Origin of the sequence: Spongiivirga sp. MCCC 1A20706 (assembly GCF_046524175.1) — a bacterium.
In the GTDB taxonomy this organism is placed as follows: Bacteria; Bacteroidota; Bacteroidia; order Flavobacteriales; family Flavobacteriaceae; genus Spongiivirga.
The window spans coordinates 1-115,343 of sequence record NZ_JBEFZF010000007.1 but is presented as its reverse complement, the minus strand read 5'-3'; the positions used below and the strand labels follow the sequence as shown (position 1 = coordinate 115,343).

General features: G+C 37.0%; 91 protein-coding genes and 1 tRNA gene (1 of these 92 running past the window's edge). 54 read left to right on the top strand and 38 right to left on the bottom strand.

Annotation, left to right across the window (positions count from 1 at the left end; translation table 11 throughout):
• On the bottom strand, nucleotides 1-650 hold the 5' portion of the coding sequence (locus tag ABN763_RS16090) for an SDR family oxidoreductase (RefSeq protein WP_410486523.1). 454 nt of this gene lie to the left of the window's left edge; the window shows 650 of its 1,104 coding nt (coding positions 1-650); its start codon is at nucleotides 648-650; its stop codon lies off the left edge, out of view.
• Between the two features lie 208 nt (nucleotides 651-858).
• Between ABN763_RS16090 and ABN763_RS16085 the strand changes: the two genes are divergently transcribed.
• The 7 genes from ABN763_RS16085 to ABN763_RS16055 all read left to right on the top strand — a co-directional run bounded on the left by ABN763_RS16085 (nucleotide 859) and on the right by ABN763_RS16055 (nucleotide 10,191).
• Complete coding sequence (locus ABN763_RS16085; protein WP_410486522.1) at nucleotides 859-1,590, top strand: type III pantothenate kinase; 732 nt, start codon at nucleotides 859-861, stop codon at nucleotides 1,588-1,590.
• Nucleotides 1,587-2,843 carry a hypothetical protein gene (locus ABN763_RS16080; RefSeq protein WP_410486521.1) on the top strand — a complete coding sequence of 419 codons (1,257 nt, stop codon included), beginning with the start codon at nucleotides 1,587-1,589 and terminating at the stop codon, nucleotides 2,841-2,843. Before ABN763_RS16085 ends, ABN763_RS16080 begins: the two co-directional genes overlap by 4 nt.
• A 24-nt stretch (nucleotides 2,844-2,867) precedes the next feature.
• Complete coding sequence (locus tag ABN763_RS16075) at nucleotides 2,868-4,247, top strand: tetratricopeptide repeat protein (protein ID WP_410486520.1); 1,380 nt, start codon at nucleotides 2,868-2,870, stop codon at nucleotides 4,245-4,247.
• Between the two features lies 1 nt (nucleotide 4,248).
• On the top strand, nucleotides 4,249-4,821 hold the full coding sequence (gene lptC / locus ABN763_RS16070; RefSeq protein ID WP_410486519.1) for an LPS export ABC transporter periplasmic protein LptC: 573 nt from the start codon (nucleotides 4,249-4,251) through the stop codon (nucleotides 4,819-4,821).
• A gap of 201 nt (nucleotides 4,822-5,022) precedes the next feature.
• Nucleotides 5,023-6,291 carry a hemolysin family protein gene (locus tag ABN763_RS16065; protein WP_410486518.1) on the top strand — a complete coding sequence of 423 codons (1,269 nt, stop codon included), beginning with the start codon at nucleotides 5,023-5,025 and terminating at the stop codon, nucleotides 6,289-6,291.
• Between the two features lie 152 nt (nucleotides 6,292-6,443).
• Nucleotides 6,444-8,594, top strand: a complete 2,151-nt coding sequence (locus ABN763_RS16060; protein WP_410486517.1) for a peptidylprolyl isomerase — start codon at nucleotides 6,444-6,446, stop codon at nucleotides 8,592-8,594.
• A 136-nt stretch (nucleotides 8,595-8,730) separates the two neighbouring features.
• Complete coding sequence (locus ABN763_RS16055; RefSeq protein WP_410486516.1) at nucleotides 8,731-10,191, top strand: serine hydrolase; 1,461 nt, start codon at nucleotides 8,731-8,733, stop codon at nucleotides 10,189-10,191.
• Here ABN763_RS16055 and ABN763_RS16050 read toward each other — a convergent pair.
• Nucleotides 10,188-11,096 (bottom strand): GYDIA family GHMP kinase, encoded by a 909-nt coding sequence (locus ABN763_RS16050; protein ID WP_410486515.1) that lies wholly within the window; start codon nucleotides 11,094-11,096, stop codon nucleotides 10,188-10,190. The genes ABN763_RS16055 and ABN763_RS16050 overlap by 4 nt on opposite strands.
• Nucleotides 11,096-12,412, bottom strand: coding sequence for a hydroxymethylglutaryl-CoA reductase, degradative (locus tag ABN763_RS16045; protein WP_410486514.1), 1,317 nt, complete (start codon nucleotides 12,410-12,412; stop codon nucleotides 11,096-11,098). The genes ABN763_RS16050 and ABN763_RS16045 overlap by 1 nt, the downstream gene beginning before the upstream one ends.
• A 416-nt stretch (nucleotides 12,413-12,828) precedes the next feature.
• Here ABN763_RS16045 and ABN763_RS16040 point away from each other — a divergent pair, with 416 nt between their 5' ends.
• The 3 genes from ABN763_RS16040 (at nucleotide 12,829) to ABN763_RS16030 (ending at nucleotide 17,270) form a co-directional block, all read left to right on the top strand.
• Complete coding sequence (locus ABN763_RS16040; protein WP_410486513.1) at nucleotides 12,829-15,042, top strand: S9 family peptidase; 2,214 nt, start codon at nucleotides 12,829-12,831, stop codon at nucleotides 15,040-15,042.
• Nucleotides 15,043-15,068: 26 nt separating this feature from the next.
• Complete coding sequence (locus tag ABN763_RS16035) at nucleotides 15,069-16,601, top strand: peptide MFS transporter (RefSeq protein WP_410486512.1); 1,533 nt, start codon at nucleotides 15,069-15,071, stop codon at nucleotides 16,599-16,601.
• A 120-nt stretch (nucleotides 16,602-16,721) separates the two neighbouring features.
• A complete protein-coding gene (locus tag ABN763_RS16030) occupies nucleotides 16,722-17,270 on the top strand; it encodes a thioredoxin family protein (protein ID WP_410486511.1) in 549 nt (182 codons plus the stop codon).
• A gap of 3 nt (nucleotides 17,271-17,273) precedes the next feature.
• On the opposite strand, the gene ABN763_RS16025 is transcribed toward ABN763_RS16030, so the two are convergent.
• Complete coding sequence (locus ABN763_RS16025) at nucleotides 17,274-19,289, bottom strand: ComEC/Rec2 family competence protein (protein ID WP_410486510.1); 2,016 nt, start codon at nucleotides 19,287-19,289, stop codon at nucleotides 17,274-17,276.
• A gap of 201 nt (nucleotides 19,290-19,490) precedes the next feature.
• Between ABN763_RS16025 and ABN763_RS16020 the strand changes: the two genes are divergently transcribed.
• Nucleotides 19,491-19,982 carry a DUF2306 domain-containing protein gene (locus ABN763_RS16020; RefSeq protein WP_410486509.1) on the top strand — a complete coding sequence of 164 codons (492 nt, stop codon included), beginning with the start codon at nucleotides 19,491-19,493 and terminating at the stop codon, nucleotides 19,980-19,982.
• Nucleotides 19,983-20,000: 18 nt separating this feature from the next.
• On the opposite strand, the gene ABN763_RS16015 is transcribed toward ABN763_RS16020, so the two are convergent.
• From ABN763_RS16015 to surE, 4 genes are read right to left on the bottom strand one after another with little or no spacing between them, the layout of a single operon-like run.
• Complete coding sequence (locus ABN763_RS16015) at nucleotides 20,001-20,510, bottom strand: C40 family peptidase (protein WP_410486508.1); 510 nt, start codon at nucleotides 20,508-20,510, stop codon at nucleotides 20,001-20,003.
• The gene (lpxB, locus tag ABN763_RS16010) at nucleotides 20,507-21,628 is read right to left on the bottom strand and encodes a lipid-A-disaccharide synthase (RefSeq protein WP_410486507.1); all 1,122 of its coding nucleotides are present in this window, start codon (nucleotides 21,626-21,628) and stop codon (nucleotides 20,507-20,509) included. Before lpxB ends, ABN763_RS16015 begins: the two co-directional genes overlap by 4 nt.
• Nucleotide 21,629: 1 nt before the next feature.
• On the bottom strand, nucleotides 21,630-21,926 hold the full coding sequence (locus ABN763_RS16005; RefSeq protein WP_410486506.1) for a hypothetical protein: 297 nt from the start codon (nucleotides 21,924-21,926) through the stop codon (nucleotides 21,630-21,632).
• A complete protein-coding gene (surE, locus tag ABN763_RS16000; RefSeq protein ID WP_410486505.1) occupies nucleotides 21,913-22,695 on the bottom strand; it encodes a 5'/3'-nucleotidase SurE in 783 nt (260 codons plus the stop codon). Before surE ends, ABN763_RS16005 begins: the two co-directional genes overlap by 14 nt.
• A 155-nt stretch (nucleotides 22,696-22,850) precedes the next feature.
• Here surE and ABN763_RS15995 point away from each other — a divergent pair, with 155 nt between their 5' ends.
• From ABN763_RS15995 to ABN763_RS15985, 3 genes are read left to right on the top strand one after another with little or no spacing between them, the layout of a single operon-like run.
• On the top strand, nucleotides 22,851-25,004 hold the full coding sequence (locus tag ABN763_RS15995; protein ID WP_410486504.1) for a carboxy terminal-processing peptidase: 2,154 nt from the start codon (nucleotides 22,851-22,853) through the stop codon (nucleotides 25,002-25,004).
• Nucleotide 25,005: 1 nt separating this feature from the next.
• The gene (locus tag ABN763_RS15990; protein WP_410486503.1) at nucleotides 25,006-26,112 is read left to right on the top strand and encodes an ABC transporter permease; all 1,107 of its coding nucleotides are present in this window, start codon (nucleotides 25,006-25,008) and stop codon (nucleotides 26,110-26,112) included.
• Between the two features lies 1 nt (nucleotide 26,113).
• A complete protein-coding gene (locus ABN763_RS15985; RefSeq protein ID WP_410486502.1) occupies nucleotides 26,114-26,920 on the top strand; it encodes a DNA/RNA non-specific endonuclease in 807 nt (268 codons plus the stop codon).
• A 172-nt stretch (nucleotides 26,921-27,092) separates the two neighbouring features.
• Here ABN763_RS15985 and ABN763_RS15980 read toward each other — a convergent pair whose 3' ends face one another.
• The 8 genes from ABN763_RS15980 to ABN763_RS15945 form a co-directional block, all read right to left on the bottom strand.
• Nucleotides 27,093-30,341, bottom strand: coding sequence for a S41 family peptidase (locus ABN763_RS15980; RefSeq protein WP_410486501.1), 3,249 nt, complete (start codon nucleotides 30,339-30,341; stop codon nucleotides 27,093-27,095).
• A 114-nt stretch (nucleotides 30,342-30,455) separates the two neighbouring features.
• On the bottom strand, nucleotides 30,456-31,715 hold the full coding sequence (rodA, locus tag ABN763_RS15975) for a rod shape-determining protein RodA (RefSeq protein WP_410486500.1): 1,260 nt from the start codon (nucleotides 31,713-31,715) through the stop codon (nucleotides 30,456-30,458).
• Nucleotides 31,708-33,582, bottom strand: a complete 1,875-nt coding sequence (gene mrdA / locus ABN763_RS15970) for a penicillin-binding protein 2 (RefSeq protein WP_410486499.1) — start codon at nucleotides 33,580-33,582, stop codon at nucleotides 31,708-31,710. Before mrdA ends, rodA begins: the two co-directional genes overlap by 8 nt.
• Nucleotides 33,579-34,088 (bottom strand): rod shape-determining protein MreD, encoded by a 510-nt coding sequence (locus tag ABN763_RS15965; RefSeq protein WP_410486498.1) that lies wholly within the window; start codon nucleotides 34,086-34,088, stop codon nucleotides 33,579-33,581. The genes mrdA and ABN763_RS15965 overlap by 4 nt, the downstream gene beginning before the upstream one ends.
• Complete coding sequence (mreC, locus tag ABN763_RS15960; RefSeq protein ID WP_410486497.1) at nucleotides 34,081-34,905, bottom strand: rod shape-determining protein MreC; 825 nt, start codon at nucleotides 34,903-34,905, stop codon at nucleotides 34,081-34,083. Before mreC ends, ABN763_RS15965 begins: the two co-directional genes overlap by 8 nt.
• 12 nt (nucleotides 34,906-34,917) lie before the next feature.
• Nucleotides 34,918-35,946, bottom strand: coding sequence for a rod shape-determining protein (locus ABN763_RS15955; RefSeq protein WP_410486496.1), 1,029 nt, complete (start codon nucleotides 35,944-35,946; stop codon nucleotides 34,918-34,920).
• A gap of 67 nt (nucleotides 35,947-36,013) precedes the next feature.
• Complete coding sequence (gene purH / locus ABN763_RS15950) at nucleotides 36,014-37,540, bottom strand: bifunctional phosphoribosylaminoimidazolecarboxamide formyltransferase/IMP cyclohydrolase (RefSeq protein WP_410486495.1); 1,527 nt, start codon at nucleotides 37,538-37,540, stop codon at nucleotides 36,014-36,016.
• A gap of 107 nt (nucleotides 37,541-37,647) precedes the next feature.
• Nucleotides 37,648-38,109 carry a GAF domain-containing protein gene (locus tag ABN763_RS15945; RefSeq protein ID WP_410486494.1) on the bottom strand — a complete coding sequence of 154 codons (462 nt, stop codon included), beginning with the start codon at nucleotides 38,107-38,109 and terminating at the stop codon, nucleotides 37,648-37,650.
• Between the two features lie 150 nt (nucleotides 38,110-38,259).
• Between ABN763_RS15945 and dnaG the strand changes: the two genes are divergently transcribed.
• Entirely contained in the window at nucleotides 38,260-40,221 is a 1,962-nt protein-coding gene (dnaG, locus tag ABN763_RS15940; protein WP_410486493.1) for a DNA primase, read from the top strand.
• 180 nt (nucleotides 40,222-40,401) lie between these two features.
• Here the strand turns inward: dnaG and ABN763_RS15935 are convergent, their stop codons facing one another.
• The 3 genes from ABN763_RS15935 to nadE all read right to left on the bottom strand — a co-directional run bounded on the left by ABN763_RS15935 (nucleotide 40,402) and on the right by nadE (nucleotide 43,683).
• Entirely contained in the window at nucleotides 40,402-41,724 is a 1,323-nt protein-coding gene (locus tag ABN763_RS15935; RefSeq protein WP_410486492.1) for a hypothetical protein, read from the bottom strand.
• Nucleotides 41,725-42,090: 366 nt separating this feature from the next.
• Nucleotides 42,091-42,720: a response regulator gene (locus ABN763_RS15930; protein ID WP_410486491.1), complete on the bottom strand. Its 630-nt coding sequence runs from the start codon at nucleotides 42,718-42,720 to the stop codon at nucleotides 42,091-42,093.
• 174 nt (nucleotides 42,721-42,894) lie between these two features.
• Entirely contained in the window at nucleotides 42,895-43,683 is a 789-nt protein-coding gene (gene nadE / locus ABN763_RS15925) for an NAD(+) synthase (RefSeq protein ID WP_410486490.1), read from the bottom strand.
• A 134-nt stretch (nucleotides 43,684-43,817) separates the two neighbouring features.
• Between nadE and gldB the strand changes: the two genes are divergently transcribed.
• From gldB to ABN763_RS15910, 3 genes are all read left to right on the top strand, one after another.
• Nucleotides 43,818-44,756, top strand: a complete 939-nt coding sequence (gene gldB, locus ABN763_RS15920; protein WP_410486489.1) for a gliding motility lipoprotein GldB — start codon at nucleotides 43,818-43,820, stop codon at nucleotides 44,754-44,756.
• Between the two features lie 2 nt (nucleotides 44,757-44,758).
• Nucleotides 44,759-45,091, top strand: coding sequence for a gliding motility protein GldC (gene gldC / locus ABN763_RS15915; protein ID WP_410486488.1), 333 nt, complete (start codon nucleotides 44,759-44,761; stop codon nucleotides 45,089-45,091).
• A 120-nt stretch (nucleotides 45,092-45,211) separates the two neighbouring features.
• Nucleotides 45,212-49,516 (top strand): T9SS type A sorting domain-containing protein, encoded by a 4,305-nt coding sequence (locus tag ABN763_RS15910; protein WP_410486487.1) that lies wholly within the window; start codon nucleotides 45,212-45,214, stop codon nucleotides 49,514-49,516.
• Between the two features lie 34 nt (nucleotides 49,517-49,550).
• On the opposite strand, the gene ABN763_RS15905 is transcribed toward ABN763_RS15910, so the two are convergent.
• Nucleotides 49,551-50,204, bottom strand: a complete 654-nt coding sequence (locus tag ABN763_RS15905) for a methyltransferase domain-containing protein (protein ID WP_410486486.1) — start codon at nucleotides 50,202-50,204, stop codon at nucleotides 49,551-49,553.
• Nucleotides 50,205-50,270: 66 nt separating this feature from the next.
• Between ABN763_RS15905 and ABN763_RS15900 the strand changes: the two genes are divergently transcribed.
• Nucleotides 50,271-50,657: a GTPase gene (locus ABN763_RS15900; protein WP_410486485.1), complete on the top strand. Its 387-nt coding sequence runs from the start codon at nucleotides 50,271-50,273 to the stop codon at nucleotides 50,655-50,657.
• A 279-nt stretch (nucleotides 50,658-50,936) separates the two neighbouring features.
• On the opposite strand, the gene yihA is transcribed toward ABN763_RS15900, so the two are convergent.
• Nucleotides 50,937-51,548, bottom strand: a complete 612-nt coding sequence (gene yihA, locus ABN763_RS15895) for a ribosome biogenesis GTP-binding protein YihA/YsxC (protein ID WP_410486484.1) — start codon at nucleotides 51,546-51,548, stop codon at nucleotides 50,937-50,939.
• A 66-nt stretch (nucleotides 51,549-51,614) separates the two neighbouring features.
• Nucleotides 51,615-52,379 (bottom strand): alpha/beta fold hydrolase, encoded by a 765-nt coding sequence (locus ABN763_RS15890; protein WP_410486483.1) that lies wholly within the window; start codon nucleotides 52,377-52,379, stop codon nucleotides 51,615-51,617.
• 272 nt (nucleotides 52,380-52,651) lie between these two features.
• Here ABN763_RS15890 and mraZ point away from each other — a divergent pair, with 272 nt between their 5' ends.
• The 16 genes from mraZ (at nucleotide 52,652) to ABN763_RS15810 (ending at nucleotide 69,162) form a co-directional block, all read left to right on the top strand.
• On the top strand, nucleotides 52,652-53,116 hold the full coding sequence (mraZ, locus tag ABN763_RS15885) for a division/cell wall cluster transcriptional repressor MraZ (protein WP_410486482.1): 465 nt from the start codon (nucleotides 52,652-52,654) through the stop codon (nucleotides 53,114-53,116).
• Complete coding sequence (gene rsmH, locus ABN763_RS15880; RefSeq protein WP_410486481.1) at nucleotides 53,097-53,999, top strand: 16S rRNA (cytosine(1402)-N(4))-methyltransferase RsmH; 903 nt, start codon at nucleotides 53,097-53,099, stop codon at nucleotides 53,997-53,999. The genes mraZ and rsmH overlap by 20 nt, the downstream gene beginning before the upstream one ends.
• 2 nt (nucleotides 54,000-54,001) lie before the next feature.
• A complete protein-coding gene (locus tag ABN763_RS15875; RefSeq protein WP_410486588.1) occupies nucleotides 54,002-54,316 on the top strand; it encodes an FtsL-like putative cell division protein in 315 nt (104 codons plus the stop codon).
• 9 nt (nucleotides 54,317-54,325) lie between these two features.
• Entirely contained in the window at nucleotides 54,326-56,314 is a 1,989-nt protein-coding gene (locus ABN763_RS15870) for a penicillin-binding protein (RefSeq protein WP_410486480.1), read from the top strand.
• Nucleotides 56,315-57,775, top strand: coding sequence for a UDP-N-acetylmuramoyl-L-alanyl-D-glutamate--2,6-diaminopimelate ligase (locus ABN763_RS15865; protein ID WP_410486479.1), 1,461 nt, complete (start codon nucleotides 56,315-56,317; stop codon nucleotides 57,773-57,775). It abuts the gene before it with no gap.
• 39 nt (nucleotides 57,776-57,814) lie between these two features.
• A complete protein-coding gene (gene mraY, locus ABN763_RS15860; protein WP_410486478.1) occupies nucleotides 57,815-59,050 on the top strand; it encodes a phospho-N-acetylmuramoyl-pentapeptide-transferase in 1,236 nt (411 codons plus the stop codon).
• 10 nt (nucleotides 59,051-59,060) lie between these two features.
• Nucleotides 59,061-60,395, top strand: coding sequence for a UDP-N-acetylmuramoyl-L-alanine--D-glutamate ligase (gene murD, locus ABN763_RS15855; protein ID WP_410486477.1), 1,335 nt, complete (start codon nucleotides 59,061-59,063; stop codon nucleotides 60,393-60,395).
• Nucleotides 60,396-60,403: 8 nt separating this feature from the next.
• Nucleotides 60,404-61,609, top strand: a complete 1,206-nt coding sequence (locus tag ABN763_RS15850; protein WP_410486476.1) for an FtsW/RodA/SpoVE family cell cycle protein — start codon at nucleotides 60,404-60,406, stop codon at nucleotides 61,607-61,609.
• Nucleotides 61,596-62,696, top strand: coding sequence for an undecaprenyldiphospho-muramoylpentapeptide beta-N-acetylglucosaminyltransferase (murG, locus tag ABN763_RS15845; RefSeq protein ID WP_410486475.1), 1,101 nt, complete (start codon nucleotides 61,596-61,598; stop codon nucleotides 62,694-62,696). The genes ABN763_RS15850 and murG overlap by 14 nt, the downstream gene beginning before the upstream one ends.
• Nucleotides 62,686-64,071, top strand: a complete 1,386-nt coding sequence (gene murC, locus ABN763_RS15840; RefSeq protein WP_410486474.1) for a UDP-N-acetylmuramate--L-alanine ligase — start codon at nucleotides 62,686-62,688, stop codon at nucleotides 64,069-64,071. Before murG ends, murC begins: the two co-directional genes overlap by 11 nt.
• Entirely contained in the window at nucleotides 64,052-64,774 is a 723-nt protein-coding gene (locus ABN763_RS15835) for a cell division protein FtsQ/DivIB (RefSeq protein ID WP_410486473.1), read from the top strand. Before murC ends, ABN763_RS15835 begins: the two co-directional genes overlap by 20 nt.
• 3 nt (nucleotides 64,775-64,777) lie before the next feature.
• Nucleotides 64,778-66,115, top strand: coding sequence for a cell division protein FtsA (ftsA, locus tag ABN763_RS15830; protein WP_410486472.1), 1,338 nt, complete (start codon nucleotides 64,778-64,780; stop codon nucleotides 66,113-66,115).
• 92 nt (nucleotides 66,116-66,207) lie between these two features.
• Nucleotides 66,208-66,336, top strand: a complete 129-nt coding sequence (locus ABN763_RS15825; RefSeq protein WP_410486471.1) for a hypothetical protein — start codon at nucleotides 66,208-66,210, stop codon at nucleotides 66,334-66,336.
• A gap of 63 nt (nucleotides 66,337-66,399) precedes the next feature.
• Nucleotides 66,400-68,394: a cell division protein FtsZ gene (gene ftsZ / locus ABN763_RS15820; protein ID WP_410486470.1), complete on the top strand. Its 1,995-nt coding sequence runs from the start codon at nucleotides 66,400-66,402 to the stop codon at nucleotides 68,392-68,394.
• 183 nt (nucleotides 68,395-68,577) lie between these two features.
• The gene (locus ABN763_RS15815) at nucleotides 68,578-69,027 is read left to right on the top strand and encodes a GatB/YqeY domain-containing protein (protein WP_410486469.1); all 450 of its coding nucleotides are present in this window, start codon (nucleotides 68,578-68,580) and stop codon (nucleotides 69,025-69,027) included.
• Nucleotides 69,028-69,088: 61 nt separating this feature from the next.
• Nucleotides 69,089-69,162: transfer RNA gene (locus ABN763_RS15810), tRNA-Arg, on the top strand.
• Between the two features lie 384 nt (nucleotides 69,163-69,546).
• Here ABN763_RS15810 and ABN763_RS15805 read toward each other — a convergent pair.
• Genes ABN763_RS15805 through ABN763_RS15795 form a run of 3 tightly spaced genes read right to left on the bottom strand, consistent with a single transcriptional unit; the run spans nucleotide 69,547 to nucleotide 73,144 of the window.
• Nucleotides 69,547-71,355, bottom strand: a complete 1,809-nt coding sequence (locus ABN763_RS15805) for a CocE/NonD family hydrolase (RefSeq protein WP_410486468.1) — start codon at nucleotides 71,353-71,355, stop codon at nucleotides 69,547-69,549.
• A 17-nt stretch (nucleotides 71,356-71,372) separates the two neighbouring features.
• Nucleotides 71,373-72,092, bottom strand: coding sequence for a LytR/AlgR family response regulator transcription factor (locus ABN763_RS15800; RefSeq protein WP_410486467.1), 720 nt, complete (start codon nucleotides 72,090-72,092; stop codon nucleotides 71,373-71,375).
• Nucleotides 72,089-73,144 (bottom strand): sensor histidine kinase, encoded by a 1,056-nt coding sequence (locus tag ABN763_RS15795; protein ID WP_410486466.1) that lies wholly within the window; start codon nucleotides 73,142-73,144, stop codon nucleotides 72,089-72,091. Before ABN763_RS15795 ends, ABN763_RS15800 begins: the two co-directional genes overlap by 4 nt.
• 286 nt (nucleotides 73,145-73,430) lie before the next feature.
• On the opposite strand from ABN763_RS15795, the gene ABN763_RS15790 reads away from it, so the two are divergent.
• The 5 genes from ABN763_RS15790 to ABN763_RS15770 are packed head-to-tail and all read left to right on the top strand — an operon-like array spanning nucleotide 73,431 to nucleotide 81,208.
• Nucleotides 73,431-75,785: a PSD1 and planctomycete cytochrome C domain-containing protein gene (locus tag ABN763_RS15790; RefSeq protein ID WP_410486465.1), complete on the top strand. Its 2,355-nt coding sequence runs from the start codon at nucleotides 73,431-73,433 to the stop codon at nucleotides 75,783-75,785.
• Between the two features lie 4 nt (nucleotides 75,786-75,789).
• Nucleotides 75,790-77,247, top strand: a complete 1,458-nt coding sequence (locus tag ABN763_RS15785) for a DUF1501 domain-containing protein (protein WP_410486464.1) — start codon at nucleotides 75,790-75,792, stop codon at nucleotides 77,245-77,247.
• A gap of 6 nt (nucleotides 77,248-77,253) precedes the next feature.
• Nucleotides 77,254-78,297 (top strand): 6-bladed beta-propeller, encoded by a 1,044-nt coding sequence (locus ABN763_RS15780; RefSeq protein WP_410486463.1) that lies wholly within the window; start codon nucleotides 77,254-77,256, stop codon nucleotides 78,295-78,297.
• Nucleotides 78,294-79,079 carry a chitobiase/beta-hexosaminidase C-terminal domain-containing protein gene (locus ABN763_RS15775; protein ID WP_410486462.1) on the top strand — a complete coding sequence of 262 codons (786 nt, stop codon included), beginning with the start codon at nucleotides 78,294-78,296 and terminating at the stop codon, nucleotides 79,077-79,079. The genes ABN763_RS15780 and ABN763_RS15775 overlap by 4 nt, the downstream gene beginning before the upstream one ends.
• Nucleotides 79,079-81,208, top strand: coding sequence for a c-type cytochrome domain-containing protein (locus tag ABN763_RS15770; protein WP_410486461.1), 2,130 nt, complete (start codon nucleotides 79,079-79,081; stop codon nucleotides 81,206-81,208). The genes ABN763_RS15775 and ABN763_RS15770 overlap by 1 nt, the downstream gene beginning before the upstream one ends.
• A gap of 10 nt (nucleotides 81,209-81,218) precedes the next feature.
• On the opposite strand, the gene ABN763_RS15765 is transcribed toward ABN763_RS15770, so the two are convergent.
• On the bottom strand, nucleotides 81,219-81,614 hold the full coding sequence (locus tag ABN763_RS15765; RefSeq protein ID WP_410486460.1) for a DUF2721 domain-containing protein: 396 nt from the start codon (nucleotides 81,612-81,614) through the stop codon (nucleotides 81,219-81,221).
• A 66-nt stretch (nucleotides 81,615-81,680) separates the two neighbouring features.
• On the opposite strand from ABN763_RS15765, the gene ABN763_RS15760 reads away from it, so the two are divergent.
• Nucleotides 81,681-82,496 (top strand): zinc-dependent peptidase, encoded by an 816-nt coding sequence (locus ABN763_RS15760; protein ID WP_410486459.1) that lies wholly within the window; start codon nucleotides 81,681-81,683, stop codon nucleotides 82,494-82,496.
• Between the two features lie 32 nt (nucleotides 82,497-82,528).
• On the opposite strand, the gene ABN763_RS15755 is transcribed toward ABN763_RS15760, so the two are convergent.
• Both ABN763_RS15755 and rpe read right to left on the bottom strand, forming a co-directional pair.
• Nucleotides 82,529-83,503: a YpdA family putative bacillithiol disulfide reductase gene (locus tag ABN763_RS15755; RefSeq protein ID WP_410486458.1), complete on the bottom strand. Its 975-nt coding sequence runs from the start codon at nucleotides 83,501-83,503 to the stop codon at nucleotides 82,529-82,531.
• Nucleotides 83,500-84,162, bottom strand: coding sequence for a ribulose-phosphate 3-epimerase (rpe, locus tag ABN763_RS15750; RefSeq protein ID WP_410486457.1), 663 nt, complete (start codon nucleotides 84,160-84,162; stop codon nucleotides 83,500-83,502). The genes ABN763_RS15755 and rpe overlap by 4 nt, the downstream gene beginning before the upstream one ends.
• Nucleotides 84,163-84,280: 118 nt before the next feature.
• Here rpe and ABN763_RS15745 point away from each other — a divergent pair, with 118 nt between their 5' ends.
• Both ABN763_RS15745 and ABN763_RS15740 read left to right on the top strand, forming a co-directional pair.
• Entirely contained in the window at nucleotides 84,281-85,645 is a 1,365-nt protein-coding gene (locus ABN763_RS15745) for a TrpB-like pyridoxal phosphate-dependent enzyme (RefSeq protein ID WP_410486456.1), read from the top strand.
• Nucleotide 85,646: 1 nt separating this feature from the next.
• Nucleotides 85,647-85,994, top strand: a complete 348-nt coding sequence (locus tag ABN763_RS15740; RefSeq protein WP_410486455.1) for a DoxX family protein — start codon at nucleotides 85,647-85,649, stop codon at nucleotides 85,992-85,994.
• Between the two features lie 2 nt (nucleotides 85,995-85,996).
• Here the strand turns inward: ABN763_RS15740 and ABN763_RS15735 are convergent, their stop codons facing one another.
• The 5 genes from ABN763_RS15735 to ABN763_RS15715 all read right to left on the bottom strand — a co-directional run bounded on the left by ABN763_RS15735 (nucleotide 85,997) and on the right by ABN763_RS15715 (nucleotide 90,495).
• The gene (locus ABN763_RS15735; protein WP_410486454.1) at nucleotides 85,997-86,638 is read right to left on the bottom strand and encodes a peptidylprolyl isomerase; all 642 of its coding nucleotides are present in this window, start codon (nucleotides 86,636-86,638) and stop codon (nucleotides 85,997-85,999) included.
• 162 nt (nucleotides 86,639-86,800) lie between these two features.
• Nucleotides 86,801-87,664: an RNA polymerase sigma factor RpoD/SigA gene (locus tag ABN763_RS15730; protein WP_164032985.1), complete on the bottom strand. Its 864-nt coding sequence runs from the start codon at nucleotides 87,662-87,664 to the stop codon at nucleotides 86,801-86,803.
• Nucleotides 87,665-87,896: 232 nt separating this feature from the next.
• Entirely contained in the window at nucleotides 87,897-89,249 is a 1,353-nt protein-coding gene (locus tag ABN763_RS15725; RefSeq protein ID WP_410486453.1) for a hypothetical protein, read from the bottom strand.
• On the bottom strand, nucleotides 89,249-89,797 hold the full coding sequence (locus ABN763_RS15720) for an RNA polymerase sigma factor (protein ID WP_410486452.1): 549 nt from the start codon (nucleotides 89,795-89,797) through the stop codon (nucleotides 89,249-89,251). The genes ABN763_RS15725 and ABN763_RS15720 overlap by 1 nt, the downstream gene beginning before the upstream one ends.
• 71 nt (nucleotides 89,798-89,868) lie before the next feature.
• A complete protein-coding gene (locus tag ABN763_RS15715; RefSeq protein ID WP_410486451.1) occupies nucleotides 89,869-90,495 on the bottom strand; it encodes a DUF1566 domain-containing protein in 627 nt (208 codons plus the stop codon).
• 675 nt (nucleotides 90,496-91,170) lie between these two features.
• Here ABN763_RS15715 and ABN763_RS15710 point away from each other — a divergent pair.
• Nucleotides 91,171-92,343, top strand: a complete 1,173-nt coding sequence (locus tag ABN763_RS15710; protein WP_410486450.1) for a helix-turn-helix domain-containing protein — start codon at nucleotides 91,171-91,173, stop codon at nucleotides 92,341-92,343.
• Between the two features lie 360 nt (nucleotides 92,344-92,703).
• The gene (locus ABN763_RS15705; protein WP_410486449.1) at nucleotides 92,704-93,228 is read left to right on the top strand and encodes a DUF3575 domain-containing protein; all 525 of its coding nucleotides are present in this window, start codon (nucleotides 92,704-92,706) and stop codon (nucleotides 93,226-93,228) included.
• 81 nt (nucleotides 93,229-93,309) lie between these two features.
• On the opposite strand, the gene ABN763_RS15700 is transcribed toward ABN763_RS15705, so the two are convergent.
• Together ABN763_RS15700 and rpsO are read right to left on the bottom strand one after the other, a co-directional pair.
• Nucleotides 93,310-95,526: a polyribonucleotide nucleotidyltransferase gene (locus tag ABN763_RS15700; protein WP_410486448.1), complete on the bottom strand. Its 2,217-nt coding sequence runs from the start codon at nucleotides 95,524-95,526 to the stop codon at nucleotides 93,310-93,312.
• A gap of 213 nt (nucleotides 95,527-95,739) precedes the next feature.
• Complete coding sequence (gene rpsO / locus ABN763_RS15695; RefSeq protein ID WP_410486447.1) at nucleotides 95,740-96,009, bottom strand: 30S ribosomal protein S15; 270 nt, start codon at nucleotides 96,007-96,009, stop codon at nucleotides 95,740-95,742.
• Between the two features lie 306 nt (nucleotides 96,010-96,315).
• On the opposite strand from rpsO, the gene ABN763_RS15690 reads away from it, so the two are divergent.
• A complete protein-coding gene (locus ABN763_RS15690; protein ID WP_410486446.1) occupies nucleotides 96,316-97,179 on the top strand; it encodes a hypothetical protein in 864 nt (287 codons plus the stop codon).
• Between the two features lie 500 nt (nucleotides 97,180-97,679).
• On the opposite strand, the gene accD is transcribed toward ABN763_RS15690, so the two are convergent.
• From accD to ABN763_RS15675, 3 genes are read right to left on the bottom strand one after another with little or no spacing between them, the layout of a single operon-like run.
• Entirely contained in the window at nucleotides 97,680-98,537 is an 858-nt protein-coding gene (gene accD, locus ABN763_RS15685) for an acetyl-CoA carboxylase, carboxyltransferase subunit beta (RefSeq protein ID WP_410486445.1), read from the bottom strand.
• 57 nt (nucleotides 98,538-98,594) lie between these two features.
• The gene (gene fbaA, locus ABN763_RS15680) at nucleotides 98,595-99,662 is read right to left on the bottom strand and encodes a class II fructose-bisphosphate aldolase (protein WP_410486444.1); all 1,068 of its coding nucleotides are present in this window, start codon (nucleotides 99,660-99,662) and stop codon (nucleotides 98,595-98,597) included.
• A gap of 50 nt (nucleotides 99,663-99,712) precedes the next feature.
• Complete coding sequence (locus ABN763_RS15675) at nucleotides 99,713-102,301, bottom strand: BamA/TamA family outer membrane protein (protein WP_410486443.1); 2,589 nt, start codon at nucleotides 102,299-102,301, stop codon at nucleotides 99,713-99,715.
• A 15-nt stretch (nucleotides 102,302-102,316) separates the two neighbouring features.
• On the opposite strand from ABN763_RS15675, the gene ABN763_RS15670 reads away from it, so the two are divergent.
• From ABN763_RS15670 to ABN763_RS15635, 8 genes are all read left to right on the top strand, one after another.
• On the top strand, nucleotides 102,317-103,042 hold the full coding sequence (locus ABN763_RS15670; RefSeq protein WP_410486442.1) for a TrmH family RNA methyltransferase: 726 nt from the start codon (nucleotides 102,317-102,319) through the stop codon (nucleotides 103,040-103,042).
• A 146-nt stretch (nucleotides 103,043-103,188) separates the two neighbouring features.
• Nucleotides 103,189-104,187, top strand: a complete 999-nt coding sequence (gene pdhA, locus ABN763_RS15665; protein ID WP_410486441.1) for a pyruvate dehydrogenase (acetyl-transferring) E1 component subunit alpha — start codon at nucleotides 103,189-103,191, stop codon at nucleotides 104,185-104,187.
• Between the two features lie 4 nt (nucleotides 104,188-104,191).
• Nucleotides 104,192-105,841: a pyruvate dehydrogenase complex dihydrolipoamide acetyltransferase gene (locus ABN763_RS15660; RefSeq protein ID WP_410486440.1), complete on the top strand. Its 1,650-nt coding sequence runs from the start codon at nucleotides 104,192-104,194 to the stop codon at nucleotides 105,839-105,841.
• Nucleotides 105,842-105,984: 143 nt separating this feature from the next.
• A complete protein-coding gene (locus ABN763_RS15655) occupies nucleotides 105,985-108,831 on the top strand; it encodes a two-component regulator propeller domain-containing protein (RefSeq protein ID WP_410486439.1) in 2,847 nt (948 codons plus the stop codon).
• A gap of 41 nt (nucleotides 108,832-108,872) precedes the next feature.
• Complete coding sequence (locus ABN763_RS15650) at nucleotides 108,873-109,493, top strand: response regulator (protein ID WP_410486438.1); 621 nt, start codon at nucleotides 108,873-108,875, stop codon at nucleotides 109,491-109,493.
• A gap of 88 nt (nucleotides 109,494-109,581) precedes the next feature.
• A complete protein-coding gene (locus ABN763_RS15645) occupies nucleotides 109,582-111,099 on the top strand; it encodes a hypothetical protein (RefSeq protein WP_410486437.1) in 1,518 nt (505 codons plus the stop codon).
• A 17-nt stretch (nucleotides 111,100-111,116) separates the two neighbouring features.
• Entirely contained in the window at nucleotides 111,117-111,626 is a 510-nt protein-coding gene (locus ABN763_RS15640) for a hypothetical protein (RefSeq protein WP_410486436.1), read from the top strand.
• A gap of 236 nt (nucleotides 111,627-111,862) precedes the next feature.
• Nucleotides 111,863-115,343, top strand: a 3,481-nt coding sequence (locus ABN763_RS15635; protein ID WP_410486435.1) for a BspA family leucine-rich repeat surface protein, incomplete at its 3' end; no start/stop codon positions are given.

The window sequence follows — 115,343 nt, the reverse complement described above, 5'->3', positions numbered from 1 at the left end:
AACAAGTAATACACCATATATTTTGATATAAAATACTGTGGATTGTCAAATATATTTCCACCTAAAACACTAGGCCTCAAAATTTGAAGCGGAATGTTTTTGGCTTCCGACTCTTTAATTAAATGCTGCTCGGCTAAATATTTAGATTCCTCATAAAAATTGCGAAAGTTGGGTTTACTACCTTTCTTATGAAAAGAATTGGGTATAACACCGCCTATATCACCAATACTATAGGCTGTGCTGATATATATAAACTTCAAAACATAGTGTTCAAAGCAATCGAATATTTGTTTTGTAAAGTCCAGATTCTCCTTAAAAATTTCATTTTTATGTGTAGGGTTGGTAGAAAGGTTGACAAAACCGGCAGCATGAATGCAAAACACTTTTTCATCAGCTTGAAGATAGCTGCTAGGATTAAAAAAATTTTGATTATCTAAAACCGTAATTTTCAGTAATTGTTTGTCTATAGTTTCAGATATCTCTTTAGGCGCTGCCTTACTAGAAAGTATCCTCTTAAGGCGTTGTACAGCGGTTACTTCCTTTTTATCGCGTATTAAGAGGTATAACTTCTTAATGTCTGTCCTTAACAGTAGTTTGTATAACAAGTTAGATCCTAAAGTGCCTGTTGCGCCTGTTAAAAGTATGTTCATGGTTGGTAAATAAACTCCAAAAGTAGTTGGTTTTTGGTAATTAGCTGATTTTATTACCAAAACAAAACGTTAAATGTACTATTGTAGTAAGATGAACTTGTTGAATTCAAGGGTGAAAACCATATTCTTTTAAAACCTTGCTAATTTTATTCCGTTTGTCAATGTGATTTGATGAGTATTTGTACATTACAACAATTTTGTGCCTAAAATGAATTTAGTAATTGATGCCGGAAATACGAGACCTAAACTTGCCGTTTTTGAAAAGGAACGTATACTTGTTAAAAACACCTCATCATACAAAGATTTAGGTCAGGATATAGATGCTATTTTAAGTGATTATAGTAAGATGGAGCGAATTATAGTTTCATCGGTTGCAAAACTCGACAATCAGTTGGTGAATAGGCTTTCCGAAAAATTGCCGACACATACACTATCGCATGAAAGCAAGTTGAACTATACCAACCTATATGAAACGCCTAATACCTTAGGGGTAGATAGAATTGCCTTAATGAGTGCGGCAGCTAAGTATTTTCAATATCAAAATGTGTTGGTAATTGATGCTGGGACCTGTGTTACTTTCGATTTTAAGAATAATCAAAATGAATATTTGGGTGGTGCAATTTCTCCCGGTTTACAAATGCGATATAACTCCTTAAATCACTACACAGCTAATCTACCACAACTAGAACCGGAAAAATTGTCATCATTTATTGGTGTATCAACAGAAAGCGCTATTCATTCAGGAGTGTTGAACGGATTGGCCCAAGAGATTGACGGGGTGATTAATCAATACCGCCAACGTTATAAACATTTAACAGTTATTTTAACAGGGGGTGATGTGAAAATCTTTGCAGAATACCTAAAAAATAGCATATTTGCGGATTCAAATTTTCTTTTGAAGGGCTTAAATACCATTCTAGAGTATAATAAAAATCAATGATCAGACCACTTTTAGTAGTTTTAGCTTTAATGGCTTGTGCTTCTACTTTTGCACAAAATAACTCGGCTTCTCCCTATTCATTTTTCGGTTTTGGCGATGTCAGGTTCAGAGGAACAGTAGAAAATAGAGCCATGGGTGGCCTAGGAGTATATTCAGACAGTATACACTTAAATCTGAATAATCCCGCTTCATTAGGAAAACTTAAACTAACTACTTTTGGAGTAGCAGGAGGTCAGAGTTTTTTAAATCTAGAAAGTGAAACAGCCAAGGAAGATGCGAGCAGTACAACACTTAATTATCTTGCATTAGGTATTCCTTTAAATAAATTAGGTGCATTCAGTTTCGGAGTTTTACCTTATTCGTCGGTTGGGTATCGTATTGAAGACCTTGCTGAAAATGGGACTTCATTAAATCAATTTAATGGAGAGGGAGGAGTAAATAGAGCTTTTTTATCATATGGTATTCAACCTTTCAAAGGCTTTTCAGTTGGTGCAACCGCACATTATAATTTTGGAAAAGTGACAAACTCACAATTGGGTGTTAGTGAAGGTGTGCAGTTTGCTACAAGACAAGATAAAGAGTCCTCCTTATCGGGTATAAGCTTTGATCTTGCGATGAATTATGAGTATGCATTTAAAAACGATTATACCTTGTATACATCATTTGTTTTTAGACCGGAGGCAGAAATCACATCAAAAAATACGCAAAATATTTCAACTATTTCTTTTACTGCTGTTGGCAGTGAGGTGCCTATTGAAACAGTAACCTCTGATCTTGGCGCAAGTGCTGAAACTATTACCAAATTACCTCAAAATATGACTTTTGGTCTCGGATTTGGAAAAGAAAAGAAGTGGTTTTTAGGTGCGGAGTATAGTATATTGGATAATGAAGAGCTTGGTAACCCGTTTAATAGAGTGGGTAATGAAGTGTATGAAGATGGTAGTCGTTTTTCTGCGGGGGGCTTTTTTATTCCTAACTATAGTAGTATTACAAGCTATTGGCAAAGGGTGGTGTATCGAGTGGGAGTGCGGTATGAAGAAACAGGCTTAAGGCTTAATAACATTAGCACAAATGACTTTGGCATGTCTTTTGGAGTAGGACTACCGGTAAGGAATTTTTCTAATGTCAACCTAGGTATTGAATATGGACAAAGAGGAACGACTTTCCAAAAAAGAATAAAAGAAAATTATTTTAACATAAATATCAGTTTATCTTTGAACGATAAATGGTTTGTTAGAAGAAAGTACAATTAAAACATAACTACTAAAATTTTTATGATGAAGGCGAAAATGTCATTAGTTATTCTGGGCTTGTTTGCAATGGTACAATTAACCAATGCGCAGGCTAATACAGATGAATGTAGAACCACACTGTCTATTTTCAGTGAACATTACAAAGTGAAAAATTATAAGGCGGCTTTTGAGCCCTGGAAAAAAGTGTACACAGAGTGCCCTGATTTCCATATAGCTACCTATGCGTATGGGCCTAAGATTGTTGAATACATGATAGAAAACGAAGGTTCAGCAGCTGAAAAAGAAGGTTACAAAAAGCTGTTGATGGAAGTGTATGAAAATCGAATGAAGTATTTTGCTTCCAAGACAAAAATTGGAGATATAAAATCTAAGATGGGTGATGCGATGATGAAGCATAAAATGGGAGCTCCTGATAAGGTAATAGCTGTATATGACGAAGCTTTTACAAAAGACAGAAAGAACTTTAAAAACCCTAAAAGTTTATACAATTATTTTGACTTGTATTACAAGCAGCATGAGGCTGGTAAAGTTTCGTTAGAAGATCTTTTTACCAAGTATGAAGAGCTTTCTGAAAAATTTGAAGAAGAAAGCAAGTCGCTTGCAGGGCAGTTAAAGACAATTTTACAAAAAGAAGATGCAGGTACGCCTTTAACATCTAAAGAAAAAAGAACTAAAAAGAGAGCAGAGACTAATGTTAAAGCCATTGGTATTTTTTCTGGAAATTTAGATGCTTTAATTTCGGCAAAAGCCTCTTGTGAGAATTTGGTGCCGCTATACCAAAAGAATTTTGATACTAATAAGACAAATGCAGTTTGGCTACGAAGAGCAGCAAGCCGCATGGTAAAGAAAGAGTGTACTAAGGACCCAATGTTCTTTAAATTAGTTGAATCACTTACTGCGGTAGATCCATCAGCAGGAACGTTAAGACTAGCAGGAAAACTTGCTGAAGAGCAGAAGAAATATGACAATGCCTTAGAATACTATAATCAAGCGGTTGACATGTATGAGGACAGTTTTGATAAGGCTAAAATTTATTTAACTATAGCAAATCTTGCAAAAAAGAGAGGACAAAAGTCTAAAGCTAGAAACTATGCAAATAAAGCGTTAGCTGAAGATCCATCAATGGGTAAAGCATATTTGCTTATTGCTACCTTATACGGTTCTAGTGCAAACCAATGTGGCAACAGTACTTTCGAAAAGAAATCTGTATATTGGTTAGCAGCTGACACCGCTAGAAAGGCTGGAAGAGTAGATGCTTCCTTACGATCTAGAGCGAATAAATTAGCCAATTCTTATGATGCCAGAGTACCTTCGAAGTCTGAGATTTTTAACGGAGGTATGGCAGGTAAGTCTCTTTCTATAGGATGTTGGATTGGTAGAACGATAAAAGTGCCAAACTTATAAGATGCGATTTCGCATAACAAATAATATTTTAAATAGTGTCATAGTTTTTACTATGACACTATTTTTTTCATGTAAAAACGACTTTAAAGAGGTAGAAGCCTTATCAAAATCATCAAAATTTCCTTCGGGTGAAGGCAAAAATATTCGACTTACCTATACCGATTCTGGTAAAGTGGTTGTGATACTTCGCAGTCCATTAAGTCTTGATTATTCCAATCAAAGTTTTCGATATCGTGAGTTTCCAGAGGGTATCCATCTAGAGTTTTATGATGAAAATAAAAACAAAAGCGAGGTAACCAGCGATTATGCTATTTTATATGATGCCACGAGCCTTATCGACTTGCAGGGTAATGTAGAAATCAAAACACATGACGGAGGACTATTAAAAACATCACAATTGTATTGGGACCAAAATAACCAGTGGATGTTTACTAAAAAAAAGTTTACCTTTATAAATGATGATGCGCCTTTAAATGGGATAGGTATAGAAGCCGATCGAAACTTTAAAAAAATACATATCGGAGATGTTGATTATAGTGAAATACCCATCGAAGACATCGAGCAAGAAGAGTAACAATTCATGAAGTATTACAAGTATTTTCAATTTGCGTATATCGCGTTTGCAGTATTGTTCGTTTACGAAGCAATTTCTGTGTGGGGTAGCAATCGTACTCGGTCGTATACCCTTTTATTTTTAGCAGCTGTTGCTATTTTTGTTTTCTTCTTTAAACGCAGGTTCGCAAAGAAAATACAAGATCGAAACAACCAACGATAAATGGATTATCAGTTATTGATAATTAGTATTGCACTTATTCTTTCGGCTTTTTTTTCAGGCATGGAAATAGCCTATGTCTCTGCAAATAAGATTCATATTGAAATTGAAAAAAAGCAAGCTGGATTTCTCTCCAGTATACTGCACAAAATAACAAAACGTCCTTCAAAATTTATTGCCACTATGCTGGTGGGAAATAACATCTCACTGGTAATTTATGGCTTTTATATGGGAGACTTGCTCATGCAATTTATTGCTAAGGAGTATTCCGGACTTAGTGGTGCCAGTAGTTTACTAATTCAAACCGCCATCTCTACCTTAATCATCTTATTAACCGCAGAGTTTTTACCAAAGGTTTTTTTTCAAATATATGCCAACACCTTAGTAAAGGTTTTTGCCTTACCCGCTTATCTATTTTATCTTGTTTTTACTCCCATTTCTGAATTCGTACTTTGGATATCGAATATCGTATTAAAAAGCTTTTTTAAAACTGATGGAGATCAAGTACAATTGGCCTTTAGTAAAGTAGAACTTGGTGATTACATCACGGAGCAAATGGAAACTGTCAATGAACATGATGACGTTGATAGCGAGATACAGATTTTTCAGAATGCCTTGGAGTTTTCTGGAGTTAAGGCTCGGGAAGTGATGGTTCCACGAACAGAAATTGCAGCTTTAGAGATCCATGAATCACCTTCTGTTTTGCGTAAAATGTTTATTGAGACCGGTCATTCTAAAATTCTTATTTATAAAAATACTATTGATGACATCATCGGGTATGTGCATTCATTCGAGTTATTTAAAAAACCAAAAACCATCAAAAGCATTTTGTTGCCCATTGAGTTTATACCTGAAACGATGATGGTAAACGATGTATTAGACGTGTTGACTAAAAAACGTAAGAGTGTAGCCGTTGTTTTAGATGAATATGGAGGTACTAGTGGACTTATTACTGTCGAAGATATAATTGAAGAGCTGTTTGGGGAAATTGAAGATGAGCATGATGTAACCGATCTTATTGAAGAACAATTATCTGAAAATACCTATAAATTGTCAGCCCGCCTTGATGTTGATTACATTAATGAAACCTTCAAATTAGACCTGCCAGAAGAAGAGCACTACGAAACTTTAGGTGGTATGATTACCAGTCATACGGAGAATATCCCAGAACAGGATGAAATCGTCCAAATAGAAGAATATCAATTCACGATTTTAGAGGTTTCAAACACTAAAATTGATACTATTTTATTGGAAATATTAGATAAAGAATAGTCCTTGATTTTCTCATTTTATTTAGCAGATGTCAGTTGTAAATCACGCTATAAAAAATGGCGATTCATCCCTTATAATTACTGCGATTTACCTTTTAACTTTCGGCATTAAATCGTATTTTCGCCCACTGAATTTTATAAATATTTGATATAATGGCGATTTTAGGGAAAATTAGAAGTAAGGGTATCTTTCTAATTCTAATTATCGGACTTGCGCTTCTAGCTTTTGTATTTACCGGTATTATCGATCAAGGTGGTGCAGGTGCAAACAACAATTTAAGTGCTATAGGGTCTGTAAACGGGGAGACTATCAACTTAGACGATTTTAGAGCACAAGTTGAAAATCTGCGAAGAGGAAGACAGAATACAAGTACTACTCAAGTGGTAAATTCCGTTTGGGACCGTGAAGTTAGAAAAACCTTATTAGAACAGCAGTACGAAGATCTTGGTATTAGTATTGAAAAAGATCAAATTTGGAGTGCTATTATTTCCAATCCACAAATCACTTCTAATCCACAATGGATGAATGAAGATGGCGTGTTTGAAGAGCTAAAGCTAAAGGAATATATTTCAAGAATTCAAGCCACTGCTAAAGACGATCCCTTAGCGGCACAACAATACCAAGCTTGGATAAATTTTGAGCAAAGTACCGCTGATATAGCGCGTGAGCAATTGTATTTTAATATGATAAAAGCGGGTGTTGGTGCTACACTTTCTGAAGGTGAATTCGCTTATCGTATGGAAAATGACAAGCTTGATATGCAGTATGTGCAAATTCCGTTTACCAGTATTGCAGACAGCTCAGTTACAGTAACACGTTCAGAAATTCAGGCATATATTGATAGTCATGAAACCACATTTAAGGTTGATGAGTCTAGAGATGTGCAGTATGTCCTTTTCGAAGAGAATCCATCTAAAGCAGATGAAGATGCAGTAAAAGAAAAAGTTAGTGGTTTGATTGAAAACTACAAGGATATTTCAATTTCTGCTGATTCTATTATTGGATTTAGAAATACCACAGATCATGAAGCTTTTTTAGGGGAGAATTCTGATATCAAGTTTAATGATAAGTTTTTATTTAAGACTCAAATGATCACCGAAGTTGCCGATGATGTTTCGAAATTGGCTGTTGGTGATATCTACGGACCTTATGTTTATGAAAATAGCGTAATCGCTACCAAAATGGTTGCAAAGCAGCAACTAGCTGATTCTGTGCAGTCAAGCCATATTATAGTGCCTTATATTGGCGCACAACGGGCTCCGGCTGATGCTTTAACAAAAGAGCTGGCTAGAAAGAAAATAGATAGTATTTTTCCATTAGTAAGAAGAGATAGAGCGAAGTTTACGGAAGTAGCTGATAGTATTAATGCTGATGGTTCTAAAGGAAAAGGTGGTGATATTGGTTGGACAACATATAGTACGATTAATGACAATACCTTTGACCGTGATTTTAGCGATTTTATTTTCTTCAACGAAAAAGGAGATATTAAGGTAGTTGAGACAAAATTTGGTATTCATATCATCCGTATTGATGATCAAAAAGCGTTCAAAGAAGCATACAAAATAGCAAACTTAGGGCTGGCGGTTGAGCCTTCTGAAGAAACAATCAGCAGTGTGTTCAATACTACAACTAAATTTGAGTTAGCGGCTAAAAAAGATGGTGCTAGTTTCTTAGAAGTAGCCAAAGAAAATAATTATACGGCTAGACCGGTAAATAAGATTGGTGAGTTTGATGAGAATATACCCGGTGTTGGTAATCAAAGAGGCATGGTGCAGTGGCTATTTGAAGAAGACACAAAAGTAGGAGATATTCGCCGTTTTGATCTTGCCAGTGGGTATGCAGTCGCACAGGTAACGGGGTCGACTTCAGAGGGCCTGTCTTCTGTAGAAGATGCATCAGCTAGAGTATTACCTATTTTAAGGAAACAAAAGAAAGCTGAGATTATTAAAGGAAAGTATGCAGAGACCGATTTAAGCGAGTTGGCGAAAGCGGCAAGTACATCGGTTCGTACAGCCAATGCGGTTAGTATGCAAAGCCCAACAATTTCAGGTGCAGGGTCTGAACCAAAAGTTGTGGGTTATGCATTTGGTTTAGGTGAAGGAGAAAGCAGTGCACTAATCGAGGGAGAAAAAGGAATGTATATGGTTAAAGTAACCAAACTTACGGAAGCCCCTAAGTTAGATAACTACTCCGCAAATGCTAATAGACTTACTACACAGCAGCGTAATGTGGTGAATCTACAAGTGTTTAATGCGCTTAAAGACGCAGCTGAAATCGAAGATAACAGAGCGGTGTTCTATTAAATTAAAGCACTGAAAAGTATATAAAAAGGGTTTCATTTTATGAAACCCTTTTTTGTTTTAAAAAAACTTCTTAATGGCTCAATGTAACGTTTACTAAAAGTAGTAGTACTTCTACAAATCAATCAAACTAATCAACATGAATAAGCTGTTATGTATTGTATTGTTCTTTTTCTTAATTCCAAGATCCAATCATCTTCAAACCAACAATGAAGTAGACAAGGATTTTACCACTGAAGTAGATAAGTACATCAACCTAGTTCAGAAACGGTATGGTATTCCGGGGATTTCAATAGCAATTATCCAAAACGATCAAGTTGTGTACCGTAAAAATATTGGTAAGGCGAATATCGAACATAATGTGCCACTAAATGACCGATCTATTTTCCGAGTGTACTCGTTAACCAAATTATCAGTTTCTGTTGCAATTTTTAAACTCATAGAGCAGGAAAAAATTAGTCTTAACGATCCTTTGTCGAAATATCTTTCAGATGTACCGCTTTCTTGGCAAACCATTCAAATAAAACATTTATTGACACATTCCTCAGGCTTACCCGATATGGCTCCTTTTATCGAGTTTGAGAGTCTTAATGAGCAACAAGCTAGAGAAAAGGTTTTTTCGCAGCCCTTGCGATTTGATGTAGGTACTCGATATGAGTATAATCAAACAGGTTTTTGGTTGCTAAAACGTATTATCGAAAAGATTACAAATACAGATTTGGAAAGCTATATTATTAAAAATCAATTTCAACCGGATAGAAACAGAACCAATGTTTTTCTTTCAAGTGACTCACGTCAAATTATATCAAATCGGGTAACACCATATTTTCCGTTTAGAACGGGGACTATGCTCATTGATCATTCATTTGGAGGCAATTATATAGTAGCGGCCAATGGCTTAAACCTTACGCTTGATCAGTTTATTAAATGGGATCACAACTTAACGACCAATCAATTAATAAATGAGCACTCGAAGAAGACAATGTGGAGCAATTTTGAATATGAAGATTCAAACAAGCAATTTGCTTATGGCTGGGATAAACATCAAGTTAATAAGGAAGTTTCTTTTGGTTTTTCAGGTTCATTGGTTACCGCGTATAGGCATTTCCCAAATAAGAAGCTGAGCATTATTTTTCTATCAAATGGGTTAGAGCATTATTTTAATATTGAAAGTGTCATGAATCATATTGCCGGTTTGGTAGATGGTGAGTTGATGGATATTAACAGTTACATTTTCGAGTCGTTATTGCAAACTGCGACCGAAAAGTCGTTTAAGGAATTTAAACAACAGTATGCAGAACTTTCAGAAAACCAAAAGAACCAGAATGTAAACCTTGAAGCACAGGTAAATAGTGTAGGGTATATGTTACTTAATATTCAACGGTTTGATCAAGCCTTAAAAATATTCGATTTTAATAAGGGTAAGTTTCCGGAGTCATGGAACACCTATGATAGTTTAGGTGAAGCTTATGAACTTACTGGTGACATGGAAAAGGCAATTATAAACTACAAAAAAGCCATAGCAAAAAATACGTTGAATGTGAATGATAATAATACAAGGTTGATCAGAAAGATTGAAGAACTTTCTAAGGAAAACTAATGTTCTTCACGAAGAATCATGTCTTTATATTGAACCACGGTATCATAGCCTTTCTGTTCGAAATATTGCATAGTGTCAGAATCTCCAGCGACGAGAATAAAGTCACCGCCCCAAGCACCTAAACTTTTTATAGCACCCTTATAATCAGGAAAAAGTTGGGTTTTGACAGGTGGTAGTGAGATAATGCTACTGATAAGTTGTTCATGTTCTTCAAGTAAATGTTGAAAGCTATTGAGGGTATTGGCTTCGCAAAATTGCATTCCGATAGCATTGATTTTTTTAAGTGGGAGGTCCGTTTTTTGGGATGCTCTGTAGCGTTTAATCCCTTCGCGGCTATCCTGTTTTTTATTAAGATGGACAAAATATAAATCATCTTTGAAAAGGGGATTGAATGCCGCTTTTTCAATAGTCGGCGTCCCATTTTGAATCTGATAGAAAACAGGGCCTTCTGCCTGCGCACACGCTATATCATATCCACTACCGGTAAATGTTTTGTTTAACAGGGTATATGGGTTAACTTTTGCCCATTGTGCCAAATTATTTAATAATGTTGATGATGATCCTAGCCCCCAGTTTCTTTTGAAATCTAGTTTGGATATGAAATGCAATCCATTTTTTTTGAATGCATCATACGCTAGTGTTTTTATACTTAAAAAAATTTGTTGAAGTCGTTTGGCAATCTCCTGATCGTTAGTGGTCCTGATTTGTAATTCCCGATCGAATGTACAATGAAACCAGCAAGTGTCGTAAAGATCTAGGCTTTCCCATTTAAAGCCGTCAATGTCACTTTCAAAAACAGTTAATTCTTGACCGTATGAAGTAGGAATTGCTAGTGCCTTGGCGCCGTCTAAAACCAAATACTCCGCAGTTAATAATAATTTTCCGTGACTTCTAAATCGCTGCATTAGTTATTCCTAAGTTGATTTATAAAATCAGTCACTGCACTATGGGTAATCGTATTTGAACTAAAATGCGTTTCAACTTGCTTTCGTTCTTCACTAGTGGCTTCTAATTGATTTAGGATGTTACCCAAATGCATTTTCATATGTCCTTCTTGTATACCAGATGTGGTAAGTGATCGCAATGCGGCAAAATTTTGAGCTAGACCGGCTACTGCAACAATTTTCATTAGTTGTTTGGCTCCGGGATTGCCTAACATATCTAAATTTAGTTGTACCAACGGGTGTAGCTTTGTTAATCCGCCAACAGTTCCTAAAGCGAGTGGAAGCTCCATCGAAAATTTAAAAATACCATTGGTAATTTCGGCATGACTCAAACTTTTATAGCGACCATTTTTCGAGGCATATGCATGCACCCCTGCTTCAATCGCTCTAAAATCGTTACCTGTGGCGATGACAACAGCATCGATACCATTCATAATCCCCTTATTATGAGTGACAGCTCGATAAGGTTCTATTTTAGCAATATTTACAGCGGTTACAAATCGTCTGGCAAAGTCTAGAGATTTTTCTGAATCATTAAATAGTTTTTCGACAGGACATTCTACCCAAACTTTTACTAAACATTCAGGAACATAGTTGGAAAGAATGCTCATGATTACTTCAATATTCTTCTCTTTATCATTAAAAAGCGGATAGGACAAAGCTTCTTTTTTTAAAGTTTTCGCAAACTGTTCTAGGCACGAGTTGATAAAATTGGCTCCCATTGCATCTAATGTCTCAAAACTACAATGCAATTGATAGTAGCCAGACATTTGATCGGTTTTATCTATTAATTCAATATCTAGAATACCACCACCGCGTTTTTGCATATTTCGGGTGATCGGTTCACTTTCTTTTAAAAAAATCGCTTTCTTTTCATTGAAAAAGGAACTTAATACGCTCTTACTACCATTAAAAATAAAATGTACTTGTCCTATTTTTATGGTAGATCGTACTTCTGCATGAAATCCGCCACGGGTTAACCAAAATTTAGCTGCATTACTGGCAGCGGCAACCACTGAGCTTTCCTCGATTGCCATTGGGATGCTTAGTAATGATCCATTAATCAAAAAGTTAGGTGCAATGCCCTGCGGTAAGTAGAAGTTGGTGATAGTGTTCTCAATAAACTCATCATGTAGCTGTTGCAGCTTTTTATCACTGTTCCAATACGATTTTAAAATCGTTATACCTTCTTCTTTATTGGTAAAATAGTGGGTAGCGAGCCAGTTTATTTTTTCTTCTTTAGGTAGTTTAGAAAAACCGTTAATGGGTTGCTTCATTCATTTAAGATCTAAATTTCAAAGATAAGGTGTTCTATAATATATATGGTGTTCTTCCTTGTCAATAAGTAGGGTTTAATGACTTTTGGTTGTTTTAATAGTGTATTTAATCTGATATATACAACAAATGACCGATATCACGAAAGACATATTACGAAATCCCTACTTTGTATGTGGAGTGATTATTGGTTGCGGTATTACCATCTTCACTTTTCTTGTTATTCTATTGTTTTTCGGCATAACACCGGGAAACTAAACCATATTTTTTTTGATTTTGATCATAACCTATAAGGGACAAAGAAGCATTGGTATATATTGGGTCGTTTAAGATAATTCAATATATTGCCAGCTTTAACAAGAAATGCATAAAAAAGTGCCAGATTATTAGTAAAATTGGCACACTTTAAAAACAGCCTATGAAAATACGGATTTGGGGAGTCTTAATAGTTTCCTTCTTCACTTATACAATTGCAGCCCAAAACAAACAACTTACACTAGAAGAAATTTGGGGAGGCGCCTTTAGAACGGAAAGAATGCAATCCCTGCATTCAATGAATAATGGTAAAGAATATACGGTACTTAATTTTGATCGAACTACAGGGGTAAGCACCATAGATAAATACGATTATAAAACCCAGCAAAAAGTAGCTAATTTGTTAAGTAGTGCAACCATTAATGAGATTAGTTCTTTTACTAATTATACATTTAGTGATGACGAGACGAAGCTCATTTTAGCTACAGAAGTTGAACAGGTATATAGAAGATCACGTTTAGGAATGTACTTTGTACATGACACTAAAAAAGGAACGACGAAGCTTATATTTAACGAAAAAATTCAAGAGCCTACTTTTTCACCTGATGGAAAAAAAGTAGGTTTCGTTTTTGAAAACAACTTGTACTACAAGAATTTAGAAAACGACGAGATCGTACAAATTACTACTGATGGTAAAAAGAATAAAATAATTAATGGTGTAACTGATTGGGTTTATGAGGAAGAATTTGCTTTTGTTCGCGCTTTTGATTGGAATAAAAACGGAGATAAAATAGCATTCATTCGCTTTGATGAAAGTACGGTACCCGAGTTTTCAATGGATATGTATGGACAGGCTTTATATCCAGATCAGCAGGTGTTTAAATACCCGAAAGCGGGTGAAAAAAATGCTGATGTTTCCTTACATATTTTCAATGTGAATTCAAGTTCATTGAAGAAAGTAGATTTATCGACATATAATGATTTCTATATTGCTAGAATAAAATTCACCGAAGATGTTAACACACTAAGCGCGCAGCTGCTAAATCGCCATCAAAATAAATTGGATTTACTATTTATTGATGCTAATACCGCTGAAAGTAGGGTAGTACTCACTGAAACAGATAAAGCCTATGTTGATGTAACCGATAATTTAACGTTCTTGCCTAATAATAGCTTTATTTGGACAAGCGAAAATGATGGTTTTAATCATATTTATCATTACGATAAAACCGGTAAGCTGTTAAAGCAAGTTACCAAAGGAGAATGGGAAGTTACTAGATACTACGGCTTTAATAAAAAGAACGGACGTATTTATTACCAATCTACGGAAACAGGCTCTACCAATCGGGGTGTTTACACTATCGGAATTAACGGAAAAGGGAAAAAGGCTTTGGCAACAAAAGCGGGGCAAAACAGCGCATCGTTTAGTACAAGTTTTGATTATTTTATCAATACATATTCTGATGTGACCACACCACCGACCTATACCCTTAACGAAGCTAAAAATGGAAAACTCGTTAAACCAATAGTAACAAACAGCAACTTAAAGCAAAAGGTAGCTTCTTACGACCTTCCAGTCAAAGAATTTTTCACACTAACAACGCAAAAAGGGCATGAATTAAATGCCTGGATCATTAAACCGAAAGATTTCGATGCTAACAAGGAATATCCGTTATTTATGTTCCAATACAGTGGTCCTGGATCTCAGCAGGTGGCAAACCGATGGAATTCAAGTAATGATTACTGGTATTATATGTTGGCGCAACAGGGTTACATCGTAGCATGTGTTGATGGAAGGGGAACCGGTTTTAAAGGTGCCGAGTTTAAAAAGGTGACTTATAAGGAATTGGGAAAATACGAGGTGGAAGATCAAATAGATGCCGCTATCGAACTAGGAAAACGCTCATATATTGATGCTGATAGAATAGGTATTTGGGGATGGAGTTATGGAGGATTTATGAGTAGTAATGCCATTTTAAAAGGCAACGATGTATTTAAAATGGCAATAGCCGTGGCTCCGGTTACAAGCTGGCGTTTTTATGATACGATATATACAGAGCGCTATATGCAAACTCCACAGGAAAACCCTAGTGGTTATGATGAAAATTCGCCAATTAACCATGTTGATAAATTGAAAGGTGATTATTTACTCATTCACGGTACAGGTGATGACAATGTTCATGTACAAAACACCATGCGTATGGTAGAGGCATTGGTGCAAGCTAATAAGCAGTTTGATTGGGCACTGTATCCTGATAAAAATCACGGTATTTACGGTGGCGCAACACGACTTCAGTTATATACTAAAATGACCAACTTTATCAAGCGAACGCTGCCTGTTGAAAAGGAAGTGAAGTTGGATAAAATCAAAGGATAAACAACAACCTAACTAAATAAGATTATATGGATACAAATGCGAATGCCGTAGAAGAAAAACAACTCTTCGGACACCCACAGGGGTTGTTCTACCTGTTTTTTGCGGAATTATGGGAGCGATTCTCGTTCTACGGAATGAGAGCGTTGTTGACCCTTTATATGGTTAATGAAATTTTTAAGGCATTAGTTGATAAAGATGCAGCTGCGGCTGCAGTTTACGCTTCTTACGGTTCTTTGGTATATGCTTCTACGGTAGTCGGGGGGCGTATTTCTGATAAAATATTAGGAATGCGTGCTTCTATATTTCTTGGTGGGATTTTAATGGCAGTTGGACATTTTGTATTGGCAATAGAAAATGATATTGCATTTTTTCTAGCACTTGCTTTTATTGTGGTTGGGAATGGTTTTTTTAAACCGAATATTTCCACTTTTGTTGGAACACTATATAAAGATGGAGATCGAAGAAAAGATTCTGGATTTACCATTTTTTATATGGGTATCAATATTGGGGGTTTTGTAGCACCCCTTCTATGCGGTTGGCTTGGTAAGTCGTATGGCTGGCATTATGGTTTTGGCTTGGCTGGTATAGGAATGCTAATAGGACTTATTTTCTTTTGGAATGGAATTAAGAGGAATGTTTTTGGCGAAAGAGGATTACCTCCTAGCAAGGAAGTTTACGAAAAAGCTGTGGCGGGAGTTAGCCAAAAGTATTTGGTTCCAATATTAGCTGTTTTGTCTGCACCGCTAATCGCTTATTTATTGTATTCTTATAAATCAATCGGAACTGAAGGTTCTTTTTTTGAAGGACAAAATATAGTAAACATCTTATTTAAAGTTATTGGTATTGCAGTGCTTGTTTACTTGGGTTATATAATGGCTAAAGCAACACTCGATGAACGCAAAAAATTAGTTGTAGCTGTGTTAATTACGCTTTTTATGACTGTTTTTTGGGGTTTTCATGAACTTTCAGGAAGTGTTATAACCTTGTTTGCTGATCGAAATGTTAACTTATCATTTATCAACGCATCGCAAACTAATGCTCTAAACTCTATGTTTATCATTATTCTTTCAATTCCTATTTCGATGTTTTGGATATATCTTACTAAGAAAAATAAGAATCCTAGAACTCCTTATAAGTTTGGTTTAGGTTTGCTTTTTGCAGGAATTAGTTTCTATGTGTTGGCACTAAGTGGTGGTAGCGCTGATGAAAACGGTATGGTTCCATTCTCATATCTTTTAATTATGTATTTCTTGTTATCGGTTGGGGAGTTGTTTATGTCGCCGGTCGGATTATCAAAAATTACAGATTTATCTCCCAAACGCATTGTAGCATTTATGATGGGAGTTTGGTTTCTGTCTTCTGCCTTTGCATTTCAAATAGTTGGCTTTATCGGAGAGAAGTTGGCCATAGAAAGTGATAATGATAACGTAAGAGGTCTCGAAACTTTAGACACATATATAGGTGGTTTTGATCTTATCGCCAAGTATTCTATTGGTGCGGCAGCCATTGTGCTAATAGCGTCCCCACTTATTAAGAGATTAATGGGTAAGGTTCACTAAAAGAGATGAATACCCGTTAAAATAAATCAAAAAAGCTCCAATATTGGGGCTTTTTTGTAATTTACGGGATACTAGTTGCGACTGTAAAAGCGTTAGTGAAATAACCCAAATTTAGACAATATGAAAAAGCCGCTATTATTAATTGTATGCTTAATGAGTGCATTTACCAGTTTTGCGCAGGTTAAATGGATCACCCTAGATGAGGCCCTATCGGCGCAAAAAGACAATCCGAAGAAGATCATTATGGATGTGTATACCAATTGGTGTGGTCCTTGTAAAATGCTAGACAAGCAAACATTTCAAAATAAAGATGTCGCCGCCTATATAAACGAAAATTATTACGCGGTAAAATTTAATGGCGAAGGAAATAGTACGGTCAATTACATGGATAAAACCTTCACCAATCCAAAGTACGATCCTGCGAAGAAAAACACAAGAAATTATCCCCACCAACTTACTCAATATCTACGTGTAAATGCTTACCCAACGGTGGTGTTTTTTGATGAAAAGGGTGGACTTATCGCACCAATTCGTGGTTTTATAAAACCCAATGGTATGGAGTTGTATCTCAAGCTTTTTGTCAATGACGATTATTTAAAAATGGGTAATGATAAAGCAGCTTGGGATGAGTATCAACGTAATTTCAAACCCACTTTCAAAACAAAATAGTTTTTAAAACTTCAGCCTAAAAGCTCCTTGTTCGTTGGTTGAATGAAAATAAACCTGTTTTTTACGGGCACTTTCCTTCCAGCGGTTTATAAAACTAGGATAGTTATTTGCAGTAGCGATAACAATACTGGGTTGAAGAGTTACAATTATTTGATCGATATTATGCTTTGGCGAATTATCTAGAACGATAATATTCGGATTGAGACCTTCAGGCAACTGCTTAGTTTCTTTAGTTAAGACTAAAATTTTTTGATCATTAATCTCATATAAATGTCTAGTCTTGCGAAACTGAATCTTTTCGATTCGCTCACCAATTTTATAGCTTTTTAGAGGGGTGATAAGCGAATCTACTTTTGAATGAACTACTAGCGTTTTACCATTTTTTATACCAATTAAATGATTGTTGTAATTATCGAAGACGATAAATTCATTTGCATCTGCCGTAACTTTTCTTTCTACTAATGAACTACTTTGTAATAGGATGATACCCAATAAAGCCGAAATCAATGTTCTGCTATTTGGTCTTATTGTAAAGTGGTATACTAAGATGATTACCAGATAGCAACCAATCAATTGTAGCCAGCCAAAGGATACATCTTTAAAAATAAATGCTTCTTTATCGGCTATCCAGCCAACATAATTATTTAATGTGCTAATGATGGTAGAATAAAATGTAGAAAGAAATTCGGGTAAAATATCTAAAACAGCTAGCAGGCAGATGAGTACTCCGCATCCGATAATGAAGCCGAGTACTGGAATAATCAACAGGTTTGATAAGAAGAATAGGCTCGGAAATTGATGAAAATAAAACAAACTCAAAGGCAAAACACCTAATTGCGCACTAATGGTGACCGTGGTTAAATCCCAGAATCTTTTGACAAACCATTGTTTTGGGTTCCATAGTTTACTAATTAAAGGTTGCATCCATATAATTGCAAAGACAGCCGCATAACTCAGCTGGAAGCCCACTTCAAACAGAAAACTTGGCTTAAATAGTAATAAAAAGAACATAGAAATAAATAGAATGTTCGATGTATTACTTGTTCTTTTAAGGTTAACAGCAATAGCGACAGCTGTAAACATTGTTACTGCGCGAACGACTGATGCACTCATTCCTGCTATAAATGCAAAGCACCATAGACAAGCAATGATCATTAAAGTCCTGGGAATACGGTAATGTTGTTTATTAAATCCACCGAAAAGTAATTGTAACAAAAAGTAAATAATTCCCACATGCAGTCCTGAAATAGCTAGAATATGGATAGCACCAGCGTTAATATAATCTTGCCTTATTTCATCAGGAAGTAATAATCGCTCTCCCAATAATAAGGTGGAAATCACAGCTAATACATCATTTTTAAAACCGTGCTGCTTTAGTCTGTTGATGATATGATTTCGGGTTTTAGCTGCTATACCAGATAAGCTATTTTTGTTATTTAGCGGTATATAATATCCACTTTTAATATACAGCTGATGATAGATATATTGGTTTTCTAAATAGGCAGCATAATCAAATTGGTGTGGGTTTTTAGGTTTAGAAATAGGTTGTAAATAAGATTTAACAAGCAGCTGATCATCAATTTGAAAGGGACTGAAGGTTGAATCTTTTGTAACGATTAATAGCACTTTTCCTGTTACTTTTTGATTGTTTATTTGATGTATTTGTGCTTCATATCTATGATTGGAAGAAGTGGACTTTAAAACTTTTTCAATTTGTAGACTGGTCGTTATAGTATCTTTAAATTCGAAATGCGTGTAATGACTTTCTTTGTTTATGGGGTTGCTTATAAAAGAGCTTGAAACTCCTATAAAAACGAAAAATGTATAACTACTAATAGCAAACCAAGGGTGTTGAAATAACTGATTTTTTGTGCTAATAAAGCTCACAAATATCAGGGAAAGAAGAACGCCTCCGGTTACCAACAACCATGTTATACTCAGTTCAATATACCTCGATATGATAATGCCTAAAATTAGACATAATGTGAGTTTTACGATTGTAAAATCGAAAAGACGCATGCTTTAGGTAGTAAATAGTTGAGATTAATATAGTAATAAATTATATATGGACGAAGGTTATATATAAATAGACATCGAGGTATTTCAAGATGAGTAATTTCATTTTGATACCTTTTACAGTTGGTCAGTTAAAATCGACAATTCAGTTATATTTAATTTTTGTTGGTCATTAATCGTTTCATTTTTGTAAAAAAGATGTCTATGATACATGATACTATAGGATGGATTCATACATTGGCAGCGGTTCTTGCTTTAATAACAGGAAGTATGATTTTATGGCAAGAAAAAGGTACTAAATTACACCGTCAGGTGGGAAGAATCTATGGTACGGCAATGTTAGTAGTTTGTGCTACATCCTTCATGATTTATAGAGTGCATCCTAGCTTTGGAGTCCTTCATTTTTTTGCAATTGTTAGTTCAATAACCCTTTTGTTAGGAATGTTACCTATGTATATAAAAGGTTATAAGAATCGTTTAGTGGCTCACCTTTCGTGGATGTATTGGTCAGTAATTGGTTTGTATTGCGCATTTGTAGCCGAAATATTAACCCGCTTGCCTGATCTTCTTGGAATAAAAAGTGGTTATGGCATTTTTTATATGCTAATAGGCGTTTCAGCGGGAATTGTGAGTGGAACAGCAGGTTATTTCTTTAGAAAAAGGAAGGTTTATTGGACAACTCAATTCGGAAATTGAACATAAGATATTCTGGTGCTAATGTAAACGTCTTGCTTCCGCATAGGCATTTTTCCAATAGGGCTCGTCAAGCGAGGAAACAAGTACACCTCTTGAGGTGGTTGCATGAATAAACCGTATATCGTCATTGACCATTTCAACAACCAGTCCTACGTGGTTTATACGCCTAAAGTTCTTCTTCGTTCTAAAAAAAACAAGGTCACCTGGTCGTATATCCCGATCTTTTATGCGAACGCCCTGTTCTGCCATTAGAAATGACGTACGTGGTAATTCAATTTCATTGGCTTTGAACGATATATAAACTAGGCCTGAACAGTCCATACCATTTGGTGTGGTGCCGGCATATTTATAAGGTGTTCCGCGATAACCAAGAGCGGTAGTAACGACGGGATTTGGCTTAGTCGTTATCGTCTCTTTTTTAGCAGGTTTATTGGTTTTTGCCTGTCTGCCAGCATCGCCAATTGCCCTTCTGGTACTACAGGAGGTGCTTACTATACAGAGTAAGATAATAACTAAAAATTGCTTCATACCGCCTTCTTGCTGTTTTTAATAATTAAACTAGCAGCCCTTTCACTTGCACCGCCGCTACCAAGTTTTTTGATTAATAAATCGTATTCATTTAGTATGGTTTCTCTTGTAGCTCCTTCAAGAATGTTGCCAAGTTCTTTTTCTAAACGCTTGGTATTAAGATCAGCTTGTATTAATTCGGTAACCAATGGTTTATCGACGATCAAATTCACTAACGAAATGTATTTAAGTGTAATAATACGTTTCGCAATTTGATATGAGAGCCAACTTCCCTTATAACAAACTACTTGGGGTACCTTAAATAAAGCAGTTTCCAAAGTAGCGGTGCCAGACGTAACCAAAGCTGCATGGGCAATACTTAAAAGATCGTATGTTCTATTCTGAATTAATCTTACATCAGCATTTTTGATTATGTTCCTGTAAAAAGCCTCTTCTTGACTTGGCGCCCCTCCAATAATAAATTGGTAATTCTGATACTTTGGGATCATCGACAGCATAATCGAAAGCATTTTTTTTATTTCTTGCTTTCTGCTTCCTGGTAATAGCGCTATAACAGGTCGTTCATCAAGTTGGTGCTGCTTTTTGAACATTGTCGCATCAAAGCTGTAGCGATTAGAAATTGCATCTAATAGTGGATGTCCGACGAAATCGACCTCGATTTGATGTTTTTCCTGATAAAAGTCTTTTACAAATGGTAAAATAACATATAAGTGGTCGATATCTCTTTTTATATCCTGAACCCGACCTTCTCGCGATGCCCAAACTTGGGGAGTAATGTAATAATGGGTTATAAACCCTTTTGGTTTTGCCCATTTCGCAATGCGCAGGTTAAAACCGGAATAGTCTATAAAGATAAGTGCATCGGGATTAAAGTTTTCAATATCTTCTTTACAGTAACGAATGTTTTTTAGTGCTTTTCTGACATTAGTGATAACCTCCCAAAAGCCCATAAAAGAACGCTCTTTATAATGAATAACTTGGCTACCACCTTCAGCTTCCATTAAATCACCACCCCAAAACCGAAATTCTGCGGTGTCATCCTTTTTTTTAAGGGCTTTCATCAAGTTAGCCCCATGAAGGTCACCTGAAGCTTCGCCGGCAATTAAGTAGTATTTCACCTTATATAAATTGCAAGATTAAAACGATGATCGCAGTAAACATAGTCGCAATGAGTACACCACGAGCGCGCAAGTCTTGTTTTCTTCTTAAAAAAACAAAAAATGCCAATAAGTTTAAAATGGCTCCTATAGAGATTAAGTACCCTAATTTCCCTTGCTCAAGAAATACCTTTACAGCCGTTTCTTGAGTGAGGTTAGAGGTGCTTGCCGAATATAATGAGTAAAAAAACATGCCAATTAATGTGGCTATGATTCCGACAATAATACCAATACCTATCTCTTTTTTACGATTCCTCATTGAGTGTCCAGGTGTTTAGTTGTTGTATTGCATGATGTGCAGTCAAATCAAATTGAACAGGTACAATTGAAATATAATTATTTGCAAGTGCCCATTCATCGGTGTCTTCGCCGTGATCTTCATTTACAAATTTTCCGGTTAACCAATAGTAATCTTTTCCCATTGGGTTGGTTCGTTTATCAAACTCTTCTTTCCAATAGGCTTTTGCTTGTCTACATACTTTGATACCTTTTATTTCTTTTTTGTTCAATCTGGGAAAGTTCACATTTAACACCACTCCGTTGGGCAGCCCATTTTCTAAAACATTTAAAGCAATTTTCTTGACATAACTTTTGGTAGGTTCAAAGTTTGCACCCCATTTATAATCTAATAATGAAAATCCTATTGCCGGAACTCCTTCAATTCCAGCTTCCAAGGCTGCGCTCATGGTTCCCGAATAAATAACATTGATTGATGAATTGGAACCGTGGTTAATTCCTGATACACATAAGTCGGGTTTTCGCTTTAATAATTCGTTTACTGCTAGTTTAACACAATCTGCCGGAGTACCTGAACAAGCAAATTCTGATCGATTATCATCCTCGACTTTGATTTCTTCGACATGTAGGGTGGAATTAATAGTTATGGCATGGCCCATAGCAGATTGAGGGCTATCAGGAGCAACTACAACGACATCGCCTATTTCACTCATTACACTTATTAAGGTTCGTATTCCAGGGGCAGTTATACCATCATCGTTGGTGACTAATATGAGTGGTTTTTTCTTCATTAAAGGTCAATTGGTAAGAGGCTAAATTACATAATTTAGAAATGTGGTTTTTTGCAAATAACTGCTTAACAAAAAATTAGTATCTCTATATACCATTTGGCATGGTTTTTTCGTTAAATTAGTCGAAAATAAAGGTGAAATATATCGTCGGATTTATGAAAAGGAATTATAAGGTGCTAACCACTATGGTTATTGCAGCTACACTCTTTTGTGGTTGTACGTTGTTCGGAAACTCTAAAAGCTTCGAGAATTCTGATAAAGATAAACTTCTTATTGAACTTATTACATATGTGATTGATCAATTGCATTTTAGTCCAGGAGATGTCAATGACGAGTTCTCTGAAAATGTGTATATGAATTACATTCAGGGCCTTGATCCGTACAAACGCTATTTCAGAAAATCAGATATTGAAGAGTTTGAAAAGTTTAAGTATGAGTTGGATGATCAGCTAAAAAAATCTGAAATCACGTTCTTTAATCTTACGCATGAACGTTTAGAACAACGTATAAAAGAAGCACAAGAATTGTATCCAAAAGTGCTAAATAAGTCGTTTGATTTTTCAAAAGATGAAACCTATAATTCTGATACAGAAAAGTTAGCGTATGCTAAAAACAAGAGAGAGTTACTAGATCGTTGGAGAAAACAATTAAAATTTTCGGCTTTAAATGTATTTGACTCGGAATTAAGTACTGATAAAGCCAAAAAAGAAAACGATAGTTCCTTTGAGCTGAGATCAAATAAAGAGTTGGAAAAAGCTGCGCGTGAATCTGTTGAGAAAAGCATTGCTGATAATTTTGATAACCTTGATGATCTAGAGCGAAAAGATTGGTTTGCAATTTATTTGAATGCTATCGTATTAGAATTCGATCCGCATACTTTTTATTTCACCTTAGAGGATAAAGACCGATTTGATATTAGTATCTCAGGTAAACTAGAAGGTATCGGTGCGCGATTACAAAAAAGAAATAGCAATATTAACATCGTAGAGGTCATTTCAGGAGGGCCGGCCTGGAAAGGAAATGAAGTAGAAGCAGGTGATGTTATTTTAAAAGTGAAACAAACAGGAGAAGAAGCTGTGGATGTGGTGGGAATGCGCTTAGATGATGCAGTTAAACTAATAAAAGGTCCTAAAGGGACAGAGGTAGAGCTTACCATTAAAAAGAAGCTTGATGGCAGTATTAAACAAGTTGCTATTACTAGGGATGTGGTTGAGCTAGAGGAAGCGTACGCCAAAACTAGTTTGGTTGAAAAAGGAAATAGAAAGTATGGCTTGATTAACTTGCCGAAGTTTTATATTGATTTTAAAGATTATGGAGAGCGTAATGCAGCAACTGATGTTGCTAAAGAAATAGAACGCTTGAAAAATCAGGGTATGGACGGACTTGTATTAGACCTTCGCGGAAACGGAGGAGGGTCACTAAAAACCGTCGTCGATATGGCCGGGCTTTTTATTAAGAAAGGTCCAGTAGTACAAGTAAAATCTACTGGAGAACGAAAAGAAGTTTTAAAAGATGAAGATTCCCGTATTCAATGGGATGGTCCATTGGTTATTTTGGTAAATGAATTATCAGCTTCGGCTTCAGAAATACTGGCAGCCGCGATGCAAGACTATAAACGTGCGGTAATTATAGGAAGCAAACAAACCTATGGTAAGGGTACAGTGCAGAATGTGGTAGATTTGAATCCGCTTGTTCGCGGTAACAGCTACGGTGATGTAGGTGCTATGAAGGTGACTACTCAAAAATTCTATAGAATTAACGGCGGTTCTACTCAGCTTGAGGGAGTAAAAAGTGATGTGGTAGTTCCAGATCGTTACACGTATATCGATATTGGCGAAAAAGATCAAGATAACCCATTGCCTTGGGATAAAATTGATCCTGCTTCTTACAGACCATGGAACGATTATATCGATCTTGAGAGTGTGGTGGGTAATAGTATAGAACGAATGGCAAAAAGCGAACACTTTAAGCTGATTGACGAACAAGCAAAATGGATTAGCGAACAACGAAAGGACACCAGCTTTCCACTCAACTATAGACAGTATAAAAATGAGTTGAATAAAGATAAGGAGTATGCAAAACGCTTTGAATCCTTGTCTAAATATAATAACAATCTTCGTTTCGCTTCATTGCCTTACGAAATAGCGGCAATGAAGAAGGACAGCGTGCTTAAAGATAAAAGAAAGCGTTGGCATGAGAATTTAGGTCGTGATGCATATATTGAAGAAGCGATTAATGTATTAGAAGATCTGAAAATTGATTATCTGAATCGAAAAAACAGAAAACTGGCTGATTTGAATAAAGGCTAATATGGCGCAAAAATCGCAGTCGTTAACATCTTTAGCGCTCCAAAAGTTTAAAAAAAACTTTTGGGGCGTTTTGAGTTTTTGGTATATCGTGTTAGTAGGGCTCATTGCTATTTTTGCTTATTTAATAGCTCCTGATAATACGGCTAATGCTAACCAGATGCATTTGAGTATTCATTCTAAAAAACCAGGTTTTGAAGTTAACATGTTAAGAATACCAGAAACCAAGGCAAGTTCATCCTCATTTTTTTCAGATCTTTTGTTCGGTAAACCCATCTCCTTCACTGAAATTCCGATCTCATCTTTTTCATTTTCCAATGATACCCTAAATATTACGGAATATGCAGCTGACGGACTGAAAGGAATTAAAAAAGCGATCCCGTTTGCTAAATTTGATAAAACGACCCAACAAGAAATAGAAACCACTTTTATTAATCAAAAAAGGTTTTTACTTGGTACTGATAAGTACGGACGAGACTTATTGAGTAGGATGTTTATTGGTGCGCGAATTTCATTTTTTATAGGATTTATAGCTGTTTTTATTTCATTGGTAATTGGTATTACATTGGGCTCGTTGGCCGGATATTTTGGAGGAAAGGTAGATACGGCTATTATGTTTATTATCAATGTTGCTTGGTCTATTCCCACTTTATTGTTGGTTATAGCGATTACCTTGGCTATAGGTAAGGGTTTTTGGCAAGTATTTATTGCTGTAGGTCTTACTATGTGGGTTGAAGTGGCTAGGGTAGTGCGGGGTCAAATAATAAGTGCTAAACAATTGCAATATGTAACTGCTGCTAGGGCCTTAGGGTATACTAACTTTAGGATTATCACCAAGCATATTTTGCCAAACGTGATAGCACCAGTTATTGTTATTGCAGCTGCTAATTTTGCCGGTGCAATTTTAATAGAAAGTGGGTTGAGTTTTTTAGGAATTGGTGCGCAACCACCGACACCCAGCTGGGGTGGGATGATAAAAGATCACTATAATTATATTATTTTAGGAAAACCTTATTTAGCGGTTATTCCTGGGCTAGCAATCATGAGTTTAGTAATGGCATTTATGTTGGTAGGAAATGCGTTGCGAGATGCGTTAGATGTAAAAACCTAATATGAATAGAAAAACGGTCTATACAATATTTGCCTTGGCAATTGCAATTGTGGTTTATTTTTTTGAAGCCTACCAAAAAGATGAAGAAAAAAAGACTATTGTAAATAAAGGCGGGGCAATAAAAGAGAACACAAACACAAACTATTTGCCGACTTCAACGACAGGTCAAATTGTGCATCATCAAGGGTATTCATTATCATATAGCGAACAACATGAACAAGCCGAATGGGTAGCGTATGAACTTAAAAAGTCTCATCTCTTACAAAATGAATTTAAGCGCCCTTATTTCGAAATAGATCCTGCGGTTAGTAGCGGCGCTGCGCACTGGCGCAATTATAAAAAATCAGGATATGATCGTGGACACTTATGTCCGGCTGGTGATAGGCGGTATACCTATGAAGCATTTAATGAAACTTTCTTAACATCTAATATCAGTCCTCAAGAACATGGTTTTAATTCTGGCATTTGGAATGCGCTTGAGCAAAAAGTTAGGTACTGGGCAAAACGGTATGATGGGGTGTTCGTGGTCACAGGGGGCGTGTTAAATGGGAACATGAATACTATAGGAGACGAAAAGGTGTCTGTTCCTAATTCATTTTATAAAGTGGTATACGATGCAGGTAAAGGTAACCCTAGAATGATCGGTTTTATTATTCCGCATCAGGACACTAATCGATCGCTAAGAGAATTTGTAGTCCCCATTGATCAAATTGAACAACAAACAGGAATTGACTTTTTCCCAAAACTGGAAGATAAGATAGAGAACCGGTTGGAAGCAAGAAGCCAAGATTCGCAATGGAAATTCTAACCTTCTTTGGTCTGGTGGCTCCTATAGTAGAGTGAAAATCGATTATTGCACAAGCTTATGAGATATAATACCCCTCTTTATCATAAAGAGGGGGCTCTTTAACTTCCACTAGGTTCAAGTAGTATATATTCTTACAGTTAGAAGGTACAAATCTGAAGCATGATACATGTACCTACTTCACTTCTTTTAATAACTCATCCACTGAGCGCTCTAGCTGCTCATCTCGGCCTTGGTCGATCACACCAGGCATATTTTTAACCTTAATCATAGGTTCGGTTTGATTATTCTCCATCCAATTGCCTTGCTTGTCTTTGGCACTAACCGGTACTACGCCCCAATATGAGCCATCAGGCAACCCTTCCCAACCAGCAAAACTACAGGTTCCCGGTACAGGCATACCAACGGTTTTTCCAATTTTTAGATCGCTATATCCGCATGCAAAACAATGTCCGTCAGAATATTGCGCTTCATTAATCATTGCTAAAGTGGGTTTGGTATATCTGGCTACAGGTTCACCACCTACTTTCTTTGCTTCGGTTTCATAACTAATAAAAGGTTCTCCTGTAAAGAACATGGCGAGGTCACCAACAAGATCACCACCTCCATTGAAGCGGGTATCAATGATCATTCCTTTTCGGTCAAAATATTTACCCATCATATCTTGATAAATACTTCTGTAAGGGCCATCGCTCATACCAGGAATGTGAACGTACCCTAGCTGACCATTACTGCGTTTACTAACTTCTTCCTCGTTTTTCTTAACCCAACGTTTATATAGTAATCTGTTTTCTTGACCTAAAGAAATAGGTTTTACCGTAATAGTTTGTCGCTTCTTTGTAGAAGGGTCGAATAGCTCTAGCAGCATGAATTTTCCTGACTTTCTATTTAAATAACGGGCTACGTCTTTGTCCTTTGATACCGTTTCACCATCAATTTTTTCAATGATCATTCCAGGTTTTAATTTGAATTTTGCCTTGTCAAGCGGCCCCCCTTTTAATATTTCATCAATTAAAATACCATCTCCTTGATGATTGTAGCTCATCAAAATACCCAACGAAGCTGTTTGATCGGCATTTGATACATTCGATCCGCGATAACCTGCACCTGCATGAGAGACATTTAACTCACCTAACATCTCCGAAAGCATCTCAGTCATTTCATACGAATTGCCGATGTAGGGTAAGTATTTCTCATACTCTTTTCGCATTAAATCCCAATCGATACCGTGAAAATCAGGATGATAAAAAATGGCATTTGTACGCAGCCATACATGGTCGAAAATAGCAACGCGCTCGGCATTTTTATCAAATTCCATTTCACCATTAATCTTCACTGGTTTATTAGAACTCTTCGCTGGATCGATTTTTGAAATACGCCCGGAACTTAACAAGAACAGATTTTTTCGTTCTTTATCCCAATACAAGCTACCAGAATTAGCGCCTAATTTCATCGCCATTTTGGTTTCTTTAGTACGAAGATTGGTACTCCAAAGATTTAATTTCCCTTCAAAACGAGCCAGATAATAAAGTGTATTTCCATCTTTTGATAAAACAGCATCACTTAATCTTGAAGAATGGATAGTCAATCGCTTAGTGCGATCTTTCATATTATCCCAATCAAACGTTAATAGCTTGGACTTTTTAGGTTTATCAGTGTCGCCTTTTTTCTTTTTCTTCTTTTTGTCTTTCTTGTTATCATCCTTATCGCCTTCATCTTTTTTGTTTGCTTCTTCTAGTGCTTTTTCAAGTTTAAAGTCTTCCTCACTCAAGTTGAATTTATCCCAGGCTTCTTGCGTAAAGAACATGCTATATACATCATTTTCTGATCTACCACTAGTGGCATATGACTTTAGTCCGTTGCGGTTGCTAAACCAAATCATCTGCTTACCTTCATTTACCCATTTTGGATACGAGTCATAGTAGCCACTTTCATTAAGATTGACTTTTTTAGAGCCATCGGCGGCCATTAGTAATACCTCGCTATTGCTTAATGATAGGCTCCAGTCTATTAATAACCATTTACTGTCAGGACTCCAAGTAAAGTACTTATCACCATCACTCATATGGAACAACTCTTTTGGTGTAAGTAAGGTTACTTCATTTTTTGAGGCGACATCCATTATTTTCAAGGTTCGACGGTCTTCTATAAATGCCATTTTTTTACCGTCGGGAGAAAACTTAGCAAGGTAGTTGTCCTTGTTATTAGCAATAATTGGGCTTTCTTTTAAAAGTGTCGATGCGAAGAAAAAGGGTTCTTCTTTTCTTGTTTTCTCTGTTTTGTAAATTCCCCACTTACCATTACGCTCGCTACTATATACCACCGACTTGCCTTCTGGTCCCCAACTTACAAAACGCTCTCGTTCCGGTGTGTTCGTAAGGCGTTTAGTAAATGACTCTTCTACCGATGTTACAAAAACTTCCCCTCGGGCGATAAATGCTATTTCCTTTCCATTGGGAGAAATAGCCATTTCATTGACACCACCATTTATTGAGATGAATTTATCTGCATTGCTAATATTTTGAGTGCGTATCATTATGGAAAGCTTTTTAGCTTGCTCTCCTTCTTTCATGGTATATAGTTCGCCGTCGTAACTAAATGAAAGGGTGCCATTACCAACACTTAAAAAACGAACAGGGTGTAGTTTAAAATTGGTTAATTGTTCTGATTTTCCACCAGGAGCAACCCCTTTTTTATGAATATTAAATGAACCGCTTTCTTCACTTAAATAGTACATGCTTTGTTCATCAATACTAAAAAAAGGACGTCTGTCTTCACCATCAAATGATGTAATTTGTTCGTGTTTTTTGGTTTCAGTGTTGTACGTCCAAATATCGCGGGTGATTGATGAGGTATGGTGTTTTCTCCATAAATTTTCGCCACCTTTTTTGTCTTGGTATAGCATTATTTTTCCATCTGCTGAAACTTGAACATTTTCAGCCGGAATGGTTAATATTTGGTTTACTCGACCTCCGGTTGTGGGAACTGAGTATAATTCGGTCATAGATCCGGTAGGAAATTGGCGGTGCTTCGCATCATCCTGTCTAACTGTACCAAAGTGAATACTCTCGTTATCATGATTAAAGCTATATGGATATTCATTATTGGAATGGAAAGTAAGTCTAGTTGCAGTTCCACCTAATGCATTCATTACATAAACGTCAAAATTCCCATATCGGTTGGAAGCAAATGCTATATGTTTTCCATCTTTACTCCAAACTGGCATATAATCATGGGCCTCATGAAAAGTAAGTTGTGTTGCATTACCACCGGCACTGCTTACTTTGTAGAGGTCTCCCTTATAGGTAAATGCTATTTGTGTACCGTCAGGAGAAATTGACGAATAGCGAAGCCATTTAGGGTTTTCTTGTGCAGATATTAGTGTAGTGAAGGTCGCTATAAGTGATAGAAAAAGGTATTTCATTGGTTAGTTAATTTTGCCCTAAACTACCAAAATACAGTCTTTTGCGCAATGTAAACTACTGTTAATTTACTGCTAATTTTTAGTGGTTTGGAGAATGGCCACCTTTATCTAGAATTACCATTCGTTGATTCTGTTAGAATCAAGCTTGAGAAAAATAAATAGTAAAATGGTAAAACCCCAAAGCGCTGAACCGCCATAACTAAAAAAAGGAAGGGGGATTCCAATGGTGGGTAGCAGACCAATTACCATTCCAATATTGATGGCAAAATGTATAAATAAAACAGAGACGACTCCATAGCCGTACACACGACTAAATTGGGATTTTTGGCGCTCGGCAAGAGCGATAAGCCGTAGTAACAATATAACGAATAAGGCTACGACAATGGTGCTTCCTAAAAAGCCCCATTCTTCTCCTACTGTGCTAAAAATGTAGTCGGTATGTTGCTCTGGTACGAACCCGCCCTTTGTTTGGGTACCTTCTAAAAAACCTTTTCCACTAAACCCTCCAGAACCAATTGCAATTTGAGATTGGTTCGTGTTATAACCAATTCCCTTTGCATCGACTGTCTTGCCTAGTACGATATTAAATCGATCACGATGACGCTGCTCAAATACATCATTAAATATATAGTTAGACGCATAAGCAAAAACTGTTGTGAAAATAATTGCGACTAAATAAGGTGTTAACTTCCTACGTCTATTTTTTCTTTTAGAGATAATAAATGCAATTATTAGGACCACTGTAGCAACGATACTTACAGCTAAACTTCCTATTAACAGGGTTCCTATGAATAGGGAAGTTGTTATTAAACCGAACCAAAGGTAGTTGGCAGAAATACCTTCTCGATGCAAAACAAAAAAGAATGAAGCAAATACCAATGCACTTCCCGGATCTGGTTGTGGAACAATAAATAAGGCCGGTAAAAAAATTATTAAGAAAGCCCGAAATTGACTTTCAAATAGTTTCATATTGGTTTGAATATCACTTATATATTTGGCCAAGGCCAGGGCCGTTGCTGCTTTAGCAAACTCTGATGGTTGTAAACCAAAAATGCCGAATGAATACCAGGAAGTTGCCCCAGATATATTTTTACCGAACAGGAATAATCCTAATAATGATATCAAGGATGCAATGTAAATTATACTGGCAAAACGCTCATAAAACTTTGCCTCAATTGATAGGACAAGAATTATTAAAATGACACTGCATATAATAAAAAATAGCTGTCGTCCATAGGGCTGACTAAAATCTAAAAGAGAGGTAGATGTTTTAGAAAGAGAAGCTGAGTAAATATTGATCCACCCAATACCAACCAACAAAAAATATAATATTATACTTAACCAGTCTAGTTTTGCTGTCGTACTTCTACTCATTTATCCTGAATGGTTTTCCACTGTAAGGTTTAGCGTACACATCTTCTAGCGATCCATTGAGCATGCGATATTCGAGGTCGGTTCGAGTGATTTCTTTTCTAATATATTTTTCCACCATTAAACTAGCAATTGGGGCTGCCCAACGTCCGCCCCAATATCCATTTTCAATAAATACTGCCATCGCAATTTTGGGTTTATCCTTGGGCGCGAATGCAATGAAAACTGAATGGTCGTCAAGTTGTGTTAGGACACTATCAATGACCATGAAATTCTCTACTGTTCCCGTTTTTCCGGCGATATCAATGCCTTTTATTTGAGAATAATAAGCGGTTCCACCGGGTCTTCGGTATACGTCAAACATACCTTGAATGACAGGTTCGAAGTTTTCTGCATCAATGGTGGTTTGTTTTGGTACTGTGTACTTTTTGATGTCGATTGGCTCTCCATTTACTTTTTTGATAATATGTGGTGTATAGAAAAAACCTCTGTTAGCAACAGCTGCTGTCATGTTTGCTAGCTGTATGGGTGTAGCTTCAACTTCACCTTGTCCAATCGAATTACTTATAGTAGTTACACCACGCCAGCCTCCATTAGGGTATTCTCGATCATAATATTTACTGTCAGGAATGCGTCCTGGTCGCCCTGTACTTAGATCATACCCTAAATAATTGCCTAATCCGAAGCTTCTGATATGACTTGCCCAGTTATCAATACCTTGGCGATGGTCATCAAACTTCTCTACGATCTTTCTATAGGTTTGTCCGAAATAGGCATTACACGATTCGTAAATACCGCGATTCATATCGTTTCTCGACCCGGGATAGCAATGACATCCTAAAGGTTTTGTATTACGAGCATACGAATAGCCTCCATAACAAGTGAATTTTGTCTCTGGGGTAATGACATCTTCTTGCAATCCTACTAGCGCATTTAATATTTTGAATGGCGACCCAGGGGCGTATTGTGCTAATATTGCTCTGTCATATAACGGCTTGGCAATGGTATCGTTGGCTAATTTCATATAATTAGCAGATCTTGGCCTGCCTACTAATAAATCCGGGTTGTAGTTTGGTGCAGAAACCATAGCAAGAATTTCTCCAGTAGCGGGTTCAATCGCAACAATACCACCTCGTTTATTTTGCATTAATAATTCACCATAGGCTTGTAAGTCAGCATCAATAGTAACTGTAATGTCTTTCCCTTTTTCAGGCAGGGTGTCAAAAACGCCTTCTTTGTATGGACCAATATCTCGATTGAAACGATCTTTTTGAATATATTTTTTACCCTTTATTCCTCGAAGTAATTCTTCATATGATTTTTCGATACCTGTTTTGCCTAGTAATTCGCCTGACTGGTAGTAAGAATCTTCTTTGATATTGTCGGGATTTACTTCAGCAATGTATCCCAAGACATTAGCCCCAATATTGGTTTGATAATCTCTAAGTGATCGTTTTTGAATATAAAAACCAGGATATTTCCGCATTTTTTCCTGAAGAAAAGCGTAATCGTTTTTTGAAAGTTGGGCGACAATTACCGATGGAAGACGGGGCGAATACCGTTTTGCTTTGCCTAAAGCTTTATCAAACTTTTCTCTCGTTATTTTAAGGAGCGAACAGAATTCAAGAGTGTCAAATTTTTTTACGTCCCTCGGAATTACCATTACGTCATAAGCCGGTTGATTAGAAACCAACAGCTTGCCGTTTCGGTCATAGATATATCCTCGTTCAGGATAGTCATAAATGGTTTTGATTGCATTTTTATTAGACAATGCTTCAAACGAATTATCAAATAATTGCAGGTAAGAAAGTCTGCCAACAAAGACAACTCCTATAAAAACTATCGAAAAGTACAGTAATAGTTTTCTCATGATTCTTTCTTTCTACTAAACAGTGAAACCAATAGCAAACTAAGTAGTAAGGTAAAGATACCACTAAACAACGTTTTTTTTAATATGGAAAGTATCTGTGCGATGTTAAAAATTTCGAACGCGAAAAGAGTAAAATGATGAATGCCAATCATTATTAAAAAGTACTTAAATCGTTCAGAAAAGAATGTGCTTTCTATTTTAATCGCATGATATTCGTAGCTCGTTCCAAAAGATAATTTTAAAACAATCGGCCTTATATAAGCAATAAACAAACACGCTGCCGCATTAATGCCTCCTGAGTTTAAGAACATGTCAACCGTCAAACCCAATAAGAAGCTAACGAAAATGAATAGTGTTTGATTACTATTAATAGGATATAGCAATATAAAGATGACATAAATATACGGGTCAATATATCCTGCAAAATCAATATTATTAAACACCAATACTTGCGCAAGTGCGAGCAAAATAAAAAGCCCGGTATATTTAAAAGCTACATTACTCATTAGTGTTATTTTGTAATGTTTCTATTTCCTCCCGATCTTGATTTTTAATGACATAAACGTTACCCAAATTGGTCATATCATTAAAAAGGGCTACCTCAATTTCATAGTAGTTTTCTGAGCCATCTAGTTTAAAGTCTTTAATTGACCCAATATTTATCCCCTTCGGAAAAATAGTCGATTGCCCACCGGTTATAATTGAATCCCCAATAGCAATACGTGCCCGTTTAGGTACATCAGTTAGTTGAACAGTATACGGTGACTTTCCATCCCATTTTAATGAGCCAAAATCCTGTGTTCGCTTAATTTCAGCATTTATTTGAGAGTTTGAATTTAATATCGAAATAACCGTGCTATAACCGTTAGAAGTTTTGTCGACAATACCAACAATTCCCTTCGAATTAAATACACCCATATCAGGTTCAATCCCATGTGATTGCCCTTTCTTTATCGTTAAAAAATTATCTCTTCGATTATAATCATTTTGTATCACCTTTGTTGTTACTAGAACGTATTGTTTGTCAAACGAGATAGAATCAACAACAATTTCATTTTCCAGAGAATCTTGACCGATCAAAAGCATTTTGCGTAATTTCAAATTCTCTTCGACTAATTCATCGTTGGTAGATTTGAGAGAAAAGTACTCGCTGATATTGCTAAAAGTGCCATAAATACCACCAGATAAAAAGTTAGCAGAGTTTACAAACTTGCTCCTGTGATACGAGTGCGACTGTATTGTAAAAATGAGGGAAAGAACAAAAAGTACCAGAAACAACAAGAAGTTTTTATTTCGAAAAATAAAATTGAAAATCTGTTGCATGGCCTAATCTGTTTATTTGATTAGTACGCTTTTATAACGGCTAAGGTTTTTTAGGGCAATTCCGGTTCCGCGAACAACGGCTCTCAATGGATCTTCGGCAATGTAAACCGGCAAATCAGTTTTTTGAGATAGTCGTTTGTCAAGCCCACGAAGCATCGATCCTCCTCCAGCAAGATAAATACCGGTATTATAAATATCAGCCGCTAATTCCGGTGGAGTTTGCGACAACGTTTCCATCACCGCATCTTCAATTCGAAGAATTGATTTGTCAAGCGCTTTAGCAACTTCTCTAAACGATATTTGTACCTGTTTTGGCTTACCGGTTAAAAGATCACGCCCTTGAACAGACATATCGTCTGGGGGAGTTTCTAGATCCTCCGTTGCCGCACCAATTTGAATTTTAATGGTTTCAGCCGTGCGTTCTCCAACATATAAGTTATGCTGCGTTCGCATGTAATACACTATATCATTGGTAAATACATCACCCGCTACTTTGACCGATTTGTCACAAACAATTCCTCCCAATGCGATAACGGCAATTTCGGTAGTACCACCACCAATATCAACAACCATATTTCCTTTAGGTTGCATGATATCAACACCAATACCAATAGCGGCAGCCATTGGTTCGTGTATTAGGTAAACTTCTTTACCGTTTACACGTTCTGCAGATTCCCGAACCGCGCGCATTTCTACTTCTGTAATTCCAGAAGGAATACAGATAACCATGCGAAGTGACGGAGTGAAAATCTTTTTCTTTAAGGAAGGAATGTTTTTAATAAACTTACTGATCATTTGCTCTGAAGCATCAAAATCAGCAATTACACCATCCTTAAGTGGTCTAATGGTTTTAATATTTTCGTGTGTCTTGCCTTGCATCATGTTGGCCTCTTTTCCAACGGCAATGATCTTGCCAGAGGTACGGTCGCGTGCTACAATCGAAGGACTATCGACTACTACTTTGTCGTTATGAATGATAAGGGTGTTTGCTGTTCCAAGATCAATTGCAATCTCTTCTGTCAGGAAATCAAAAAATCCCATTTATTTTGCTAAATTTTAATAGATGTTAGGGTGCTATTTGTACTATATTCTGGTAAATGTACTAAAATTAATGTTTAAAATGTCGAGTACCTGTAAATACCATAGAAACACCATTATTATTGCAATAATCAATTGATAATTCGTCTTTTATTGATCCACCTGGTTGAATAACAGATTTGATACCCGCTTTATCTGCAATTTCAACACAGTCAGGAAAGGGGAAAAAGGCATCACTTGCCATTACAGCACCGTCCAAATCGAACTTAAATGAATTCGCTTTTTCAATGGCTTGTCTTAGGGCATCTACTCGACTGGTTTGTCCTGTTCCAGAAGCACAAAGTTGCTTGTTTTTAGCTAATACAATTGTATTGGACTTTGTGTGCTTGCAAATTTTCGACGCAAATATGAGATCTTCCAATTCTTGAGTTGATGGTTTGTTATTGGTACGATATTCTAATCCTTCAACGGTATCAGTTTTTGAATCTTTATCCTGTACTAAAACACCGTTTAAACAAGTACGTACAGATTGTGTTGGTAGATGTGTTTCTTTTTGAACCAACATAATTCTGTTTTTCTTTCCTTTTAGAATTTCCAAAGCATCAGCATCAAATGATGGTGCAATGACCACTTCGCAGAACAATTTGTGAATCTCTTCTGCTGTAGCAGCATCAATCGTTGTATTTGAAATAAGGATGCCACCAAAGGCAGATACCGGATCCCCGGCAAGAGCATCTAAATATGCTTGTTTTATAGTTGTTCTTGTTGCAATTCCGCAAGCGTTATTATGTTTTAAGATGGCAAAAGTAGGATCGTCATTTACAAACTCACTCATCAAGTTTACGGCAGCATCAACATCTAGTAAATTATTGTATGAAAGTTCTTTGCCATGTAATTTGTCAAACATTTCATCAAACTTTCCATAGAAAAAACCTTCCTGATGGGGATTTTCACCGTAACGTAATTTTTTTCCTTCAGTAATACTAGCCTTATACACTTGTTCTTCTTCATTAAAATAGTTGAAGATAGCGGTGTCGTAATGACTTGATATGTTAAATGCTCTGGCCGCAAATTTCTTTCTGTCTTCTAATGATGAGGTGCCATTTTTTTCTTCTAAAAGGGAAAGAAAATCAGCATAATCAGTCACCGAAGACACGCAAAGAACATCAGCAAAATTCTTTGCTGCTGCACGAATTAACGAAATGCCACCAATGTCTATTTTTTCAATCACATCTTGTTCTGAAGCGCCACTTGATACCGTTTTTTCAAAAGGATATAAGTCGACTATTACAATATCTAATTGCGGAATTTCATATTGCTCAAGCTCAGCTACATCACTTTCAACATTTTGTCTATTTAATATACCACCGAAAACTTTAGGATGAAGTGTTTTTACCCTACCACCTAAAATAGAAGGATATGATGTGACATCTTCCACAGGTATAACATTGATACCTTGTTCTTTGATAAATTTTTCGGTACCGCCCGTAGAATAAATAGTGACTCCTAGTGCATCTAACTTTTTTACAATAGGCGCTAATCCGTCTTTGCTAAAAACGGAAATTAAAGCCGACTTGGCCGTTTTTTCAGAACTCATTTGCGTTGTGTTGTTGTTTTTTGTTAATGCCTACTGGCATGTAGCGCAAATGTAATTTTTTTGAATAAAAAAAGTATGTAAAAAATAGTGAAGTAGTTAACTGGTTATTAACCTTTCCAGCGGTTGGCAATTTCTGTATTCACAAACTCAAGAAATTGCTCATCTTTTTCACCAAATGCATCAATGGTATTGGAATCAATATCGATCTGGCCTATATTTTCACCATTTACAAATAATGGGATTACAATTTCTGATTTTACGGTAATACTACAGGCAATATAATTGTCTTGTGCATGAACGTCGGGCACCACAAAATTCTCATTTGAAACTGCTACTTGACCGCAAATCCCTCTTCCGAAAGGAATAACAGTATGGTCGGTAGGTGCACCTACGTAAGGGCCTAAAATAAGTTCTTCTTTATTTCCGTTTCTAAAATAGAATCCAACCCAATCATAATGTGCTACTTCTTCACGAAGTAGGTTGCAAACTTCATATAGACGTTCGTTTAATGATCGCTCGTCTTTATTTAAAATATCCAACACTAATGGTTGTAATTCAGTATATATCATTGTTTAAAAAAATGAGATGCAAAAGTAGTCGAAAATGAAATTTTAAAATAACATTGTTGTTGTAAAATTCTTTAGAGCCAACTGCGTACTGTCCCTGTAAATTAAATACTTTTTCCATTATCTTTACCCACTACAGATTTTTGAATAACGTTGATACACAAAACTACTATTGATCAGGTTTATGAAGCGGCACGTCTTGAAGAGGTGATTGGTGATTTTGTACAGTTGAAAAAGTCAGGTAGTAATTTCAAGGGCTTGAGTCCTTTTACTGATGAACGAACACCAAGTTTTATGGTGTCGCCGGTGAAACAAATTTGGAAAGATTTTAGCAGCGGAAAAGGAGGGAATGTTGTTGCGTTTTTAATGGAACATGAGCATTTTAGCTATCCAGAAGCCATAAAATACCTAGCCAAAAAATACAATATTGAAGTTGAGGAAACAGAGCAGACAGATGAGCAAAAAGAGCAGGCTTCCGCCAGAGAAAGTATGTATTTGGTTTCCGAATTTGCGAAGGAATATTTTCAAAATCAACTTGTAAAAACAGATCTTGGAAAGGCCATAGGACTTAGTTATTTTAAAGAACGTGGTTTCACTGAAGAGACCATCAAAAAATTCGGATTAGGGTATTCTCCTGACGAATGGTCTGCCTTTACAGATGCTGCGGTTAAGAAGGGGTATCAACTTGAGTTTCTCGAGAAAACAGGACTAACTATTGTCAAGGAAGAGCGAAAGTTTGATCGTTTTAAAGGTCGGGTAATGTTCCCGATTCATAGCATGTCAGGAAGAGTGCTCGGTTTTGGTGGTCGTATTTTGACCAACGACAAGAAGGCAGCAAAATACCTGAACTCACCAGAAAGTGATATTTACCACAAAAGCAAAGTATTATATGGTATTTATTATGCTAAGCAAAGTATAGCCAAAGAAGATGTTTGCTATTTAGTTGAAGGGTATACCGATGTAATCCAGTTTCATCAAACCGGAATTAAGAATGTCGTATCCTCGTCGGGCACCGCCTTGACACCCGAACAAATTAGGTTGGTTAACCGTCTTACAAAAAATATTACCGTTTTGTTTGATGGAGATGCTGCTGGGTTGCGTGCATCTTTGCGAGGAATTGATCTTATTTTGGAACAGGGAATGAATGTAAAAGTTTGCGCATTTCCTGATGGTGAAGATCCTGATAGTTTTGCGAAAAATAATACACTCGAAGAACTTACGGCATATCTTAATGATAATGCCAAGGATTTTATCCAGTTCAAAGCTTCATTACTAATGAATGAAGCCAAGTCCGATCCGATTAAAAAAGCTGAATTGGTTCGTGATATGGTTACAAGTATTTCTAAAATACCCGACCGTATTCAAACTGAAATATATATAAGAGAGTGCTCTCGAATTATGGATATTTCTGAAGAGGTATTATATAGCACGCTTGCCCAAATGGGTAAAAAAGAGCTAGCTGATGCAAACAAAAAATACAAACAGCAGCAAAAAGAACAGGCATTTAGTGTAGTCAAGAACCCTGAGTCAGTTAAGAAAATAGATGCGTTGTTCGAGTTAGAGCGAAAGATTATTCAAATATTGTTGTTATATGGAAATCAAGAAGAAGATTTCGAAGATCTTGTATTAAAAGAGAATGATGAAAATGAGTTAATTCTAGAGCCAGAAGTGCATAAGGCCAAGGTTTTTGAAAAAATTTATCTCGATTTACAGCAAGATGAAATAGAGTTGGCCAATGATCAATTCAAAGACATATACTACTCATTAATAGAAACCTTAAATGAACATGAATCATTTAAGATTGACCAGTTTGTGAATATTTTACCACCGAATCTATCTTCTATAGTAACTGGTATTTTGATGGATGATGAAAAATATCAACTTGCTAAGTGGGAAGAGAAAGACATTTTTGTAAAAGAAAAACACCAGACCATTAGTCAACTGGTTAGTGAAACGATCCTGAGTTTACGGTGTTTCTTAATTCAGCAAAAAGTAACAGAATTACAACAAGAAACTGCCGAAAAGCAAGATCATAACAAAGAGGTTTTAGAAGAAGTAATGAACTACCATAGCTTAAAAATTCTGTTGGCCAAGAAATTGAATAGGGTTGTGTAGTTAGAAATTGTTAGTATTACTTCAAGTCATTTAAGTTCATCCTTTCAACATTTTATCGGGTATTCGAGTACGTAGTTAATTTATAAATGAGTGCTGTATATAAAAAAAGCTGCCCTTTCGAGCAGCTTTAAACATCAACAATTATCTTTCTTTTTCAAAACAATAATTCCACATGATGTTTTATTGATTTCTAGGTAATCCTATTTGTGTGCCGATAACACTTGCGTCTGGTTGTGTGATTACTGGGCAGTTTATAATAGCTCCGGTAGCAGTTAACAAATCAGATAATGAGTTGTTTAAAGGAAATTCATTTCTGTTACCTCTAAACGGAATTAATATGCCGTCCGCTAATAAACTATTAATCTGGTTAAAGCTTCTTAGAATAGGGCGATCTTCTTCAGGTACTGTAAATTCAGTTACGTGCGCATCCCACATTGGCGCATATTGGGTGTCACGTGGATCAATTGGGAATGTATTTGTTGGGTCTTGTACCTGGCGATCACTAAGTGAAGCGGCGTTTAAACCCTGTACACCAAAACCATCACCGTTGTCAAAGGTTCTACCATTTGCAGTTGGACTAAAAGGTAGCATAGAACCTCCAGGGAACAATCCAAAGGCTGGAAGGTTGTTTAATCTTGGAGCATAAACACCTAATTCAATAGTGGCTGGTCCTGGATCTGAAGTATCCGTTACAATGTGAAAGTAGTACTGTCTGTCATCATGCCATCCGTCTAGCAACTGCAATACTACTGATGCTTGATCGATCGCTAAGTTTGGATTGTTCAAATCATCTTCTTGTTCCGGACCATTTCCTTCCGGATTCGGAATGCGATCGTGAATACCAGTTTCATTAGCTACTAGTTGTGCATTAATTACGATATCGCTATCAGGTAGTACTACATAAGAAGACCAATTATTATCGGCAACTGCACCAGGAGTAACAGCTGCTGGAGGAAATCCGAATAATAAACCATCTGGTGCTCCTGCTGTTAAAGAACGTTTTGGCGAAAAATCTACAGAACCTTCAAAAATTAGACGGCCATCTTCCGTCCATTGTGAATTTTGCTCACCACCAGACCCGATTGCATCGGCCATACGTGGAGCGAAAATTACACCAAGTTCTTCAGCAATATCTTCGTCAGATGCTTCAGTAATAATATAATATCCTTCTCTACGTTCACCGTTTGGCAGGGTCTCCCAGCCTTGAAACAAAGGGAATCGAGCGGTTGGTCCTGCAGGTACTACACTTCTGTCCACTCTAAAATCAATACCTAAAATACTAGGTAAAAATACGTTTTGTGCGTCTGTAAAAGTAAGTGCAGGTCTATCTGAATCAAAGGGTGTTCCGCCATCGGCTTCTATACTATTTAGTAAAAGGCGTGCAGCACTTGGTTCTGGCTCTGAGGGATTATCAACTGGATTATCTCCTGTAAAATCATCTTGAAGACAACTTGCAAATAATAATGCACTTGCAGCTATCATGGTATACATAGTTTTTTTCATATCTATTTTTTAATTAAGTTTTTTTTGCTGATTTGAGAGAGAGAAGCGCTTCAAAATTCTTTCACATAATTAGACCCCAGTAAAACCGTTTACTTTCTTCATTTTTTTTACGCTGGTTACAAAAGGGAAAAATCTTCACTAACCCTTTGGGTCTTTTTTTCGAGAAGAAAATATTACGCAAAAGCCCCTGAAAGAAACGTTTTGAGGTTTTCGGTATATGCTAAAAAAACAAAATGTTAAAAAACTAAAGTCGGGAAATAATGGCTATTTCGAAAAATACTGAAAGTGTTAGGTAGCTTACAAAAAACAGCCTTTCTGAAAATTTGAATTGAGATGGAAACTGTTTTTTAAGCGGAATATTCTTCTTTAGTACAACTCCAAGGCCTTCGCTTGTTGCAACAAATCTACTAGATTGTCAACATTAAGTTTACGCATCAATCTCGCTTTGTATGTACTCACTGTTTTTTCATTAAGGCCAAGTTCTTCGGCAATATGCTTATTTCGTTTTCCGGAAGCCATGAGTTTTAACACTTCAACTTCCCGCGTTGAAAGGCGTCTAAAAAAACGACGTGGACGATTGGTGCTTTCATCAAAAGCAAGACGTTGTGCAAGCTCATTACTTATATATATGCCCCCTTTGGCAATTTTTAAAATGGCTTCCTCAATAATCTTGGGTTCTACATTTTTTGATAGGTAGCCTGCGGCCCCTGCTTTTAAAGCACTTATGGCATATACATCTTCTGGCTGCCCACTAAAAATAATAGTTTTTACATCGGGATATTCCTTTTTCATTTTACGCAAAGCGGTGATCCCGTTTATTTCGGGAATATCCATTTCTAAAAGGACTAAATGGGCAGTTTGTTTATCAAGAAAATCAAATAAGTCACCAGTAGAACTTACTTTAGCAACAATGTTTATTTCAGAAGATGCTCTAAAAAGGTGTTCTATTCCAAATTGAATAATCGGGTGGCTATCGGCAATTACAACTTTTATCATAGCACGATTTTTTAAAAATGAGAAGTCTTCAAGACAACTCATCTTATAAATGGTTATTTGGGGTTAAGCGCTTTAACTTCACTTAAAAACAAGTAGTTAGCGTAAAAGTAAAGTTAAACAAAAAAAACTGAAAAAAGTGATATCGTTGCTATGGCTCCAGTAGAATCAACCTTTTTATTTTAACTGTTCTGGTATTTCGCAAACAGGTATTGGCACCATTTTGTGCTTGTTTGCAGTATTAAATCGTTTGTATATTTGAAAAACTTCTTGCTCTCTTCCTTGAAAATCTGAGGCTTTTTTACCTTCATCATCCATATTCATTGCCCATTCTAACTCTGGGTATGATGCTCCTATTTGGTCCTCATCACTACGGGTGTCTCCCCAAAGCCCATCAGAAGGTGCAGCAACCATGATCGATTCAGGCACTTTTAAGATTTTTCCAATGGCATATACTTCGGTTTTCATTAGGTCGGCAATTGGACTCAAATCAACTCCACCATCACCATATTTGGTATAAAACCCTACACCAAAATCTTCCACTTTGTTTCCAGTACCGGCAACTAACCTATTTAATAGCCCCGCATGGTAGTACAAGGTACTCATGCGTAAACGTGCTCGGGTATTTGCCCAAGCCAATTCCTCGCGATCGGCATCTCCACTCATAGATACCTGACGTGCCATTTCATCAAAAACTGGTGTCAAGTCGACTCTTGTGTCCGATACATTTTCAAATCGACCCTTCAGTTGTGCAATATGTTCCTGCGCCCTACTAACATGGCTTGCTGCTTGATGTATGGGCATTTCAATACATAGCGTTGACAATCCGGTTTTAGCACATAAAGTTGAAGTGACCGCGGAGTCAATTCCTCCTGAAACCCCAACAACGAAGCCATTTACATGAGCTTTTTTAGCATAATCGCTTAGCCAATTAACAATATGATCGATTACTTTTTCAGTTTGCATAATTTGAAAAAATTGATATGTAAAATGTATCTTTGCTGTAAAGATAAGCTTTCATCTTATGAAGTTAAAAAAAAGAGACAAGCTTGTACTTAAGACCGTATATGATTAGAAAAACGCTAATTTTTTCCTTGTTAATGGTCGGTTTATTTGGCTGTGAAGAGGAAAAAAAATGTGAGAAGTTAGCCCCAGAGATAGCAGAGATAAAGGTGTCCTTAAAGATCGATAGATTCGATCAAGAATTTGACAAGGCAAAGCCAAATGATCTTCCCTATTTGAAAACAAAATACCCTTATATGTTTCCAAGTCAGTTTCCTGATAGTATTTGGGTAGCAAGAATGTCTGATACGCTTCAACAAGAGATCATGAACGAAGTAAATCAGGTCTTCCCTGATTTTGAAGATGAGAAAGAAAGGCTTACTAATTTATTTAAGCACATCAAATATTACTTTCCAAGAGCTAAAGTTCCTGATATTGTGACGGGAATTTCTGATGTAGACCGAAATAATAAGGTGTTCTATTCTGATACCCTATTGGTGGTAGCTGTTGATACTTATTTAGGGGCGGAAAACAAGTTGTATCAGGGCATTTCGAACTTTGAGCGGAAAAATTTAACGAAAGAACAACTGATTCCTGATGTGATTGTTGAATTTTCTAAATCATATGTAAGTTCTCCACGTAACAGAACCTTTTTGTCTCAAATGCTTTATTATGGCAAACGATTATACCTTAAAGATTTGCTAATGCCTTGTGTTGAAGATCATATAAAAATAGGATATGATCAAAATGCTATTGCATGGTGTGCGAACAATGAAGAGGAAGCTTGGCGATATTTCATTGAAAATGAAATGCTATTTAGCACCAAGAAGGAATTAGCCGAGCGGTTTTTACTGAACGCTCCTTATTCCAAATTTTATAAAGAAATCGATCAAGAATCACCTGGCAGAATTGGGCAATGGTTTGGGTGGCAAATTGTGAGATCTTATATGAATACGAACGATATTTCTTTGCAAGAATTGCTGATCACACCTGCAGATGAAATTTTTAAAAAATCAAATTACAAACCGAAAAAATAGCAATGACAAAAGTAAAAGAAAGTGAAATTAGAATTAAAGTAGGTCTTGACGAAAACCGCGTGCCCGAAACACTTTATTGGTCTGCAGAAGATGGAGGGATTTCTCAGGAAGAAGCGAAAGCAATGATGTTGTCCGTTTGGGATCCTAAGGAAAAAGAAAGTTTAAGGATTGATCTGTGGACAAAAGATATGCCGGTTGACGACATGAAAATGTTTTTCTATCAGACGATGGTTTCTATGGCCGATACTTTTAATCGTGCTACGCAAGATGAAAAAATGACTGAAACCATGAAGGATTTTTGTGAGTACTTCGCAGAGAAATTAGAGTTGAAATAAGTTAAAAGACTAAAGATACCTAATTATATATATGGAAAGTGTTAGCCAGCTAACACTTTTTTTTGTGCCTTGAATTTAGTTTTACGGTCTTGAGTTGATTATTAACTAAATTCCATTAAAATGAAAACAATTTTACGATCTGCGAATGCATCATCGTATTACTGGCGTAACCTTAGCATGCATGTGTTGAAGTTATTGCTGATGCTTATGGCAGTAAATCTTTATGCCATAGAACCAAAAACCAACGATCCGGATGTTGCGGTTGATGGAGGAACCATTTCAGGAGGACCATTTATGTTTTGCGTAGATGGTGAAGCTGATCATGTATCAGGTATTACACTTACTGGCGAAAGCGGTAGTCTTTCGCAATGGATAGTGACTGATGAAACAGGAAAAATACTTGGACTGCCACCTACACCAGAGGCTGTGAATTTTGATGAAGCTGGTCCGGGCATATGCCTTATTTGGCATTTGAGTTTTGAAGATGATTGTATCGGGCTTGAAGTTGGTAACAATGCACTTACCGATCTTTTCGGAACTTTTGACTTATCAAACGAGATAAGAGTTTATCGTAACCAACCCGATGCGGGATTATTGAGTGGCGGACCTTTTACATTTACGGTAGATGGTACGCCTGATTTTGTTTCAGGAATATCGCTTAGTGGCGACCGTAGTGGTGCAAATGCGACATTTGTTATTACAGATGATAAAGGAAATATCCTGGGCTTACCGCCAACAATTGAAGCTGTCGAGGGAGTTGATTTCGATGCCGCAGGAGCTGGCGTTTGCCTGATCTGGTATTTGCGTTATGAAGATGGTTTAACTGGATTAGCTGCTGGCGAGAACACACATGATTTTAATGGTTGTTATGATCTTTCAAATCCTATTTCAGTTACTAGAAACTTGCCACCTGTTGTGGGTGGAACTTTGTCAGGAGGACCTTTCATGTTCTGTGCTGGCGATGGCGAGGCAGATAATGTATCGGGGGTTGCTGTAAGTGGCAATTCTGGACAAAACAGTCAATATGTAGTAACAGATGAACAGGGTAACATCCTAGGTTTACCACCAACTCCAGAAGCCGTTGATTTTGATGGAGCAGGACCTGGTGTTTGTTTGATTTGGAATTTGAGTTACAATGGCGATATCACTGGATTAGAAGCAGGACAAAATGCGAATGATCTTCAGGGAGATTTTGAACTGTCAAACAGTGTTCGTGTGTACAGAAATGATCCTGAGGCGGGAACCTTAACAGGAGGTCCATATACATTTATCGTAGATGGTACTCCGGACTTCGCATCTGGTTTAAATATCGAAGGAGAGCGAAGAGGCGACGGCTTCCGATATATCATCACTGATAACGAATTAAATATCCTCGGCTTGCCACCAACATTAGAAGCAGCGAGAGGTGTTGACTTTGATGCAGCTGGTGAAGGGGTGTGCTTAATTTGGTACATTCGTTACTATGGTGAAATTAGCGGTTTAGAAGCTGGAGCCAATGCAGCTGACATAGAAGGTTGTTTCGATCTTTCTAATTCGATTACTGTTACCAGAAACTTACCACCTGTTGTGGGTGGGACTTTGTCAGGAGGGCCTTTCATGTTCTGTGCTGGCGATGGCGAGGCAGATAACGTATCGGGTGTTGCTGTAAGTGGCAATTCAGGACAAAACAGTCAATATGTGGTAACAGATGAACAAGGTAACATCCTAGGTTTACCACCAACACCGGAGGCCGTTGATTTTGATGGAGCAGGACCTGGTGTTTGTTTGATCTGGCATTTGAGTTACAATGGCGATATCACTGGATTAGAAGCAGGACAAAATGCGAATGATCTTCAGGGAGATTTTGAGCTGTCAAACAGTGTTCGTGTGTACAGAAATGATCCTGAGGCGGGAACCTTAACAGGAGGTCCATATACATTTATCGTAGATGGTACTCCGGACTTCGCATCTGGTTTAAATATTGAAGGAGAGCGAAGAGGCGACGGCTTCCGATATATCATCACTGATAACGAATTAAATATTCTTGGTTTGCCACCAACATTAGAAGCAGCTAGAGGTGTTGATTTTGATGCAGCTGGTGAAGGGGTGTGCTTAATTTGGTACATTCGTTACTATGGTGAAATTAGCGGTTTAGAAGCTGGAGCCAATGCAGCTGATATCGAAGGTTGTTTTGATCTTTCTAATTCCATTACTGTTACCAGAAACTTACCGCCTGTTGTGGGTGGAACTTTGTCAGGAGGGCCTTTCATGTTCTGTGCTGGCGATGGCGAGGTAGATAATGTTTCAGGGGTTGCTGTAAGTGGCAATTCTGGACAAAACAGTCAATATGTAGTAACAGATGAACAAGGTAACATCCTAGGTTTACCACCAACACCGGAGGCCGTTGATTTTGATGGAGCTGGACCCGGTGTTTGTTTGATTTGGCATTTGAGTTACAATGGTGATATCATTGGATTAGAAGCAGGACAAAATGCGAATGATCTTCAGGGGGATTTCGAACTGTCAAACAGTGTTCGTGTGTACAGAAATGATCCTGAGGCGGGAACACTTACAGGCGGACCATACTGGTTTATGGTAGGTGACGGTATTGCTGATATGGCTGCTGGTCTTGATATTACAGGTGAGCGTCGAGGGGATGGCTTTAGCTATATCGTGACTGATGCAGATAATAACATTCTAGGCTTACCACCAACATTAGAAGCTGCCAGGGGTGTTGATTTTGATGGTGCTGGTGGCGGTAATTGCCTAATCTGGTATGTACGCTATTATGGTGAGATTTCAGGTTTAGAAGTTGGTCAAAACGCGAATGATCTTGATGGTTGTTTCGATCTTTCGAATGCTGTTTTGATTGAAAGAACTCCTGTTCTTGCTAAGGGAGGTACCCTTACAGGTGGTCCGTTCCGTTTTTGTGTAGGAGATGGTCAGGCCGATAATGTTTCTGGTATCACACTTGAAGGAAATATGGGTGAAAATAGCCAGTATATTGTAACAGATGAACAGGGTAACATTCTTGGTTTACCACCAACACCTGAAGCCGTTAATTTTGATGATGCTGGTCCCGGTGTTTGTTTAATCTGGCATTTAAGTTATAATGGTGATATCACCGGATTGGAAGCTGGACAAAATGCAAATGATCTTCAAGGAGACCTCAGTCTTTCCAACGCTATTCGGGTATATCGCGAACAACCGGAAGCGGGTACGCTTACGGGTGGACCATACTGGTTTACTGTAGGCGATGGTATTGCTGATATGGCCACTGGTCTTGATATTACAGGTGAGCGTCGCGGAGATGGCTTTAGCTATATCGTGACCGATGCAGATAATAATATTCTAGGCTTACCGCCAACGTTGGAGGCGGCGAGAGGTGTCGATTTTGATGGAGCTGGTGGTGGCAATTGCCTAATCTGGTACGTACGCTATTATGGTGAGATTTCGGGCTTAGAAGTTGGTCAAAATGCGAATGATCTTGATGGTTGTTTCGATCTTTCGAATTCCATTTTAATTGAAAGAACACCTGCTGTTGCCGAAGGGGGAACTTTAACTGGAGGCCCATACACTTTTTGTGTTGGAGATGGTCAGGCAGATAATGTTTCTGGTGTAACCCTAGCTGGTAATACCGGTGTAAATAGTCAGTGGATAGTCACAGACGAGCAAGGTAACATTCTTGGTTTACCGCCAACACCTGAAGCGGTTAACTTTGACGTAGCTGGCCCTGGTATCTGCTTAATCTGGCATTTAAGCTATAATGGTGATATCACTGGATTAGAAGCAGGACAAAATGCGAATGATCTACAAGGAGATTTTGATCTTTCTAACAGTGTTCGAGTCTATAGAAATGAACCGTTAGCTGGAACATTAACCGGCGGACCATATACATTTACCGTTGATGGTACAGCTGATTTTGCTTCAGGTTTAGATATTACAGGTGAGCGCCGTGGAGATAACTTCAGCTATATCATTACCGATTTAGATGGTAAAATATTAGGCTTACCACCGACCTTAGACGATGCACGCGGAGTGAACTTCGATGCAGCAGGTCCAGGGACATGTTTAATCTGGTATATTCGCTATTATGGCGAGATCAGCGGATTGGAAGTCGATGCGAACGCGAATGATCTTCAAGGTTGTTTCGATCTTTCTAATGCGATAACCGTAGAACGTGTTGAACCTTCGGGACGTATGACCGCAAAAATGTTCCCGATCCCGGCATCTACTACATTAAATGTGAAGTTTGATAGACAAATACCAAGTACGGCGAGTGTTCGTTTGTATGATATCACAGGTAATGTAGTTATGAGCAAAGAAGTACAGAAAGGGAATTCTACAGATCTAGATGTGCGTAACATTCCTGCTGGAATTTATATCATCACTATTGATGAGCCCAAAAGCGGAATGGCAATTAAAAAGAAGGTTGTGATTAATTAAAATGCCTTGTTTGTTAGGAAAGGAAAGTCGCTTTTTAGCGGCTTTCTTTTTTATAAATGAAAAAATCGGCTTTTGAAGTATTGTCAGGATCATTCGGGTCGAATGGAAATTTGTTCTTAATGGTATCGATTAATTTCCAGTCAGCTTGATGCTTTTCTATCCAGTCTGTGAACTTTCTATCGCGTTCATGGAAGGTTTGTTTACTATGAAAATTGCTTGAATAAATTACCACATATCGATTGCTATGCTTAAAGAGGTCATTCATATGCATGGCAAAAACAGTATCTTCTATTAGGTGATAGATAACGTCTAAGGAAAGTGTAAGATCAACTTTTGTTGATCTAAAAGTGTCGTCATGATACTCATAAAAGGTTTTGTCATTATCACCTTCAAACAAATTTCTGCATAGTGAAATTGCAGTTGTTGAGACATCAATACCAGTGTAATCCGGGTACTGAGCCAATTTTAGTTGATTGCCATCACCACATCCAAATTCCATCACCGACTTAATATCATTTTTGGCAACGAAATCATTTAGTATCTCAGCTTTAAATATGGCTAAGCGATTGTAAGACCCCGGTCCTGAATTTCCTTTTTTAGAATAGCGTTTCTCCCAATAATTCTTAGAACCTGGAAAAAGTTGGTTTTGAAAAAGCTTAAAAATGACCTTTTTTATGCTATCAATCATTGTGTACTCGAAATTTAAGAAGCGCAAGATAATTATTATTGCCACAAACTTGTAAGTTGGCAAGGATTGATCGACTTTATAAAGGTGATAAAAGAGATTCAGAAAATTCTATTTGTCTATAATGCAAAGTCCGGCTTTGTAAACGGACTTTTTGATGCAGGACATAAGCTGTTAAGTCCTCAAACATATCAATGTTCATTATGTAGCTTAACCCATGGAGCGTTTAAAGAGCGAACCAAATGGAAGCAGTTCAGGGAAAATACACAAATTCAATTAGCTTTTTTGCATATTGATGAATTTCAGGAGCAATATGAGTTTCGCGAAAATGATTTCTCCTATCCCGTGGTTTTAGTCGAATCAAAAGGAAAGCTAGTCGTTATTTTAGATGATGATCGTCTTAGGTCACTAAACAATGTGGAAGATTTGATAAAGGCTGTTGAGAAATACACTTAGATAATTTTAAAGATTTTTTAAGTAATCATTTTCGTCTTTTTCCGAAGTATAGCTAGGGTTTTTCTTCAAGAATTTTTGAAGCCTTGGAGAAAATTTAGGAAAAACATAGCGGTTTTTCGCGTTAAGGGAAAAAATACCTTGGAAAAAGCGTCTTTTCTTTTGATTCGTTTTCTTTGGACGAGCAAAGAAAATGAATGAAAACTATTTTATTGCTGGATGATTAAGTTGAATACATTTGGCTATCAATAGTACGTATCTTTTAAATAGAACTTATATAGGCTAACTAGTTTTATGAATCTCAGCATTGATATTCCCAATATAATTAAGCAATTCATCCTTACCCATTCTTGATGACGATGAGGTCGTAAAGTAATTGGGCATTTCTTCCCAGACATCTTCTAATAATTTTGCCCGATAGGTGGCAATATTTCTCTCAATCGCAGCGGGCTTTAATTTATCAGCTTTTGTAAAAATAATGGAGAAGGGAATTTGATTTTCTCCTAACCATTGCATGAATTCCATATCAATTTTTTGCGGTTCATGCCTAATATCTACAAGTACAAAAGCAGAGACAAGTTGAGTTCGTTTTTTAAAGTACTGAGTTATAAACTTTTGAAAGACCTTTTTAGCAGATTTTGATACTCTAGCATACCCATAACCGGGTAAATCAACCAAGTACCAGTTATTGTTAATAATAAAGTGATTAATTAACTGTGTTTTTCCTGGTCGGCCTGAAGTTTTAGCAAGATTTTTTCGGTTAGTAAGCATATTGATTAGTGAAGATTTACCAACATTCGACCGACCTATGAAAGCATATTCAGGCAAGTTGTTTGACGGGCATTTGCTGACATCGCTATTGCTAATAACAAAATTGGCTGAAGTGATTTTCATTTTTAGCATTAGTTTTTAAGATAGGTTTGACTTCTTAAATTTTAATCGGTAGCTATTTAATCCTTCTTAAAACCCTCTTTTATCAAGCCAGGTTGCTAAATGTTCATTAAAGGTGTCAGGATGTTCCATCATAGGAGCGTGACCACATTCATCTATCCAAAATAGCTCAGCGTCAGGAAGCAGGCTTTCAAATTCAGTTGCTACTTCTGGTGGCGTTACTGTATCGTTTTTACCCCAAATTATACAGGTAGGCGTATTCATATGTGGTAAATCTTTAGACATGTTATGGCGGATGGCGCTTTTAGAAATAGCAAGTGTTTTAACCAGCTTATTTCGATCATTGATAGTCGCGAATACTTCATCTACTATTTCCTTTGATGCCACTTCTGGATTGTAAAAAACATCTTGTGCTTTCTTTTTTACAAACTCATAGTCACTTCTTCTTGGGTAACTATCACCCATGGCACTTTCATATAATCCCGAGCTACCAGTGATTACCAGCCCCTTAACTTTTTCTGGAAATAGTTTAGTGTGAAGTAGACCAATATGCCCCCCAAGCGAATTTCCTAAAAGGATAACCTGATCAAATTCTTTGTGCTCAATAAACTCCTCAAGATAAGTAGCAAAGCTTTTTACGGTAGTCTTTATTAAAGACATATCGTAAATAGGAAGTTCTGGAATGACAATTTTATAGCCTTTAGGGGAGAAATGTTCTGTAACGCCATCAAAGTTACTAAGTCCTCCCATCAAACCATGCAGAATGATAATTGGCGTGCCTTCACCTATTTCTAAATAACTGAATTTTCCTTCCTTCTTTATGTGGTTTTTCATTAGCCGGGTTCGCAAATATCAACCGCAAATATAGGCATTTAGTAATTATGAAACTTGGCAATATTAAACAGGTTAAGAGAAATTATATGTCAGTTTAATCAGATAGAATTCAACTGGGTTTAATCAGGTTCAACTTCACTTCTAATGTGTTGAGAGGAAGCTATTTTATCTCAAGATGGTATTATTTATTAACAAAGTGGTATAAAGTGGTAAAATGTGGTATATTTTTCAATATATTTGATTTTTAAACAAATGCCCCAAGTCATTTGGTGATGAACTCATTGATAGGAACATACGAGTGTAAGGTTGATGCGAAGGGTCGCGTCATGTTGCCAGTTGCAATGAAAAAACAACTCAATCCGATCATTGAAAAAGGCTTTGTTATAAAACGCGCAGTATTTCAGCCCTGTTTGGAGTTGTACCCGATTGATGAATGGGAAAAAATGATGCAAAAGGTTGGGAAACTGAATCGGTTTAAGCCAAAGAACAACGATTTCATACGACGATTTTCGGCAGGTGTTAAACCTGTTGAATTAGATAGTACTGGTCGATTGCAAATACCAAAAGACTTAGTTGCGTTTGCTGGTATTAATAAGAATTTGGTGCTGTCTTCGGCGGTGAACATTATCGAAATATGGGATAAAGATCGCTACGAAAAAGCAATTAATGATGCTACAGTCGACTTTGCTGAGCTGGCAGAAGAGGTAATGGGTAACGATGATGAAGATGTATCATAATCCGGTATTGCTGAAAGAAACGGTAGATGGGCTCGCTATAAAGGAAGATGGGATTTATGTAGATGTAACATTTGGTGGGGGAGGTCATTCAAAGGAAATACTAAGCAGACTAGGAGATGAAGGAAAGTTATTTGCGTTTGATCAAGATAAAGATGCGCTGGAAAACGCGATTGATGATTCTAGATTCACTTTGATAAATCAAAACTTTAGGTTTTTAAAGCGATACTTAAAGTTTTATGGGGTGAAGGAGGTTGATGGTATTTTAGGGGATTTTGGAGTGTCATCTCATCAGTTTGATGAGGGTAGTCGAGGATTTTCAACTCGATTTGAAGGATTGCTTGATATGCGGATGGATCAAACGGGAGCGCTTAGTGCATATCATGTGATTAATGATTATGATGAAGAGTCACTGCGAGAGATGTTCTTTCAATATGGAGAGTTGCGAAATGCATATCAGCTAGCGTCAACGATTGTGAATGCAAGAGCAAATGAAGCTATAAAAACAAGTGAGCAGCTAAAAGAGGTTTTGAGAAAGCATCTGCCGCAGCACAAGAAAAATAAATTGTTGGCTCAAATATATCAAGCGATACGCATAGAAGTGAATCAAGAGATCGAGGCTCTTAAAGAGTTTTTGATGCAAGTACCGGAGGTTTTGATTAAAGGGGGGAGGTTGTCAGTAATCTCTTATCACTCTCTTGAAGATCGATTAGTGAAGCGGTTTATTAGGAATGGAATGTTTGAAGGTGAGCCTGAAAAAGACATGTTTGGAAGGGTGGATGTGCCTTTGAAAAAAGTAGGTGGGCTCATCGTGCCTACAGCGGTAGAAATAGCAGAAAACAACAGGGCGCGAAGTGCAAAGCTTCGCGTAGCAGAAAAGTTATAATGATTAAAAAAGGAATATACGATATACTCAAAGGTAAGTTCTTGATTAATGAGGATGCCTTTAAGAATTGGCGTTTTATCCTTTTTGCAGCGCTTCTGGCATTAGTAATGATTGCTAGTTCACATAGCGCTGAGAAAAAAGTACATGAAATAGCACGCTTAAGTGCTGAAGTGAAGGAGCTGAGATCTGAGTATATCGATTTGCATAAAACCTTGATGGTATTAAAAATGGAATCTCAAATAGCGAAACACATGGTGTACCGAGAGGTGTTTCCTTCAAAGACTCCACCGAAGAAAATAAAGGTCAAAAAAGAATAGCAAAATAAGTTGGCAGTTAAAGAAAAGAACATATTAAACCGATTGTATTTTGTAGCAACGTGTATGTTTCTCTTTGCTATTGCGGTCGCCGTGAAGTTGGTCAACATTCAACTAGTAGAAGGGGGTAAGTACAAAGAGCTTGCTCAAATTAGCAATTTCAAAAATGATACAATTACTGCTAACCGAGGTAATATCTATGCAGCTGATGGTAGTCTTTTGGCAACCTCAATGCCCAAATATGATATCAGGATTGATGTCATGACTATTTCTCAAAAAAACTTTAGCAAACACGTTAAGGGGCTGGCAGATTCACTCTCCACAATGTTAGGAGAACCATCTGATTTTTATCTAAAAAAATTACGCATAGCAAGACAAACTAAAAATAGGTATCTGCTTATAACAAGGGGGCTTGGCTATGCAGATTATATGCGTATAAAAAGTTTTCCGCTATTCAAATTAGGTGCGTATAAAGGCGGACTGATCGTTGAACAGCGTACTATTCGTGAACATCCTATTGGGAAAATGGCGGCAAGAACCATTGGGCATGACCGTAAAGATGAAGAGGGGTATTACAGTAGGGTTGGTATTGAAGGGGCATTTAGAGAGTTTTTGAGGGGTAGTGAAGGGTATCAGTTAAAGCAAAAAATAGCAAAAGGACAATGGAAGCCAATTGATAATGCTAATGAAGTTGAGCCAAAAGACGGGTATGATGTAGTGACCACCATAGATGTGAATATGCAAGACATAGCGCATCAATCATTACTAAGACAGCTTGAGCATTACAAAGCAGATCATGGTACCGTCGTGGTTATGGAAACCGAAACAGGTGAGGTGAAAGCCATATCCAATTTGGGTAAGGCAAAAAAGGGCGGATATTATGAACGTTTGAACTATGCAATTGGCGAGTCTCATGAGCCAGGATCTACCTTTAAGTTAATGACCATGATTGCAGCATTAGAAGATCGAGTTATTGATACCAGTGATGTTGTTGATACTGGGAATGGTCGTTATAAATTTTATGACCGAACGGTACGAGATTCTAAATGGGGTGGTTTCGGAAAAGTGTCTATGGCACAAGCGTTTGAGTTGTCTTCCAATGTTGCATTCGCACGAATTATAGATGAGAAGTACAAGCAAAAACCAGAGCGTTTTGTGAATCGTTTATATAATATGGGGCTTAATGATAAATTAGGGTTACCTATTCTTGGTGAAGGAAACCCAAGTATCCCGCATCCTACTGATAAATATTGGTCCGGTACTTCGCTACCATGGATGACCCATGGTTATGGTGTGTCAATGACAGCTTTACAAACACTTACGTTTTATAATGCAATTGCCAACGATGGAAAAATGGTGAAGCCTCGATTTGTTAAAGAGATTCGTGCTTGGAACAAATCGTACAAATCGTACAAGACAGAAGTAATAGATGCTTCAATTTGTAGCAAAGAAACTGCATTGAAAGCAAAAGAGATGATGAAAAATGTAGTGCGACGCGGTACTGCAAAAAACATCTATTCTCCAGATTTTTCGATGGCTGGCAAAACAGGAACCTGTCAATATAATTATTGGATAGAGTCCGGAAGATATATATCCTCATTTGCAGGTTATTTTCCAGCTGATAATCCTAAGTATTCTTGTATTGTAGTAATTCATCAACCGGATAAGGAAATAGGGTATTATGGTGCTGATGTTGCTGCTCCTGTTTTCAAGGAAATTGCCATGAAAATTTATACGGACACTCCCTTTATTAATGAGGTTGAGAATCTAGTTGTAGAAAATGTGTTAGCCGACCCTGATTACCAAACCTATTTTACAAAAGCACAAAACGATCAAGCGATAATGCCTAATGTAAAAGGTATGGTGGTAATGGATGCGGTGGCACTACTTGAAAATATGGGCTTACAAGTAAGCTTTAGCGGTACTGGGAAGATTAAAGAACAATCGATTAAGCCAGGGGTTGAAATTAAAGGAATTAAAAAAGTAACAATAAAAAGTTAGGTGCTTCAACTAAAGGACATATTGTATAAGGTTTCTTTGAACTCAATAGTGGGTAGCACAACTATTGTTATAAATAATATTTGTTTTGACTCAAGAAATGTTTCTTTAAACGATGCTTTTGTAGCTATTAGAGGTACTCAAGTTGATGGGCATGATTTTATAGAAAAAGCAGTTGCACAAGGAGCTTTGGCGATAATTTGTGAAGAGCTTCCAAAAAACCTAGTTAATGGCGTCACCTATGTAAAGGTCGAAGATTGCAATCAGGCGTTGGCATTGATGGCTTCTAATTATTATGAAGTTCCTTCAGAAAATTTAAAGCTAATTGGTGTTACCGGAACTAACGGTAAAACGACCATTGCATCCTTACTTTTTCAGCTTTTCAAGAAAGCGGGATATAAGGTTGGTTTGCTTTCAACGGTTCACATTTTAGTCAATGATAAAGTGTATAAGGCAACGCATACCACCCCTGATTCATTAACTATCAACCGGTATTTGAAAGCGATGAATGAAGAAGGGGTTGAGTTCTGTTTCATGGAAGTAAGTTCACACGGCATCCATCAAAAAAGGACTGCTGGTTTAACTTTTACAGGTGGAATTTTCACCAATTTATCACATGATCATTTAGATTATCACAACACCTTTTCTGAATATAGAGATGTGAAAAAAGTCTTTTTTGATGAGCTACCCAAGTCAGCATTTGCCTTATCGAATATCGATGATAAAAACGGACTTTTTATGTTGCAAAATACGGTAGCAAAAAAATACACGTATGCGCTTAAAACCTACGCTGATTATAAGGGGCAAGTATTAGAGAACCAATTTAGTGGTTTATTGTTAAAGTTAAATGATCAGGAGTTGTGGTCAAGGCTCATAGGAAGTTTTAATGCCTACAACTTGGTTGCTATCTATGCTACTGCAGAGCTGCTTGGTTTAGAGCCTATTGAGATTTTACAGATCATTAGTGAGTTAGAGAGCGTATCTGGACGTTTTCAGTACTTCGTTGAAGATAAAATTACAACGATAGTTGATTATTCGCACACACCTGATGCATTGCAGAATGTGCTTCAAACGATTAATGATATCCGCACCAAAAATGAGGAACTGATTACGGTTGTTGGTTGCGGTGGGGATCGTGATAAATCAAAGCGGCCTAAAATGGGGCATATCGCTTCTGCACTTAGTACAAAGGCAATTTTCACGAGTGATAACCCTAGAAGCGAAGACCCCGATACCATTATTTCTGAAATGGAGTCAGGTGTAGAACCACAAAATTATAAAAAGACCATTTCAATAACCGATAGAAAGCAGGCGATTAAAACTGCTATCCAGCTGGCGCGAGCTAATGACATTATCCTTATTGCAGGTAAGGGGCATGAAACCTATCAGGAGATTAATGGAGAGCGTACTGATTTTGATGATTTAAAGATCGCCAAAGAATTAATAGAAAAACTAAAAAAGTAAATCTGTCATTTCTGCGAAAGCAGGAAGCAGAGAGAGGCTATGTTATACTACTTATTTGAATACTTAGAGCAACAATATCAGTTCCCAGGAGCTGGACTTTTTCAGTTCATCACGTTTCGTGCGGCAATGGCGGTATTATTCTCTTTGTTGATATCAATGATCTATGGTCGTCGTATCATTAATTACCTTCAATTAAAACAGGTTGGTGAGACCGTTCGTGATCTTGGACTTCAAGGCCAAAAAGAAAAAGCTGGAACTCCAACCATGGGGGGTGTCATCATCATTTTGGCAACATTGGTCCCGGTATTACTCTTCGCCAAACTTGAAAATATTTATATCATCATGTTGTTGGCTTCCACTGTATGGATGGGTATTATAGGTTTTGTAGATGATTATATAAAGGTATTTAAAAAAGACAAAGAGGGTCTTAAGGGGCGCTTTAAGGTACTTGGGCAAATAGGGTTAGGAATTCTTGTTGGGGCTACGATGTTTTTTCATCCTGACATTACTATTAGAGAAGAGATTAAAAGCCCAATAGAAGGACAGGAGATCGTCGTTAACGGCCCTGCAAGCAACGAATTTCAGTCTGATGAAAAATCTACAAAAACAACCATCCCCTTCACCAAAAATAATGAGTTTGATTATGCTGATTTGATTTCTTGGGCAGGAGATGGATATAGAGATTATGCATGGCTCATTTTTATTCCAATAGTCATTATTATCATTACGGCTGTGTCAAACGGAGCCAATCTTACTGACGGTATTGATGGTTTGGCAGCAGGAACATCCGCAATATCCGTACTCACACTTGGCATTTTTGCTTTTGTTTCAGGTAACATCATTTTCTCTGATTATCTCAACATCATGTACATCCCTAATGTAGGTGAAATTACAATTTATATAGCAGCATTTACAGGAGCTCTAATCGGGTTTTTATGGTATAACACTTATCCGGCTCAGGTATTTATGGGTGATACTGGAAGTTTGACAATAGGAGGGATAATTGCTGTACTCGCAATAGTTGTGAGAAAAGAATGGTTGATTCCCATTTTATGTGGAATCTTTTTAGCGGAGAATGTTTCGGTAATAATGCAAGTGAGCTGGTTTAAATATACCAAAAGGAAATATGGAGAAGGAAGGCGCATTTTTTTGATGTCGCCGCTACACCACCATTACCAGAAAAAAGGCTACCACGAAAGTAAAATAGTAGCCCGCTTCTGGATTATTGGGATCATGTTAGCGATTCTGGCTGTGGTAACATTGAAACTAAGATAGCTCTTAAAAAATGAATAGGCTTGTTGTTTTAGGAGGCGGAGAAAGTGGGGTAGGGACGGCCATTTTAGGAAAGCAAAAAGGCTATGATGTTTTTGTTTCTGACAAAGGACAAATAGCAAAAAAGTATAAAGACGTTCTTGAACATTTTGAGATTTTATGGGAGGAGGGAACTCACACTGAAGCTAAAATTTTAGCGGCAGATGTAGTGATGAAAAGTCCCGGTATTCCGGATAAAGTTCCTTTGGTACAACAGTTAGTTGCGAAAAGAATCCCAGTAATATCGGAGATTGAGTTTGCATCAAAATATACCGATGCAATGATTGTGGGTATTACGGGAAGTAATGGTAAAACTACTACCACAAAGTTAACACATCATATCCTACATACAGGAGGTTTGAATGTTGGAATGGCAGGTAATATTGGTGACAGCTTTGCAAAAATGGTAGCGGAAAAAAACCATGATCACTATGTGTTAGAAATCAGCAGTTTTCAATTAGATGGTATCGTTGATTTTAAACCACATATCGCTGTTTTAACCAATATCACCCCGGATCATTTAGATCGGTATGAGTATAAGTTAGAGAACTATGTAGCCTCTAAGTTTCGCATCACTATGAATCAAACTGAGGAGGATTATCTCATTTACGATGCAGATGACCCCATTATTGAAGACTGGCTTCGGAAGCACCCGGTAAAATCTCAATTACTTCCTTTTTCACTCGTAAAAAAAGTCGATCAAGGAGCATACATAGAAAATGAAAATTTAATTATAACAATCAACAAACAACAAATAACAATGCCAACAGACATTATTTCATTAGACGGAAAGCACAACATCAAAAACGCGATGGCATCCGCTACCGTAGCAGAGCTTACCAGAATTAGAAAGGAGACTATTAGAGAGAGTCTTTCTAATTTTCAAGCAGTACCGCATCGTATGGAAAAGGTGTTGAAAATTCAAAATGTAACGTACATCAACGACTCAAAAGCAACCAATGTCAATGCTGCTTTTTATGCCTTGGAAAGTATGACTGCTCCTACAGTGTGGATTATAGGTGGGGTTGATAAGGGTAATGATTATACCCCGTTATTCCCGCTGGTACATGAAAAGGTAAAAGCGATTATCTGTCTTGGTGTTGATAACGATAAGATTATAGAAAACTTTGGGAGAGTGGTCGATATTATGGTGGAGACTCAAACGATGCGTGAAGCAGTTCGCGCTGCCTATGAGTTTGCCGAGAAAGGAGATAATGTACTACTTTCTCCTGCTTGTGCAAGTTTTGATTTGTTTGATAATTATGAAGACCGCGGTGATCAGTTTAAAGAAGCGGTTCGAAACTTATAGGATGGAAAGTGAATAGCATTTTTAAAAATATAAAAGGAGACAAAGTGATCTGGGCAGTGGTTGGGCTACTTGCTGTAATATCATTTATGCCAGTTTATAGCGCAAGTACCAATCTGGTTTACGTAGTTGGCAACGGGACCACAATGGGGCACTTGGTTAAGCACGGTATATTACTTTTATTAGGTTTCATCGTAATTTATGCTATTCATAAGGTACCATACCATTATTTTTCCGGTTTATCAGTTCTAATGCTACCGGTTATTATTTTGCTTTTAGTTTACACACTAGCTCAGGGCAATACCGTAGGCGGTGCAAATGCAAGTAGATGGATACGGGTTCCTTTTGTTGGTATGACTTTTCAAACATCCTCATTGGCTTCGGTAGTGCTGATGATTTACGTAGCCCGATATTTATCTAAAATAAAAGACAAGGTGGTAACATTTAAAGAAACCTTGGTGCCTTTATGGTTGCCGGTGTTTGTGGTGTTAGCGCTAATTCTTCCCGCTAACTTTTCGACAACAGCAATCATTTTTGCAATGATATTAATGTTGACTTTTTTAGGAGGATATCCAATAAAATATCTAGGGATTATTTTAGGTGCCGGCATCCTGTCGCTCAGTCTTTTTTTGTTAACTGCTAAAGCATTTCCCGATCTGTTTCCAAATCGAGTAGATACCTGGATAAGTAGAATAGAAAACTTTGTTGACGGCGAAGATACGGAGGCAGACTATCAAATAGAGAAAGCGAAAATCGCAATTGCCACTGGCGGTCCTATAGGAAAAGGACCTGGGAAAAGTGTACAGAAGAACTTTTTACCACAATCAATATCTGACTTTATTTTTGCAATTATTGTAGAAGAATGGGGTTTAATGGGGGCATTTACTATTATGTTTTTGTATATGCTTTTGCTGTTTAGGTTGGTCATTGCAGCATTAAAAGCCCCAACAATTTTTGGAAAATTACTAGTAATAGGCGTGGGTCTTCCTATAGTATTTCAAGCATTAATTAATATGGCCGTTGCGGTCGAATTATTTCCAGTTACCGGTCAAACATTACCGTTAATTAGTTCGGGAGGTAGTTCGATTTGGATGACTTGCCTCGCGTTAGGGATTGTGTTAAGCGTAAGTGCTAAACGTGAACAAATTAAAGAGCTTGAGTTGCATGACGAAGACGGTGAAGAAAACCCATTGGCAATATTAAGTGAAGCAGTATAAAATTGTCATATCAGGGGGTGGAACAGGCGGGCATATTTATCCGGCAATAGCGATTGCGAATGAGTTAAAGTCTAGACACCCGTCGGCTGAATTTTTATTTGTAGGAGCCAGCGATCGCATGGAGATGGAAAAAGTGCCAAAAGCGGGTTATAAAATTGAAGGCCTTTGGATTGCAGGTCTGCAGCGAAAACTTACGCTCAAAAACTTGATGTTTCCCTTAAAACTCTTATCTAGTTTATGGAAATCTAGGGGTATTATAAGAAAATTCAAGCCTGATGTGGCCATCGGAACTGGCGGCTTCGCAAGCGGACCTCTATTGCAGATGGCGGTACGTAAAAAAGTGCCTAGTTTGATTCAAGAACAAAATTCGTATCCCGGTATTACGAATAAATTATTAAGTAAAAAGGTGCAAAAAATATGTGTGGCTTATGATGGTTTAGAGCGCTTTTTTCCAAAAGAAAAATTAATAAAAACCGGTAACCCGATACGACAAGATTTGCTCAGTATTGATGAAAAAAGAGCTGAGGCTAGTGCATTTTTTGAGTTAGATGAAAGTAAGAAAACGATTCTAGTGCTCGGTGGCAGTCTTGGTGCAAGAGCGATTAACCGATTTGTTGAATCTATGTTAGATTTTTTTCAAGCAAACAATGTGCAACTTGTTTGGCAATGTGGAAAGTTGTACACCGAAGAATACAGTAGGCATAATGAAAAGGAAGACGTTCAGGTTCATACATTTTTAGATAGAATGGATTTAGCCTATGCAGCGGCTGATGTTATCATTTCGAGATCGGGAGCGAGTTCAGTTTCAGAATTATGTGTAGTAGGAAAGCCTGTGATTTTTATTCCTAGTCCTAATGTGGCAGAAGATCATCAAACAAAAAATGCGGAAGCAATTGTAAAGGAACATGCTGCCATTTTGATTAAGGAAAGTGAATTGGAAAATACTTTTGAAGACGAATTTAAACTGTTGATTTCATCGAAAGAAAAACAAGAAAATTTAAGTGTAAATATCAAAAAGTTAGCATTAGTAAATGCCACCAGTGATATTGTGGACGAAGTAGAGAAGTTGTTGAAAATTGAACCTTAATAAGATACATAACGTTTATTTCATAGGGATCGGTGGTATCGGTATGAGCGCTCTTGCGCGATATTTTAATATGCTAGGTAAGTATGTAGGGGGTTATGATAAAACACCTTCAGTTATTACAAAACGCCTTGTAGATTTAGGAATAGCTATTCATTTTGAAGATAGTATTCAGCAAGTTCCTGAACCTTTTTTGAATATTGAAAATACTTTGGTGGTATACACACCAGCAGTTCCTAAATTGCACACTGAGTTAACATATTTTCAAGAAAACCAGTTCAGCGTATATAAGCGATCTGAAGTGCTTGGTTTTATTACTAAGGATACCTACTGTATGGCGGTCGCCGGTACACATGGTAAAACAACTACTAGTACTATTTTAGGGCATTTACTTGCTGAGGCAAACTTGCCGATGACTGCTTTTTTGGGTGGTATTGCTGAAAATTATGATTCCAATTTAATTTTAAAGGGAAGCAAGCTATCGGTGGTTGAAGCTGATGAGTTTGATCGGTCTTTTTTAAGGTTATTTCCTAACAGTGCATGTATTACATCGATGGATGCCGATCATCTTGATATTTATGGTGATTCGGATAGCTTGAAAGACTCTTTTCAAGAATTTGCTAATAAAATTGAAGGAGGAGGAGTATTGTTTTTACGAACAGGTTTACAATTGAAATCAGGATTGCCTGAAAATGTGAAAACCTTTTCATATGGGTGGGAAGATGAATCAGATTATCAGGTTGTCAATGTGCAGATTAAAGATGGAGCCTATGTTTTTGATATTAAAACACCAAATGGCACTTTTACAAATATCAACTTACAACTTCCTGGCCGACATAATTTAATGAATGCCCTGGTCGCATTTTCAATGGCACATTGTTATGGGGTGGATGTTGAGTTTTTGAAAAAGGGATTAAAATCTTTTAAGGGGATACAGCGTAGATTCTCATATCAAATAAATCATCAAAAAAGAGTTTATATCGATGATTATGCTCATCATCCTACAGAAATTAATGCGGTGCATCAGGCAGTTAGAGAAATGTATCCTGGAGAGAAGGTGCTGGCAATTTTTCAACCACATTTATTTAGTCGCACACGGGATTTTGCAGATGATTTTGCGAAAAGTTTATCCAATTTTGATGAGTTGTTGTTATTGGATATTTACCCGGCAAGAGAGGAGCCAATTCCTGGTATAACGTCAACTTGGCTGTTATCAAAAATAAATAATGAACATAAACAATTAATACCAAAAAGTTGGTTGTTAAATGAAGTGGTTAGCAGTAGCGCGCGTATTGTAATTACGTTAGGTGCTGGTGATATAGGAGTTGAAGTTTCAAAAATAAAAGAAGCGTTATTAAATGAAATTAAAGTGGATTAAGATACGGGTAATCCTTATGATTATGGTCATTTCGAGTCTTTATGTCTTTACTTCGTTTAGGCATGAAACTCAAAAAATAAACGATGTGAAGGTGGAGTTTACGGCAGAAAATGACAATCTTTTTATATCAGAAACAGCAGTTAATAAATTGTTGATACAAAATGAACAAGGGGTTACGAGTATGTTTAAAGAACGATTAGTTTTGGATAAAATGGAGGCAGTTTTGAACTCCAATGGAATGATCCAAAATGCCGAAGTCTATGTGTCAGTAAATGGTACACTTAAGGCAAAAGTAGAGCAAAAAATTCCAATTGCTCGAGTGGTAGAAAATGGATCTTATTACATTGACACCGAAGGTAAAAAAATGCCTTTGTCATCAGAGCATTCGGCAAGAGTGCCTTTAGTAAGTGGAGAAATCATTGAAGATGATATTTCTATTTTACACGAAGTGGCAATGAAAGTTAGAGAAGATGATTTTTTGAAGAAAGAAGTAGTTGCTATTCATAAAAATAAGTTCAGTGGATTCGAATTTCGATTTAGAACAAACGATTTAAGAGTTGTTTTTGGAGATGATGATCAACTGGAGCGAAAAATCAAGAATTTAAAAGCTTTTTATAAAAAAGCAACAGAAGATAGTACACTGGTTACATATAACAAAGTAGATCTTAGATTTAGTAATCAGGTAGTCTGTACCAAAAAGTAGTACATGGAAAAAACAAACGTTGCGGTTGGATTAGATATTGGAACCACCAAAATTGTGGCGATGATTGGTCGTAAAAATGAGTACGGCAAGGTAGAAGTACTTGGTATTGGCAAATCGAAAAGTTTAGGTGTGCATCGAGGGGTGGTCAATAATATAACACAAACTATACAGTCTATTCAACAAGCAGTTCAAGAGGCGGAAAGTGTTTCTGACTTTAGTATCGATGAAGCAGTGGTAGGTATTGCAGGGCAGCATATACGAAGTCTACAGCATAGCGATTACATTACCCGACCAAATGCTGATGAGGTTATTGGTGAAGATGATATTGAGAAGCTTATTAATCAGGTTTACAAATTGGTAATGCTTCCAGGTGAAGAGATTATTCATGTATTACCACAAGAGTATAAGGTTGATGGTCAGGCGGAGATATCAGAGCCAATAGGGATGTATGGAGGCAGGTTAGAAGCCAACTTTCACGTGGTTGTGGGTCAAGTGTCTTCGATTAGAAATATTGGACGATGTATAAAAAGTGCCGGACTCGAATTAGGAGGTATCACATTAGAGCCATTGGCGTCTGCAGATGCTGTGTTGAGTCAAGAAGAAAAGGAAGCGGGTGTTGCTTTGATCGATATAGGTGGTGGTACAACCGACCTTGCCATTTTTAAAGACGGTATTATTCGTCACACGGCGGTAATTCCATTTGGAGGGAATGTAGTGACAGAAGATATTAAGGAAGGATGTTCGATTATTGAAAAACAAGCGGAGCTTTTAAAGATAAAATTCGGATCTGCATGGCCGGGCGAAAATAAGGATAATGAAATCGTTTCTATTCCGGGTTTAAGAGGTAGAGAACCGAAAGAAATTACCCTAAAGAATCTTTCGAAGATCATTCATGCTCGCGTGGTAGAAATCGTTGAGCAGGTTTTTTTAGAGATCAAAAATTATGGTCACGAAGAACAGAAAAAGAAGTTAATCGCGGGTATTGTTTTAACCGGAGGGGGTTCTCAATTAAAACATTTGAAGCAATTGGTTGAGTATATTACCGGAATGGATACCCGAATTGGATATCCTAATGAGCATTTAGCTGGAGATTCTGACACGGATACTGCTAGTCCTATGTATGCAACAGCTGTAGGATTATTAATGAACGCTTTGGAGAAAAAGGCAAGGATTTTTGAAGAGGATACAGTATTTGATAGTTCATCTGTAATATCAGATGATGTTTCCGAAGGTGAAGAAGGAAAAGAAGTGCCACCGGCAACACGATTAAAAAAAGAACGCAAATCAATTTTAGATAAATGGTCTGAGAAGTTGAAAGACTTTTTAGACAATGCGGAGTAGGGGACCGAGCGATCGTAAATTATCCTGTGGATGATTTGCAGCGAGGAGCCAGGAGGTGTGAGGGCCAATAGCGATCGTAAATTATCCTGTGGATGATTCGCAGCGAGGAGCCAGGAGGTTCGCAGACCAATGAGATTTATTTCAGGTCGAGTGATTTGAAGAATGAGAATGGTGTCCTGACTAAAGCTTCTAGATATAATTCTATTGTTCCTAAAGGTTAAAATAGAATCATTCGAAGTGACAAAAGATTAATATAAAACAACAAGAACCAGTAAAGCAACAATATGAGCACTACAGAATTCGAAAATAACATCGATTTCGATCTCCCTAAGAACCAGTCTAACGTCATTAAAGTGATTGGAGTTGGCGGAGGTGGTAGCAATGCTATTAACTATATGTTTCAACTTGGTATTAAGGGGGTCGATTTTGTGATCTGTAATACTGACGCGCAGGCATTAGAAAATAGCTCAATCCCAAATAAAATTCAACTTGGCGTTTCCCTAACCGAGGGTCTTGGTGCAGGGGCAAATCCGGAAATAGGAGAGCGTTCAGCTGTAGAAAGCTATGAAGATATAAAAGCCATGCTAAGTACCAATACCAAGATGATTTTTATCACGGCTGGTATGGGTGGGGGTACCGGAACAGGTGCTGCGCCAATTATTGCGAAAATGGCAAAAGAAATGGATATCCTTACTGTTGGTATTGTCACCATTCCGTTTCAGTTTGAAGGAAAAATGCGTAATGAGCAAGCGCAATTAGGGGTTGAGAATTTGCGCCAGCATGTAGATTCTTTAATCGTAATTAATAATAATAAGCTAAGAGAAGTCTATGGTAACCTTGGCTTTAAAGCAGGGTTTGCTAAGGCTGACGAAGTATTAGCAACTGCATCTAGAGGTATCGCTGAGGTAATTACTCATCACTACACACAAAATATTGATTTACGTGATGCCAAAACAGTTCTTTCTAATAGTGGTACTGCCATTATGGGATCAGCTAGTGCCTCTGGTTCCAATCGGGCGAATGAAGCGATCATGAAGGCTTTGGATTCTCCTTTATTAAATGATAATAAAATTAAAGGCGCTAAAAACGTATTGCTATTAATTGTTTCTGGTACGGAAGAAATTACGATTGATGAAATTGGTGAGATAAACGACCATATTCAAAACGAAGCTGGTCATAGTGCCAATATCATTATGGGTGTCGGTGAAGATGTTGAGTTAGATAATGCTATTTCGGTTACCATTATTGCAACAGGTTTTAACGCAGAGCAACAAGATGAAATTGTCAATACTGAGTCTAAGAAGATCATTCATACACTTGGGGATGAGCAACGTGCAATTCAGGATTTAAGCCCGAAAAAAACCTTTGACCCTAAACCGTTAACGGGTAATGCAGAAGTATCAAATGATAAAGATGCTCCGGAGAAAATTGTACGCCATGTTTTGTTGGAAGAAGATGAAGAGCCCGAGCCTGTTAAGCCAAAAATGGATTTGATCCCTACCACTGATTTGATAAAGAACATTAATGTTGTATATGAGGTTTTAGATACAAATGAAGTAAAAGAAGAAGCGGTATTGCCGTTAGAGGAAAGTCCTGAAAGTACAGAAACTGCTGAAGATGATTTTATCATCACACCGGTTGTGAATGAGATTGAGGTAAACGAGCCAACAGTAATTGGTGATGAAGAACAGTTTACATTAACTTTTGATTTACCATTATCTGATACTGTGCAAAATAATGATGCGGAAGAAGAAGTACTTCGTTTTGATTTAACCGAAGAGGTTAAAGATATGGATGTTGTAGATGCAGAAGAAGTAACGGTACAACCCATTCAAGTAGGAGATGAAACAAGATACAGCCTTGAAGATTATATGGAGGTTGAGTCTACTTTAAATAACGCATCCTCATCAGAGGTTACAGAAGAAGAAGTAGATCAGGAATTAGCGATCCAGAAAAAAGTGGTAGCTCAAGAAATAGAAGAGGAAGCTGTAACTGACGAGGTGGACCCTTTTAACAGTTCGATTTCTGATTTGATGAAGGAGCGCGCAAATGAGCGCAAAAAAACGATGAAAGATTTCAATTATAAATTCCGGACCAATGCATCAAAAATTGATGATATAGAGAAAATTCCGGCATATAAACGTATGGGGGTCGATTTAGATGATACAGTTCCATCTGATGAAGATCCTAGTCCATCAAGAACAACTTTGGGAACCGATGATAATGATGACATTCAATTGCGTTCAAACAACTCGTTCTTGCATGACAATGTAGATTAGTTAGTAGTTAGTTTATTGATGTAAAACCCGGAACAAGCCACATTAGTGTTCCGGGTTTTTTAATGGGTGATGTTTAATTATCCTTGTTTCAAGACTCTTTCTTAATCGATTTAAATCCTAGTTCTTTCTCTTGAACTTTCTCATTCAAAGTGCTATCTTCGCACTCATTAAATTTTAAATGAAATGAGTTTACAACAAGATATCATGACCAAAATGAAGGAGGCGATGAAGGCGAAAGATCAGACTGCTTTAGCTGCTCTTCGCGCTGTAAAGTCGGCTATTTTGTTGGCGCAAACGGAAAGTGGGGCAAAAGAAATGCTATCTGAAGAAGATGAGATCAAGTTGCTTCAAAAACTGGTGAAGCAACGTAAGGATAGTGCCTCCATTTTTACCGAACAAGGCAGGGATGATTTAGCACAGCCAGAGATTGACCAAGCAGTTATTATTGAGCAGTTTTTACCAGAACAATTATCAGAAGAAGAGATTGAGAGTGTAGTGGTAGCAACAATTGATGATATAGGTGCAAGTGGCATGAAAGATATGGGAAAGGTTATGGGTATTGTATCAAAAGCGTTAGCTGGACAAGCTGACGGAAAAACCATATCCACCATCGTAAAACAGAAGTTAATGTAGGTAATTTGCTTTGCGCAGTAATATTACTGTTTACTGCAACTGTATACTGAAGACTAATAAAGGCCCAGTAGTTCAACTGGATAGAATATCAGATTTCGGCTCTGAGGGTTGGGGGTTCGAATCCTCCCTGGGTCACGAATGAATCGAAAAAAGATTCAATGTCAAGCGAGTTTCAAAAATGAAGCTCGCTTCTTTTTTGAAGAAAAGCAAAGAGATTGTTTTTTCGATTCTCAAAGCGGAGCTTTGCGAGGATCAACAAGCGCAGCGCAGTTAATCCTTAATACCTTTAATAGTTGTATATGATTTTTGAATATGGTAGTCCGGGTTTTTATTCTCAAAGCGGAACTTTGTAAGGATCATCAAGTGTTAGCACAGGTATTCCTCCTATTGAATTTTATGATATAGCGTTTCATTTTTTCAATTCTCAACGTGAAGCTTTGTAGGCGCCATCAAATGAAGCTAATACATGCAAAACTAATCTATATGCTATTTTAAAATTGTTTAATATAGGAAGCCCTTTTACTCTTTGTATACAGGGATATCTACATAACTATTATTGAACCATTTGACAATTAATGGTTCATTGGCATCCTTAATTGTTTCTTTGCTTACATCTTTACCTGTACCATAGTTTACTTGCTCATGTGGATGTTTGTTTACATTAAGCACTAAAACGAGTCTACTGCCCTTATTCATTTTTTTACTTGTTACTCTTACATTATTAAAAGGAAATTCCTCTAATTTATTTGGTGAAAGTAACTGTCTTTTTTCTCTGTTTTTAGCCATACTTGCCCTTCCAATAAACTGTTGTGTTAGTTTAAAATACTTTCCTTCTGGCGTTTGCTCATATAGCACTATTGAGCAATCCATGTCTTTTTTGTTAATCATTAGTTTCAATGATCCAGAATAGGAGCCATTGAATTCCATATCGTTATCAAAGGGCTTGGTGATAAAAGAAAATCCATTGCTCAAGGGGAGAGAATCATTAACAATAATCGGGTTGTAATAATTATTCTCACCTGAAAGAGTTCTATCCTTAAAATCGACACTTTGTTCAATATAGCCGGTTTGTAAAGGTCTATTTTTTGATAGCGCATAGTGAAATGGATTGCCATTATTTCCAGTCCCATATTTAGATCGAAATGGTACGTTTGACAATGTATTATTGAGATAGAAACGTAAGGTGTCACTACTCATTTTAGAGAGTTCTTGTACGTGTCTCCATTTGTTGGCACCCATAACCTGAAAGTTAATTTTGTCCTTTAACAAGTCAGGTTTTGGTTTACTTTTGAAGATATAATCAAACCATTGGAAACTCAAATCCGTAATACTAATTTGTGCCACTGAATCAATAGAATAGTTGCTAATTGTCTTTTCAGGGATGTATTGCGAGCCTAAATGCCCAAAAGGCCCTATTACTAAATAGTGCTCTGGATTTTCGAAATATTTATAATGTTCTTTTAAATAATGAAGCGCTCCTATTTGCCCACCGTCATAATATCCTGTTGTGGTTAATACAGGGATATCAATATTCTTGAAATCTTCTTTATAAGGCATCATAGATTGCCAGTACTTGTCATAAGTAGGATGTTGCAGCTGCTTTTTGAAGAAAGGATTGGGCGCTCCATCAATGCTATCGAGCTTATTGTATGCAATTCCATTTTGATAGTACTCCAGTTTTAATTTATTCCAGCGCCCATGGTCATTGTAATTTTCCGTATCGAGTTTTTTATTGTTTGTAACATACGGAAACCAAGAATACAAAAACGACATATACACCCCATTTTCCGAAGGCTCTCCAATTCCCGGTGATGATGATGCGGCCGGGATTATCGTTTTTAAAGCTGGATGTAATTTTTTAGTAGCTGCCCATTGTGTGAAACCGGTATAGCTACCTCCCTGCATACCCACTTCTCCATTGCTCCAGTGTTGTTGCGTAATCCACTCTATTACAGTATTGATATCACCTCCTTCAAATTCGTAAGGAACAATTTCACTTGAGCTCCAGGCTTTACCTCTTGTATAACTTACTACGCCAACATATCCATGACTTGCTGCTTTTAAAGCTCTTTCATAATCATTGTCTCGTGTATAAATGGTGTGATGCAAAATGGTAGGTGCTGGTGTTTTTACTTGCTTATTTCTTACTATTAAAAGAGCTACTTCAGCACCGTCTGCGGTTTGTACTACAATACTATCTTGCAGGAAATACTCTTTTTCATCCTGAATTAACAACTTTCCTTGAACACTCTTTGTAGTCTTGTTACAAGAAAGAAGGACAATAGCCATTGTTGCCACTATCAACAAATGTGGTTTTAACATATTCATTTTGTATTCGTTTTTGATCAAATCCTAGTCCGTTTTTTGAAGAGCACAGAGCGCCTGGTAGAAATTTCCAGTTCGTTTTTTGTTTTAAGTGTTATCTTAAGTTTATTATTCTCGAAGGGAACAACGACTTTAATAAAATCTAGGTTGACAATCTCACTTCTATTAATTCTGAAAAAAGTGTCATCGGGTAAAATTTCTTCTAAACTATTCAGGGAGCGTTTGATTAATAGCCTTTCATTTTTGAAATGAAGTTGAGCATAGTTCTCAATAGATTTGATATAAAAAATGTCTGCTAGCGGGATGAAGTGATACCTCTTTCCATCATTTACGAATATTTTTTGATGAATACTCAACTTCTTATTTGCAATATCTTTAGTTGCAATTTGGTTTTTGAGCTTAAGAACAGCTGCTTCCAATCGTTCTTCCCGTATGGGTTTTACTAGATAATCCAAGGCATTTACCTCAAATGCTCTTACGGCATATTCATTATATGCTGTGGTGAAAATGATTTGTGGCGTTATTGCTAATTCCTCTAATAAATCAAAACCCGATTTGTCCGGCATTTGAATATCGAGAAATATGCAATCTACTTTTGTCCTAGACAATAGTGTCTTTGCACTGTCTGCGCTATCCGCTTCACCAACTATGTTTAAATAAGTAAACCCTGCCAATGTACGCTTTAACTCCTTACGCGCAAGGCGTTCATCATCTACTATAAGTATATGGATATGCTTCATTTTTTATGGGGTATCATCAATCTCGCCTGAACTATATTAGGGCTAGCTTGAGTTAATTTAAAAGATGCATTGCCTTGGTAAAAAATCGACAAACGCTCTTGTAGGTTTTTGAGTCCTAATCCTCTTGATGTTTTTTCCAGGATACCAGGATTTGTTATATCAACTTGTACCAAATCATCATTTAAAGAAATGGTAATAGTAATCTTACCATTCTTATTTGTTTTGTCAACACCATGTTTAATGGCATTTTCAACTAAAAGCTGGATGCTAAAGATAGGTACCTGACTTTCTAGAATCTCTTCCGCATAATTAATGTCTACCGATAGCCTGTCTTCGTAACGTAGTTTTTCTAGTTCGATGTAATCCTTAACTAAGGAAAGTTCATTTTTAATAGTGGTTAATTGCTGTTGTTTGGTGTCTAACGAGTTTCGCAAAAGTTCAGATAAAAGGTCTATTGCTCTTCTTGATTGTTTAGGATTTTCAACAATCAACGATTTAATCGAGTTCATTGAGTTAAACAAAAAATGAGGGTTTAATTGTGTATGTAAATAATTAAGCTTTGCTTCTTTTTCCAATACCTCAAGCGCTGCCTTTTGTTTTGTGGATAGAATTTCCTTACGATATTGACTGTATAGGTGGTATGCTAATACCCAAATAGACATTAGTCGTAATCCGGTAATAAATACCGGATCCCATCCAAAAAGTGAAACAGAAAGTATGAAATCCTTCTCTCTCACCAATGTCCAGTAGTAATGCCATTTTAGGTTATTAAGTAGCATAAACAATACCGCTAATGCTAGAATATGCAACCCTAAAGAAATAGGCTTTTTAATAATGGAAAATTGTTGATACTTGCTTTTAATGGCTAAATGGTAAGAATGTGTAAGAACGACACCGACGATTATGTCCAATATAAAATTGATACTGGTATATAATACACCGTAATCAAAACGACTGTATGCTTGGTATGCCCAATAACAGGAGGATAATCCCCAACCAAGTAATTGCAATTTCCAATACAAGTATTTTCCTGTTTTAAGCATAACTGCCATAAATATTTAAAAAAAATGGCTTTGTTAAAAGAAAAAATCCATGAACGTCGATAATCGTTTACGGGCGTATTCATATCAATTCAACATTATGAGTTATTTTATTTAAAACTCCATTAGCTGCATATATATAAGTTTCAACTACACTAGCTATTTTGATTTTTTGTGCCAGCTTAATCATACTTGTTAAAACTTTAATAGATACCAAAGTACGAACTACTATTTTTAACTTAATTACTATCTTGTAAGGGTAGATTAAGTTGTTTTAAAAGTCAAATAGATTGTTCCTTTGAAAGAGAGAAAACGAAATAAATCATTTAATTGGCTACTATATTTTGCAGTACCTTTTTTACTTGTAATGTTCTTTAAGTATTTAAGGAATGATCAAGGTGAAGAATATGTGGTAGTATCGGCTACTACTCAAGAAAATGACAAAAAGGAAGCATCTATTCCCGAAACAATCGATTATATTTTTGATGTAAAACCTATTCTATCAGATCGATGTTATCTATGCCATGGTCCTGACGAAGGAACACGCGAAGCAAATCTACGATTAGATACTAAAGAAGGTGCCTACGCTGCTATAGGGAAACAACTTGATAAATATGCCATAGTTCCTGGTGATACAGTGAATAGCTTGTTGGTAAAACGCATTCATACATCTGATTCTGAAATGAAAATGCCGCCGGAAGAATCTAATCTTTCTTTAAATGGTTATGAAAAAGAGATTTTAACTCGTTGGATTGAACAAGGTGCAGTTTGGAAAGAGCATTGGGCATTTGTTCCACCGCAAAAAAGTGAAATACCAATAGTTTCTGATGCAGCAGCCGTATCCAACGAAATTGATCATTTCATTATTAATAAACTAGAACAACAAGGTTTAGTTCAATCAGAAAAAGCTAGTAAGGAGAAGCTTTTGCGACGCGTTCATTTTGATTTAACTGGCTTGCCACCTACTATCAAAGCTATTGATAGATTCTTGAATAATAAAAGTCCAAATGCCTTCGAAACTGTTGTAGATAGCTTGCTTGCTTCAACAGATTACGGCGAACATATGGCCGTAAGCTGGCTAGATGTTGCACGTTACTCCGATACACATGGTTATCAAGATGACCTAGAGCGTGTTATGTGGCCTTGGCGTGACTGGGTGATTAGTGCTTTTAATAGAAACCTTCCCTACGATGAATTTGTACAATGGCAATTAGCCGGCGATTTGCTTCCCGATGCAAGCTTAGAACAAATTATTGCAACTGGGTTCAACAGAAATCATAAGATTACTCAAGAAGGAGGAGTTATTGATGAGGAATATCGGGTAGAATATGTTTTAGATAGAACTAATACAGTTTCGAAGTCATTATTAGGACTGACCATGGAGTGTGCGCAATGTCATGATCATAAATACGACCCAATTTCACAGAAAGAATATTTTGGGTTTTACGGATTCTTCAATAAAGTAAATGAGAAAGGCCGAATTGAATATGGCGAAATTCCAGAACCTAATGTCAAGATTACTCAAAAGAAGGTGGATGAATTACTATCATTCATCAATATGCCGGATACTATTCCAGAAATTAAACTAATGGTAATGAAAGATGATGCCCCTTTGCGTAAGACATTTGTTTTAAAACGAGGGTCTTATGATGCTCCAGGAGAAGAAGTACAAGTTAATACACCTGAAGCGGTACTCAATTTTGAAGGGTTTGAAAAGAATAGACTAGGACTATCTAACTGGTTATTTGACGAGAATAATCCACTTACTGCTAGGGTTGCAGTGAATAGATTGTGGCAGCAAATTTTCGGGACAGGAATTGTTGCTTCTAGTTCGGATTTTGGAAATCAAGGAGCGCTGCCATCTCATCCTGAGCTGTTAGATTGGTTGGCAATAACATTTAGAGAGGAAGGCTGGGATATTAAAAAAATGTTGAAGCGAATGGTCATGTCAAATACCTATCAACAAACATCAAAAGCCAGTAAAGATCTTTTGAAAGCTGATCCTTATAATAAATGGTTGGCGAGAAGTTCTCGCCAAAAATTAACCGCTGAAATGATTCGAGATAATGCACTTGCCGTAAGCGGTTTATTGGTCAAGAAAGTGGGCGGGCCAAGCGTAAAACCTTATCAGCCTCCGGGGCTTTGGGCAGAAACAACTTCCGGTCAAGGATTAACTGAGTATATTATGGATTCTGGTGAAAACCTGTATCGTAGAAGCTTATATACCTTTTGGAAACGAACGGTACCGCCGCCATCAATGCTTACCTTTGATGCTGCGACAAGAGATTTTTGCTCTGTTGAACGTCAAAAAACAAGTACCCCTTTGCAGGCATTGGTTATGCTTAATGACCCACAATTAATGGAGGCTTCTCAAGCTTTGGCTATCCAAGTTTTAAACGATGCATTGCTTTCGGAGGAAGACAAGATCAAATACGTTTTTAGAAAAATTACCACTCGCTTCCCTAATGAATTGGAGATAGAGAATTTGCAATCATTTTTAAACGATGCCAAGTCTAACTATAATAACGAAAAGAAGGCAGAAGTAGTAATTAGCTTTGAAGAAAGCAGTAATCTTTCTAAAGATGATATATATGCTTTTAGTATGTTGACAAGTTTGATATTTAATTTGGACGAAGCTATTGTAAAAGGATAGTATAATGGATGAGATTGCAAAACACTTTTTAAATAACAATCGAAGGCATTTCCTGAAGAAGTTAGGTTTGGGAATTGGTGGGCTAGCTACTGCCTCTTTGTTAGATCCGTTTTCTTCAGTAGCTGAGGTGGCTGATGCTCCTTTAGCGGGAATGAATTTGCCGCATTTTGCTCCAAAAGCGAAACGTGTTATATATCTTTTTCAAAGTGGAGGGCCATCTCAATTGGAACTTTTTGATTACAAACCACTGCTTAACAAATTAAGGGGGCAAGACTTACCTGATTCGGTTAGACAAGGACAACGACTTACGGGTATGACCTCTGGGCAGGACAGTTTTCCACTAGTGGGAAGCAATTTCAATTTTAAGCAGTATGGAGAGTCAAGAGCATGGGTTAGTGATTTAATGCCATATACCGCCAAAATTGTTGATGAGTTATGTTTTGTGAAATCAATGCATACTGAGGCAATTAATCACGATCCGGCTATCACTTTTTTTCAAACGGGATCACAACAAGCAGGCAGGCCGAGTATAGGTTCGTGGCTTAGTTATGGACTAGGCAGTTTAAATGAAAACTTACCAACTTTTACTGTGCTGCTTTCTCGAGGAACAGGAAGACCTTTATCGCAACCATTGTATTCTAGATTATGGGGAAATGGGTTTTTAAGTTCGCTTCATCAAGGAGTTCAGTTTAGGTCAGGTAAAGATCCGGTTCTTTATTTAAAAGATCCAGAAGGGATGACTCGTGCCGAAAGAAGAAAAATGCTCGATCATATTAGTGAACTCAACGAAAAACAGGAGAAGGAATTCGGTGATCCTGAGATCAACAGTCGTATTGCTCAATACGAAATGGCTTACCGTATGCAAACCTCAGTGCCTGAAACAATGAATATTGAAAATGAACCCGATCACATTATTCAAATGTATGGAGCGAATGCGACAACACCTGGAACGTATGCTGCTAATTGTTTATTAGCGCGCAGACTTGTTGAAAAAGATGTTCGGTTTGTACAATTGTACCATATGGGATGGGACCAGCACGAAAATCTACCAACTCAAATTGAAAAACAGGCTAAAGATATTGATCAGGCTACCGCTGCTTTAATATTAGACCTTAAGCAACGTGGCTTGCTGGAAGATACTTTAGTGATTTGGGGTGGTGAGTTTGGTCGTACTAATTATAGTCAAGGCACTCTTACTGAAACTAATTACGGAAGAGATCATCACCCAAAATGCTTTACTATGTTTATGGCCGGTGGTGGTGTAAAACCGGGGTTTACTTATGGAGAGACTGACGATTTTGGTTATAATATTGCAAAAGACCCGGTTCATGTTCATGATTTGCAAGCTACAATGATGCATTTAATGGGAGTCGATCACACCAAATTCACCTATAAGCATCAAGGTCGTAGATTCCGATTAACGGATGTTTCAGGACATGTAATACACGACCTACTTACTTAATACTACATGAGCCGCAGAAAATTCTTAAAACAATCTTCTCTCGCTACTTTGGGATTCCTTACATGCCCAAGTTATGCCAAGGCGTTTTCAATAAATAATTCAAAAGATGTGATTATTGGTCACAATTCACATCAATATAAGGTAGACCTAAATTGGGGAAACTTAGATCCTTTTATAACTCCAGTGAACGACTGTCACGAAATGGTGCAAGACTCTAAAGGTCGAATCTTATTATTAACGAATCATGTCAAAAACAACCTGATTGTATATGACAAATCAGGTAAACTTATCGAAACCTGGGGTACAAACTATCCTGGTGCACATGGTTTGACTTTGGTAAAAGAAAATGGCACAGATTTTTTGTTGATAACCGACTATGAACGCCATCAAATCATTAAAACAACCATTGACGGTAAGGTAGTTTTTGAAATTGATTTTCCTCTAGAAAGTGGAAAATATGAAAGTAAGGACGAGTTTAATCCAACAGAAACTACTGTTGTAGAAAATGGGGATATTTATGTGGCTGACGGCTATGGGAAACAACATATAATTCACTATAACTATAAAGGAGAATTATTGAATATTTTTGGAGGAAAAGGTACATCAAACGAACAGTTTTTGAATGCCCATGGTATTTGCTACGATAATAGGGATAGAACGAATCCATCACTTTTGATAACAGCTCGAGAAATGAATCAGCTAAAAAGATTCAGTTTGCAAGGAGATTATATCGAAACAATCAATGTTCCCGGCGCATTAATTTGTAGGCCAGTTATTCATAAAAAAGACGTTTATTTTGCCGTACTACAATCTAAAAACGCGCATCAGGCAGATTCTGGTTTCGTATTAATTATCAATGACAAGAATGAAGTAGTATCATGTCCCGGAGCTACGGCTCCTTGCTACAAAAATGGAGATTTACAGGAATTGTACCAAACCATCAGACTATTTCAACATCCGCATGATGTTTGTATTGATGATGATGAGAATATGTATGTTGCACAATGGAATTCAGGAAAAACATATCCCATAAAATTAACTCGTGTATGAGATATGTTCTTATTTGTTTTGGGTTTTTGCTGTTATCCAGTTGCAAAGAATCGAATAAAAATAACTTCTTGCAACAGAATGAGATAGCTTTAGCTAGTCCTAGAGTGCGTATTTCCAATGCGATTATCGATTCTTCTGTAAGGGTAATAGCATCATTAGAGCCCAAAGACGTCGAAGTTTTTTATACCAATGATAGCTCAGATCCGACAAAAAAATCTGCTAAGTATCTCGATACCTTGGTTATAAAAAATGAAGGAGTGTATAGATTTAAAGCGTTTCATAAGGATTGGAAGCCAAGTGCAGTTGTGGAACTCAAATTATATAAAAAGGGTATTGAGCCGAGGACGATAAATCCAATCACAATGCCTAATCCTAAGTATCCCGGTCTAGGAACGAATACCTTGATAAATGGTGAAAAGGCCACCATAAAATATATTGACCGACAATGGATGGGGTATGATACTATTGCAAATACTAGGATTAGCTTTAAAGACAAACAGTTTATTGAAAAACTCACTGTTGGCTATTTGATAGATGTGAGCGCATGGATTTTCCCACCTGAAAGTGTAAGGGTAATAGTAAATAAAAGAGATACCATCACAACGGATATACATCAGCTAGTAAACGAGTCGTCATTGCAACTTGCCGATGTAGTGGTTAATATAGGTAAAGAAGTAAATAATATTGACATCTTGGTTAAAAACCAGACTAAGATTCCTAATTGGCATCCTGGAAAAGGATTAAATGCCTGGTTATTTATGGACGAATGGATTTTTAATTAATGAGAAATAGCAATCAAGCATATAGGATACTTTTTTTTGGAATGCCAATACTCTTTAGCTTGCTTACTGTTTATGCAACTAACACCGAAGATACTCCTAGATTTATTCTCTTTTTCGGCCGATTTCATCCGCTATTATTGCATCTACCAATAGGTGGATTAATAATCACTTTTATTATTGACATATTAGGGAGAATTCAAAAAAATTACCCAGAAGTAACAATTAGAAACCTACTCGGGCTAAGCTCGTTTTTCGCAATAATGACTTGTTTTCTTGGATATTTTCTGTCATTAGAGGGGGGTTATGAAAAGAACGTACTGGATATTCATTTGTATACAGGAATTGCGACAGCGGTGCTTGCCTCTGTTCTTTTTTATATAAGTATTTCAAAAGCCTTTCAGAAAAACAAAATTTTTCTTCCATTTTTCGTTACTACCTTAGTTTTGGTGGGTTTTGCGGGTCACTTTGGGAGTGTCTTGACTCATGGAGATAATTTCCTTACTGAATATGCTACTGCTCCGAAAAAAGAGCGTACGATTGAAGTAATTGATAGCTTGAGAATGTATCAAGATGTGGTGGGCAAAATTTTAGATAAAAAATGCGTACAATGTCATAATGCGACCAAACAAAAAGGAGAATTGTCATTATTATCAAAAGATGGTATTTTAAAAGGAGGGAAGACTGGGGTAACTGTAGTGCCGAATAAAGCTGGGGAAAGCTTATTGTACTCAAGATTATTATTACCCTTGGCAAATGAGAAGCATATGCCACCAGAAGGAAAAGAACAATTAACTAAAGATGAAATTTGGTTGATAAAACATTGGATAGAAAAGGGCGTTGATTTTGAAGGCTATGTTACAGAAACTAAAGAAAATGAAAAGTTGAGCACAAAGCTGAATAAGTACCTTGTTTTTGATAAGGTTGAAATTAGAAAAGCTTCAGTTGCAGACATAAAAGAGGTGCGGGAGTCAGGTTATCGCGTAGTAGAAATTGTACCTGGAGAAGCTGGTTTAAGTGTGAAGTATCTTGGTGGCAAAGCTTCTGCGGCATCCATGAAAAAGTTGGTGTATATCAAAGATCAAATAGTCGAGCTCGATCTCAGTAATGCTTCTCTTGACGATACGATGACTGCTGTGCTCGCTAATTTAAAGAACCTGGAGTCCTTGCGACTTAATGGCAATGCTATTGGGAATAAAACTCTCAAAAAATTACAAAAGTTAGAACGCTTAAAGGTGCTTAATGTATACCATACGGAAGTAAGCGAACTTGGAATAAAGGATTTATTAGCTTCAGCAAATGTTGATCGATTGTATACGTGGAAAACGAATTTGGACCAAGCTAAAGCCAATGCTCTTGAAAAAGAATATCAGGTTGAAATTCAAAACGAATTGCCTGCTGGATTTGTAGAAGCAAGTCAACTTGAAGTACCTTTAGTAACGCCAATAAAAACACTGTTTAAAGATACGATACACGTGTCTGCCAAAAGCCGATTAAAAGGCGTGAAACTTCATTATACGCTAGACGGATCCTTACCTAATGAAATGTCTGAAGTTTTAGATGAAACAATTGTTTTAGATCACTCTAAAACATTTAAAATTATTGCAATTAAGAATGGTTGGAAATCGAGTGATATTCTCACAAAAGAATATGCCAAAGTAAAGTATGAGGTATCATCTTTTTCCATTAGAAACCAACCAGATAAGAAATATCCTGATGCAAGTAAGCTTTTTGATCTTGAAGAGGCCACAACTACATTTTCTGATGGAAAATGGACAGGATATAATGGGGTTGATCTGAATTGTATCATTGACTTAGGAGAAATAAAATCAGTAGACAATATTTCAATAAGTTCTTTAGAGGATGTAGGAAGTTGGATTTTCTTTCCGAAGGAGTTAATTGTCTACGCTTCTAATAATGAGAATGCAAACTTTAAGAAAGTAGGATCAGTGCCAATTTCTCGTAAGGGAGAAGGTGGTGTAGCCGAATTAAAAAAGGTTACCCTCGCAATGCCAGAAACCGAAGCACGCTACTTTAAGGTTGTTGTGAAAAACTATGGTAAGCTGCCGTCATGGCACCCTGGCGCAGGCAATCCCTCCTGGCTATTTGTCGATGAGGTGTATTTATGGTAGAAAGCAGTTTTTATTTTCCCTCTTCAATACTATCCAACCGTATGGATAAAGCTTTGGTAGATATCTGCACTTCAACCAGTGATAAAAATAATGAAATCATTAAACATACTAGGCTAATTCCAAATACTATGTTAGCAAGATCAAAACGCTCAATATATAGCAAGAACATTGTTATAACACTGGTTAAAAAACTGATGATTGCTACTGCTTGCATATTTTTAATGAGTCGTAATCGTTTGCGTAAATTCTTTATTTGTAATTCCACATTAGCCGATAGTTTTTGTTGATATTCGTTATGTAGTTGTCTTATTAATGCCGCAATTGCTAAATAACGTGCATTATATGCAAGCATAGTAAGCGAGATAGCAGGAAATAGCAGCGCAGGGATACTCATTGTAAGATTCATCAGTCTAGTTTTAAAGATTACTAAATATAGCCAATAGTATTTCATTTTTTCTATCTTTCCATACGTATGGAAATATCTACTATTTCTTGGTTAATTGGCGCTTCAGTTATTTTAATATCTCCTATTTATTTGGAGCGAATTTACATTCGTATTTTCAACAAACCTTTTTTTGTTCATTTTCCGTTTACACCAGAGGTACTTCCAAAACAATGGAAAGTTTTTATTGCAAAAAATAATATCTTTTATTCCAAACTGACCGTCAATGAAAAACGATTTTTTGATTATCGGCTAAAACAATTTATAAAGAATCATCGTTTTATTGGCAATGATCTAGAGCTTACTCATGACAAAAAAGTCCTGATAGGGACTATTCCTGTAATGCTCACTTTTGGCATGCGGGGATATTTATATGATAGTGTTGATACTATTATTGTTAATCCGGATGAATATCTATCTAATATCACGCAGAAGTACCACAAAGGCGAACATAATCCTGCTGCTCGAGTGGTTGTGCTTTCATGGAAGGACTTTAAACGTGGAATTGAAATAACTGATGATAATTTTAATTTGGGAATTCATGAGTTTACCCATGCGCTTTTTTTTAGTTGTAAAATAAATCCTACTGCAAGTTGTCAGCTTTTTGCAAGGCAATTCACCAATTTACTTCAAACCCTAGCACAACCGGAGGTAAAAGAACGGGTGTTAAAGCTTGGTTATTTTAGGGATTATGGTTTTGAAAACCAATATGAGTTTTTATCAGTAGTATTTGAATGTTTTTTTGAAACCCCACAAGCTTTTAAAGAAAAGCTACCCGAATTATATGACCGCGTAAAATTGATGTTGAATTTAGACGTTGCTGCTATTTATAATCGAAAAGTTTGATAAGGAATGGAATATACTTCAACTTTTGTCACCTAAACTAACTGCTTCTTTTTTTTTAGGATGGTATTCATGATCATCTCAGGATGAACGCGAGAATTTTCAATAAACCATTTGTGCGTTTCCATCCCGCCACAGACAACACCAGCAAGAAAAAGGCCATTTACGTTGGTTTCCATGGTATTGGGATCATAATTAGGAATCTTCTTTCCGTCAGTTGAAAGTTCAACTCCTATTGCCTCCAAAAATGAAAAATTAGGCTGATAACCCGTTAAAGCCAGTACATAGTCATTGTCAAGCTTGATTTTACCATCACGGGTTGAGATTATCACTTCCTTATCTTTTATTTCTTCAATAGTACTGTTATAATATGCCTTGATGCTTCCTTCTTTAATTCGGTTCTCGATATCAGGTTTTGCCCAATATTTTACTCTTTTACCAATACCTTCTCCTCGAATGATCATGGTGACATCCCCTCCTTTACGATAAATTTCTAATGCGGCATCAACAGCGCTATTGTTCGCCCCTACAACGATGATTTTTTGCTGGGCGTAGTAATGAGCATTGTCATAATAGTGCTTTACTTTCGTTAAACCTTCTCCAGGGACATTTAACAAGTTAGGGATGTCATAAAAGCCTGTCGCAAGCACTAAATTGTTGGTAGCATACTGCGCTATATCAGTCTGCACTCTAAATTGTCCATTGGTCTTCTTTAGAAGTGTGACTTTTTCAAAAAGATTGATGTTGAGTGATTTGTTGGTTACAATACGACGGTAATATTCAAGCGCTTCGGATTTATAAGGCTTCGCATTTTTGCTAATAAATGGGATGTCATCAATTTCTAATTTGTCTGAGGTCGAAAAAAAGGTCATTCCTTCCGGATAATGATACAATGAATTTACGATACAGCCTTTTTCTATGATCAAATACTTCAGGCCTTGTTTTTGAGCCTCTAGTCCACAGGCAATTCCTATTGGGCCACCACCAACAATAATCAGGTCGTAGATCATAAATTTGATATGGTTTTAAGATCGGCGATTGTGGTAAGTGGATCGGCACTTTTAAAAACAAAACTTCCGGCAACCAACACATCGGCACCTGCATCTACCAAGTTTTTTGCACTAACATCGGTCACGCCGCCATCAATTTCTATCATGGTGCTAGCACTGTTATCATTAATCAATTTTCGAAGTTTACGTACTTTGTCGTATGTACGTTCGATAAATTTCTGCCCACCGAAACCAGGATTGACACTCATTAAACAAACCATATCAATATCCCCAATTACATCTTCTAAAACATTGACATTGGTATGTGGATTCAGTGCAACACCCGCTTTCATACCTTCTGCTTTAATAGCTTGTAGTGTTCTGTGCAAATGGGTGCAAGCTTCGTAATGAACTGTCAGTATATTGCTACCTAATTCAGCAAATGTTTTGATGTATCGGTCAGGATCTACAATCATCAAATGGGTATCAATAGTTTTATTAGCGTGCTTACTAATCGCTTTTAAAACTGGCATTCCGAAGGAAATATTTGGCACAAAAACACCATCCATAATATCAATATGAAACCAATCGGCCTTGCTTTTGTTTACCATTTCTATGTCACGTTGTAGGTTTGCGAAATCAGCGGCTAAAACAGATGGGGCAATTATCGTAGAACTCATTTATTAGGTTTTTTACAAAGATAAAGCCTTTCATCTGAACTTGGCTTTTTATTGTTATTCCAAATTGAAAGAGATATACCTATCTTTATGAAGATAGTATTGACAAAACCATCCACACATGAAAAACCGCAAGATTCTTCTCACAGAAAATGAAATTCCTGAAAATTGGTATAATATCATTGCTGATATGCCTAATAAACCTTTACCACCATTACACCCGGCGACAAAAGAACCAATCGGTCCAGATGCTTTGGCTCCGCTATTTCCGATGGAATTAATTAAACAAGAAGTAACCGCTGATAAATGGGTTCAAATACCTGATGAGGTACGAAGCATCTATTCAATGTGGCGACCAACGCCCTTATATCGAGCTTATGGTTTAGAAAAAGTCTTAGATACCCCGGCAAAAATCTATTACAAGTATGAAGGGACAAGTCCATCGGGTTCACATAAACCCAATACAGCGGTGCCACAAGCTTATTATAATATGAAAGAGGGTGTTAAACGAATAACCACAGAGACCGGAGCTGGACAATGGGGCAGTGCTCTTAGTTTTGCCTGCAATCATTTTAATTTAGAATGTGAAGTCTATATGGTTCGACTTTCATATGATCATAAACCCTATCGCAAAACGATGATGAATACATGGGGGGCGAAGGTTTTTCCTTCACCATCGGAAGCAACGGAAGCTGGGCGTAAGATACTAGCTACTGATCCTGGAACTACGGGATCATTGGGTATAGCAATATCAGAAGCAATTGAAAGAGCAGCAACCAATGACGATACAAAATACGCATTAGGTAGTGTACTAAATCATGTAAAACTACATCAGACCATAGTTGGGCAAGAGGCAATAAAACAAATGGAAAAGGCGGGTGACATGCCCGACATTGTAATCGCCCCTTTTGGTGGAGGCTCCAATTTTGCAGGACTTTCATTTCCCTTTTTACGATTGAATTTTGAAGAGGGACGCAACATTCGCTGTATCGCCAGTGAGCCCACTTCGTGTCCGAAACTTACGCGCGGTGTATTTAGGTATGATTTTGGTGATACCGTTGGCATGACACCACTATTGCCTATGTATACCTTAGGGCATAATTTTGTTCCTGCTCCAATTCATGCGGGGGGATTACGCTATCACGGTGCAGGTGTTATTGTTAGTCAATTACTAAAAGATCAACTAATTGAAGCTGTAGCTCACGATAATATAGAAGTGTTTGAGGCGGGTGTCATCTTTGCTCGGGCTGAAGGTGTTGTTCCAGCTCCTGAGGCCACTCATGGTATTGCCACTGCTATCGCAGAAGCGAAAAAATGTAAGGAAGAAGGTGTTTCGAAAACCATTTTATTCAATTTATGTGGTCATGGTAATTTTGATATGAAGGCGTATGAAGACTATTTTGCAGGTAAGATCGTAAAACATGAAATTACTAAAGAAGAAATCGAACGGTCGTTGGCACAATTAAGCACTCCTGAAATTAATTAATATGAGAATCACATATTGGGTGTCAACCACCATTTTGTGCTTATTTTTATTATGGAGTGCCTATACTTATTTATTGAATAAAGCGACAATTGATGGCGTTAGAGAACTAGGCTTTCCTAATTTTTTTCGAATTCAACTTGCTGTTTTAAAAATAATCGCGGTGTTAATAATTATATTACCGCAGGTGCCGCTGGTTGCAAAAGATTGGGCATACGGTGCAGTCTTATTCTTTTTTGTCACCGCTATTGTTGCGCATATAGTTCATAGAGATCCGTTTGTAATTACCTTTATTAATTTGATATTAATTGCAGTGACCATATTATCTCGGTTTTATTTGAGAAGTGTTTAAGGTTATAATTCATTCTTTAAAAATGTAGCCTTCAAAATATAGTCCATTTTCGGGTATTTTCTTTTAATGAAATGACTGTCTTTTGCTATAGAATCATAATCATTGATGGGATCACTACCATAACTGAAAAAGCCAATTACATGATCCATACCTGAGGTTACTTTAGCAATTACTGGAAATCCAGTAACTCCTGAATAATAAATGGTATCTAGGCGAGGGGAGTTGTTTTTTAAATTTATAAAAAGCTGCAAGTTTCTTGTATTTACAGTATCTCGTGCAAATGCCATAGTGCCAAAAACATTTTTTTCGATAACAGATTCATCAAGTACGGCTTGCTGTCCCCACTTGTTGTTTAACAAACTATCAGGTTTTCCAAATTGGGCTACGTATTCTGGTATCATTCGATAGACTGGTACCGAATCGAAATAACCATATTTTATTAGTTGATATAAACGATCTACTCCTTGAGGGGACCATTTACGACGCGATTCAATTTCAAAAGCACCCTTAGTAGTATTGAAAACTGCTTTGAAATGGGATGGGGCTTTGGTTTTTGCCCATTTGTTTTTGAAAATGGGTTTGCTACAGCTAACTATTAACAATAATAAAATAAGGGAAAGGCTTTGATAGCGTAGTTGTTTCATAAAGCTGGGTAAACAAAAACCCCGGTAATCAGCCGGGGTTTTCTTTCATCAATCAAAAAACGAACAGTTATGTAAACTGTTGTTACTATAATAGTCGGTTTCGCAAAATGAACCTAACAATTTTCTAAATTGTAATCAGGTAAATATAACCGACTTTTTGGTTTATCCCAAATATGTTTTTAATATTTTACTGCGAGATGTATGTTTTAATCGACGAATTGCCTTTTCTTTGATCTGGCGAACACGTTCTCGGGTTAAATCAAAGGTTTCACCAATCTCTTCTAAAGTCATTGGGTGTTGATCACCAAGACCAAAGTACAAACGAATAACATCTGCCTCACGCGGAGTTAAAGTCTCTAAAGCTCGCTCAATTTCAGTACGTAATGATTCATGCAATAAATCCTTATCAGGATTTGGAGATTCACCAGAACGTAATACATCATACAAATTAGAATCCTCGCCTTCAACAAGAGGTGCATCCATTGATACGTGACGACCAGAGTTTTTCATAGACTCCTTAACGTCATTTACAGTCATATCTAATTCTTTAGCAATTTCTTCAGCACTTGGTGCACGTTCATGGGATTGCTCAAGAAAAGCAAAGGTTTTATTGATCTTATTAATAGATCCAATTTTATTCAATGGTAAACGAACAATACGAGATTGTTCTGCCAATGCCTGTAGAATAGATTGACGGATCCACCATACAGCATATGAGATAAATTTAAAACCACGGGTTTCATCAAATCGCTGTGCAGCCTTAATAAGACCTAAATTACCCTCATTAATAAGATCTGGTAATGTTAAACCTTGATTTTGGTACTGCTTAGCCACAGATACCACAAAACGTAAATTTGCCTTGGTCAATTTTTCTAATGCAATTTGATCACCGGCTTTTATTCGTTGTGCTAACTCTACTTCTTCATCAGCTGTAATAAGGTCAACCTTGCCAATTTCTTGTAGGTACTTATCTAAGGACGCGGTTTCACGGTTGGTAACCTGCTTTGTAATTTTAAGCTGTCTCATGAATTTTTTCTCCTAATTATTTTGGGTTAAGCTCGACAAGATCATCGTGATTCTCATGCCAGCAATCTATTATACGTAAAGTGTTACCTAAATGTTACAAAAGACGTAAATAAAAATATAATTAATCTGTTGAGCACTTAAAAAAAGCGATAGCCCAACTTAATTTTTAGTCAGCATAACGGCATATTCATCACAAAAAATGTAATGATGGGTTAGTGTATTGAGCAAGCAATTAAAACTTATAGGTGGCACCAGCCTTTATAGTAAGAAAATAGGGATTTAAATTGTCTAACTGATTTTGAAATGCACCTATTTGATATTTTAACATAGGCTCCAGGGCTAATTGTAGGTGTTTAGTTATGGGCTTTCTAAAACCAAGACCGATATTAGTTGTTAAACTAAAATCCCTAAAATAATTAGCTTTGCCAAGGTTAAATTTGGGCAGATTAGGTGCTTCAATATAAACGGTGTTGTCACCTATAATAGCAATATCAAATCCGCCAATTAAATCAATTTCAAAGTGTTTATTATAAATAGTTTTGTTGATCTCTAATGGAACGAGCCAATACGTAAAATCATGCTGTAAATTAAACCGATTTCCTTCGTTAACGGCATTAAATAGTTCTGAACTAGCTGTATTACCTGACCTGTCAATAGCAGACGAATTAAATATATATTCACGATTGTTTTGCATTAGCGTACTTGTGGTATTTACTATCGTATATCTAAAACTTTGTATGCTAAGACCTATTCTAAAATCAATCTTTTCTTTGATTGGGATATTAAATAAAACACCATAACCAAATGAAATTTCCGGTCTAAATTCGCCTCCATTAATACTGGTATCAAAACCTGTTTTATTTGAAAGATAGTTAAAGTAGGTTGCGAAGGTAAAGGTTGACATTATCAAGTTAGTTTTTTCTTCATCTTTTTTTGAAGGCTTTGTTTTTTTAGTTCTCTTGTTCGGGCTGTTGTTTTGATCAATATTCAATGAATCAACTACTTTTTCTAGAGTTGACAGGGGTGGTGAAGTATATTGAACTTCACCATCAGCAACGGAGTTGGTTTTAATATCTGTTGTGCCAACAATGGATGGTGACTTATTTTTTAAAGTTTTAGTTACTATGTTCTTGTTGCTGTGAGTATTTGACTTACTAGAAGATGTTTTTTTGATTTGAAATACTTTTTGTTGAGTAAAATTATTTGCTGAAATTATACTTTCGGTAGTAGTGTTGTTGTGTCTTGAGCTATTTAAATTATTCATTTTTGTGGTGGCCTTTTGTTGCGCAGAATTGTTGGTTGAGTTATTTTGCTCAACTGCCTTTTGGTATTGAAATTGTTTATCCTTATTTAAAGTATCAGTGGTTTTGACGTTGTGTGGTAAAGTACGGTCGATAATAAACAAATAAATGAGACCAATACCAATTAATGCAAACGAATATAAAAGGATGAAAAATCCCCTTCTTTTTCGCTTCTTTTCATCGAGCGTAGCAGCTATTTTTTGCCACGATGTCTTAGAAGGTATGCTAGTGTTCTGGTCAAACCTTTCTTTAATTAAACGTCCAATGTCTTGATGCTCCTTCATTAGTTATTAGGTGAGACCCCTTGATTAAGGGAGGTTAATTTTTCTTTTAATAGCACTTTGGCCCTATGTAGGTTAGACTTTGAAGTGCCTTCGGAAATAGAAAGCATTTGCGAGATCTCTTTATGAGTATGTTGATCTAATTCATAAAGACTAAAAACTAATCGATATTGATCGGGGAGCAATTGTATACAGCTTAAAATGGTATCAAGAGAAGTTGGCAGTGCATCATCAGTAATTAATACTTCTTCTTTAATGTCTGCCTGTTCATTGATAGCTAATTCAAATACTGTTCTTCTCTTGTATCGGTTAATAGATTTATTTATTGCAATGCGCTTCATCCAACCTTCAAAAGACCCGACGCCTTTGTAGGTTTTAATTTTTTCAAATATTGCTATGAAAGCATCATGTAATAGGTCTTCTGCTTCTTCTTGAGAGCGGGCATACTTCATACAGGTCATAAAAAGAACATCTTTATAGGTGTTGTAAAGTGTTTCTCTAGCCTTATTATTTTTTTTAATACAACGTTTAATAAGTTGGTTGGTGTTCAAAAAAAGAAGGTTGAAGTATTAGCAACAAATAAATTAAGGATTTCTACAATATCCAGCTATTTTAGGCTATTTTAAAAGTATCGAATGGGTCTTATTTTTACCATATCAAAGGCACACTGCTTGCAGTTATAGCCAAATTGACCGTTGCCAAAATCGACAGCAATGGCTGTGTTATCATCATGCTCTGTAGAAGACCAATACAAGGCTGTCTCATCAAAATTGCCAAGACCATTTACTTGTAGCTCGTTATATATTAGTAACAGTTCATTTATAGCGGGTAATTGCCAATCGTTAAAACCTTCTATATCAAGATCTAAACAAGCTTTGGCTGCCACGGTACCGTTGCTCACATCACTACATACTTCTGGTTTTTCGTAAAAATCTTCTAAATTATCATGAAATTCAACAATCTCATTTGTGTTGATCATTCCTGAGCCAATTTCTGCATTTCTAGAGTTAATAATTGGCGTATTAAAACAGCCCCATTCAATAAATGGACCAATATCATCTTTTGCTACTTCAATATATTGCCAACCTTGACTATTATTACCAGCATCGTAAATGATATAACCTCCTGCTGGGCCGACATTCCCAACAGTATATACGCTATTAGGTGGCGAATCTACTAGTTGGTCTTCGTTGCATGCGATTAGTAATAAGATTGTTAGTATCAAGAGGAATTTTAGATTTTTTTTCATGGTAAAAAGCATTACGTAGTTTACTATGTAGTCTGCATATTTGAAAAAGGTTGCGTGCATATACTTTTTAATTATCAAAACGATGCGATCTACGGTATAAAGAGCCTTAATTCTTTACTAAAAATGAAACCAATATCTTTTTATTGATACAGTTCACGAAAATTTTGATTACCCTGAGTTTTAGAAAATGTATGTTTTTCATTTTCTGTCAACTAATCATCACATAATTATGCATCTAAAAACTATTGTAATGCTTGCGGTTTGTACTTGCCGCACAACTCAGTACCTGCAATCACAAGAAAAAGAGACTTTTCAAGGCGTTGTTAAAACTCAATGACTACGTATCAAACTACGGACCTGAAAAGTCTACTAAACCTCATTCATTAAACAATTTGCTACTTCTAAAAAATAGGTATTCATTTAACCCTTGCATTTGAGTAGTTTGTTACCATAATGATGGATTGGTTGCCTATGAATACTGTGATGTATTGAATGGTTGGTGGAAAACACTTTACGTAACTAGGTTTATTATATGAAATTAAATCTGATGAGATGCCATTTTTTACCCTTCATTTATTACAAGTACAGAGAATCATAATCAGAATCACAGTAGATGTTGTACATATTTTGGATATTAAATAGAAAAAAACTTACATTTAGTGCCTTAAACTAACTGTGGGAACGACCTTTTTTAAGTTTTTATTGATAGCAGGAGCCGTTCAGGGCTTTATATTTAACATCGCTTCTTTCTTTTCTGATAAAAAGAATGGGAAGACGGTTTTATACCTTAATCTAGTCGTTTTTTTTCTCTCGCTTAACAACCTGCAAGCTTGGCTGATAGAAAGTGATTATGTCTCTTTTAACTTTTTTATCAGCTACTTATTGGTGCCTTGGTACATGCCAATGTTCCCTATGTTTTATGTGTTTTTGTTAAACTATCTTAATATTGAAAAGAAGTTAAAAACCTTTTTAATATTTACAATGACTCTCTTTGCAGGTGAGGTTATTGTTCGATTTGCCGTTATTACCTATTTATACAATTTTTCTAGTGAACAGAATTCGGCCGTTATAATGAAAGTGTACAATAACGTTGAGGAGATTATTAATGCAATATTTTGTGTTTTCATTTTTCTCAAGGCACTAACTGTAGTTTTTAAGAAACAAAACTTATATCAGCACATTTTAGAATACGATGATATACAGTGGATCAAGAATTTTGTAAGGCTTGGAGGTGTTATAGTAATAGCTTGGTTATTGGCTATATATCTTAACAATACTGGCAGTGTCATTAAAGCGCCCCATTCATATTATCCGTTGCGACTTGGGAGCTCTATTTTGTTATATTGGATAGGTTACCAAGGAATGTTCAGATATATACTGACTAGAGACCGCATGGATTTGCGTAAACAAATTGCCATTGTAGGCGTTGAAACAGAGAAGGTAATAACTGAAAAAAATAATGGCTTTCGTATTGTAAATGATAAAATAACTACTGCGACGGAAACTCAAAAAAACGTATTTAACCGTATTAATGATTTCGTAAAAAATAGCCAATGTTATTTAGATCCAAAGTTGAGTCAGGAAGTGTTAGCTGATAGGTTAGAAATCAGCACAAGCCAATTATCTTTACATATAAATATGTTTAGTGACTTCAATTTTTCAGATTATATTAATAACTATAGGGTAAATCAAGCTAAAAAGTTGTTAACCGACCCGGGATTCTCCCAATATACCATACTTTCAATAGGATTGGAATGTGGGTTTAACTCGCGATCAACCTTTTATGCAGCTTTTAAGAAGTTTACAGGCCAAACCCCCACTGATTATAAGGGAAACACAAAAAAATAATTTGTCCGAATTTTAAGAATCTGGATAATATCGGACACTTTTAATAAATACGAATCCTACATTTACTCCGTTGTTGTTTCACTATTGGTTAGTACCAATAGTGGTCAAAACAGCGGCGTATTGTTGGGGGGTTTGTTAATCTAAAAACCATTTAATGGGCCAAGCTTTCTAATTAGCCAAAGTCACATTATAGGGATTAGCAAACTATAAGCCTTCTCATTAATTTGAGAAGGCTTTTTTGTTTTGGTAAGTGTTAAACAAGCATTAAAAGGTGTCCGATATTATCCAAAAACATGAAAATAGGATATATAATAGGACGCCTACTATAATTTAGAAGTTTAACTTTTAAATATTTTTAAAATGAAGAAAACAATTTGCATGTCTATCATGTTCTTAACGGGAATGGTGTATGGACAGCAGGAACAATCGTTTTCCCCAACAAAAAAGAATGAATTTAAGTTAAACGCGGCCTACCTTATTGCTGGTGTTGCCGAACTTAGTTATGAGCGATTGCTCAATGAAGAATCTGCAATTGGAGTCTCTTTTGCATTTGCGGTAGAGGAGGACGAATTCCTAAGATTGCTGATAACACCTTATTATCGATTATATTTTGGAGATAAGCCTACAGCCGGCTTTTTTGTAGAGGGCTTTGCTATGTATAACAGACTTCAAGATAATGACTTTTTCGATATTCAGCTTGAAGGTATGGTGACGGAACCTCCGGTACAAGATAGTTTTGCTCTCGGTTTTTCAGTAGGAGGTAAGTTCTTATCGCGCAAAGGTTTCACTGCAGAAGTTTATGGCGGTATTGGTAGGAATTTTGGCAATAATGATCTATTTGAATTTGTGCCAAGAGTAGGTATCACCATAGGTAAACAATTTTAGGCAATACAAAGCGCTTAAATAAAGAAGCCGTTTAAACATGTTAAACGGCTTTCTGCTATTATTAGGGAATAAAGATTACTCTTAATTTTCTCTCGGTTTCCTATCGCCTCTATTGTTATCGCGGCGTTTGTTATTGTCACGATTGTTGTCGCGACGCGGGCGATCCTGATAACCTTCGGGTTTTGGTAACAAGGCTTTTCTTGAAACTTTTTCCTTACGAGTTTTAGGATCAACGCCAAAGTATTTTACATCCATAACATCGCCCATTTTTACCACATCGTTTACGTCATTTGTGCGTTCCCAGGCTAATTCTGAAATGTGAAGTAACACTTCGTTTCCTGGGGCTTCTACGTACTCTACGACAGCTCCGAATTCTAAGATTTTGATCACTTTCACCTCGTAAACCGAACCTCTTTCTGGTTTAAACGTAATAGAATCGATTTTTGCGAGTACAGCATCAATGCCCTCTTGACCGGTACCTAAAATTTCAACAATTCCTTCTTCCGTTTCAGGGTCTTCATTGATAACAATGGTAGTATTTGTTTCCTTTTGAAGCTCTTGAATCACCTTCCCTCCAGGACCAATAAGTGCACCGATGTACTCATTTGCAATGCGAGTTGTGACCATTTTTGGCGCGTAATCCTTAACATCTTCGCGTGGTGCGGCAATCGTATCAGTTAATTTTTCAAGAATGTGTAAACGACCATCTCTTGCTTGCATTAATGCATTTACAAGAATTTCGTACGACAGCCCTTTTACCTTAATATCCATTTGACAGGCAGTGATACCATCAGCAGTACCAGTTACTTTAAAGTCCATATCACCAAGGTGGTCTTCATCTCCTAAAATATCTGATAATACAGCATACTTTCCTGTTTCTTCATCAGATATTAATCCCATTGCAATGCCTGAAACTGGTTTTTTCATTTGTACGCCCGCATCCATCATTGCCATTGTACCTGCGCATACAGTTGCCATAGATGAAGAACCGTTAGACTCTAACACTTCAGAAACAATACGAACAGTGTATGGGCAATCTTCAGGTACCATACCTTTTAATGCGCGTTGTGCCAAGTTACCGTGTCCTACCTCCCGACGTGACGTACCGCGAATTGGACGTGCTTCACCAGTTGAGAAAGGAGGGAAGTTATAATGAAGGTAAAATGTTTCTTCTCCTTCATGTGAAGGCATATCAATTTGATTGGCTTCTCTAGAAGTACCTAAAGTAACGGTAGCTAATGCTTGGGTTTCGCCGCGAGTAAAAATAGACGAACCATGTACGGATGGCAAATAATCAGTTTCACACCAAATTGGTCGAATCTCTGTGGTCTGACGACCGTCTAGACGCAGTCCTTCATTTAAAGTGAGATCACGTACCGCTGCTTTTTCTGCTTTTCCGTAATATTTAGAAACCAAGTCTCCAATATCTTCTAATTCTTCCTCTGAAAAAGTAGCTAAAATCTCCTCTTTGATTTCAGAAAATGCCATACCACGTTCTTTTTTAGAAGAACCGGCCTTGGCAACGGCATAGACTTTATCATATGCCATTTCGTGAATTTTCTTTTTTAAATCTTCATCTTCACGTTCGGGTTCGTATTCACGTACTTCTTTTTTACCAACAGCTGCAGCTAATTTTTCCTGAGCAGCACATTGTACTTTAATAGCTTCATGAGCAAACTTAATTGCTTCGGTCATTTCTTCTTCAGAAATCTCCTCCATTTCACCCTCAACCATCATTACTGAATCGGCAGATGCACCAATGACCATGTCGATATCAGATTCTGCCAACTGCGCGCGGCTAGGATTGACAATAAATTCTCCGTTCACACGTCCTACACGAACTTCAGAAATCGCACATTCAAATGGAAAATCGGATAATTGTATAGCTGCTGAAGCTGCTAATCCTGCCATTGCATCTGGCATTACATTTTCATCATGCGACATTAATTGAATCATCACCTGTGTTTCAGAGTGATAATCTTTTGGAAATAATGGACGTAATACACGGTCAACCAGACGCATAGTTAGTACTTCACCATCACTTGGGCGTGCCTCACGCTTAAAAAACCCACCAGGATAACGTCCTGCAGCCGCAAATTTCTCACGGTAATCTACAGTTAGTGGTAAAAAGTCGACATCAGCACTTTTGTAATTGGATACAACGGTACATAAAAGCATACACTTACCTGATTGTACCACAACAGAACCATGTGCCTGTTTGGCTAGTTTTCCGGTTTCAATAGAAATTTCTCTACCATCACCAAGGTCAATGACCTCTTTATAAGTTTGTGGAATCATAAATAATTAATTACAGTCCATACCTTGGACTGTGTTAAACTTTGGTCTCCGCCTTTCCTGGACGGACAGGGTTGTGTTGTAGTTGTATGCGAGCTCGTCGCGAGACCAATGAAAAACTTGAAAAAAGCTTTTTCGTTAAAAACTTAGCTTTCACTAAGTGCGGCATGTAGCCAGTTTATTAAAATAAAAAAGAGGCAGCAAGGCCTCTTTTTCTTATTTTCTTAATCCTAATTCTTTTACTATGGCACGATATCTCATGATATCTTTCTTTGCCAAGTAATCTAGTAGTGCTCTACGCTTACCTACGAGTTTTACCAACGAACGCTCTGTATTAAAATCTTTCTGATTTTTCTTCAAATGCGTCGTTAGGTGGTTAATTCTGTGTGTAAATAATGCAATCTGACCTTCTGCAGATCCGGTATCAGTCGCTGATTTTCCGTGTTTTGCAAAGATCTCTTCTTTTACTTCTTTAGTTAAGTACATGCTAATATTTATGTAAATGATTATTATGTATTGATATGGTTTTCATATCAGCGTGCAAAGATACTATTATAATTAACAATTAAAAATTATGGTTCAGTAAAATTTGACAGGCATTCCAAACGTTGTATTAGTCGGTGAGTTGTGTTATTTGCTATATCTTTTTATTGTTTTTACCCAAGCAATGAGTAATGAAAAGTGTGGTGTTGCTATCACTAACGCAAGCAGTAAAATCTTGAATGTTTTAAATCAGATTAAACCTTTTTGAATTAGGTAAGTCTTAAAATTATTAACATTAAAACTTTTATTATGAAATCAAATCTTAAAATGTATGCTGGCCTATTAGCCGCAGGTGGCATGCTGCTTTTCTCAAGTTGTAATGACGAAGAAGTGCAAACTGACGAATTGGTTACCGCCAAGCTAACACTGGATGAAATTAGTCTTACTGATGAAGCCGATGCGATGTCAGAAGAAGTGTTAAATGTAGTCGATGACATTTATGCCGCGAATGAGGCATCCGTAACTGGCAAAGGCTATATTTCTGATTTTTTACCAGATTGTGTAACCGTAACTACAGTGGAAACTAGCACGAGTATTGAAAAAACCATTGATTTTGGAGCAGGTTGTGAACTTCGTGGGGGCAATGTGTTATCTGGTATAATTAATCTTAGTTATGCTAAAGATATGACTGCAGCGTCGAAGACATTGAGTATAACTTTTGAAAACTTTACCTTCAATGAAGTTGCTGTTGAAGGTGGTAAAACAGCAATGCGAGTACGCAGTAACGACAACGGAAATCCACAAGCAACTGTGACCAGAGATATTACTGCAACGTGGCCCGATGGTACAACTGCAGTATTGGGGGGCACAAAAACCCGCGAGTGGATAGAAGGCTTTGGTACTGGTTTTTGGGGAGATAATGTTTTTTTAATAACTGGAAATTGGACCTTTACTAATCGTAATGGATTTACCTATAAAAAAGAAGTGCTTACAGCGCTTCGAAGAGAATGGTCGTGTAGGTTTCTGGTTAGTGGAGTGTTGCAAATTACCAGACAAGACCAATCAGCTAATTTAGATTTTGGTGATGGTAGTTGTGATGCTTTTGGTACACTTACCTATCCTGATGGTACCAGCGAAGAAGTGCGATTAAGACGATTTAATCTTGATATTTAGTTAGTCTTGTTTGATTATATGTTTCAGGGGGGTTGCCCTTAGTTGGTAAAAGCACAAGTAACTAGTTACTTGTGCTTTTTCACTTTGTTATCAAATGAAAAAGTCCGCCAATAGGGTGGCGGACTTTCTACTAAACAACATGACTATAGCAACAAGCTATAATGCTTTTATTAGGGGGCTGTTAATTGCGCTGTTTTTAAGTTAATAAGAACCGGGGTTTCTCCGGTAATGGTCACATCATAAGTATCTCCCACATTTATCAATTCTTCTTGGAAAACTATTATTGCTTTTGTATGGAATGAAGTGGTGATGCTATTTAGATTTAACTTAAAATCAATTACACAGCTAAAATATTAATTAAATTCGATAAAAAGATTAAAAACATTATTTAATCGATGAAATACATAATTATTAACATTAATTAATATAATATTTTAATTATAACTTATAAAAAAACCCCGACGCTCGGGTCAGGGTTTAGATGATAATGACTTATCTTATTACTCGCGTAACGGTAAATTGCCTATCAGATCAATATATTGATTGATTTTGTTTTTTAGTTCTTTTCTATGCGATATGAAATCTAAAAATCCATGTTCTAGTAAAAACTCAGATGTTTGAAATCCGTCCGGTAAATCTTGGCCTGTGGTATCTTTTACCACGCGTGGTCCAGCAAAACCTATTAATGCACCGGGTTCAGCAATATTAATGTCTCCTAACATTGCGAACGAAGCAGTAGTACCCCCGGTAGTTGGGTCAGTACATAATGATATGTATGGTATTTTTGCTTCTGCTAATTGGGCTAGTTTTGCCGAAGTTTTTGCGAGTTGCATTAATGATAATGCGGCCTCCATCATTCTAGCACCGCCAGATTTTGAAATGATGAGTAAGGGAATATTATTTTTTAAAGAATAATCAGCTGCTCGGGCAATTTTCTCACCAACTACAGATCCCATTGATCCGCCGATAAAAGAAAAGTCCATGCAGGCAATTACTAACTCACGGCCTTTCGATTTTCCAACAGCACACCGAACAGCATCTTTAAGTTCAGTTTTCTCTTGTGCTGCCTTCAAACGATCGGTATATTTTTTGGTGTCAGTGAACTTAAGCGGGTCCTTTGAAGATAATTTTTCGTCTAATTCTGTAAACTTATTTTCGTCAAATAAGATCTCGAAATATTCTTTACTACCAATACGTACATGATAGCCGTCTTCCGGACTTACATAAAAGTTTTTTGCTAGTTCTTCTGAATCAACCACCTTACCAGTAGGTGATTTATACCACAGTCCTTCAGGTACATCTTTCTTGTCCTCAGTTGCTGTTTGTATTCCTTTTTCTTTTCGTTTAAACCAAGCCATATCAATAAAATTAAAAGCCGATGTTTGTTACAACATCAGCTTTTTTGAGGGTTTTTATTATAATGTGTTTACGTTGTTAAGGTCTTCAAAAGCCTTTTTTAAACGTTCAACAAATGTCTTCTCTCCTTCACGCAGCCATACACGAGGATCGTAATATTTCTTATTTGGGATATCGTCACCATCAGGGTTGCCAATTTGCGACTTTAAATAATCGGCTTTTGCACCCATATAATCACGAATACCTGACATAAATGCATATTGCATATCAGTATCAATATTCATTTTAATTACACCATATCCAATTGATTCTCTTATTTCTTCTACAGTAGAACCGGATCCACCATGAAAAACAAAATCAATAGAATTATGCGGTACGCCGTATTTTTCAGAAATAAATTCTTGCGAATTTTTCAGAATTTTCGGTGTCAATTTCACATTTCCTGGTTTATATACTCCATGAACATTTCCAAAAGCAGCTGCAATGGTAAATCGTGGACTTACCTTCATAAGCTCTTCATACGCATACGCTACTTCCTCAGGTTGCGTGTATAATTTAGAGTCATCGACATCGGTGTTATCAACACCATCTTCTTCTCCACCAGTAATACCTAGTTCTATTTCTAAGGTCATATCCATTTTGCTCATTCGCTCTAAATAGCGCTTGCAAATTTCAATATTCTCTTCCAAGGGCTCTTCCGATAGGTCGATCATATGCGAACTATATAAAGGAATACCATGTTGCTTATAGTGTGCTTCACTGGCATCAAGTAAACCATCTATCCAAGGTAATAGTTTCTTAGCGCAATGGTCAGTGTGCAATATTACTGGCACCCCATATTCTTTGGCTAATAAGTGTACATGATGTGCACCTGCAACAGATCCCGCTATTGCGGCTTTTTGATCTTCGTTGGATAAACCTTTACCCGCATTAAATTGAGCACCTCCGTTAGAAAATTGAATTATTACCGGAGAATTTAATGCTGCTGCAGTCTCTAAAACACCATTAATACTGTCAGATCCTATTACGTTTACAGCCGGTAAAGCAAATTGTTTTTCTTTAGCAAGTTTAAAGATTTCTTGTACTTGATCTCCGGTAGCAACTCCGGGTTTAATGTTGTGCCCCATTTACGTTTTTTTGTGGTTGTTATGAAGCGACAAATGTAATAATAATCGACCTAAAATGGATAGTTAATGCCAATATTATATACCGCATTACTAAAATTATAGTTGCGAAACCAACGCTCGTTTTCAGGTAAGGCAGGATCATAGGTTTTAAAGCCAGTGTCTAAACGAAGTACCAAAAAACCAAAATCATAACGAATACCAAACCCCGTTCCTAACGCAATGTCTGTTAGTGACTCGATACCATTAAAGACGGCATCTTCATCAGGAGTGTCGTCAGAAACATTCCAAATGTTACCTGCATCAGCAAATAGCGCCCCATTTATTTTTCCAAACATCTTAAAACGATATTCAAGATTGGCTGCAAGTTTGAAGTTAGCCTCATTAAATTCGTTTGGGCTACCTGATCTTCCCGGTCCTAATGAGTAGGCCTGCCATGCGCGGTTGTCATTTGAACCACCACCGAAATAACTTCGCGCAAATGGAATGTTAGATGAATTACCGTATGGAATTGCGATTCCGGCAAAGGTTCTAAATGCTAGTGCATCATCAGTAGATAATTGCCAATACTTTATATAGTCAATTTCGGTTTTAGCATATTGGGTAAAAGCAACGTCGAATACCTTAAATTGATCATCCTCTTTTTCAAAATTTAGTGCGCCAGATAATGCAGATAGTAGATTGCCGGCAAACTCTATCTTGGTTCTAAACTGCGAAAAGTTATTATCTAAAAAACCTTGGCGATTGTTTTTGGTAAACGTATAACTGGTAGCAAAAATCAGGTTGTTTTGAGTTAGCCGCTCTTTGCGTTCGTCGATGTTTCGTATCTCCTGTTCTTCAGCATTCGATAGGTTGATGCGACCCTCTAGTATATCGGCTATAAAATTATCTGTCCCTGACGGGATGGCTAAATTCCCTTCAGTGTTTAGATAATCAGTATTAATCAGACCAATATTGTCTTGGGCAATTCCATTTAACTCATTGTATGAATTGCGATAAACTTCAAAGTAATTATTGATGTTTTTATTGTTTACAAATTGAATATTAATAAGATCAAACGAATGAGAATTGACTAAAGATGAGTCCCAATTATAGCGTAGGATACTGGTAAAATTTTGTCTATCTAATCCTATGTTTTCCTGTAGGCTGACCCCTAATGAAATCTGTGTCGTGGGTAGCATGTACTTTGGTATAATCTTCTCTGTATTAAATGGGAAGAAAAACCGTGGAAAGTCCAATTTCAGGTCACCACCAATTTCTGATATATTAAAAAATCGGTTATCATTATTTGCAGGATCATTCGTCGAACCCAAGGTGCCACTCAAGGAAAGCTGCAGTGTTTCCGCACCTCTAAATACATTTCTAGCCGTAAAATCAATACCTCCTGACACACCGAAATCCTGAATATCTGAATGTGAAAATTCTATTTTGGGACGAATAGAAAATCGTTTTCTAGGAATCAAGAAAATATTAGCCTCGAGCTCGGTATCAGAGTCACCTATATAATCGTACTCGATATTAGGATAACGAAATGTTTGTAGTTTGTTGAACGAACGATTGGTTTGAATTCTGGCTTTATCACTATAAATCGTTCCCGGAATAATAAAAGTGGCATCCGTTAATGCTTTGGGTCTAAATTTAAGTTCGTCAGATGAATACACGTGATAGTTCCCATCAATGATGCTGTCGTTTGCCGTTTCCCGTTCACTAATCGATTTATTGTCGGTAAAAATATTAACTCGTTTTACCGTGTGGATCTTATAAGATGCAGTATCATTACCGTCACCAGTGTCTCTAACTGTGCGATTAGAAATGTATAACTCCGTTGGCATCATATAATCATTATGTGATGCAATAGTATCGCGTTCAGGATAAAAGTGAATCGAGTTTTTTTGGAAATTAAAAAAGCCATTATTTCTAAAAAGCTCATTTAACCTCGCTTGTTCAAGCACAAAATCACGATTTTTATACTGCTTACCTTGCTTAACAAACGATTTGTCCTTGTGTTGTTGATATACTGAGTCAAGTTCAGGAGACTCAATATTCACAGTGATCGAGTCAATAAAATAAGGATTGCCAGTGGTAATGCTGTAATATATTCGGGCTCGGCGTTCCTTTTTTTCCATAACCAAAGAATCGACTACTGTATTATTAAAAAAACCATTGCTGTCGTAATATGACTCGATTTTTTGTCGTGTTTTTTCTGTTTTTGATGAATCAATTATTGCGGGAGGTTCACCTGTTTCTCGTAACCAACGGTTAAAACCCATAGCATAGTTTCCCATTTCATTTACCTGCTTTTTTGAGTAGCGTCTAAAAAGGCGTTTTTTACGCTTTTCGTTGCTGTTTACCCATGCTTTAAATATGGAATCCCGATTGTCGCGTGCAAGATTAAAAATGTGAAGTCGTAAAGGAATACCAGCAAGTTTACTATTCTGGTTTTGATAGAACAAACTTTCTAAAGCGTCATCTTTTATTTTTTCACCATTTTCGATAAGTATATTATCAGTAAGAAGTAATTCATCTTCACCAACTTTTTTAATAGTGTTGCACGAAACGATTAGGCTACTAATTACAATTAATACTCCTATTTTTGCGATGCCTAGCTTCAATATTCTGCCAAAAAATAATAACGCGTTCAAAAATACACTATTTGTATGTTACCCAAAAGCCGGTATAAGTTAATAGCGAGTTTACAGCAAAAAAAGTACCGAACTAAAAATGGTCTCTTTGTAGCCGAAGGGTTAAAGGTAATTAATGAGTTGAAGAATTCTGCTTTTAAGCTATCTTTTATATGCACCACTATTGATGATGAAATAGCTGTTACTGGTGAAGAAATATTTCATATTACTGAAAGAGAACTACAAAAAATAAGTTTTTTAAAGACACCTAATAAGGTCTTGGCTGTTTTTAAAATCCCTGAACAACCAGCAATTTTTAAAAAAGGGCTGACTGTTGTGCTAGATGATGTTCGTGACCCTGGAAATTTGGGGACCATTATACGATTATGCGATTGGTTTGGTGTTGTGCAGTTGGTGTGTAGTGAGCAGACGGTTGATTGTTTTAACCCTAAAGTGGTGCAAGCCACAATGGGTTCAATTGCTCGTGTTCAAGTAATATATACTGATCTTGATACCTATTTGAGTAAAGAAAGTAGGCCTATTTATGCAGCGGTAATGAATGGTGCTTCTATTTACGCTGATACCCTGCCACAAGATGCTGTCTTAATTATGGGTAATGAAGCGAACGGAATTTCAGAAAGTGTTCAACAGTTTGCTACGCATCCGGTGACCATTCCTCGCTTTGGCACCCTTCAAAAAACCGAGAGTTTAAATGTTGCAATGGCTACTTCCATTTTATTAAATGAGTTTAGAAGACCTTAATTTTTTTGTATTGATAAAAATGCAATAAAAAGACGGTTTTTTATCAATCTAACAAAAGCTATCGACCCTTTTTTGGTTAATCAATTATATAGTATTTTTGTCTTTCGCATTGTTGCAAAATAGTAAGCGTAAATTCGATCAACTAAATGAAAAAAATTACAAAACAAACGTATCTCAAGTGGTATGAAGATATGTTGTTGTGGAGAAAGTTTGAGGACAAGTTAGCGGCAGTTTATATACAACAAAAGGTACGCGGATTCTTGCATTTATATAACGGTCAAGAAGCAGTACTTGCCGGAGCATTGCATGCCATGGAATTGGGTAAAGATCGTATGATCACAGCGTATAGAAATCACGTACAGCCAATAGGTATGGGGGTTGACCCCCGTAGAGTAATGGCCGAATTATATGGTAAAGCAACAGGAACTTCACATGGTCTTGGCGGATCGATGCATATTTTTTCAAAAGAAAAACGTTTTCACGGAGGTCACGGTATTGTAGGAGGACAAATACCACTAGGTGCAGGTATGGCCTTTGGTGATAAATATAATGATAGTGATGCGGTGACGCTATGCTATTTTGGTGATGGTGCTGCACGGCAAGGTTCGTTACACGAATCATTTAACTTGGCTATGCTTTGGAACTTACCAGTAGTCTTTGTTTGTGAAAATAATGGGTATGCAATGGGAACTTCGGTTGCGAGAACAGCAAATCACGAAGATATTTGGAAACTCGGTTTGGGTTATGAAATGCCAAGCGAGCCGGTTGATGGTATGAATCCTGTAACTGTTGCGAAGGCGATGGATAAGGCCATTGCAAGAGCAAGAAAAGGTGGTGGTCCAACATTTTTAGAAATGAAGACCTACCGATATCGAGGACATTCAATGTCTGATGCGCAAAAGTATCGTACTAAAGATGAGGTGGAAGAATACAAGAAGATAGATCCGATTACTCAAGTTTTGGAGGTGATTAAATCGAAAAAGTATGCCACTCAAAAGCAGATCGATGAGATTGATGCGCGAGTAAAAGCGTTGGTAAAAGAATGCGAGCAGTTTGCTGAAGATTCTCCGTTCCCGGAAAAAGCGGTAATGTACGATGCGGTTTACGAACAAAAAGATTATCCATTTTTACCCCATAAATTATAACTAAATGGCAACAGTAGTAAATATGCCGAGACTTAGTGACACCATGGAAGAAGGCGTGGTGGCTAAGTGGTTGAAAAAGGTTGGAGAAAAAGTTGAAGAAGGGGACATCCTCGCTGAGATCGAAACAGATAAGGCAACCATGGAGTTTGAGTCTTTTAATGAAGGAGTCTTATTACATATTGGTGTGCAAGAAGGAGAAACAGCTCCGGTTGATTCTTTATTAGCGATTTTAGGGGAAAAGGGAGAAGACATTTCAGGCTTACTAAATGGCAATGGAGCAGCACCAGCTAAGACTGAGACAACAGCAGAAGTGCCCGTAGCGGAACCAAAATCAGAATCAACACCAATGACGTCAGGAAGTGCTGAGCTTCCGGCTGGTGTGCAAGTGATTACGATGCCTCGTCTTTCTGACACGATGGAAGAAGGTACTGTGGCCAGCTGGCTGAAGAAGGTTGGTGATAAAGTTGAAGAAGGTGATATTCTTGCGGAGATAGAAACGGACAAGGCCACTATGGAGTTTGAATCCTTCCATGAAGGAACATTGTTGCATATTGGTTTAGGTGAAGGAGAAACGGCAGCTGTTGACAGCGTTCTCGCTATTATCGGCCCTGCGGGAACTGATGTTTCTGGGGTGGCAGATAGCTTCTCAAAAGGTGGAAGTGGTCTTGGTGATGGAAAGGCTTTAGAAGTACCAAAAGCAGAACCTACTCCAGTTAAAGAAACTACACCAGAAAAAACGGAAGAAAAAAGGCAGGCACCGACCGCTACAGTCTCTTCAAATGGCCGCATTTTTGCTTCGCCTTTAGCTAAGAAATTAGCAGAGGAAAAAGGTATTAATCTTGCTGAAGTAAGCGGCACAGGGGATCATGGTCGTATCATTAAAAAAGATATTGAAAATTTCACACCGTCAAGCGCGGCTCCTGTTTCATCTGCAAGTTCGCTGGGAATAAGTGCATTTGTACCTGCTGGAGAAGAAGTATGGGAAGAAGTGAAAAACTCACAAATGCGTAAAGCAATTGCCAAAAGTCTTTCGGCATCCAAATTCACTGCGCCGGAATATTATTTAACGGTTGAGTTAGATATGACCAATGCAATGGCTTCTAGAAAGCAAATGAATGCATTGCCTGATACCAAAATATCCTTTAACGATATGGTAGTTAAGGCATGTGCAATGGCACTTAGAAAGCATCCGCAAGTCAATACCGTTTGGTCAGATGATGTTACTAAATACGCCAAGCATATTAGTATTGGTGTAGCCGTAGCAGTGTCTGATGGCTTAGTCGTTCCTGTAGTGAAGTTTACTGATCACTTGACATTAAGTCAAATTGGAGCCCAAGTAAAAGAATTGGCCGGTAAGGCTCGCGATAAAAAATTGACCTTAGAAGAAATGCAAGGCAGCACATTCACGGTATCTAATCTTGGAATGTTCGGTATTACGGAATTTACATCGATTATTAATCAACCAAATTCGGCTATCCTATCAGTAGGTACAATCGTTCAAAAACCGGTAGTGAAAGATGGTGAGATCGTTGTTGGTAATACTATGAAAGTAACACTTGCATGTGATCACCGTACAGTTGACGGTGCTACTGGGGCACAATTCTTACAGACCCTAAAGTCATACATAGAGAATCCTGTGACTATGCTGGTATAGGACGTATTATACTGTTCACGTATTTTCGCATTTTGATAAAACCCCAGGTATATACTTGGGGTTAATTTTTGCTCAAAATTTGGTGTGAACTACATGAAATATGTAGGGTATTGGTTTTGGGCTATTTCGTATATTTCAAAGGTATGCGATTCCTTCTTTTTTTTCTAGTATTTACGTTCTCGATCCTAGGCTTAGGCCAACAAAGAATTATTCATTACACCACAGTAGATGGGCTTCCTCACAATATTACGTATGGTATTTTTCAGGATTCTAAAGGTTATATATGGATAGGTACCGATAATGGGTTAGCAAAATATGACGGAAGGGAATTTAAAACGTTGAATACTGATGACGGATTAAGAAGTAATTACATCATTGATATTATCGAAGATGACAAAACTAACCAGATGATTTTAGCTTCATGGGGGGGAGGACTACAATTTATTAAGAATGATAAGGTAATACATCCGAATATTCAACCAAATGCATTTGAAAAAATTAATAATGTTCAGCTTTTCAAAAAAGATATAATTGTTCGTCATACACGGAGAAATCTCCTTTATAGAAAGCATGAAAACAACTATGAAAGGATCATACTGGGGGTTTCTTTAGATGATTCTTTGAGTATTTTAGAACATAAGCATGCGTCAATTGATCGCACTAACGGAAAGTTCACCGTTGTCAATAACAGTTTATACTTTCATTATGGTCGTCCTATTTACAATGAGAAAGATTATAAGTTTGAAGGGGTATATCAAGTTGGTGATCATGGGAGCTTGACACCTATTTTTCATTTTTTAAAAGGAAGAACGATCAATAGTATTTCAAGCCTTGATAATAATTTAATGGTAGCAACTCAAAATAGGACAATAATAGTATTTAATGAAAATGAAATAGTACAATCTATTGAACTGAACATTCAACAGCAAGAAATAGTATCGGTAAAAAGGACTAAAAGTGGTAAACTTTTGGTACTAGCCGCTAATATAAAGGGTTTTAAAAATGCATATTTATATGATACAGAAACTGATCAAATTGAACATTTGAACAAAACAGTTAATACACAATCTACTATTTCAGATGTAATTCAAGATCATGAAGGTAATATTTGGATAACTACTTATGGCGATGGTGTTTTCTGCTATCAAATAAGTGAAAAGCAATTGGACTATTTTACGAAAGATCACTTGCCTGAGACCATGATTAACGATATTCTTCATCGCAACGATACCACCTTTGCGCTTACGCCAAATTACTTAGTGAAATTTCACAAAAAAAAGGTGTTTAGTAAAACGCGGTTGGTTGGTTTTGGTAAAAGCTTATCAATTTTAGATCAAAAAGTAGTGGTAAACTCTGTGGATCACAAGAAGAATGTTAACAACCGGGCTATCATAGAAAAAGAAGCTTTTTTTACTAAAACGTTAGATTCCATTGGCAAGATAATATATATGGATAGTATAAAAATGCCCGATATTGAAAGAATAAGTCCAGTGCCTGATGGAAATATACATGACGCTATTTTTTATGATCAAAATATTTGGATCGCAACCACAACAGGAGCTTATTTTTTTGATAGTTTAAATAGTTCTTTTATATCGGGAACTATTAAAGGAGAAAAGCTTCCAAGCAGTCAATTAAAGAGATTTCTAAAACATGGTGATAGCTTATGGATCGCTACAGCCAAAGGATTAAGGTTAATAACAGAGAAAGGAAGTAGTAATTTTGATGTAAAAACTGGGTTAATTCATAATGATATTAACTACATAACTTATGATCATAGAGATAATCTCTGGATAGGTACTCAGAACGGAGTTTCGGTTTTAAAAAATAATACTTTCATAAATATAACAACAGAAACAGGCTTACGCTCTCCTTATGTACAGGTCATTGCTGAAAGTGACGATAATATGGTCTGGATTGGTGGAGATCAGGGAATCACTGTTTTTAATAACAATGAAGAGGTTAAATTAAGCGCTCCTCCAATTTTAAATATCGAGCAGAAGTCGTCTGCTTTTGTTTATGATGTAGTAAGTCTTAACAGATCAAAATCTCTTGTTTTTCAATATAACCTCGATGGAAAACAATGGAGTACAGCATCTAAAAGTGTTGGGATATTGGATTTTGGTGACCTTTCTAGAGGGAAACATACTATTTCCTTCAGAGCTAAAAAACAAGATGGCCTTTGGACTGAGGAAAAAGTATTTTCTTTTATAAAGAGATTACCTTGGAACAAAGATTGGCGAATACTGTCATTAATATCTGGCGCCTTCGTTTTAGTCATCACATCTGTTGCACACAAGCAAGTTCAAAAAGCAAAAAAGCGAAGTCAGGAATTAAAGGCGATTATTGACAGTAAGGAAATTTTGGAAAGCGAACTTAGCAATGTTCGTGAAAATGTAGCAAGAGACTTTCATGATGATCTGGGTAATAGATTAGCACGAATATCAATATTCTCAAATCTGCTTACGGAAGGTGAATCGCGAATAAATGATGATGATAAAGAACTAATAGATCAAATATCTTCGGATGCTGATTATCTTTTTAAAGGAACAAAGGATTTTATTTTTTCATTAAAATCAGAAAGCGATTATTTGGAAGAAGTAGTTACCTATCTATCTGATTTTGGTGAAGAATATTTTAGGCAGTTTTCAATTGATTTTGTGGTGGAAAAATCTATTGTAACCAATGTGAAGCTGCCCTATTATTGGAGCAAACAACTCATCTTTATTTTTAAAGAGGCCATGACCAATGCTGTAAAACACGCAAATGCTGATTTGGTTAAACTCGGGTTTACTTATGATAAAAATATGCTTACGATTTGTTGTAGTGATAATGGAATAGGATTTGACGCTTCTAATGTTAGGTTAAACCATGGGATCGATAATATGAGGCAACGAGCTAGTAAAATAGATGGAGTTTTAACGATCAATTCAAAAGAAGATTCGGGAACAGCGATCATATTCACCGGAAAAACTACACCTAATATGTAGTATCGTTTAGGTGTTTAAAGTGATAACTTTGTAATGTGCAGATGAAACAACCTATTGTTATAGTAGAAGACAACATTCCCTTAAGCAAAGGGTTTACATCACATATTAACAAGACTGAAAAATATAAAGTAGTTGGCATTTACGACAATTGTGAAGACGCCCTGGCTAATTTGAAAAGTGACAAACCGCGTATTGTTCTAATGGATATTGAACTACCTGGGATGAATGGTGTCGATGGTACCAAAAAAATTAAGGCCCAATTTCCTGACATTGATATCCTGATAGTCACGGTTTATGAAAATTCGGATACTGTTTTTAATGCATTGTGCGCAGGTGCCAGTGGCTATTTAACCAAAAATGCAACCTCAAGTCAGTTAATTAGTGCTTTGGATGAAGTGCTTGATGGAGGAGCACCAATGAGCATACATATAGCAAAAATGGTGGTGCAATCATTTCAAAAGGCACCAGAAAGTATATTGTCTGATCGTGAAACAGAAGTGCTTAGTCTATTAGCGTCTGGGAAAAGCTATAAAAGCGTTGCCGATACCATGTTTATCAGTATCAATACCATTAGGTTTCACGTTAAAAATATCTATGATAAACTACAGGTATGCACCAGAGAAGAAGCTATTAAAAAAGCTAACGATCAACGATTGATCTAAATACTTTTCAAAATCTACATTATCCATGTAGTACAACATACAGACTTCTCAAATTACATTTGATTGTTAATAAAAACTATTTCTGTTTATGAAAGCATGGAAGCAAATTTGTGTTGTGATGTTGCTTTTTTGTGCATTTATTCATGTCGATTTAAGTGCTCAATCTCCTACAAAAAAAACAAAGAAAGGTCAGATGAAAGCTAATGGCAAAGCAAGCCGTTTAAACAAATCTTCATCCTCTGATTCCGATAGGATTGGTCAAATTTTTTCATCAGCAACAAAGGTATTACAACAAAATAGGCCAAATAACGATGTGCAGTTTTTATACACAGTCGAAGATGTGGAAACCTTAATAAAAGCGAAGCAAACCTATATAGATACCGAAGGCAGGGACGAAAGCTATACGCAGCGGAGTAGGAAAATATATGCAAGTTATTGGAAGGACAAATTAGAATCCTGGAAAACAGGTGGTTATCAACCAGTGTTAGATATAAAACAAATTCAAAGCCATTACCAATACGAATTGGGTAATCTAGGTAAAGCGAATGCAAATAGGTTAATAGCACTACAAGCTGAACTTAATATGGTGGAGAAATCTTCAAAAAAATATATTGAGCTTTTTCCAAATGAACCCAGTGTTAAAAAGGCATTAGATAATATCATCTATCTAAAAAAGAAGTTGGAGAAAGAGATGAACTCAACTTATAGTAAAAATATGACAAGTACTTTTCATAAAGAGAATGCTGGTAAACTATTGTTTTCTGAGAAACCAATTCTTATCGGTAAAGAAGATCCATCTCAATTCTCAAATACTATTACTCTTAATGCGAATACTGATGGGGTAAATAAAGGGTTTCATTTTGTATACTATGATTACCAAACACATAGAGAAAAGAATATTGCCAAAGTCACCTATTCTATTCTTATAGAAGGTGGCGCCCCTTTTTGTGGGGAAGGAAAGCGCGAAATAGTAAATACCAAGGCCTATGATGAAGCTTACTTTAATGAAAATTTACTGCTTGACTTGAGTACGTACAATACTGATAATTATGCCTTTGTAGCTGACAACGATAAAAAAGTACTAGCAGCCTGCTTGGGTGCACTTTTACCGGGTGAATACACGCTTAATCTAAGCCTTTTTAGAGGAAGCGGAACGATGCCAATTAAGCAGTCGGTAAAAGTTATAGTTGAAGAAGGTTTCGACCAGTTTACTCAGAAAATTCAAAATAAAATAGAGGAGGCTTCTATTAATGACATGAAGTTCGAAAAAGAATTTGCAGCTAGCCAAAAGTACATTCCATTTATTAAAGAGGGACTTGCTAAAAAAGGAGAAAAAGGAATAATCAAAATTGTTCCGATTAGCGGATGGAACGATCTGGAAATTAAACAAAAAGACGCTTTGGGTAGGCCTTATGTGGTAGAGCGATACAGCCTACTGGTTTTTGAATATTCCTTTAAGGGTGGAGATGGTAAATTTTATCTTAAAAAAGGAGCGCTACGTAAACCGTTCAAAGGAAGTGATAGTGCCAAGAAGATGGATTATACTACCCAATTCACTCAAGCGGGCAGAGGGCCTTGGCAAATGAGTAAAGAGAACGCCTATTAATGGTAAATTGAAATAATATGAAGTTTGTAAATAAAATTTTAATAATAACAGTTAGTATTATGGCGGGATCATGTACAAATACATCGGCACAAAAATTTGAAACTTTAGTTGTAAAACGTTCCGATGGTCTTATGGTATTAGCCATAGATAAAATAACAGCGGATATTAATTATAACATTGTTTACGACCATAAAAAAACAAGTGGAGATTGGAAAAAATATGGGGAGCCTATTAAACGAGATAATAAGGAGCCACTTCAATTTCAAGCCATTAGTCATGGTAATAAGGGAACGGTTTTTTGGGCGATAGAACCTAACGGAAAAACCTATGTGACAAATGATTTTCAAAATAACCCAAATAGAAAAATATGGTTGCCCTATGGAAATACGTTGAATGTTTCAGGTAATGATACGTTTCAATTTCACGCGATACTTCGGGCTCCGGGAAAAACCTCATTAATAGCGATAAATCAAAATACAGGAGAACGGTTTTTTATGCACACCTTTGGCGATAATAGCAAAAAATGATTGCCCTATGGTGATACTATTGATTAAATAGAAATCATAATTCCAATATGATATAGTTAGTAATACTTCTATTTCTTACTGAAATTTGATTGAAAAAGACAGGTCAGTACCTGTCTTTTTTATTCCAGTAAATTGACCATTCTACCTTTTTTACATATCTGAAATCTACATCAACCATGTAGTCCAACTTACCTCTTTGTGAACATATTTTTGGCTCAATACTAATCTTACAAATTATGAAAGCCACAAAAATTCCAAACAGATGGATGTACCTACTTACAATGCTATTGTTATCTACAGCTCCTGCTTTATTCTCTCAAGCTTTTGTTACGGAGTGGAGCATCACAGGGAGTACGGTTGGCCAGCGGACAATAACCATTCCCACAACAGGAACTGGTTATAACTATACTGTAGATTGGGGTGATGGTACATTACCTAACGCTGGTGTAACTGGAAACATCGATCATACATATGCAACAACAGGGAATTATATCGTAACAATAACGGGTAGTTTTCCTAGGATATTTTTCAATCAAAATAATACAAATGCTCTTACACTTAAGATAGTTAGAGTACGCGAATGGGGTCCTAACCCTTGGACTTCAATGGCAAATGCATTCCAAGGTTGCGCTTTGTTAAGCATTGTAGCAACTGATACACCAAATTTGACAAACGTGACGGACATGTCCTTTATGTTCGAGAATGCTACTTTTTTTAACAGCGACATAAGTAATTGGGATGTAAGTAATGTCACAAATATGCGAGGAATGTTTCAAAGAGCAAATAGGTATAATCAACCTCTAAATTCCTGGGATGTAAGCAGTGTTACTAATATGTCAAACATGTTCAATGCATGCAGAGACTTTAACCGTGACCTAAATTTATGGGATGTAAGCAATGTCACCAATATGTCCAATATGTTCAAGGATGCGACTTCTTTTAATCGAAATGTGACCACTTGGGACGTAACTAATGTAGCTAGTATGAGAGAGATGTTTAATGGGGCTGCAGTATTTAATCAAGATATCGGATTATGGAATGTTGCCAACGTTACAGATATGGCAGCGCTATTTACAAATACAAGTTTTAATCAAGATATCGGATCATGGAACGTGTCGAATGTGACTGACATGCTAAGAATGTTCGAAGGAACTCCTTTCAATCAAGATATTAGCTCATGGAATGTATCATCAGTTACTTTAACATCACGCATGTTTGAAAATGCAACAGTGTTTAATCAGAATATAGGAAGTTGGGATGTTTCTAACGTGACAAACTTCAACAGAATGTTTAGTGGAGCAAGTTCCTTTAATCAGGGTATAGGAGGTTGGAATGTTGGCGGGAGTACCCAGTTTCGAAGAGTTTTTGAAAATGCCATAGTATTTAATCAAGATATCGGGGGATGGAATTTGTCGAATGCAGTAACTACAGAGCAAATGTTTGATGGCGCTTCCAATTTTGATCAAGATTTGGGCAATTGGGATGTAGGTAACGTATCCAATATGAATAATATGTTCCGTGGTGTAACATTATCATCTCAGAATTATGATGGTTTACTGATAGGATGGAATAGCCTACCGTCATTGCAAAATAATATAACATTAGACTTTGGTAGTTCAACCTATTGTGCTGGTGCTTCTGCCAGAGCGAATCTGATTAACACTTATAACTGGTCAATTACTGATGGAGGACAAGGAACTGATTCGACCGCACCTTCAGTAATTACTCAGAACATTACTATACAGCTAGACGGTTCAGGTAATGCTACAATTCAACCTCTGGATGTAGAAAATGGAAGTACTGATGATTGTCAAATTGATTTGAACACTGCCTCATTAGATATTTCATCGTTTACCTGTGCCAATTTGGGAGCCAATACAGTCACACTTTCAATTTCAGATGTTCAAGGGAATACCGGATCTGCAACTGCTATTGTTACCGTTCAGGAGGATCCCAACCAACCACTGACGGCGATAGCACAAAATATAACGGTGCAGTTAGATTCTAATGGACAAGCAAGTATTACCCCGCAAGACATTGATAATGGTTCTGGAAGTGGTTGTAACAGCACCCCAACATTAAGCCTTGATATAACCACTTTTGATTGCACAAATATAGGCGTAAATACCGTTACCCTAACGGCAACAGAAGGTGCGAATACAGATAGTACTACTGCTGTTGTAACTGTAGAGGATAGCATAAATCCTACTGTAGTGACTCAAGATATTGCAGTACAATTAGATATGAACGGCATGGTAAGTATCATAGCGACTGATGTCGATAATGGTAGTACAGATAACTGCGGTATAGCAACACGAGCCTTGGATGTAACCAGTTTTGATTGTTCGAATATTGGTGCCAATACGGTAACCTTAACGATAACAGACAATGAGGGGAATGTTGCCACAGGAATAGCATTGGTAACCGTTGAGGACAATATTGCACCCACGGTTGTTACAAGGGATGTTACCATTCAACTTAATTCTTCAGGTAATGCCAGCTTAGCTATTGTTACAATTGAAAATGGTAGTACAGACAACTGCGGTATAGCTTTTTCTGTATCACCTTCCAGCTTTACGTGTAATGACCTTGGTCCAAATACCGTAACCCTGACAGGAACAGACCCTTCTGGCAACGTGGCAACGGCTACCGCTATAGTTACGATCGAAGAAGATCCTAATCAGACTTTAACAGCCATTGCCGAGGATATCACCGTACAACTAGATGTCAACGGACAAGCCACCATTACTCCGCAAGACATTGATAATGGTTCAGGTAGTGGCTGTAACAGCTCACCAGCTTTAAGCCTCGATATTTCTTCTTTTGATTGCTCCAATTTAGGTACGCCCATTACAGTAACGTTGACTGCCGCAGAAGGCCCTAATACAGCTACGGATACTGCACTGATTACAGTGGTAGATAATGAAGCACCCATTGCTGTTGTGCAAGATATCACTCTTGCACTTGATGCCAATGGGCAAGCCTCAATCATGCCATCCGATATTGACAATGGATCAACTGATAACTGTGCGATATCAAATATCAATTTGGATCGAACAAATTTCACCTGCGCCGATCTTGGAACTAATGAAGTGGTGTTTACCGTCACAGATAATAGCGGTAACAATGATATTGCAAGAGCCGTGGTGACGATCATCGATACTATTCCGCCAACGGTGATCACACAAGATACAACCATACAGTTGGATGCATCAGGGAATGCTACTATTGCTATTACCTCAATTGATAACGGTAGTATTGATAATTGTGGAGCGTCTTTTGCAATAAGTAAAAGAAACTTCACTTGTGCCGATCTTGGACAGAACACAGTGACCCTAACAGTGACAGATGCTTCTGGTAATTCAGCTACGGCCACAGCAGTCGTGACCGTAGAAGAAGACCCGAATCAACCACTGACTGCAATCGCGCAGGATATTACGGTGCAGTTAGATGCCAATGGATCGGTGACCATCACCCCACAAGATGTCGATAACGGTTCTAATAGTGGTTGTAACAGTAACCCAACATTAAGCTTGGATATCGATACCTTTGATTGTTCGAATCTTGGAACCAATACCGTCACCCTAACAGCCACACAAGGCAGCATCACTAGTACCGCCACTGCCACCGTTACGGTAGCAGACAGTGTAGCCCCAGTAGTAGTGACTCAGGATATCACCCTGACCTTAGATGCTAACAATACAGCCACCATCACAA

Coding starts and splice junctions, on each gene's coding strand:
- ABN763_RS16085 (WP_410486522.1), top strand. CDS start 859: ATGAATTTAGTAATTGATGCCGGAAATACGAGACCTAAACTTGCCGTT.
- ABN763_RS16080 (WP_410486521.1), top strand. CDS start 1,587: ATGATCAGACCACTTTTAGTAGTTTTAGCTTTAATGGCTTGTGCTTCT.
- ABN763_RS16075 (WP_410486520.1), top strand. CDS start 2,868: ATGAAGGCGAAAATGTCATTAGTTATTCTGGGCTTGTTTGCAATGGTA.
- lptC (WP_410486519.1), top strand. CDS start 4,249: ATGCGATTTCGCATAACAAATAATATTTTAAATAGTGTCATAGTTTTT.
- ABN763_RS16065 (WP_410486518.1), top strand. CDS start 5,023: ATGGATTATCAGTTATTGATAATTAGTATTGCACTTATTCTTTCGGCT.
- ABN763_RS16060 (WP_410486517.1), top strand. CDS start 6,444: ATGGCGATTTTAGGGAAAATTAGAAGTAAGGGTATCTTTCTAATTCTA.
- ABN763_RS16055 (WP_410486516.1), top strand. CDS start 8,731: ATGAATAAGCTGTTATGTATTGTATTGTTCTTTTTCTTAATTCCAAGA.
- ABN763_RS16050 (WP_410486515.1), bottom strand. CDS start 11,096: ATGCAGCGATTTAGAAGTCACGGAAAATTATTATTAACTGCGGAGTAT.
- ABN763_RS16045 (WP_410486514.1), bottom strand. CDS start 12,412: ATGAAGCAACCCATTAACGGTTTTTCTAAACTACCTAAAGAAGAAAAA.
- ABN763_RS16040 (WP_410486513.1), top strand. CDS start 12,829: ATGAAAATACGGATTTGGGGAGTCTTAATAGTTTCCTTCTTCACTTAT.
- ABN763_RS16035 (WP_410486512.1), top strand. CDS start 15,069: ATGGATACAAATGCGAATGCCGTAGAAGAAAAACAACTCTTCGGACAC.
- ABN763_RS16030 (WP_410486511.1), top strand. CDS start 16,722: ATGAAAAAGCCGCTATTATTAATTGTATGCTTAATGAGTGCATTTACC.
- ABN763_RS16025 (WP_410486510.1), bottom strand. CDS start 19,289: ATGCGTCTTTTCGATTTTACAATCGTAAAACTCACATTATGTCTAATT.
- ABN763_RS16020 (WP_410486509.1), top strand. CDS start 19,491: ATGATACATGATACTATAGGATGGATTCATACATTGGCAGCGGTTCTT.
- ABN763_RS16015 (WP_410486508.1), bottom strand. CDS start 20,510: ATGAAGCAATTTTTAGTTATTATCTTACTCTGTATAGTAAGCACCTCC.
- ABN763_RS16005 (WP_410486506.1), bottom strand. CDS start 21,926: ATGAGGAATCGTAAAAAAGAGATAGGTATTGGTATTATTGTCGGAATC.
- surE (WP_410486505.1), bottom strand. CDS start 22,695: ATGAAGAAAAAACCACTCATATTAGTCACCAACGATGATGGTATAACT.
- ABN763_RS15995 (WP_410486504.1), top strand. CDS start 22,851: ATGAAAAGGAATTATAAGGTGCTAACCACTATGGTTATTGCAGCTACA.
- ABN763_RS15990 (WP_410486503.1), top strand. CDS start 25,006: ATGGCGCAAAAATCGCAGTCGTTAACATCTTTAGCGCTCCAAAAGTTT.
- ABN763_RS15985 (WP_410486502.1), top strand. CDS start 26,114: ATGAATAGAAAAACGGTCTATACAATATTTGCCTTGGCAATTGCAATT.
- ABN763_RS15980 (WP_410486501.1), bottom strand. CDS start 30,341: ATGAAATACCTTTTTCTATCACTTATAGCGACCTTCACTACACTAATA.
- rodA (WP_410486500.1), bottom strand. CDS start 31,715: ATGAGTAGAAGTACGACAGCAAAACTAGACTGGTTAAGTATAATATTA.
- mrdA (WP_410486499.1), bottom strand. CDS start 33,582: ATGAGAAAACTATTACTGTACTTTTCGATAGTTTTTATAGGAGTTGTC.
- ABN763_RS15965 (WP_410486498.1), bottom strand. CDS start 34,088: ATGAGTAATGTAGCTTTTAAATATACCGGGCTTTTTATTTTGCTCGCA.
- mreC (WP_410486497.1), bottom strand. CDS start 34,905: ATGCAACAGATTTTCAATTTTATTTTTCGAAATAAAAACTTCTTGTTG.
- ABN763_RS15955 (WP_410486496.1), bottom strand. CDS start 35,946: ATGGGATTTTTTGATTTCCTGACAGAAGAGATTGCAATTGATCTTGGA.
- purH (WP_410486495.1), bottom strand. CDS start 37,540: ATGAGTTCTGAAAAAACGGCCAAGTCGGCTTTAATTTCCGTTTTTAGC.
- ABN763_RS15945 (WP_410486494.1), bottom strand. CDS start 38,109: ATGATATATACTGAATTACAACCATTAGTGTTGGATATTTTAAATAAA.
- ABN763_RS15935 (WP_410486492.1), bottom strand. CDS start 41,724: ATGAAAAAAACTATGTATACCATGATAGCTGCAAGTGCATTATTATTT.
- ABN763_RS15930 (WP_410486491.1), bottom strand. CDS start 42,720: ATGATAAAAGTTGTAATTGCCGATAGCCACCCGATTATTCAATTTGGA.
- nadE (WP_410486490.1), bottom strand. CDS start 43,683: ATGCAAACTGAAAAAGTAATCGATCATATTGTTAATTGGCTAAGCGAT.
- gldB (WP_410486489.1), top strand. CDS start 43,818: ATGGTCGGTTTATTTGGCTGTGAAGAGGAAAAAAAATGTGAGAAGTTA.
- gldC (WP_410486488.1), top strand. CDS start 44,759: ATGACAAAAGTAAAAGAAAGTGAAATTAGAATTAAAGTAGGTCTTGAC.
- ABN763_RS15910 (WP_410486487.1), top strand. CDS start 45,212: ATGAAAACAATTTTACGATCTGCGAATGCATCATCGTATTACTGGCGT.
- ABN763_RS15905 (WP_410486486.1), bottom strand. CDS start 50,204: ATGATTGATAGCATAAAAAAGGTCATTTTTAAGCTTTTTCAAAACCAA.
- yihA (WP_410486484.1), bottom strand. CDS start 51,548: ATGAAAATCACTTCAGCCAATTTTGTTATTAGCAATAGCGATGTCAGC.
- ABN763_RS15890 (WP_410486483.1), bottom strand. CDS start 52,379: ATGAAAAACCACATAAAGAAGGAAGGAAAATTCAGTTATTTAGAAATA.
- mraZ (WP_410486482.1), top strand. CDS start 52,652: ATGAACTCATTGATAGGAACATACGAGTGTAAGGTTGATGCGAAGGGT.
- rsmH (WP_410486481.1), top strand. CDS start 53,097: ATGATGAAGATGTATCATAATCCGGTATTGCTGAAAGAAACGGTAGAT.
- mraY (WP_410486478.1), top strand. CDS start 57,815: ATGTTATACTACTTATTTGAATACTTAGAGCAACAATATCAGTTCCCA.
- murD (WP_410486477.1), top strand. CDS start 59,061: ATGAATAGGCTTGTTGTTTTAGGAGGCGGAGAAAGTGGGGTAGGGACG.
- ABN763_RS15835 (WP_410486473.1), top strand. CDS start 64,052: ATGAAATTAAAGTGGATTAAGATACGGGTAATCCTTATGATTATGGTC.
- ftsA (WP_410486472.1), top strand. CDS start 64,778: ATGGAAAAAACAAACGTTGCGGTTGGATTAGATATTGGAACCACCAAA.
- ABN763_RS15825 (WP_410486471.1), top strand. CDS start 66,208: ATGATTCGCAGCGAGGAGCCAGGAGGTTCGCAGACCAATGAGATTTAT.
- ftsZ (WP_410486470.1), top strand. CDS start 66,400: ATGAGCACTACAGAATTCGAAAATAACATCGATTTCGATCTCCCTAAG.
- ABN763_RS15815 (WP_410486469.1), top strand. CDS start 68,578: ATGAGTTTACAACAAGATATCATGACCAAAATGAAGGAGGCGATGAAG.
- ABN763_RS15805 (WP_410486468.1), bottom strand. CDS start 71,355: ATGAATATGTTAAAACCACATTTGTTGATAGTGGCAACAATGGCTATT.
- ABN763_RS15800 (WP_410486467.1), bottom strand. CDS start 72,092: ATGAAGCATATCCATATACTTATAGTAGATGATGAACGCCTTGCGCGT.
- ABN763_RS15795 (WP_410486466.1), bottom strand. CDS start 73,144: ATGGCAGTTATGCTTAAAACAGGAAAATACTTGTATTGGAAATTGCAA.
- ABN763_RS15785 (WP_410486464.1), top strand. CDS start 75,790: ATGGATGAGATTGCAAAACACTTTTTAAATAACAATCGAAGGCATTTC.
- ABN763_RS15780 (WP_410486463.1), top strand. CDS start 77,254: ATGAGCCGCAGAAAATTCTTAAAACAATCTTCTCTCGCTACTTTGGGA.
- ABN763_RS15775 (WP_410486462.1), top strand. CDS start 78,294: ATGAGATATGTTCTTATTTGTTTTGGGTTTTTGCTGTTATCCAGTTGC.
- ABN763_RS15770 (WP_410486461.1), top strand. CDS start 79,079: ATGAGAAATAGCAATCAAGCATATAGGATACTTTTTTTTGGAATGCCA.
- ABN763_RS15765 (WP_410486460.1), bottom strand. CDS start 81,614: ATGAATCTTACAATGAGTATCCCTGCGCTGCTATTTCCTGCTATCTCG.
- ABN763_RS15760 (WP_410486459.1), top strand. CDS start 81,681: ATGGAAATATCTACTATTTCTTGGTTAATTGGCGCTTCAGTTATTTTA.
- ABN763_RS15755 (WP_410486458.1), bottom strand. CDS start 83,503: ATGATCTACGACCTGATTATTGTTGGTGGTGGCCCAATAGGAATTGCC.
- rpe (WP_410486457.1), bottom strand. CDS start 84,162: ATGAGTTCTACGATAATTGCCCCATCTGTTTTAGCCGCTGATTTCGCA.
- ABN763_RS15745 (WP_410486456.1), top strand. CDS start 84,281: ATGAAAAACCGCAAGATTCTTCTCACAGAAAATGAAATTCCTGAAAAT.
- ABN763_RS15740 (WP_410486455.1), top strand. CDS start 85,647: ATGAGAATCACATATTGGGTGTCAACCACCATTTTGTGCTTATTTTTA.
- ABN763_RS15735 (WP_410486454.1), bottom strand. CDS start 86,638: ATGAAACAACTACGCTATCAAAGCCTTTCCCTTATTTTATTATTGTTA.
- ABN763_RS15730 (WP_164032985.1), bottom strand. CDS start 87,664: ATGAGACAGCTTAAAATTACAAAGCAGGTTACCAACCGTGAAACCGCG.
- ABN763_RS15725 (WP_410486453.1), bottom strand. CDS start 89,249: ATGAAGGAGCATCAAGACATTGGACGTTTAATTAAAGAAAGGTTTGAC.
- ABN763_RS15715 (WP_410486451.1), bottom strand. CDS start 90,495: ATGAAAAAAAATCTAAAATTCCTCTTGATACTAACAATCTTATTACTA.
- ABN763_RS15705 (WP_410486449.1), top strand. CDS start 92,704: ATGAAGAAAACAATTTGCATGTCTATCATGTTCTTAACGGGAATGGTG.
- ABN763_RS15700 (WP_410486448.1), bottom strand. CDS start 95,526: ATGATTCCACAAACTTATAAAGAGGTCATTGACCTTGGTGATGGTAGA.
- rpsO (WP_410486447.1), bottom strand. CDS start 96,009: ATGTACTTAACTAAAGAAGTAAAAGAAGAGATCTTTGCAAAACACGGA.
- ABN763_RS15690 (WP_410486446.1), top strand. CDS start 96,316: ATGAAATCAAATCTTAAAATGTATGCTGGCCTATTAGCCGCAGGTGGC.
- accD (WP_410486445.1), bottom strand. CDS start 98,537: ATGGCTTGGTTTAAACGAAAAGAAAAAGGAATACAAACAGCAACTGAG.
- fbaA (WP_410486444.1), bottom strand. CDS start 99,662: ATGGGGCACAACATTAAACCCGGAGTTGCTACCGGAGATCAAGTACAA.
- ABN763_RS15670 (WP_410486442.1), top strand. CDS start 102,317: ATGTTACCCAAAAGCCGGTATAAGTTAATAGCGAGTTTACAGCAAAAA.
- pdhA (WP_410486441.1), top strand. CDS start 103,189: ATGAAAAAAATTACAAAACAAACGTATCTCAAGTGGTATGAAGATATG.
- ABN763_RS15660 (WP_410486440.1), top strand. CDS start 104,192: ATGGCAACAGTAGTAAATATGCCGAGACTTAGTGACACCATGGAAGAA.
- ABN763_RS15655 (WP_410486439.1), top strand. CDS start 105,985: ATGCGATTCCTTCTTTTTTTTCTAGTATTTACGTTCTCGATCCTAGGC.
- ABN763_RS15650 (WP_410486438.1), top strand. CDS start 108,873: ATGAAACAACCTATTGTTATAGTAGAAGACAACATTCCCTTAAGCAAA.
- ABN763_RS15645 (WP_410486437.1), top strand. CDS start 109,582: ATGAAAGCATGGAAGCAAATTTGTGTTGTGATGTTGCTTTTTTGTGCA.
- ABN763_RS15640 (WP_410486436.1), top strand. CDS start 111,117: ATGAAGTTTGTAAATAAAATTTTAATAATAACAGTTAGTATTATGGCG.